Annotated in this window: 106 protein-coding genes (2 of these 106 only partly in view); 60 read left to right on the top strand and 46 right to left on the bottom strand. The window is 40.2% G+C overall.

Annotation, left to right across the window (positions count from 1 at the left end):
- Positions 1-264, bottom strand: partial view of a diaminopimelate decarboxylase gene (gene lysA, locus O0V13_RS01425; RefSeq protein WP_268033210.1) — the start only. Its footprint begins 969 nt before the window's first position; 264 of the gene's 1,233 nt are visible here — the first part of the coding sequence; the start codon lies at positions 262-264; its stop codon lies beyond the left edge, outside the window.
- Positions 265-455: 191 nt separating this feature from the next.
- On the opposite strand from lysA, the gene O0V13_RS01430 reads away from it, so the two are divergent.
- On the top strand, positions 456-2,171 hold the full coding sequence (locus tag O0V13_RS01430) for a sensor histidine kinase (RefSeq protein ID WP_268033211.1): 1,716 nt from the start codon (positions 456-458) through the stop codon (positions 2,169-2,171).
- The gene (locus tag O0V13_RS01435) at positions 2,168-2,863 is read left to right on the top strand and encodes a response regulator transcription factor (protein WP_073571319.1); all 696 of its coding nucleotides are present in this window, start codon (positions 2,168-2,170) and stop codon (positions 2,861-2,863) included. The genes O0V13_RS01430 and O0V13_RS01435 overlap by 4 nt, the downstream gene beginning before the upstream one ends.
- A 117-nt stretch (positions 2,864-2,980) precedes the next feature.
- On the opposite strand, the gene O0V13_RS01440 is transcribed toward O0V13_RS01435, so the two are convergent.
- A complete protein-coding gene (locus O0V13_RS01440; protein ID WP_268033212.1) occupies positions 2,981-3,991 on the bottom strand; it encodes a dipeptide epimerase in 1,011 nt (336 codons plus the stop codon).
- 82 nt (positions 3,992-4,073) lie between these two features.
- Here O0V13_RS01440 and O0V13_RS01445 point away from each other — a divergent pair, with 82 nt between their 5' ends.
- The 3 genes from O0V13_RS01445 to rlmF all read left to right on the top strand — a co-directional run bounded on the left by O0V13_RS01445 (position 4,074) and on the right by rlmF (position 7,333).
- On the top strand, positions 4,074-5,555 hold the full coding sequence (locus tag O0V13_RS01445; protein ID WP_268033213.1) for a M14 family zinc carboxypeptidase: 1,482 nt from the start codon (positions 4,074-4,076) through the stop codon (positions 5,553-5,555).
- Positions 5,556-5,649: 94 nt separating this feature from the next.
- Positions 5,650-6,378 carry an SIMPL domain-containing protein gene (locus O0V13_RS01450; protein WP_268033214.1) on the top strand — a complete coding sequence of 243 codons (729 nt, stop codon included), beginning with the start codon at positions 5,650-5,652 and terminating at the stop codon, positions 6,376-6,378.
- Positions 6,379-6,400: 22 nt separating this feature from the next.
- Positions 6,401-7,333, top strand: a complete 933-nt coding sequence (gene rlmF, locus O0V13_RS01455) for a 23S rRNA (adenine(1618)-N(6))-methyltransferase RlmF (RefSeq protein WP_268033215.1) — start codon at positions 6,401-6,403, stop codon at positions 7,331-7,333.
- Position 7,334: 1 nt separating this feature from the next.
- On the opposite strand, the gene O0V13_RS01460 is transcribed toward rlmF, so the two are convergent.
- The 7 genes from O0V13_RS01460 to pdhA all read right to left on the bottom strand — a co-directional run bounded on the left by O0V13_RS01460 (position 7,335) and on the right by pdhA (position 12,412).
- Positions 7,335-7,625: a hypothetical protein gene (locus O0V13_RS01460; protein WP_268033216.1), complete on the bottom strand. Its 291-nt coding sequence runs from the start codon at positions 7,623-7,625 to the stop codon at positions 7,335-7,337.
- Between the two features lie 110 nt (positions 7,626-7,735).
- Positions 7,736-8,146 carry an OsmC family protein gene (locus tag O0V13_RS01465; RefSeq protein WP_268033217.1) on the bottom strand — a complete coding sequence of 137 codons (411 nt, stop codon included), beginning with the start codon at positions 8,144-8,146 and terminating at the stop codon, positions 7,736-7,738.
- A 75-nt stretch (positions 8,147-8,221) separates the two neighbouring features.
- Positions 8,222-8,545: a DUF6787 family protein gene (locus O0V13_RS01470; RefSeq protein ID WP_073571325.1), complete on the bottom strand. Its 324-nt coding sequence runs from the start codon at positions 8,543-8,545 to the stop codon at positions 8,222-8,224.
- 85 nt (positions 8,546-8,630) lie between these two features.
- A complete protein-coding gene (locus O0V13_RS01475) occupies positions 8,631-9,953 on the bottom strand; it encodes an aspartate kinase (RefSeq protein WP_268033218.1) in 1,323 nt (440 codons plus the stop codon).
- 45 nt (positions 9,954-9,998) lie between these two features.
- Positions 9,999-10,475, bottom strand: a complete 477-nt coding sequence (gene ribH, locus O0V13_RS01480) for a 6,7-dimethyl-8-ribityllumazine synthase (RefSeq protein WP_073571327.1) — start codon at positions 10,473-10,475, stop codon at positions 9,999-10,001.
- A 92-nt stretch (positions 10,476-10,567) separates the two neighbouring features.
- On the bottom strand, positions 10,568-11,281 hold the full coding sequence (locus tag O0V13_RS01485) for a tetratricopeptide repeat protein (RefSeq protein WP_268033219.1): 714 nt from the start codon (positions 11,279-11,281) through the stop codon (positions 10,568-10,570).
- A 111-nt stretch (positions 11,282-11,392) separates the two neighbouring features.
- Positions 11,393-12,412 carry a pyruvate dehydrogenase (acetyl-transferring) E1 component subunit alpha gene (gene pdhA / locus O0V13_RS01490; RefSeq protein ID WP_268033220.1) on the bottom strand — a complete coding sequence of 340 codons (1,020 nt, stop codon included), beginning with the start codon at positions 12,410-12,412 and terminating at the stop codon, positions 11,393-11,395.
- Between the two features lie 91 nt (positions 12,413-12,503).
- Here pdhA and recF point away from each other — a divergent pair, with 91 nt between their 5' ends.
- Positions 12,504-13,610 (top strand): DNA replication/repair protein RecF, encoded by a 1,107-nt coding sequence (gene recF / locus O0V13_RS01495; RefSeq protein ID WP_268033221.1) that lies wholly within the window; start codon positions 12,504-12,506, stop codon positions 13,608-13,610.
- Between the two features lie 445 nt (positions 13,611-14,055).
- Here the strand turns inward: recF and O0V13_RS01500 are convergent, their stop codons facing one another.
- Positions 14,056-14,958 (bottom strand): nucleotidyltransferase family protein, encoded by a 903-nt coding sequence (locus O0V13_RS01500; RefSeq protein WP_268033222.1) that lies wholly within the window; start codon positions 14,956-14,958, stop codon positions 14,056-14,058.
- A gap of 284 nt (positions 14,959-15,242) precedes the next feature.
- Here O0V13_RS01500 and O0V13_RS01505 point away from each other — a divergent pair, with 284 nt between their 5' ends.
- Both O0V13_RS01505 and O0V13_RS01510 read left to right on the top strand, forming a co-directional pair.
- A complete protein-coding gene (locus tag O0V13_RS01505; RefSeq protein ID WP_268033223.1) occupies positions 15,243-15,581 on the top strand; it encodes a P-II family nitrogen regulator in 339 nt (112 codons plus the stop codon).
- Between the two features lie 34 nt (positions 15,582-15,615).
- Positions 15,616-16,845 carry an ammonium transporter gene (locus tag O0V13_RS01510; protein ID WP_268033224.1) on the top strand — a complete coding sequence of 410 codons (1,230 nt, stop codon included), beginning with the start codon at positions 15,616-15,618 and terminating at the stop codon, positions 16,843-16,845.
- Between the two features lie 154 nt (positions 16,846-16,999).
- Here O0V13_RS01510 and O0V13_RS01515 read toward each other — a convergent pair whose 3' ends face one another.
- Positions 17,000-17,188 (bottom strand): hypothetical protein, encoded by a 189-nt coding sequence (locus tag O0V13_RS01515; RefSeq protein WP_268033225.1) that lies wholly within the window; start codon positions 17,186-17,188, stop codon positions 17,000-17,002.
- Between the two features lie 114 nt (positions 17,189-17,302).
- Here O0V13_RS01515 and O0V13_RS01520 point away from each other — a divergent pair, with 114 nt between their 5' ends.
- From O0V13_RS01520 to O0V13_RS01580, 13 genes are all read left to right on the top strand, one after another.
- Entirely contained in the window at positions 17,303-18,745 is a 1,443-nt protein-coding gene (locus tag O0V13_RS01520) for a BatD family protein (RefSeq protein ID WP_268033226.1), read from the top strand.
- Positions 18,745-19,830 carry a chorismate synthase gene (aroC, locus tag O0V13_RS01525; RefSeq protein ID WP_268033227.1) on the top strand — a complete coding sequence of 362 codons (1,086 nt, stop codon included), beginning with the start codon at positions 18,745-18,747 and terminating at the stop codon, positions 19,828-19,830. Before O0V13_RS01520 ends, aroC begins: the two co-directional genes overlap by 1 nt.
- Positions 19,831-19,840: 10 nt before the next feature.
- On the top strand, positions 19,841-21,169 hold the full coding sequence (locus tag O0V13_RS01530) for a dicarboxylate/amino acid:cation symporter (protein ID WP_268033228.1): 1,329 nt from the start codon (positions 19,841-19,843) through the stop codon (positions 21,167-21,169).
- Positions 21,170-21,294: 125 nt separating this feature from the next.
- Entirely contained in the window at positions 21,295-21,969 is a 675-nt protein-coding gene (ccsA, locus tag O0V13_RS01535; protein WP_268033229.1) for a cytochrome c biogenesis protein CcsA, read from the top strand.
- 3 nt (positions 21,970-21,972) lie between these two features.
- The gene (locus O0V13_RS01540; protein WP_268033230.1) at positions 21,973-22,218 is read left to right on the top strand and encodes a CcmD family protein; all 246 of its coding nucleotides are present in this window, start codon (positions 21,973-21,975) and stop codon (positions 22,216-22,218) included.
- 7 nt (positions 22,219-22,225) lie between these two features.
- Positions 22,226-22,642 (top strand): cytochrome c maturation protein CcmE domain-containing protein, encoded by a 417-nt coding sequence (locus O0V13_RS01545; protein ID WP_268033231.1) that lies wholly within the window; start codon positions 22,226-22,228, stop codon positions 22,640-22,642.
- A 24-nt stretch (positions 22,643-22,666) separates the two neighbouring features.
- Positions 22,667-25,186, top strand: a complete 2,520-nt coding sequence (gene ccsA / locus O0V13_RS01550) for a cytochrome c biogenesis protein CcsA (RefSeq protein WP_268033232.1) — start codon at positions 22,667-22,669, stop codon at positions 25,184-25,186.
- A gap of 148 nt (positions 25,187-25,334) precedes the next feature.
- Positions 25,335-25,706 carry a molecular chaperone DnaK gene (locus O0V13_RS01555; protein WP_268033233.1) on the top strand — a complete coding sequence of 124 codons (372 nt, stop codon included), beginning with the start codon at positions 25,335-25,337 and terminating at the stop codon, positions 25,704-25,706.
- A gap of 1,750 nt (positions 25,707-27,456) precedes the next feature.
- Positions 27,457-28,041, top strand: a complete 585-nt coding sequence (locus O0V13_RS01560; protein ID WP_268033234.1) for a hypothetical protein — start codon at positions 27,457-27,459, stop codon at positions 28,039-28,041.
- A complete protein-coding gene (locus O0V13_RS01565) occupies positions 28,041-28,793 on the top strand; it encodes a sensor histidine kinase (RefSeq protein WP_268033235.1) in 753 nt (250 codons plus the stop codon). Before O0V13_RS01560 ends, O0V13_RS01565 begins: the two co-directional genes overlap by 1 nt.
- A gap of 37 nt (positions 28,794-28,830) precedes the next feature.
- Positions 28,831-29,457 (top strand): response regulator transcription factor, encoded by a 627-nt coding sequence (locus tag O0V13_RS01570; RefSeq protein ID WP_268033236.1) that lies wholly within the window; start codon positions 28,831-28,833, stop codon positions 29,455-29,457.
- Complete coding sequence (locus tag O0V13_RS01575) at positions 29,457-30,509, top strand: oxidoreductase (RefSeq protein WP_268033237.1); 1,053 nt, start codon at positions 29,457-29,459, stop codon at positions 30,507-30,509. The genes O0V13_RS01570 and O0V13_RS01575 overlap by 1 nt, the downstream gene beginning before the upstream one ends.
- Before the next feature lie 46 nt (positions 30,510-30,555).
- Entirely contained in the window at positions 30,556-30,978 is a 423-nt protein-coding gene (locus tag O0V13_RS01580; RefSeq protein WP_268033238.1) for an outer membrane insertion C- signal, read from the top strand.
- A gap of 5 nt (positions 30,979-30,983) precedes the next feature.
- Here O0V13_RS01580 and O0V13_RS01585 read toward each other — a convergent pair whose 3' ends face one another.
- The gene (locus tag O0V13_RS01585; protein WP_268033239.1) at positions 30,984-31,937 is read right to left on the bottom strand and encodes a pyridoxal-phosphate dependent enzyme; all 954 of its coding nucleotides are present in this window, start codon (positions 31,935-31,937) and stop codon (positions 30,984-30,986) included.
- 95 nt (positions 31,938-32,032) lie between these two features.
- Here O0V13_RS01585 and O0V13_RS01590 point away from each other — a divergent pair, with 95 nt between their 5' ends.
- Positions 32,033-32,704 (top strand): peptidoglycan DD-metalloendopeptidase family protein, encoded by a 672-nt coding sequence (locus O0V13_RS01590; protein ID WP_268033240.1) that lies wholly within the window; start codon positions 32,033-32,035, stop codon positions 32,702-32,704.
- Here O0V13_RS01590 and O0V13_RS01595 read toward each other — a convergent pair.
- Complete coding sequence (locus O0V13_RS01595) at positions 32,679-33,455, bottom strand: type III pantothenate kinase (RefSeq protein ID WP_268033241.1); 777 nt, start codon at positions 33,453-33,455, stop codon at positions 32,679-32,681. The genes O0V13_RS01590 and O0V13_RS01595 overlap by 26 nt on opposite strands.
- A gap of 64 nt (positions 33,456-33,519) precedes the next feature.
- On the opposite strand from O0V13_RS01595, the gene O0V13_RS01600 reads away from it, so the two are divergent.
- Positions 33,520-33,996, top strand: coding sequence for a GNAT family N-acetyltransferase (locus O0V13_RS01600; RefSeq protein ID WP_268033242.1), 477 nt, complete (start codon positions 33,520-33,522; stop codon positions 33,994-33,996).
- Positions 33,997-34,031: 35 nt separating this feature from the next.
- On the opposite strand, the gene guaB is transcribed toward O0V13_RS01600, so the two are convergent.
- The 3 genes from guaB to O0V13_RS01615 form a co-directional block, all read right to left on the bottom strand.
- Complete coding sequence (gene guaB / locus O0V13_RS01605; protein ID WP_268033243.1) at positions 34,032-35,510, bottom strand: IMP dehydrogenase; 1,479 nt, start codon at positions 35,508-35,510, stop codon at positions 34,032-34,034.
- 199 nt (positions 35,511-35,709) lie between these two features.
- Positions 35,710-36,642, bottom strand: coding sequence for a lytic transglycosylase domain-containing protein (locus O0V13_RS01610; protein ID WP_268033244.1), 933 nt, complete (start codon positions 36,640-36,642; stop codon positions 35,710-35,712).
- Complete coding sequence (locus O0V13_RS01615) at positions 36,642-37,364, bottom strand: TIGR00730 family Rossman fold protein (protein WP_268033245.1); 723 nt, start codon at positions 37,362-37,364, stop codon at positions 36,642-36,644. Before O0V13_RS01615 ends, O0V13_RS01610 begins: the two co-directional genes overlap by 1 nt.
- 174 nt (positions 37,365-37,538) lie before the next feature.
- Between O0V13_RS01615 and O0V13_RS01620 the strand changes: the two genes are divergently transcribed.
- The 4 genes from O0V13_RS01620 (at position 37,539) to O0V13_RS01635 (ending at position 39,690) form a co-directional block, all read left to right on the top strand.
- Complete coding sequence (locus O0V13_RS01620) at positions 37,539-38,135, top strand: YkgJ family cysteine cluster protein (protein WP_268033246.1); 597 nt, start codon at positions 37,539-37,541, stop codon at positions 38,133-38,135.
- Between the two features lie 68 nt (positions 38,136-38,203).
- Positions 38,204-38,569 carry a phage holin family protein gene (locus tag O0V13_RS01625; RefSeq protein WP_268033247.1) on the top strand — a complete coding sequence of 122 codons (366 nt, stop codon included), beginning with the start codon at positions 38,204-38,206 and terminating at the stop codon, positions 38,567-38,569.
- Positions 38,562-38,945, top strand: coding sequence for a hypothetical protein (locus O0V13_RS01630; protein ID WP_268033248.1), 384 nt, complete (start codon positions 38,562-38,564; stop codon positions 38,943-38,945). The genes O0V13_RS01625 and O0V13_RS01630 overlap by 8 nt, the downstream gene beginning before the upstream one ends.
- On the top strand, positions 38,917-39,690 hold the full coding sequence (locus O0V13_RS01635) for a geranylgeranylglyceryl/heptaprenylglyceryl phosphate synthase (protein WP_268033249.1): 774 nt from the start codon (positions 38,917-38,919) through the stop codon (positions 39,688-39,690). The genes O0V13_RS01630 and O0V13_RS01635 overlap by 29 nt, the downstream gene beginning before the upstream one ends.
- On the opposite strand, the gene O0V13_RS01640 is transcribed toward O0V13_RS01635, so the two are convergent.
- The 6 genes from O0V13_RS01640 to panC all read right to left on the bottom strand — a co-directional run bounded on the left by O0V13_RS01640 (position 39,676) and on the right by panC (position 44,921).
- A complete protein-coding gene (locus O0V13_RS01640; protein WP_268033250.1) occupies positions 39,676-40,602 on the bottom strand; it encodes a helix-turn-helix domain-containing protein in 927 nt (308 codons plus the stop codon). The two genes, O0V13_RS01635 and O0V13_RS01640, sit on opposite strands and share 15 nt — an antisense overlap.
- A 137-nt stretch (positions 40,603-40,739) precedes the next feature.
- Entirely contained in the window at positions 40,740-41,879 is a 1,140-nt protein-coding gene (locus tag O0V13_RS01645) for an acyl-CoA dehydrogenase (RefSeq protein ID WP_268033251.1), read from the bottom strand.
- Positions 41,880-41,974: 95 nt separating this feature from the next.
- Positions 41,975-42,664, bottom strand: coding sequence for a zinc metallopeptidase (locus tag O0V13_RS01650; RefSeq protein WP_073571361.1), 690 nt, complete (start codon positions 42,662-42,664; stop codon positions 41,975-41,977).
- Between the two features lie 31 nt (positions 42,665-42,695).
- Positions 42,696-43,700, bottom strand: a complete 1,005-nt coding sequence (locus O0V13_RS01655; protein ID WP_268033252.1) for a lysylphosphatidylglycerol synthase transmembrane domain-containing protein — start codon at positions 43,698-43,700, stop codon at positions 42,696-42,698.
- A complete protein-coding gene (panD, locus tag O0V13_RS01660) occupies positions 43,700-44,047 on the bottom strand; it encodes an aspartate 1-decarboxylase (protein ID WP_268033253.1) in 348 nt (115 codons plus the stop codon). The genes O0V13_RS01655 and panD overlap by 1 nt, the downstream gene beginning before the upstream one ends.
- Positions 44,048-44,072: 25 nt before the next feature.
- Positions 44,073-44,921, bottom strand: a complete 849-nt coding sequence (panC, locus tag O0V13_RS01665; protein ID WP_268033254.1) for a pantoate--beta-alanine ligase — start codon at positions 44,919-44,921, stop codon at positions 44,073-44,075.
- Positions 44,922-45,047: 126 nt separating this feature from the next.
- Between panC and O0V13_RS01670 the strand changes: the two genes are divergently transcribed.
- The 3 genes from O0V13_RS01670 to glmS all read left to right on the top strand — a co-directional run bounded on the left by O0V13_RS01670 (position 45,048) and on the right by glmS (position 49,141).
- Positions 45,048-45,860 carry a glycogen/starch synthase gene (locus O0V13_RS01670; protein WP_268033255.1) on the top strand — a complete coding sequence of 271 codons (813 nt, stop codon included), beginning with the start codon at positions 45,048-45,050 and terminating at the stop codon, positions 45,858-45,860.
- Between the two features lie 19 nt (positions 45,861-45,879).
- Positions 45,880-47,181 carry a DUF4270 family protein gene (locus tag O0V13_RS01675; RefSeq protein WP_268033256.1) on the top strand — a complete coding sequence of 434 codons (1,302 nt, stop codon included), beginning with the start codon at positions 45,880-45,882 and terminating at the stop codon, positions 47,179-47,181.
- Positions 47,182-47,299: 118 nt separating this feature from the next.
- Complete coding sequence (gene glmS, locus O0V13_RS01680) at positions 47,300-49,141, top strand: glutamine--fructose-6-phosphate transaminase (isomerizing) (RefSeq protein ID WP_268033257.1); 1,842 nt, start codon at positions 47,300-47,302, stop codon at positions 49,139-49,141.
- Between the two features lie 36 nt (positions 49,142-49,177).
- On the opposite strand, the gene O0V13_RS01685 is transcribed toward glmS, so the two are convergent.
- Positions 49,178-49,405 (bottom strand): Kazal-type serine protease inhibitor domain-containing protein, encoded by a 228-nt coding sequence (locus O0V13_RS01685; RefSeq protein ID WP_268033258.1) that lies wholly within the window; start codon positions 49,403-49,405, stop codon positions 49,178-49,180.
- Between the two features lie 107 nt (positions 49,406-49,512).
- On the opposite strand from O0V13_RS01685, the gene O0V13_RS01690 reads away from it, so the two are divergent.
- The 3 genes from O0V13_RS01690 (at position 49,513) to O0V13_RS01700 (ending at position 52,129) form a co-directional block, all read left to right on the top strand.
- Positions 49,513-50,346, top strand: a complete 834-nt coding sequence (locus O0V13_RS01690) for an SGNH/GDSL hydrolase family protein (protein ID WP_268033259.1) — start codon at positions 49,513-49,515, stop codon at positions 50,344-50,346.
- Between the two features lie 97 nt (positions 50,347-50,443).
- Complete coding sequence (prfA, locus tag O0V13_RS01695) at positions 50,444-51,520, top strand: peptide chain release factor 1 (protein ID WP_268033260.1); 1,077 nt, start codon at positions 50,444-50,446, stop codon at positions 51,518-51,520.
- 84 nt (positions 51,521-51,604) lie between these two features.
- Positions 51,605-52,129 (top strand): GNAT family N-acetyltransferase, encoded by a 525-nt coding sequence (locus O0V13_RS01700; RefSeq protein ID WP_268033261.1) that lies wholly within the window; start codon positions 51,605-51,607, stop codon positions 52,127-52,129.
- Positions 52,130-52,184: 55 nt separating this feature from the next.
- Here the strand turns inward: O0V13_RS01700 and O0V13_RS01705 are convergent, their stop codons facing one another.
- Together O0V13_RS01705 and O0V13_RS01710 are read right to left on the bottom strand one after the other, a co-directional pair.
- A complete protein-coding gene (locus O0V13_RS01705) occupies positions 52,185-53,426 on the bottom strand; it encodes a cystathionine gamma-synthase family protein (RefSeq protein WP_268033262.1) in 1,242 nt (413 codons plus the stop codon).
- A 217-nt stretch (positions 53,427-53,643) separates the two neighbouring features.
- The gene (locus tag O0V13_RS01710; protein WP_268033263.1) at positions 53,644-56,457 is read right to left on the bottom strand and encodes a YCF48-related protein; all 2,814 of its coding nucleotides are present in this window, start codon (positions 56,455-56,457) and stop codon (positions 53,644-53,646) included.
- A gap of 142 nt (positions 56,458-56,599) precedes the next feature.
- On the opposite strand from O0V13_RS01710, the gene O0V13_RS01715 reads away from it, so the two are divergent.
- The 9 genes from O0V13_RS01715 (at position 56,600) to O0V13_RS01755 (ending at position 71,054) form a co-directional block, all read left to right on the top strand.
- Positions 56,600-57,250 (top strand): Tll0287-like domain-containing protein, encoded by a 651-nt coding sequence (locus tag O0V13_RS01715; RefSeq protein ID WP_268033264.1) that lies wholly within the window; start codon positions 56,600-56,602, stop codon positions 57,248-57,250.
- Positions 57,251-57,512: 262 nt separating this feature from the next.
- On the top strand, positions 57,513-60,668 hold the full coding sequence (locus tag O0V13_RS01720) for a SusC/RagA family TonB-linked outer membrane protein (RefSeq protein WP_268033265.1): 3,156 nt from the start codon (positions 57,513-57,515) through the stop codon (positions 60,666-60,668).
- A gap of 11 nt (positions 60,669-60,679) precedes the next feature.
- Positions 60,680-62,533: a RagB/SusD family nutrient uptake outer membrane protein gene (locus tag O0V13_RS01725; RefSeq protein ID WP_268033266.1), complete on the top strand. Its 1,854-nt coding sequence runs from the start codon at positions 60,680-60,682 to the stop codon at positions 62,531-62,533.
- 54 nt (positions 62,534-62,587) lie between these two features.
- Complete coding sequence (locus O0V13_RS01730) at positions 62,588-65,902, top strand: VCBS repeat-containing protein (RefSeq protein ID WP_268033267.1); 3,315 nt, start codon at positions 62,588-62,590, stop codon at positions 65,900-65,902.
- A 20-nt stretch (positions 65,903-65,922) separates the two neighbouring features.
- The gene (locus O0V13_RS01735) at positions 65,923-66,876 is read left to right on the top strand and encodes a formylglycine-generating enzyme family protein (RefSeq protein WP_268033269.1); all 954 of its coding nucleotides are present in this window, start codon (positions 65,923-65,925) and stop codon (positions 66,874-66,876) included.
- A gap of 19 nt (positions 66,877-66,895) precedes the next feature.
- Positions 66,896-68,209, top strand: a complete 1,314-nt coding sequence (locus tag O0V13_RS01740) for a Gfo/Idh/MocA family oxidoreductase (protein WP_268033270.1) — start codon at positions 66,896-66,898, stop codon at positions 68,207-68,209.
- Positions 68,210-68,212: 3 nt separating this feature from the next.
- Positions 68,213-69,124, top strand: a complete 912-nt coding sequence (locus O0V13_RS01745; RefSeq protein WP_268033271.1) for a hydroxypyruvate isomerase family protein — start codon at positions 68,213-68,215, stop codon at positions 69,122-69,124.
- A 9-nt stretch (positions 69,125-69,133) separates the two neighbouring features.
- Positions 69,134-70,171: a YCF48-related protein gene (locus O0V13_RS01750; RefSeq protein WP_268033272.1), complete on the top strand. Its 1,038-nt coding sequence runs from the start codon at positions 69,134-69,136 to the stop codon at positions 70,169-70,171.
- Between the two features lie 148 nt (positions 70,172-70,319).
- On the top strand, positions 70,320-71,054 hold the full coding sequence (locus O0V13_RS01755; RefSeq protein ID WP_268033273.1) for a 1-(5-phosphoribosyl)-5-[(5-phosphoribosylamino)methylideneamino]imidazole-4-carboxamide isomerase: 735 nt from the start codon (positions 70,320-70,322) through the stop codon (positions 71,052-71,054).
- 41 nt (positions 71,055-71,095) lie between these two features.
- Here O0V13_RS01755 and O0V13_RS01760 read toward each other — a convergent pair whose 3' ends face one another.
- Positions 71,096-71,452, bottom strand: coding sequence for a hypothetical protein (locus tag O0V13_RS01760; RefSeq protein WP_268033274.1), 357 nt, complete (start codon positions 71,450-71,452; stop codon positions 71,096-71,098).
- Positions 71,453-71,525: 73 nt separating this feature from the next.
- Here O0V13_RS01760 and O0V13_RS01765 point away from each other — a divergent pair, with 73 nt between their 5' ends.
- Together O0V13_RS01765 and O0V13_RS01770 are read left to right on the top strand one after the other, a co-directional pair.
- The gene (locus O0V13_RS01765) at positions 71,526-71,864 is read left to right on the top strand and encodes a tRNA-binding protein (protein WP_268033275.1); all 339 of its coding nucleotides are present in this window, start codon (positions 71,526-71,528) and stop codon (positions 71,862-71,864) included.
- Between the two features lie 17 nt (positions 71,865-71,881).
- The gene (locus O0V13_RS01770) at positions 71,882-73,390 is read left to right on the top strand and encodes a S10 family peptidase (protein WP_268033276.1); all 1,509 of its coding nucleotides are present in this window, start codon (positions 71,882-71,884) and stop codon (positions 73,388-73,390) included.
- Here the strand turns inward: O0V13_RS01770 and O0V13_RS01775 are convergent.
- The 6 genes from O0V13_RS01775 to tpiA all read right to left on the bottom strand — a co-directional run bounded on the left by O0V13_RS01775 (position 73,387) and on the right by tpiA (position 79,267).
- Entirely contained in the window at positions 73,387-74,919 is a 1,533-nt protein-coding gene (locus O0V13_RS01775; protein WP_268033277.1) for a GH3 auxin-responsive promoter family protein, read from the bottom strand. The genes O0V13_RS01770 and O0V13_RS01775 overlap by 4 nt on opposite strands.
- Positions 74,920-74,922: 3 nt before the next feature.
- Positions 74,923-75,660 carry an LPS export ABC transporter ATP-binding protein gene (gene lptB, locus O0V13_RS01780; RefSeq protein WP_268033278.1) on the bottom strand — a complete coding sequence of 246 codons (738 nt, stop codon included), beginning with the start codon at positions 75,658-75,660 and terminating at the stop codon, positions 74,923-74,925.
- 2 nt (positions 75,661-75,662) lie between these two features.
- Positions 75,663-77,387, bottom strand: a complete 1,725-nt coding sequence (gene recJ, locus O0V13_RS01785; protein WP_268033279.1) for a single-stranded-DNA-specific exonuclease RecJ — start codon at positions 77,385-77,387, stop codon at positions 75,663-75,665.
- A gap of 96 nt (positions 77,388-77,483) precedes the next feature.
- Entirely contained in the window at positions 77,484-77,672 is a 189-nt protein-coding gene (locus O0V13_RS01790) for a hypothetical protein (protein ID WP_073571387.1), read from the bottom strand.
- Position 77,673: 1 nt separating this feature from the next.
- The gene (gene prmA / locus O0V13_RS01795) at positions 77,674-78,501 is read right to left on the bottom strand and encodes a 50S ribosomal protein L11 methyltransferase (protein WP_268033280.1); all 828 of its coding nucleotides are present in this window, start codon (positions 78,499-78,501) and stop codon (positions 77,674-77,676) included.
- A gap of 4 nt (positions 78,502-78,505) precedes the next feature.
- A complete protein-coding gene (gene tpiA / locus O0V13_RS01800; protein ID WP_268033281.1) occupies positions 78,506-79,267 on the bottom strand; it encodes a triose-phosphate isomerase in 762 nt (253 codons plus the stop codon).
- Positions 79,268-79,332: 65 nt separating this feature from the next.
- Here tpiA and O0V13_RS01805 point away from each other — a divergent pair, with 65 nt between their 5' ends.
- Positions 79,333-79,839: a regulatory protein RecX gene (locus tag O0V13_RS01805; protein ID WP_268033282.1), complete on the top strand. Its 507-nt coding sequence runs from the start codon at positions 79,333-79,335 to the stop codon at positions 79,837-79,839.
- An 89-nt stretch (positions 79,840-79,928) separates the two neighbouring features.
- Here O0V13_RS01805 and crtD read toward each other — a convergent pair whose 3' ends face one another.
- Positions 79,929-81,404: a 1-hydroxycarotenoid 3,4-desaturase CrtD gene (gene crtD, locus O0V13_RS01810; RefSeq protein WP_268033283.1), complete on the bottom strand. Its 1,476-nt coding sequence runs from the start codon at positions 81,402-81,404 to the stop codon at positions 79,929-79,931.
- 213 nt (positions 81,405-81,617) lie between these two features.
- Here crtD and O0V13_RS01815 point away from each other — a divergent pair, with 213 nt between their 5' ends.
- On the top strand, positions 81,618-82,862 hold the full coding sequence (locus O0V13_RS01815; RefSeq protein ID WP_268033284.1) for an Ig-like domain-containing protein: 1,245 nt from the start codon (positions 81,618-81,620) through the stop codon (positions 82,860-82,862).
- 142 nt (positions 82,863-83,004) lie between these two features.
- The gene (locus O0V13_RS01820; protein WP_268033285.1) at positions 83,005-84,024 is read left to right on the top strand and encodes a glycoside hydrolase family 43 protein; all 1,020 of its coding nucleotides are present in this window, start codon (positions 83,005-83,007) and stop codon (positions 84,022-84,024) included.
- Between the two features lie 288 nt (positions 84,025-84,312).
- On the opposite strand, the gene O0V13_RS01825 is transcribed toward O0V13_RS01820, so the two are convergent.
- The 6 genes from O0V13_RS01825 to O0V13_RS01850 all read right to left on the bottom strand — a co-directional run bounded on the left by O0V13_RS01825 (position 84,313) and on the right by O0V13_RS01850 (position 94,902).
- Positions 84,313-85,779: a glycine--tRNA ligase gene (locus O0V13_RS01825; RefSeq protein WP_268033286.1), complete on the bottom strand. Its 1,467-nt coding sequence runs from the start codon at positions 85,777-85,779 to the stop codon at positions 84,313-84,315.
- Positions 85,780-85,977: 198 nt separating this feature from the next.
- Positions 85,978-87,687 (bottom strand): GMC oxidoreductase, encoded by a 1,710-nt coding sequence (locus O0V13_RS01830; protein WP_268033287.1) that lies wholly within the window; start codon positions 87,685-87,687, stop codon positions 85,978-85,980.
- Complete coding sequence (locus O0V13_RS01835) at positions 87,680-88,240, bottom strand: gluconate 2-dehydrogenase subunit 3 family protein (protein ID WP_268033288.1); 561 nt, start codon at positions 88,238-88,240, stop codon at positions 87,680-87,682. The genes O0V13_RS01830 and O0V13_RS01835 overlap by 8 nt, the downstream gene beginning before the upstream one ends.
- 98 nt (positions 88,241-88,338) lie before the next feature.
- A complete protein-coding gene (locus O0V13_RS01840; RefSeq protein WP_268033289.1) occupies positions 88,339-90,390 on the bottom strand; it encodes an alpha-L-fucosidase in 2,052 nt (683 codons plus the stop codon).
- 166 nt (positions 90,391-90,556) lie between these two features.
- The gene (locus O0V13_RS01845; protein WP_268033290.1) at positions 90,557-91,741 is read right to left on the bottom strand and encodes an FG-GAP repeat domain-containing protein; all 1,185 of its coding nucleotides are present in this window, start codon (positions 91,739-91,741) and stop codon (positions 90,557-90,559) included.
- Between the two features lie 50 nt (positions 91,742-91,791).
- Positions 91,792-94,902 carry a PVC-type heme-binding CxxCH protein gene (locus tag O0V13_RS01850; protein ID WP_268033291.1) on the bottom strand — a complete coding sequence of 1,037 codons (3,111 nt, stop codon included), beginning with the start codon at positions 94,900-94,902 and terminating at the stop codon, positions 91,792-91,794.
- A 210-nt stretch (positions 94,903-95,112) separates the two neighbouring features.
- Here O0V13_RS01850 and O0V13_RS01855 point away from each other — a divergent pair, with 210 nt between their 5' ends.
- Positions 95,113-97,347, top strand: a complete 2,235-nt coding sequence (locus O0V13_RS01855; RefSeq protein ID WP_268033292.1) for a TonB-dependent receptor family protein — start codon at positions 95,113-95,115, stop codon at positions 97,345-97,347.
- On the opposite strand, the gene O0V13_RS01860 is transcribed toward O0V13_RS01855, so the two are convergent.
- Positions 97,337-97,672: a Rieske (2Fe-2S) protein gene (locus tag O0V13_RS01860; RefSeq protein ID WP_268033293.1), complete on the bottom strand. Its 336-nt coding sequence runs from the start codon at positions 97,670-97,672 to the stop codon at positions 97,337-97,339. The two genes, O0V13_RS01855 and O0V13_RS01860, sit on opposite strands and share 11 nt — an antisense overlap.
- Positions 97,673-97,825: 153 nt before the next feature.
- Between O0V13_RS01860 and O0V13_RS01865 the strand changes: the two genes are divergently transcribed.
- Positions 97,826-98,572, top strand: coding sequence for a hypothetical protein (locus tag O0V13_RS01865; protein WP_268033294.1), 747 nt, complete (start codon positions 97,826-97,828; stop codon positions 98,570-98,572).
- A 206-nt stretch (positions 98,573-98,778) separates the two neighbouring features.
- On the opposite strand, the gene O0V13_RS01870 is transcribed toward O0V13_RS01865, so the two are convergent.
- Genes O0V13_RS01870 through O0V13_RS01880 form a run of 3 tightly spaced genes read right to left on the bottom strand, consistent with a single transcriptional unit; the run spans position 98,779 to position 101,635 of the window.
- Positions 98,779-99,921 (bottom strand): cysteine desulfurase family protein, encoded by a 1,143-nt coding sequence (locus tag O0V13_RS01870; protein ID WP_268033295.1) that lies wholly within the window; start codon positions 99,919-99,921, stop codon positions 98,779-98,781.
- Between the two features lie 30 nt (positions 99,922-99,951).
- The gene (gene glmM / locus O0V13_RS01875; protein WP_268033296.1) at positions 99,952-101,346 is read right to left on the bottom strand and encodes a phosphoglucosamine mutase; all 1,395 of its coding nucleotides are present in this window, start codon (positions 101,344-101,346) and stop codon (positions 99,952-99,954) included.
- A gap of 58 nt (positions 101,347-101,404) precedes the next feature.
- Entirely contained in the window at positions 101,405-101,635 is a 231-nt protein-coding gene (locus O0V13_RS01880; RefSeq protein WP_268033297.1) for a hypothetical protein, read from the bottom strand.
- 72 nt (positions 101,636-101,707) lie between these two features.
- Between O0V13_RS01880 and mazG the strand changes: the two genes are divergently transcribed.
- The 4 genes from mazG (at position 101,708) to fumC (ending at position 105,713) form a co-directional block, all read left to right on the top strand.
- Positions 101,708-102,508, top strand: a complete 801-nt coding sequence (mazG, locus tag O0V13_RS01885) for a nucleoside triphosphate pyrophosphohydrolase (RefSeq protein ID WP_268033298.1) — start codon at positions 101,708-101,710, stop codon at positions 102,506-102,508.
- Positions 102,509-103,071: 563 nt separating this feature from the next.
- Positions 103,072-103,455, top strand: coding sequence for a RidA family protein (locus tag O0V13_RS01890; protein WP_268033299.1), 384 nt, complete (start codon positions 103,072-103,074; stop codon positions 103,453-103,455).
- A 294-nt stretch (positions 103,456-103,749) separates the two neighbouring features.
- A complete protein-coding gene (locus O0V13_RS01895; RefSeq protein ID WP_268033300.1) occupies positions 103,750-104,235 on the top strand; it encodes a hypothetical protein in 486 nt (161 codons plus the stop codon).
- Positions 104,236-104,312: 77 nt separating this feature from the next.
- Entirely contained in the window at positions 104,313-105,713 is a 1,401-nt protein-coding gene (fumC, locus tag O0V13_RS01900; protein WP_268033301.1) for a class II fumarate hydratase, read from the top strand.
- A 150-nt stretch (positions 105,714-105,863) separates the two neighbouring features.
- Here fumC and O0V13_RS01905 read toward each other — a convergent pair whose 3' ends face one another.
- Positions 105,864-106,265, bottom strand: a complete 402-nt coding sequence (locus tag O0V13_RS01905; protein ID WP_268033302.1) for a hypothetical protein — start codon at positions 106,263-106,265, stop codon at positions 105,864-105,866.
- 434 nt (positions 106,266-106,699) lie between these two features.
- On the opposite strand from O0V13_RS01905, the gene O0V13_RS01910 reads away from it, so the two are divergent.
- Entirely contained in the window at positions 106,700-108,340 is a 1,641-nt protein-coding gene (locus O0V13_RS01910; protein ID WP_268033303.1) for a S8 family peptidase, read from the top strand.
- Between the two features lie 544 nt (positions 108,341-108,884).
- Here the strand turns inward: O0V13_RS01910 and O0V13_RS01915 are convergent.
- A complete protein-coding gene (locus tag O0V13_RS01915; RefSeq protein ID WP_268033304.1) occupies positions 108,885-109,604 on the bottom strand; it encodes a hypothetical protein in 720 nt (239 codons plus the stop codon).
- A gap of 595 nt (positions 109,605-110,199) precedes the next feature.
- Between O0V13_RS01915 and O0V13_RS01920 the strand changes: the two genes are divergently transcribed.
- From O0V13_RS01920 to O0V13_RS01945, 6 genes are all read left to right on the top strand, one after another.
- On the top strand, positions 110,200-111,042 hold the full coding sequence (locus O0V13_RS01920) for an alpha/beta hydrolase (protein WP_268033305.1): 843 nt from the start codon (positions 110,200-110,202) through the stop codon (positions 111,040-111,042).
- A 107-nt stretch (positions 111,043-111,149) separates the two neighbouring features.
- Complete coding sequence (locus O0V13_RS01925) at positions 111,150-112,055, top strand: J domain-containing protein (RefSeq protein ID WP_268033306.1); 906 nt, start codon at positions 111,150-111,152, stop codon at positions 112,053-112,055.
- On the top strand, positions 112,055-112,342 hold the full coding sequence (locus tag O0V13_RS01930) for a chaperone modulator CbpM (protein WP_073571422.1): 288 nt from the start codon (positions 112,055-112,057) through the stop codon (positions 112,340-112,342). The genes O0V13_RS01925 and O0V13_RS01930 overlap by 1 nt, the downstream gene beginning before the upstream one ends.
- 30 nt (positions 112,343-112,372) lie before the next feature.
- Positions 112,373-112,717: a low molecular weight protein tyrosine phosphatase family protein gene (locus tag O0V13_RS01935; protein WP_268033307.1), complete on the top strand. Its 345-nt coding sequence runs from the start codon at positions 112,373-112,375 to the stop codon at positions 112,715-112,717.
- A gap of 193 nt (positions 112,718-112,910) precedes the next feature.
- Entirely contained in the window at positions 112,911-113,246 is a 336-nt protein-coding gene (locus O0V13_RS01940; RefSeq protein ID WP_268033308.1) for a hypothetical protein, read from the top strand.
- 76 nt (positions 113,247-113,322) lie between these two features.
- Positions 113,323-114,174 carry an HAEPLYID family protein gene (locus O0V13_RS01945; protein ID WP_268033309.1) on the top strand — a complete coding sequence of 284 codons (852 nt, stop codon included), beginning with the start codon at positions 113,323-113,325 and terminating at the stop codon, positions 114,172-114,174.
- A 34-nt stretch (positions 114,175-114,208) separates the two neighbouring features.
- Here O0V13_RS01945 and clcA read toward each other — a convergent pair whose 3' ends face one another.
- A protein-coding gene (gene clcA, locus O0V13_RS01950; RefSeq protein ID WP_268033310.1) for a H(+)/Cl(-) exchange transporter ClcA crosses the window boundary here: on the bottom strand, positions 114,209-115,343 show its 3' portion. Its footprint extends 209 nt past the window's final position; only the last 1,135 of its 1,344 coding nucleotides appear in the window; its start codon lies beyond the right edge, outside the window; the stop codon is at positions 114,209-114,211.

Genomic DNA, 115,343 nt, shown 5'->3' on the forward strand with positions numbered 1-115,343 from the left:
CAACATACCCAAGCGGACCTCTTCTACAGAAACGGCATCAATTCCAGCACCAGCTTTTTTAATCAATTTTAAGATATTGATATTGGAAAGTGCTTTGGTAGCATATTTGATTTTGAGAGGAATAGAAGAAAAAGCATTTTGTATTGCTTTGACTTGACTAGTGATCTTCTCTCCATCGTAAACATATACTGGAGTACCAAACTCCTCCGCTATGGAAGCAAAAGGAATACCTTGAATCTGAGTAGGTTTTTGAACGCTTGACATGGTTTGAAATTTGCGTTCAAAGATAGAAAAATAGGCCCGGAATGAAGAAGAATAATGGATCTTTTCCAGCACTAAATATGTTGACAAATACACTATTTATGAGGCGAAAAGAACAGAAAGCACCTTTAGCTCAGCCCGTTAAATATTGTTAACCCTAATATATGGCCTCACAAAGCCTTTAAATTTGTAGCATGTCCAAGAGTAAAATCACCTTTATTATCGTTCTGATGTCAGTTGCCAGCCTTGGCTTGGTGGCTTTTCAGTATTACTGGGTGAATAATGCCATTCGTATTTATCAAGATCGCTTCGACCAAGATGTCTATCAAGCCTTGACTGGTACGGTGGATCAATTGGAGAAAAGTGAGGCCACTGACATATTCTTGGGACAATTGATCAATGATCCTGCTTTACAAGAATCATTATTTGAAAAAATTGAACCTATTAATTTCGAAATCAAGTCTCGGCAAAGTTTTCGAAGAGGCCCTTCTATTATCGACACTTTAAATATGGAGCCAGTCCCTCAAGTAAGTGCAACTTTCAAAAGGATGCTGGAATCTAGAGGGATAAATATTTCAGAAATGAATGAATTGGAGACGTTTTTTACTCGAATGACCCCTGAAGTAGCCTCCAAAATCTTCACTCCAGATGAGATGGCAGTCCTTTTAGAAGAGAAGGAAAGACAGCTTCAGTATATAAGTAAAATGGAGGTCTACAGCCTCACACAAGCTCCACCTTCTTTAGACCAAAGACTTGACCAGCAAATAAATATCTCAGAGGAAGAGCTTCAAAAGATCCAAAAAACAAACCTTAAGATCGATATGATCAATCAGGCTTGGGAAGAATTATCAGCTGGTAATCAAGCCATTCTTGACAGACTAGACACCTCACAAGTTCGAAAATTGGTAAAAAACCACCTGCTTGAACGCGGTATTTACGAAGACTTTGAATTGGGACTCTTGAAAGATGATAAACTTCTTATGCCTATTGGACAAGTGAAAGAACCATTCCGATTGGTACAATATGGAGTCCAGGCTAAACTCTTTCCAAATGACATTTTCGGAAATAAAGAAAACTACCTTTTCATCTACTTTCCAGATAAAAGCCAACACGTAATTCGTCAGGTTTGGCTTCCTGTTTCTTCATCTATCCTTTTCATCGGAATAATCATCTGGTGCTTCATTTATGCGATTAGAGTCATTTTCAAACAAAAGGCCCTTTCCGAAACTAAAAACGATTTTATCAACAATATGACTCACGAGTTCAAGACTCCATTGGCAACTGTGAGCTTGGCTGTAGAGGCCCTACAAGACCCGGAACTCTCCTCTCAAGATAAATTTCGGGCAAGATATTTGGGAATTATAAAAGACGAAAACAAACGTCTTGTGGCACAAGTTGAAAACGTTCTTCAGGCTGCTGCGTTGGATAAAAAGGATTTCAAACTAAAAATCGAAGAAGTTAATTTATCTGAGCTACTTGTAGAAACAGTGGACCATATTTCTCTTCAAGTAGAAAAGAGGGAAGGATCCATTGAATTTGAAAATGAATTGACATCTGGAAAAGTGCAAGGAGACTTGTTCCATTTGACTCATATTTTCAACAATCTATTGGACAATGCAAATAAATATTCACCTGAAAGTCCTGAAATAAAAATTCGGGCTTGGGAGGATTCCGACCAAGTATATGTGAATATTTCAGATCAAGGAATAGGAATGAGCAAAGATGCTCAACGAAAAATATTTGATAAATTTTATAGAGTTCCTACCGGAAACATCCATGATGTCAAAGGTTTTGGATTGGGACTTTCATATGTGAAAACCATGCTGGAAGCACATAAAGGAGGTATTTCAGTCCAAAGCGAACTCGGAAAAGGAAGTACTTTTACCATAAATCTACCCAAAAAACAATGAGCAAAGCGAAACTATTAGTAGTGGAAGATGACCCAAATTTGGGTGATATCCTCAAGGAATATTTGGAAATGAAAGGCTATGAACCTACTCTTTGCAGAGATGGAGAAGAAGGCTGGAACAAATTCAAGAAGGACAAATATGATCTCTGTCTGATGGATATCATGATGCCCAAAAAGGATGGTTTTACGCTTGCCAAAGAAATCAAAAAAGTCCAGGATGATCTTCCGATCCTTTTTTTGACTGCTAAAAATCAAAAAGATGACATCATAGAAGGGCTAAGAATTGGTGCGGATGACTATATCACCAAGCCTTTTAGCATGGAAGAGCTTTTGCTGAGGGTTACGGCAATTTTGAGAAGAACTCAAAAGTCTCAGGAAGTAACCCAATTGAAGGTTTACAAATTCGGTGATTTCGAGCTACACTATGATGAGCAGATTCTAGATGGGCCAAAAGGAAAGCATAAACTCACTTCCAAAGAAAATGAATTGCTTAGAATTCTAGCTGCTGAAATGAATAAGCTTGTTAATAGAAGCCATGCCCTGAAGCAAATCTGGGGAGACGACAGTTATTTCAATGCGAGAAGCATGGATGTATACTTGAGTAAAATCAGAAAAATATTAAAAGACGATCCAAAAGTTCAGATCATCACTGTTCATGGTGAAGGCTTCAAACTGATCGTTGGAGACGCATAAAACCGACACTACAACAATAAATCCTAAAAAACCCGAAGGTAATGATCTTCGGGTTTTTTGTTTTTAAAAAATAAACTTCAAGGGTTTGAAACCCTTAAAGAGTTTAGAGCTTTATCATCATACCAATTCGGCTCCAACCCCGGGTCGATCTGGGAAAGTGACTTTTTCAGGAGTTATTTCAACACCTCTTGCTGGATCTTGGGATAAAAGCATCGCTCCATCCATATCCACATAATCCAACAATGGGGCTATGTGAGCGATTGCGGAAATCCCAACCGATGATTCTGTCATACAGCCCACCATCGTTTTCATTCCCAATTTTTTTGCTTCATAGATCATTCTCAATCCAGGAGTAATTCCTCCCGCCTTTACCAACTTCACATTGATCGCATGGAAAAGGCCATGGCATTTCTTTACATCTGATTCTACGATGCAGCTTTCGTCAGCCATTACTGGAAGCTTTGAATACTTGAAAACTTCCTTCATCCCTTCCAAATCATCTTTTCCCAAAGGCTGCTCCATAAACTCAACTCCCAATTTTGCCAACTCTTCCGAATTACGGATCGCTTCCTCAGCTGACCAAGCGCAATTGGCATCAATTCTGAAAACAGCATCGGTATGTTTTCTCAATTCTTTGACGATTGCCAAATCTTCGTGAGTTCCTAGTTTGATTTTATAAATAGGCCAATCCACCTCTTTCATCTTTTGAACCATCTTTTCGATAGTATCTATGCCGACAGTAAAATTGGTTGTCGGGATTCCAGATGGATCCAACTTCAAATATTCATAAAGCTTCAAGCCTTTCTTCTTGGTGAACAAATCCCAAGCGGCCATGTCCAATGCACATTGAGCAAAAGGATTATTCTTAAAAACATCCTTTCCCAAAGCCCATAATTCCTCTGGACTTTCCCAGTTTCCTCCTTCTACAATTGGACGAAACTCCTCCAAAACCGATTTCATATTGGGAATAGTAATCCCATAAAATGGATTGGTAGTTGATTCTCCCAAACCGTAAAAACCTGCATCTTCCAACTTTACAATCAGCGTATCCTGAATATCACGACTTTGATGAGCTATGGTAAATGTATGCTTCAAGGGAAGGTCATAAACTTGATATGAGAGTTTCATAGTTTGAATTTTAGCTTTTTTATTCAGAATCAGGAGAAATTGAACAGATTTACCTAGTTTTAATTCCCTATCATTTGAAGACATGAAATTAATCAACAGAAATCAATTTAGCCTGTTTTTGCTGTTTTTAGTTTTTATAAGTGGATGCAAAACAGCAACAGATAATGAATTACCTCATTTGGAAGTTTCGCAACTCGAACAAGCCTATGAGGAAAACAAAGAAGCAGCTATTACACATCGTAGATTCAAGCATGCGGATCTTCAGCCTCTTATTGAAAAGCACGCCAATTCATTCAAAGTCGAAGAGTTAGGCAAGTCTGTGGAAGGAAAAAGTATTTTTTCATTGGATTGGGGAAATGGTCCTACGAAAGTGATGCTTTGGTCTCAAATGCACGGAAACGAAAGTACCGCTACGATGGCCTTATTTGATTTATTCAACTTTTTGGAAGCCTCTGGAGATGGATTCGACGAGTTGAGGACGACTCTGAAGGAAAACTTACACATCAAGTTTATACCAATGATCAATCCAGATGGGTCAGATAAATTTCAGCGAAGAAACGCCTTGGATATTGACTTGAATAGAGACGCAATTTCTCAGATTTCTCCAGAAGCAATCATCTTAAAAGGAGCCAGAGATTCATTTGAACCGGAATTTGGATTTAATCTACACGATCAGCAGATCTATTACAATGTTGTCAACACTCCCCAGCAAGTAACGATCTCTGTATTGGCTCCAGGATACAATTATGAAAGAGATGTCAATGATGTAAGAGCCAAAGCAATGCAAATCATCGTTGGCATGGACAAAGTTCTTCAACAAGTAATTCCAAACGGAGTTGGGAAATATGACGATTCCTTTGAGCCAAGAGCATTTGGTGACAATATTCAAAAATGGGGAACAAGCACCATTTTGATCGAATCGGGAGGATATGTCGGTGATCCGGAAAAGCAATATATTCGAAAGCTCAACTTCATGATTATTTTGAATGCATTGGAGCAAATTGCTACTAAAGGCTATGAGCAATTTACCACAGAGCAATACTTTTCGATCCCAGACAATGATCTACAAATGGTGGATCTGAAAATCGAAGAAATGAATGTGGAAGTTGAAGGAAAAACTTTCCCGGTTGACTTGTCAATCAGAAGAGGAGAAACCAATGCAGAAGATACCTATTATGTAACAGGATCCGTAGTCGATTTGGGTGACATGCAGGTTTACTTTGGATTTGAGGAAAAGGATGCAAGCGGATTGACTTATGCAGAAGGAAAGGTCTTTGAAACTCCTTTTGAAAACCTATCGGAAATCACATCTGAAAAAGCCTATGAACTTCTAAGGGAAGGGTTTTTGGCAGTAAAAGTAAAAAATGCAACGGCAGGAGATCTTCACAATTTGCCAATTTTGGTCTTACAAAGTACTGAAACTTTTCCTTCCGGATGGAAAACCGGCTCCAAAACGAATTTCTACCTTTCAGATGGAACAGAGCTAAAATACGCTGTTGTCAACGGATATTGGATAGACTTGGCCAATCCTAAAGATCAATTATTCAAGCAGGTCATTTATTAAAGTTAAAATTTCTAATAAACCTGAAAACCCGTCTCAATGGCGGGTTTTTTGTTTTCTACTTTTTAGTTAGTTTATAACTTTAAATCAATTTGTTATGAAATCAATTACGGCAATCATTTTTTCAGTTGCTATTGTTTTAGCGGCCATTGTTTTGGGCAATGCCATCATCAATAGAAACCGAGCTCAAGGCACCATCAATGTCACAGGATTAGGAGAAAGCAACTTTACATCGGACTTGATCGTATGGGATGGAAATTTCAGCAGAAACAGTTCAGATATTCAAACGGCCTATGCCAATTTGGAAAAGGACAGAAAAGCGGTGACGGAATATCTGGAAAGCAAAGGGATACCAGCCTCCCAATTGGTGTTCAATGCTGTGACTACCAATCCACAATACCGCCAAAATTACTCAGATGACGGAAGATATCTGGGACAGACTTTTACCGGCTACCAACTCAACCAGTCACTCCAGATCGAATCCAAAGAGGTAGAAAAAGTAGAAAAAATCAGCCGTGAAATCACAGAATTACTCAATCAAGGAATCGCATTTTATTCTCAGCAACCGCGCTACTACTATACTGAATTGGAATCTTTGAAACTGGAAATGATCGCGAAGGCTACAGAAGATGCCAGAGTGCGCGCTGAAAAAATCGCTGAAAATTCTGGTTCCAAATTGGATGATTTGATTTCTGCCAATATGGGAGTATTCCAGATCACAGGTCAAAATTCTGGGGAGGATTATTCATGGGGAGGAGCATTCAATACCAGCTCCAAAAACAAAACCGCTTCCATCACGATGAAACTGGTTTTTGAGGTAGATTAAATTCTAGGCCTTACCTTTGACCATGGCCGAAAAATCCGGACTTCATCCTAGAAATCTCCATCAAAAAAGATACGATCTCAATAAGCTCAGCGAAGCATTTCCTGAGCTTTCTCAGTTTGTGTTCACCAATGAATACGGAAATGAAACTTTGGATTTCTCAAATCCAAAAGCCGTAATTAGTCTCAACAAAGCATTACTCTTAACCTATTACCAAATCGAATTCTGGGAAATCCCTGACGGATTCCTTTGTCCTCCTATTCCCGGAAGAGCTGATTACGTTCACTTTACGGCTGACTTATTAGCTGAAAAAAACAAAGGAAAAATCCCAATCGGAAATAAGATTCAGGTTCTGGACATTGGTGCCGGAGCGAATTTGATTTATCCAATTTTGGGAAGTTCCATCTACAAATGGAATTTTATAGGAGCGGAGATGGAGCCTATTTCTTTTCAAAACGCTCTAAATATCATTTCTAAAAATCCTCGATTGAATCAAAAAATCGAGCTAAAGAAGCAATCGGTCTCGAATCGTATTTTTGAAGGAATCATTCAGCCGGATGATTTTTTTGATTTGACGATGTGCAACCCTCCTTTTCATGAGTCAGAGGCTGAAGCCAAGAAAGGAACTCAACGAAAACAGAAGAACTTGAAATTGAAGAAGTCAGAGTTGAATTTTGGAGGAAAATCTGGTGAACTTTGGTGTGAAGGCGGAGAAAAGCAATTCCTCAGCAATATGATTCAGGAAAGCCAACTGTTTAAGCATCAAGTCTTCTGGTTCACATCCTTGGTATCAAAAGAATCAAATCTCAAGCCTTTAGAATCACTCTTGAAAAAAGCTGGAATCGCAGAAAGCAAGATTGTCGAAATGTCACAGGGAAATAAAAAATCCAGACTTTTGGCCTGGACATACCTTTCCCCCAAACAGCAGGAGAGTTGGAGAAAATTTCGATGGACGTAAGTTATAGTGCCAAGGCCATCGGGATCAAAACCAGATAACCTGCAAATCCAATTGCCCATCCGAATCCCATTTTCATACCGGAAGAATACCTCAACTCCTCCGTGTTTTTAAAGATAATTCCACTGACACCTGCAGCAATCGGAGTCAGAATCAAAGGCAATAAAACACCTTCAAATCCAAAGCCCTGAAAGAAGCCTGCAATCAACAGAATCACAAGTGTAATGGCCGCATGGATGATAAAAGTAATCCTGTTAGAACCAGAGTCCTTGAATGGATGTGTGGTAGCTTCCATAGTATTTGGTTTAGTATTCAAAGACTTTATCCTAAAGTCCAATACCTATACCGAATAAAGCAAAAACAGGTTCCGAAGAACCTGAATTTTTTTCAAAATTTTATCAAAAATCAATTGAGTGTAAACTCCACTGAAATTTCGGTATTCAAAACCTTTGAAATGGGACAATTTTCCTCGGCATCTTTTACCTGCTCAGCAAATTGTTCTTCACTGATACCAGGAACTGTAGCCTTTAATACCAAATGGGATTTTTTCAAAACGCCTTCTTCAAAAGTAATGTTACAGGTCACATCCAATTCATCTGGAACAAAGCCAATTCCACTTAAATTGAAGCTCAATTTCATTGCAAAACAACCGGAATGAGCTGCCGCGATTAATTCTTCTGGATTGGTACCTACTCCGTCCTCAAATCTGGATAAATAAGAATATTGTGTTTTGTCCAAAACAGTACTTGGAGTACTTACATGGCCTTTGCCATCTTTTCCGCTGCCTTTCCATACGGCAGTTGCTTTTCTAATCATGGTTAAAGTATTTAGGGTTAAAAATTTACTTCTCTAGTATAAGGGATTCCATCTGGAAATAGTTTGAATCAATTCTTATTTCTTTACAAATAAGCCTTTTATCCTCCGAAAAATCTGTTTTTCTTTTTCCCAGAAAAAATGAAACTGCCCGAAAATAAAACCATATATCAACAAGAAAATCTGATAAAGGGGAAGAACAAGCAACAAATACAACATAGTATTTACAAAGCCTCCCTTTTCCACTTCGAAAAATTCCAAAATCGGACTTTTGATAAACAAGATTGTAAAACCTGTACAGGCAAAGACAACCAAAACCATGATCACCTGAAAGACACTGTCAAGCTTCCACTTACTTTGAAGCCTTTTTAGAAATGGTTCCTTCTTTGGTGATTTGGACATAAAACAAAAATAACAGGAATTGATCTAAATAAAAGAGCCAGAATATTTCAATCTGGCTCTTTCAAGTTATCTAGCAAAGAATAAATTAATCCCAAACAAAAACGCCTTCATTCAATTGCTGAAGCGCATCTTTTTTGAATTGGGAATCGATCAATAGGGATACATTATGTCTGCTTCCACCATAGGAAACCATTCGAATCGGAAAATTGTCTACACTATCCAAAACAGATCTCACAACACCTTGGGTTTCAGAAACCAAGTTCCCAACGATACAAACAATGGTTTGGTTTTGATCTACTTCCACGGATCCCAGAACTTCCAACTCTTCCAAAATTTGGCTCAAGTGAGTCAAATCATCTATCGTCACAGAAACTGCCACTTCAGAAGTGGTAATCATGTCGATTGGAGTTTTGTATTTTTCAAAAATCTCAAAAACTCTTCTCAAGAAACCATAAGCCAAAAGCATTCTACTCGACTTGATCTTGATAGCAGTGATCCCATCCTTAGCTGCAATTGCTTTTACTCCAGTAGTTTCTACATTTTCCTTGATCAAAGTACCGTGAGCCTCTGGATCCATGGTATTCAATAATCTTACAGGAACATTGTATTGCTGTGCTGGCCAAATAGAAGCTGGATGGAGGATTTTCGCACCGAAATACGCCAATTCCGCTGCCTCATCAAATGAAAGCTCAGCAATCGGACGAGTTCTATCAACGATACGAGGATCGTTATTATGCATTCCATCGATATCTGTCCAGATTTCACACACAGATGCGTTGATGGCTGCAGCCACCAAGGATGCGGTATAATCAGAACCTCCACGTTTCAGGTTATCTACCTCGTTTCTGTGGTTTTTACAGATATAACCCTGTGTCACGAATAGCTTTTGCCCTGGATGCTGAGCCAAAATTGCTTTCAGTTTTTCAGAGATTTTATTCAACTCCGGCTCAGAGTTTTCATCTATGCTCATGAAATCCAAAGCACTCAAAAAGACCGCAGGAATTTCAAGTTCGCCTAATAGCGTATAGAAAAGCTTGGTTGACAACAACTCTCCTTGAGCCAAAATATCACGATTGATAGCTTCATTAAAAGAAATTTTCAAGATGATATTCAAAAACTCAAAATGCTCTTTGATAATGGATTCAGCCTTTTTCCTAGCTTCTTCAGTTTTCAAAAGCTTTGGATAAAAATCCATGTAATGAGCGTGAAGCTCATCGATTCTTTCTTTGGCCAACACACGATCAGCGTTTGCCAAAGCATCTCCGATTCCCACCAAGGCATTGGTAGTACCAGAAAGAGCAGAAAGAACCACGATAGTCGGTTCATCTCCACGAGTTACCAGGTCTTTTACCTGGTGCATACGTTCGGGCTTCCCTACTGAGGTCCCTCCGAATTTCATTATTTTCATAAATAAACAGGTATTTGTAATAGGTATAGGTTTGAGAATTATCTCTTAAAATCCGAGCATTTTGATGGCTGTAATTGCAGCTTCATCACCTTTGTTTCCATGCTTTCCTCCGGCTCTATCCAGAGCTTGTTGTTGCGTATTAGGTGTCAAAACACCAAAGATCACAGGCTTATTATATTTCAGACTGACATTTGTAATCCCCTGAGCCACTGCATCACAGATAAAATCAAAGTGTTTAGTCTCTCCTTGGATCACGCATCCTAAGCAGATTACAGCATCGATTTCCTCTTGCTGAGCCATCCATTGACCTCCCAATGAAAGCTCAAATGAACCAGGAACATTCTTTCTTATGATATTTTCTTTAGCAGCACCGTACTGTACCAAAGTTTGGTAAGCTCCAGAGTACAAAGCTTCTGTCACGTCTTCATTCCACTCAGATACTACGATTGCAAATTTCTTATTACTGATATCCAAGATGTTTTTTGAGCTATGCTCACTTAGGCTTTTAAGAGATGTAGCCATAGGTATGATGTTTTTGATAGATATTGACTATAACAAAAAAAGAGTAAGACCTTTTGGGCCTTACTCCTCTAATTTCTGCGTATAAATAAGCATTACTTAGCGGCAAGGCCTTCCAAGCGAGCTTTTTGTTTTCGTGCTCCAGCAAACTCATAAGACTCGAAGTATTTTTCTTCGATCTCTGCGTAAGCATCGATAGCTTCTTGAGTTTTACCAGCTGTTTCATATGCTACAGCTAATTTGTAAAGATACTTTGGAGTGAAATATTTGTTTGGCTCATAGCTAGTAGCTTTCTCATAGTTAGAGATAGCCTTGTCTACATTACCAGTCTCCAAGTAAGCATCTCCCAACAAAGCATCAGCTTGTCCTTGGATCAAATAATCATCAGCAGAAAACTGCTCCAAATAAGTGATCGCATCTGTGAAGTTTTTCTCAGAAAGATAGATAGAGCCAATGTAGAAGTTTGCAAGATTTGCAGCTTCTGTTCTTGGATACTCCTCAACGATCTGAAGTAGACCAGCATTGATTCCATCACCATTCAAGGCAAAATCCAAACTATCCTGCTCGTAGAAGTAAACTGCCTGGAACATTTCTTCCTGCGCTTCTTCATTTTTATTAGCATTGCTGATTTGGAAAAATAAGATCCCTCCGATCAAAATGATCGCTGCAATCAATACTCCTCCTAATACTTTGCTATTCTTTTTCAAAAAAGCTTCACCACGACCAATAGATTCCGCAAGTGCTGCTGGATCCTCCAAAAGGTCATTATGATGGTCTGGGTGTACTTTTTTAGATTGTTTCGTTGCCATGTTACTCAATTTTCGAGTCGCAAATATACGCTTTTTATGATTTTCACAAAGCCCAATAAAAAAGCCATGAAACCAAATGAGAATCACGGCTTTTGAACTTCGTTGTTAGGTTTATTCCATTACGAATGGATAGTCCTCCTGAACATATACATCCTTGAATGCATCTTGTCCATCAGGCCAAGGTGACTCTTCAGCGAATTTCACTGCATCAGCCACTTTTTTCTTCACTTTGGCGATGATGTCGTTGATTTCATCTTCAGTCAAAATGTTATTATCCTGAATAGTTTGCAACACCTGCTCAACTGGATCCTTTTGCTTGTATTCTTCTACTTCCTCTTTGGTTCTATATTTCTGAGGATCAGACATAGAGTGACCTTTGTATCTGTAGGTTCTGAATTCCAACAAAGTTGGTCCGTCTCCTTTTCTAGCTCTTTCAGCCGCTTCAGAAACTGCCTCATGAACAGCCTCTACATTCATCCCGTCAACGGGGAAAGAAGGCATATCATAAGATTCTCCGATTTGATACAATTCGGTCACATTGGAGGTACGGGCTACAGAAGTACCCATCGCATATCCGTTGTTTTCGATTACGAAAATCACCGGAGTTTTGTAAAGCATTGCCAAGTTGAAAGCTTCGTGAACAGCTCCCTGACGAACAGCTCCATCACCCATGTAGCAAATCGCTAGGTTTTTGGTGCCTTTATATTTTTCGGCGAAGCCTAGACCCAATCCCATAGGAACCTGAGCTCCCACGATGCCGTGTCCACCTACAAAGTTTTTCTCCTTGTCAAATATGTGCATGGAGCCACCCTTTCCTTTGGTAGTTCCAGTTGCTTTTCCGAAAAGTTCTGCCATCACTGCACCTGGATCTGTACCCAATCCTAGTGGATGAGCATGACATCTATAAGCGGTGATCCACTTATCGCCTTCTTCCAATGCAGAGATAGAACCAGAAGCACAAGCCTCCTGGCCAATATAAAGGTGACAGAAACCTCTGATTTTTTGCTGACCATAAAGTTGTCCGGCTTTTTCTTCGAAACGTCTCATTAAGAGCATGCTTTCATACCAGAAAGCATAAGTTTCTTTCGAATATTTCACCTTTGACTTGGTCGCTACAGTTTTCTTTGCCATATCGTAATGATCAAAATATGCTATTTTAGGCCCCAAATATAACCAACCTCTCCTAAAAATCAGGCTGCCGCTAAAATAATTACCCAAACGGATGTATCTAAAGTCTCTGGAACTCTTACAATTTAAAAATCATCAGAAAACCCGATTGGACTTTAGCTCCCAGATTAATTGCTTTACGGGCCTCAATGGAAGCGGAAAAACCAACATTCTGGATGGAATTCATTATTTGTCATTGACAAAAAGCGCCATCCAATCTAGCGATACCTTGAACGTGCTGCATGAGCATGATTTTTTTGCAATCAAAGGTCAATTTGAATTAGATCATAAGCCTTTGGAGGTCCGATGTACTTTTGAGTTGGGAAAAAAGAAAATAATCTGGCAGAACGCAAAAGCCTTGGACAAGACCGCAGAACACGTAGGCTTGATCCCTTTGGTATTGATTGCTCCTGATGATACAGAGCTCATCAAAGGTGGTAGTGACGGGAGAAGAAAATTCTTTGATGGGTTGCTTTCCCAATTGGATAGGAACTATCTAAATCAACTAATTCGCTATCACCATTTCTTAAAGCAAAGAAATGCCCTCCTCAAGCAATTTGCCGATACTGGAAGGAGGGATCTGACCCTTTTGGGAAGCTATGATGAGCAAATGATTGCTTTGAGCCAAATTTTGGCAAAAAGAAGATCGGAACTGATGCAGAAAGTAGCTCCGATGCTTCAGGCTCACTATGCAGAAATCTCTCAAGGCAAGGAAAAAGTAACGATCGTTTATGATTCAAAAGCCTTGGATGAAAACTTTCCAGCTTATTTCAATTCCCTTCGAAAGAAAGATTTCATCACCAAAAACTCTAATGCGGGGATTCATAAGGATGATTACAATTTTCAAATTGGAGAACATCCGATCCGAAAGATTGGAAGTCAAGGTCAGCAAAAGTCCTTCATCATTGCTTTGAAATTGGCCCAATTTCAAGTTTTCGAAAAAGAGAAAGGAGAAAAACCTCTTTTGTTACTGGATGATATTTTTGACAAGCTGGACGATACAAGAATTGCTCAAATGATGCAATTGATCTCCAGACATACTTTTGGGCAGATCTTTTTGACCGATGCCCGCCCAGAAAGATCACATACCATTTTAACGGAGCTTGATTCTGAGGTTTACTTTTTTGGAGTGGAAAATGGGGAAGTGAAAGCAGAGCAATAAATCCCTCAATTTTTATCAGCTCTTGCATTTACCTTATTTCTTTGAAATTCCTTAAGAATTCCCCAAGCTTTCTTTATCACAATCACCACAATTGAGATTAAAAATAAGGCTATCAAAAATATTACAGCCAGATATAGAAATGTCTTTATATACTCCATTACTTGCTTGTAACTCTCAAGAATCTAATGATTAAATACGCAAAGTAAACGAGTGCAGCTACTCCAAAAATTTGCCATATAATTAAGCCCCATGAGGGAGAAACCAAATCAAACTTTTCCATCTTGAACTTTTGATTGTTTTAAAAATTTATTGATCGGTATAAAAACCAATTGCTTAGCCCATTAAGCTACTCCTGATTTTTCAGTTTAAAAAATTTTAAAGTCCTGATCTATCTAAAATTCAATGGCCTAAAAATAAAAAAGAGGCCGAAGCCTCTTTCAATATTTTACCAAAGTTTGGATGGATATTCACCCTCATCGTGTAGCTTCTTCAATGCTGCAATCACAATCGGTTTATCATCTGAATAAGTTACCCCAAACCAAGTCTTACCACCAGGCAAAATCTCATAAGCCGCCTTTCCTTCTTTAATCAGGTTATTTGCAACTGTTGGGATATAGAATTCAGATTTAAGGTTGTCCAAATTAGCAGGTAAAAACTCTGCCCACATTCTTTCGATCTCACCAAATACACATTGGTGAAAGCCCCAGAAGTTCATACTTACAGGAGTATCCTCAGGAATCTCAAAAACTTCTCCTTCGCCACGGCTGATTATTTTATCACCTTCTCTAGCGATTGAAGTTCTTTCAACCATCCCAATCAATTGTCCCTTTTCGTTGGTTTCGCAGACTCCTCGACTTACTGTACCATTATCAGATAGGACATTTTGCACAGCATATCCTACCATCGCATGAAGATCAGGTCTCACATCTGTTGCAAGGAACTTACCTAAAACATCAAATGCTTCTTTTCCATAAAAATCATCAGCATTGATCACTGCAAAAGGCTCATTGACGGCATCTTTTGCACACAAAACAGCATGTGCAGTACCAAAAGGCTTCTTTCTGTCTTTCTGCTTCAATTCTTCAGGAACGAAGCTTTCCAAGGTTTGAACCACCCAATCAACTTCAATTTTACCTTCCAACTTTGGCAAAAATATTTCTTTAGCCTCTTTTAGGATTTCCTTTCGTACTATAAATACTACTTTTCCGAAACCCGCTTTGATGGCATCATAAATAGAATATTCTAAAATAGTCTCGCCATTCGGTCCGAAACCATCAATTTGTTTATCTCCTCCATATCTGCTCCCCATTCCGGCAGCTAAAACTAGTAATGTTGGTTTTTGAGTCATTGCTCTGTGTTTCTGTTAAAAGCGTGGGCAAAATTAACTGAATTGCTGTGCGGCGCAAGGATAATTCCATCCTTCATTCAAAATGAGAGGTTCATTTTAGAGCCTACTTCAAGAAAAAAGAAATTTATTCTTCAGAGAAATGGATTCAAAAAACACTATAAACAAACTTTTATACACTTTTTTTCTATAGTCAGGATATTTTTTTGCCCTTATTTTGATTTTGATACAATTTTTGAATTACTTTCATGCCGAATTCTCAACAAACCATTAAACCCATTGAAAAAATGAAAAAAATAGAAGCGATCATCCGGACTTCTCGCTTTGAGCAAATACATACTTGTATTTCTGGTCTCGGAGTAAAATTTCTTTCCTTCTATGAAATCAAGGGAATGGGCTTTGAGCACGCACGACTTGAAAAATACCGTGGAGTTGCTTATGAACCTGCCTATATCCCAAGAACCAAATTAGAAATAGTAACCACTGATGATCTGGTAGAGCCAGTAATCCAATGCATTCTCAAAGAAGGTAAAACTGGAGAAATCGGAGACGGTAAAATCTTTGTCTTTGATGTTTTGGATGCTTATAGAATCAGAAACAACGATACAGGCGAAAACGCTCTTTAACCATCTCTAATCACCAATCGAACCTATCAAACCTATGCAAGAATTATTTACCGTCAACAACCTATGGATGATGGTGGCTACTATTTTGGTATTCATCATGCACCTAGGATTTGCCAGTCTTGAAGCAGGACTAACCAGAGCAAAAAACACCGTTAACATATTATTTAAAAACACCATTATCCCTGCAATCGGTCTTTTGACTTATGCCTTTGTAGGATTTAACTTGATGTATCCAGGAGCAGCTTTCGAAGGATCATTCTTCGGATTTGCAGGTTTTGGTCTTAGCCTTCCTGAAGGTTGGGATTCATCAAACTACAATGAAGGATACACGTTTTACACAGATTTCATCTTCCAGGCCATGTTTGCAGCTACTGCAGCGACCATCGTATCTGGTGCCGTAGCCGAAAGAATCAAATTGGGACCATTTATCTTTTTCTCAGTCCTTTACGTAGCCATCTGCTACCCGATCGTAGGTATGTGGAAATGGGGTGGTGGATTCTTGAATACCTTAGACATTCCTTTCTATGATTTCGCAGGATCAACTATTGTTCACTCTGTAGGTGGATGGGGAGCTCTTGTCGGCGCCTATCTTTTAGGTCCAAGATTTGGAAAATATACTGAGAAAGGAATGAATGCGATTCCTGGTCACAACTTGCCGTTGGCTACTTTGGGGGTATTCCTATTGTGGTTCGGCTGGTTCGGATTCAATGGTGGATCTGTATTGAGCGCTGACCCAGGACTAGTATCTAAAGTATTTGTCACCACCTCTTTGGCAGCAGCTGCTGGAGCATTTGGAGCTTTAATAATTTCATACATCAAATTCAAAAACTATGATATCACCATGGTTCTCAACGGAATCTTGGCAGGTCTTGTAGGTATCACCGCTGGTGCGGATGTGATGGGTCTTTTGGACTCAGTAATCATCGGATTCATCGGAGGAGGATTGATTGTATTTGCAGTTGTATTCTTTGACAAAATCAAAGTCGACGACCCGGTGGGTGCTATCTCTGTTCACTTAGTAGGCGGTATTTGGGGTACATTGGCTGTAGGAATTTTTGGAGACCTAGCTGGAATGGGCCAAGTGATCTCCCAATTAATCGGAATTGCAGCTGTAGGAGTATTCTGCGTTCTATTCGCAGGAGTAATATTCTATACATTGAAGAAAACTGTCGGCATCAAGGTCGACGAAAGAGAAGAGATCGAAGGATTGGATATCAACGAACATGGAATGAGAGCCTATCCTGATTTCGCTTCTAAAGATTAATAAAGAGTACCTGATTAAAACTTAACCAAACCACCAACCGAAGAGCCCCGGTCCGAAAGGATTGGGGTTTTTTACTTTCTCAAAAAATAAATCTGAAATCACTTTAAAATTTTGCCATATATCAAAAAACCCTGCTTTTGGCAGGGTTCAAATTTTAGATTGCAGGCTGAAAATAACGGTTGAGAATTGTCTTGTGGACTTTCCCAAACATTTGATAACACCAGTCCTTAAATTCTTCAACTTCATCCGGTAAAATAAGTCTTAGGCCTTTTCTCAGCTCTCTTTCAAATAAATAAGTAGAAAAGCTGACTTTCTGCAAAATGGTCTTCACATATTCTATCATAGTTTAAAGAGTTTAGGTTTATTAACTGATTTTAAGTTTCAATACGAAGGCATTTCCTCCATTGTTACGTAAAATTGAGTCAAGAGATATTTAAATATCCTTAATTTCGCAACTATGTCTAAAACGCTTATCACTTCTTTTTTGGTATTGCTTTGCTCCCTTTTTACAGGAATTCTGCTTGCGCAGGAGGTAGAAGTGGAATTGGGGCCCGATCAAATCGGGCTAAATGAAACTTTCACCATCAAAATAAGTGTAGCCAACGAAAAAATCAAATCCTACGATCAATTCCCGGACATTCCTAGCTTCCAAAAGCAAGGAATCTCACAATCCTCTTCTATGAATGTGATTAATGGTCAGGTAACTAGCTCCAATAGCATCATCCAATACTACAAACCTTCGAAGAAAGGTTCTTTTAATTTACCTGCTTTCTCGATCACGATTAATGGAAATTCATTTGATTTTCAAGGAAAAACTATCGCCGTCGGAGATCCTGTAAGCTCTCAAGGTCTTGGCGGTGGAGGAGATCCTTTTCAGGACTTTTTCAATAGAAATACTGAAGAACCAGAATATATAGAATTGGATGATGAGGCCTTTTTCTCAGTAACTGTAGACAAGGAAGAAATCTATGCCGGAGAAGGATTCAACATCACTTTGGCATTTTACATGTCCGAAAATAATCAGGCCCCTTTCAATTTCTACAAGCCAGGTGACCAATTGGATGAGGTATTGAAAAAAATCAAACCGACCAACGCTTGGGAGGAGAACTACAATATTTCCAATATCGAGCCTGAGCAGGTTACGATCAATGGAAAAAGATGGGTAAGGTATAAGGTTTATGAAGCGACATTTTTTCCATTCTCTGATGGTGAAATCGATATCCCAACTATTCCTTGGGAAATGATCAAGTACAGAGTAGCCAAGAACCCGACCTTCTTCGGTGCCAATCGCCAGGAAGATTTCAAAACCTTCTATTCTGCGCCAAAAACTATCACGGTAAAGCCTCTTCCTCCACATCCATTAAAAAATGAAGTCGCAGTGGGTCAATTCCAACTTCGAGAGAATTTCAAGGATATTGAAGTAGAAACTGGCCAAGGTTTCGATTACAGCTTTGGCATTACCGGTGTAGGAAATATCAACGCTATCAACGAGCCAAAGAGAATTTCATCCCAAAATTTCAATACCTACGATCCAAATGTGCGTCAGCAAATCAATCGTGGCTATGGAAGAGTTTCTGGAATCAAAGAGTTTAATTATTACATCACGATCAATGAGGCTGCTGATGTATCTCTGGACAAATACTTCGAGTGGATCTATTTTGATCCAACTAGAGCTGTTTACGATACCTTGAAACCTCAGGCAAAAGTGCGAGTTGTCGGAGAAAGTAAAGTCAATCAGGCGATCTCTAGTCAAAGGCTCGGAGGAATCTATGACAGGATCAATAGTGAGGACAACCAATTTTTAAACGAGGAATATAAATACTATTTTACGACCGCAATTAACCTGCTTCTATTGGCCTCAGTGGTCTTTTTGGCGGTTGTAATCATTCGAAAAAAATAATGGGTAATTCATTTGGAAAGCTATTCAAAATCACCACGTTCGGTGAGTCACATGGTGTAGCTTTAGGAGTAACAATTGAGGGCTGTCCAGCGGGTCTGGAAATAGATGAAAACTTCATCAGGACTGAGATGCAACGCAGGAAACCTGGACAATCCAAGATCACTACGCAAAGAAAAGAGGAAGATGAAATAGAAATTCTTTCAGGAGTTTTTGAAGGAAAATCCACTGGAACACCTATCGGAATTGTCATCAGAAACGCGGATCAGAAGAGTAAGGACTACTCGCATATCGCGGACAAATTCCGTCCTTCCCATGCAGATTATACCTACTTCGAAAAATACGGTATTCGTGATTATAGGGGTGGCGGAAGAAGCTCAGCAAGAGAAACTGCTGCCAGAGTAGCTGCTGGAGCAGTCGCAAAAATGCTTTTAGCTCATAAAGGAATCGAAATCCAGGCTTACGTCTCTCAAGTAGGCGGATTGGCTTTGGAAAAACCCTATCAAGACCTGGACCTTTCCAAAACCGAAGACAATATTGTCAGATGTCCAGACCCAGAGGTAGCTGAGGAAATGATTGAATTGATCGATTCGGTAAGAAAAGACCGAGACACCATCGGTGGAGTAGTTTCCTGTGTGATCAAAAATACTCCTGCTGGATTAGGCGAACCAGTTTTTGATCGTCTTCATGCAGAATTGGGAAAAGCCATGCTTGGAATCAATGCTGTCAAAGGCTTTGAGTACGGATCTGGCTTCGAAGGTGTAAAAATGAGAGGCAGTCAGCACAACGATCCTTTCGTAAAAGAGGGTGATCAGATCAAAACTACGACCAATTACTCCGGCGGAATTCAAGGTGGAATTTCCAACGGGGAGGACATATATTTCCGTGTTGCATTCAAGCCTGTTGCCACTATCATGCAAGACCAAGAGTCTGTAAATGAAGCTGGTGATGTTGTAACAGTATCTGGAAAAGGTCGTCACGATCCTTGCGTTGTGCCTAGAGCGGTACCAATCGTGGAAGCCATGGCCGCATTGGTCATAGCCGATTATTTATTATTGGCAAAAAGCAATAAACTAGCCGACTTATAAATCAAGCTACATGCTAAAAAAGATACCTTTACATACTCAGATTATTATTGGACTGGTTTTAGGATTAGTCTTCGGATTGGTAGTGATCAAAACCAGTATCCCCAACTCATTCACAATTGATTTCATCAAACCAATTGGTACCATCTTCATCAATTCACTGAAGATGATTGCTGTACCCTTGGTATTCGCTTCTTTGATAGTAGGGGTATCTAATTTGGGAGATATCTCCAAACTTAGCCGAATCGGAGGAAAGACAATCGGTACCTATCTAGTTACCACTGTTTTAGCAATTACCATTGGATTGGTGTTAGTAAACATTTTCCAACCGGGAAAAAGTCTTCCTGTGGACACCAGAGAGAACCTGATGAAATTGTATGAAGGAGATGCAGGCTCTAGAGTAAGTACAGCAGCTGAACTCCAGAAGCAAAGCCCTCTTCAACCATTGGTGGACATTGTTCCCCAAAACGTTTTCCAAGCAGCCACTGACAATGGAGCAATGCTTCAAGTGGTATTTTTCGCGATTTTGGTAGGTATTGCCTTACTTCAGATCCCAAAAGGAAAGGGAGATCCGGTTATTGCCTTTTTTGATGGAATGAATGAAGTGATCATCCGGATTGTAAATTACATCATGATGATCGCTCCATATGGAGTATTCGCCTTGATGGCTTCCCTGATTGTGGAAATCGCGGGAGACAATCCTGATTCCGCCATTGAATTGTTATTAGCTCTGTTGAAATACAGTTTGGTAGTATTGGGAGGTCTTTTCACTATGATTTTATTGATTTATCCATTGATTTTGATGGGATTCACCAAAGTGAAATACAAAGACTTCTTCAAAGCAATCAGACCTGCTCAGCTTTTGGCATTTTCTACCAGTTCCAGCTCTGCGACCTTGCCAGTTACTATGAAGCAAGTAGAGGAAGAACTGGGAGTTTCTGAAGAGGTTTCAAGTTTTGTCCTTCCTTTAGGAGCAACTGTCAACATGGATGGGACCAGTCTTTACCAGGGTGTAGCTGCAGTATTTATTGCTCAGGCTCTGGGTATGGAGTTGTCATTGACACAACAGTTGATGATTGTATTGACTGCAACCTTGGCTTCCATTGGTTCGGCAGGCGTTCCGGGTGCTGGATTGATTATGTTGATTATCGTATTAGAATCTATCGGTGTTCCTGCTGCAGGGATTGCCTTGATTATCGCTCCTGATAGAATTTTGGACATGTTTAGAACAGTCGTTAATGTAACTGGAGATGCCACTGTATGTACAATCGTAGCCAGTACAGAAGGAGAATTACCAGATGGATTGATCAGAAAAAGTAATCCACTCACTCCAAACGAATAAATCATAGAAAATTTCAATCGAAAGGTCAGGGTCTCAAGGCTCTGACCTTTCGTCTTTTCTGAGAAAAACCGACGTTTTCAGGAACTTATGCCTTATTTTTGCGCTTGAAAAAGCAAAAATAACCTATGCGCCAATCCTGGTGGAAAATTCTAGCCATTGGCCTGCTGCTGTACACGATCATTGCAGGTCTTCTAATGGATGTCCCTCGACTAGCCATCTTAAATGAGACGATCCGAGCCTTACACTTTCATGTGACAATGTGGTTTGGAATGATCCTCTTACTCATCATTTCGGTTTATTATAGCATCCGCTATTTGAGAACAAATAATCTGAAAGATGATGACATGGCTATAGAATTCACAAATTCCGCCATCCTATTCGGAGTGTTGGGAATTGCCACGGGGATGCTTTGGGCCAAATTCACTTGGGGAGATTACTGGAGTGGAGATCCTAAACAAAACGCCGCTGCCATTGGAATCTTGATGTACTTCGCTTACTTGATTCTTAGAAATTCACTGACTGATTTGCAGCAAAGAGCAAGGATCGGCGCGATCTACAACATCTTTGCTTTCGCAGCCTTTATCCCTTTGATATTTGTGCTTCCAAGATTGACTGACAGCCTTCACCCTGGGAATGGAGGCAACCCTGGATTCAATGCTTATGACTTGGATTCCAAACTTCGAATGGTTTTTTATCCGGCCATCATAGGATGGACACTTTTGGGAGGTTGGATAGCAACCGTAAGAGTTAGAATGCGTAGGGTTGAAAGGGTTTTAGAAGATAAATTGATTAATTCCTGATACATGAAAAAATTACTAATTGTATTGATGCTGGCTTTCAGCCTTTCTGCACTTGCACAGGAGAAGATTCCAGTGACGGAATCAGACTATAGCAACAATTCTGTGGAAATGGCTGATAAAATGAGAGAAGACGGCAAAATCTACGTTCTGGTAGGTGTGATTGCTATCATCTTTGCTGGCATTACCGTTTATCTAATCGGCACAGACAGGAAAATTTCCAAACTAGAAAAAACTATTTCCCCAAAATAATAAGACCATGAAAAAAGGACACATCATCGGAATCGGTATCATTGCCATCGCCATTGTGATCATTATGACTTCCATTGGGGATGCCAGTAGCTACGAGACATTTGACACAGCTTGGGAAATGAAAGAAGATGGCCAGGATAAAGCCATTCATGTAGTGGGTCAATTGAAAAAAGACACTGCTGGTGAAGTTACCGGACTCAATGTCCGTGAAGATAAAACTTCTTTCACTTTCGTCTTGGTTGACAATGACGGCACAGAGCAGGAAGTATTCTATAACGAACCAGTTCCAGCTGATTTTACCAGATCTGAATCTGTAGTAGTAATCGGCTCCTATAAAAACAAAGACATCTTCATCGCAGACAAAATCTTGATGAAATGTCCATCCAAATACCAGGAAACAGAAGTGCAGGCGGCAGGCATGTGATGTAGCAGCAAGACTTAAGAATTCATGATCAACACCTTTATCGGTAATCTCGGCCACATGATGACCATCGTGGCCTTTGTGAGTGCATTGGTGACAGCCTTTGCATACTTCCAGTATTTCAAGGCGAATGAATTAGAAAAAGCTAGCTGGAAACGCTTCAGTAGAGTTTCATTCTACATTCATGCGGTATCCAGTATCATGATTGCATTTTCTCTTTTTGAGATCATCTACAATCATCGATTTGAATACTTCTATGCCTACTCACACTCGAGTATGGCCTTGCCTGTCCATTACATGATTTCCAGCTTCTGGGAAGGTCAAGAAGGTGCTTTTATCCTTTGGATCTTCTGGAATGTAATTCTCGGATTTTTCCTGATTCATACCAACAAAGTTTGGGAGGCGCCAGTAATGATTGTTTTCGCCTTGGTTCAGGCATTCTTAGTCTCCATGATCTTAGGTGTAGTCATTGTTGACTTCAAAATCGGTAGCTCTCCATTTATCCTTTTGAGGGATGCCACACAGGCACCGATTTTCCAGATGAACCCAGACTTTATTCCTGAAGATGGAACTGGACTGAACCCATTATTGCAGAATATCTGGATGGTAATTCACCCACCAACATTGTTTTTGGGATATGCTTCTACTTTGATCCCTTTTGCTTATCTGATCGGAGGATTAGTCACCAAAAAATATTCTGAGTGGATTAGACCGGCTCTTCCTTGGGCTATTTTCTCCGCTATGATTTTGGGAATGGGTATCCTGATGGGAGCTTATTGGGCTTATGTGACTTTGAACTTTGGAGGATATTGGAACTGGGATCCAGTAGAGAATGCAGTTTATGTTCCTTGGCTGATTATGGTGGCGGCGATTCACACAATGATCACTTTCAAGAAAAGTGCTACTGCCCTGAAAACCTCAATTGTCCTAGTTATCCTATCTTTCATCTTGGTACTCTATGCAACTTTCTTGACTAGATCCGGGATTTTGGGAGATGCATCTGTCCACTCATTCACCGATTTGGGATTATCTGGACAGTTATTTATTTATTTGATTTTCTTTACCCTTGTGGCAATCTTCCTTTCAGCTCGTGCGTGGAAACATATTCCAAGCTCTGAAAAAGAAGCATCCGTTTACTCTAGAGAATTCTGGATTTTCATCGGAGCGACTACATTGGGTTTGATGGGATTCCAAGTGATCTTGCCAACTTCAATTCCGGCTTGGAATGCAATGGTAGAAAGCTTTGGAGGAATCTCCAATATGGCTCCACCTGCTGATCAGGTTGAGTTTTACACTAAATTCCAGCTTTGGTTCGGAATTGCTTTGGCACTTTTGACAGCTGTAGGCCAGTTCTTCTGGTGGCAAAAAATGGACAAAAAGGCATTGAAAGATGCTTTGTTGACTCCCTACATTATTTCCGTGGTGATTTCAGCTTTGATTATTGTCTTAGCCAAAGTCTATGATTGGAAATACATGATTCTAGTGGTTGCAGGGACTTTTACCATCGTAGCCAATGCCGTAATCCTTTCCAGACTGATGAAGAAATCTACCTTCAAATTGGCAGGTGGATCTTTGGCTCATATCGGATTGGGAATGATGCTGGTGGGGATCATGTTTAGCTCAGGTTATTCTGAGACCATTTCTATCAATATGTCAGGTCTGACTTACAGCAATAGCTGGGAGGATGAATTGAATAAAGAGCACGTTCTTCTTTGGATCAATAAGCCTTTGCAGATGAAAGATTACACCGTCATCTACAGAGGTAGACAAAAGAAAGTGGTGGGTATTCCTGAATTTGTACCAGCCAAAATCCTTGAATCTACAGACCAAGTCAACGAAGCCATTGCCTTAGAAGATTACAAGGATTATTTCAAAAAAGGAGACAAGGTCAATATCGTTTTGGAAGAGAATGACTATTTCAAAATTGATTATTACCAAAATGAGGTAATGAAGTTCTCACTAAGCCCAATGTCCCAGTTCAATGCTGGAATGGGCGGATTGATTTCTTCTCCAGATTCTAAGATTTTCATCGATAAGGATCTATATACCTATGTAGCCGCGATGAACGACTACGAAGATCCGGAGTGGAAGGAAGACCAGTTTTATGAAGTCTCTCCAGGCGAGCAGTTCCACATTGCTGACTATGTCACCTATTTTGATGGAGCGGAGGTCTTAAGAGAAATCGACGATTATGTACTTCAAGAAGGTGATGTAGCAGTGAAGGCAAAGCTTAGAATCTTGGATTATGATGTGGAGAAAAAAATTGAACCGACTTTCATCATCAGAAACAACCAAGTAGGTAAACTCCATGTCGTGGATAATGAATTGGGTATCAAAGTGACCCTGGATAATATCTTGCCAGAACAAAACAAATTCGTCTTCAAAGTCAATCAATATCAAAAGGACTATGTAGTGATGAAGGCAATTGTGAAGCCATATATCAACGTACTTTGGATCGGTTCTCTGATCATGTTGGTCGGGTTTACTGTGGCGATTTACCGTCGATTTGACGAGTTCAAAAAAATGAGGGATAAGGGATTGGAATAAGAATTATCCTACATAATTTTGGAAAGGAAGGTGAATCACCTTCCTTTTTTCATTTAAAATGGACTTTTCAAAGAATTTTATCTATCCAACTGAGAAGAAACTAGTATATTTTGAATATTAAATACTACACCTAAACCCATTACAAATTATGAAGATCAGTAAGGATGACTTTTTGAAAATGCAGGAGAAGTACGATAAAGAAGTCAAAAAGGGCAAGCCAGCCAAAGACAAGAAAAACAAAGACATTGACAATCAAACCAATTGGGTGTTTTTTGACAAAAAGACTTTACAGGATATTTTGGATAAAGCAGATAATGTAAAAGGTGGCATCAAATTTTATATGACCGAATATACCGATGAGACTGCCCAAGAGATGCATCCTGAAAATCCTGATGAATATGTAGGAAGGTTAACCTTGGTTCTTTCGCCAACAACATTGGAAGCTAGTACAGGAATCGGTGATCCTGAAGAAGAATATTATAATAAAGGGGCCAGTTGTCCGCCTAACTGCGAAATTTAATTCCAAAATGGAAGAGTTTTTTGAAAGAATAAACAAACCCTATTTTCAAGGTTTGTTTATTCTTGCCATTTTGGGACTGTATTTTTACCTCCGAAATTCAACCGTCAACAAAAAGAACCCTAGGTTTTATTTAGCCTTATCTTTCCTTGTTGTTGTTGTTTTCTATGAATTTCTAGCTGCATATTTTTTAGCTTTTAAAAAATACAATCAATTCTTTCACGAATTGATTTCAGATGTTCCTTTCAAAGGTTACAATATCTGGGTATTTAATATTTTCAATTACCTAATTTCCAAGATACTATTAGTCTCCTGGATTAACCATTTTATTACAAATCCAAAATTAAAAAAATCTATCTCCTTCCTCTTGATTGGGTTTATTACCTCTTCTTTGATTATTTTTCTTACCAAGTATGAAGAGATCAGCTATTTCCTTACCATAATTCCCTTTTTAGGTTATGTGTTGAGTATCATAGCAAGTGGATTATTTTTTGTGGACTTAATCACCTCAGGTTCCTATTTACCCATCAACCCGATACGATTTATCCCATTTTGGATTATCACTTTTAATCTTTTCCAGAATGTCATTTTATTATTAGCGGACATTGCCTCAGACTATTTGGCATTTAACAAAATTCAACTTTATAATCTCTTTAATTACATTTCGCAAACCCTATACATTCTAATGCTGATTTCGATTGTTGTAATTTTTTTAAATAAGGGTTTATTTATTGAAAAGAAAGTGGAAACAGCTTAATGAAAGAGGAAAGTTCGATATCTAAGATTCCCCAACAAGACAGTGGAATCTTCTTTAACCTTATAAAAAAGTGCTGATAGGAGTTTTTGATAGGATTCTTTCAAATCCATATTTAATTGGGATCCATTCACTGGCATTCTTGGGAATTATTACTTTCAGCTTATTCCCAGCTAAATTAAAAAAACAGCCTCCTTATTTTTTGGCAATTATTGTACTACTAACTATATCCTTTTACGAATTTTTCGGACCCTACACCCTGGTGGATAGGGATTTTAATGAATCCATGCATCATCTCATTTCCAATGTTCCATATCAAGGATGGAATTTATGGGCCTATAATATTTTTAGATATCAAATTTCTCTGATATTCATCAATAGCTGGATTAGTCTTTTCATATGCAATCAGCAATTCAAAAAGATTCTCATTTCCCTATTATTGATATTTATTGGAGTTAGTCTATTCCTAGAGCTCACCAAAATCCAAGAGATCACTGGTTTCCAGCCTATTATTTATTTCATGGGATATGTATTAAGTATTACTGCATGTTGTCTTTTTTTCGTGGATTTGGTAAGCTCAGAAAGATATCTAGATATAAATCCATTAAGATTTATTCCATTTTGGTTTATCAATTGCTACCTTTTTCAAAATGTGCTCTTGATGTTAGCAGAAATGGCTGGAGAATACCTGTCGTTTAACAATTTAACCCTTTACTTTTTTTTCAAATACATTTCTATGATCCAGTATTTCTTTATGTTGACTTTAATTGTTTCAATTTTTTTAAAGAGGAGTTTATTTATTGAAAAGAAAGCAAAAGCCGCTTAATAGGAAATGCTAAATAAAGTTTTTGATAGGATTCTATCTCACCCCTATTTAATTGGGATTTTCTCTCTTGCATTTATTGGTGTCATTGCATTTCTATTTTTACCTGCCCAAAAGAAAAAACAGCCGGAATTTTATTTGGCTTTCCTTTTCCTTTTAATTGTTTCATTTGTGAAATGATGGCAATCTATTTAGTTGTCAATAAAGAATTGAACAAAAAAATTCACGAACTTATTTCGGATTCAGACTTTATGGGTCATAATACTTGGTTATATAATGTTTTCAACTATCAATTATCGAAAATTCCTTTGATTCTTTGGGTCAATTGTTTCTTAAGTAATATTAAAATTCGGAAGATCAATCTTTCCCTTTTGGGAATTTTTATTTTCGCAGCCCAAGTTTTAACCCTATCCAAAATTCAAGAAATCTCAGGATTTCAACCCCTTAATTATTTAATGAGTCATATCCTTGGAATTATTGCATGTGGACTTTTTTTTGTAGACTTAATTAGTTCTGAAAAGTCCTTAGAAATTAACCCACTTAGATTTATTCCTTTTTGGTTCATAACCCTAACTTTATTCCAGCAAGTCATTGTCTTCCTAGCAGAAATGTCAAATGATTACCTAGCCTTTAACGAAGTCACTTTATACTTCTTTTTCAATTATATCTCTATGATTCTCTATGTACTGATGTTTGCCACTATTGTCGTACTGTTTATTAATCAAGGTTTATTTATTGAAAAGAAAGTAAAAACAGCCTAATGGAAGAAGAAAGTCAGATTGTATTTATCTTATTTGCTGGAGCTTTTTTGGCAGCTTTAATGGCAACTTTTGTTGTCGCGATGGTGATTTTGCATAGGCAAAGACAGGTGCAGAACAAGCAAAAAATGGAACAACTCCAGCTGGAGCATGAGCGAACCTTGCTGAATATAGAAAATGAAATCCAGCAGGAAACCATGAGTCATATTGGGCGTGAATTGCATGATAACATCGGTCAGCTCCTTTCACTATCCAAACTGTATCTGGGTTCCTCCAAACCTGAAAAACAGGCAGAAGGTCGGGAACTCATTACCAAAGTAATCTCTGAAGTAAGGGGGCTTTCCAAAACCTTGAATCTGGATTGGGTGGAAAGCATTTCTATCCGTGAATTTGCAAAACAGCAATTAGATAGAATTCAAGCCACTGGTTTTTGCCAAACTGAACTCGATCAAGAAGGAGACCCTTGGGAACTAGAGAAAAATCAAAAATTGGTTTTTATCAGAGTGATTCAAGAGTGTCTAAACAATGCCATCAAGCATGCCACTCCAGATAAAGTTTCTATCCAAATCATCAAGAATGAATCGGGAAGATTGATTATCATCCTAGATGATGGAAAGGGATTCGATACCACCATTCCTTCCAAGGGAAGCGGTATGACAAACCTCAAGAAACGGATGGAAACCATTGGTGGAGAATTTTTAATCCATTCTTCACCCGGAAATGGTACAGAGATCAAACTACTTTTGCCAAATTGATTATATAAACCTAATTTAGGTTTCACCCTTATTTATTATGATTCGGATAGCTATAGCCGATGACCATACTTTATTTGCCAAAGGCATTGAGGGATTGTTGGAGGAGCATGATGACCTTTTGGTCATGGGGCTTTTTCCAAATGGTCAGGAATTGGTTGAATTTTTAGAGTCCAATACTGCTGATGTGGTGTTGACAGATCTCAACATGCCTATTTTGGATGGATTTGGTGTGCTTTCTACTTTAAAAGAAAGAGAGGATTGCCCCAAAATAGTAGTACTGTCCATGTATGACGAGGAAAAAATCTACAAAGAATGTCTTGATAAAGGTGCCGACGGATTTATCCTCAAAGATGCTGATCCAGATGAATTAGTTTTCACCATCCGAGAAGTGCACGAAGGTCGTCACGTCCTCAATTTTGAGCGAGTAATCGAACAGGCCAGACCCAATGCATTTTTTGACTCCTTTAGGGACAAATACCGGCTTTCCCGCAGGGAAGTACAAATTGTTTCCTTGGTAAAAGAAGGCCATACCAATAAAGAAATCGCAGGTCTTTTGGGTCTAAGTCCGAGTACGGTTGAAACACACAGAAAAAATATCCATCAAAAATTAGGTGTGAATTCTCGAATAGAATTAGTGAACAAAGCCTACGAAATGAATTTGTAATGAGCCTATTTTCTCCCATCAGAACTGCCATAGTAGGATTTGGCACCGTTGCCGAAAAAGTCCATGCTCCATTGATTGATGTTTGTCCAGACTTGGTACTTTCAGCAGTAGTTGAAAGGAAAAGCAACAAATGCGAGCAAATCTATCCAGATGTGACCACCTATAGAAGCTTGGAAGAGCTTTTGGAACAAGATGGAGCCGACCTGATTGTCATCACCACGCCTAATGAATATCATTTCCCATATGCCAAGCTTGCTTTGGAGGCTGGAAAGCACGTGGTAGTGGACAAACCAGTGACGATTTTTTCACATGAAGCAGAGGAATTAAAAGCTCTTGCTGAAGAAAAAGGAAAAATCTGTACTGTCTTCCAAAACCGAAGATTTGATGGAGACTTCTTGACTATTCAGGAATTAATAAAGAATGAAACCTTAGGAAAAATCGTCTATCTGGAATCTCATTTTGATAGATTCAGACCTGAAGTCTCTGATAACTGGAGAGAAAAAGAAGTTCCCGGAAATGGGATTACTTATGACCTGGGCACTCACTTAATAGATCAAGCTATTGTTGCTTTTGGTTTACCGGAAAGCTTGCAAGCTGATATCAGAAAAGAAAGGGAGCATGCCATTGCCGATGATCACTTTGACATCACTTTATTTTACACAGATAAAAAAGTACGGGTAACAGCAGGCGTTTTGGTTGCTGCACCAACACCCAAATTTTTGCTTTTGGGTGAAAAAGGATCTTATCTCAAATATGGTTTGGATGTCCAAGAGGCTGCATTGAAGTCAGGACAGAAACCAGAGGGTACTAATTGGGGCCACGAACCTGAGGAAAAATGGGGCAAGCTGTACCTGGAGAATGAGGAAAAATTTCTGCACACAGTTCCTGGAGACTATCGCATTTTTTACCAAAACATTGCTGACGCTATTTTAAAGCAAAAATCTTTAAAAGTAGAAATATCGCAGGCTATTAGCGTTTTAAAGCTGATTGAGGCATCTTTCCACAGTTCTAAATCAGGCAATAGAATCAGTCGGACCGAAGGAAATTGGTAATCGGAATTGAATTTGAATTCAAGGGTGTAATTCAAATTCAATTCTTATGAAAAAGACATTAACCATTTTCTTCTTTTTATTCGGTCTAATCGCAACCGCAAAAGCTCAGGTAAGTGCTGGGGTTGATATTTTCTCTTCAGACACCTTTGTGACGATCGGAACCAATCCTGACAATAACCTTTTTGGTGAAGGTAGAATCAGCACCGGGGGAGATATCGGTATTGAGTTGATGGGAGGATACAACCTGATCAAAAAGCAAGATGTCAACTTTTACCTAGGACTTGGCTTGGGAGTCAACGATGATAGAAGAGGAAATGACTTCTACATCGGGGTACCATTTGGTCTTTTGGTAAAACCCTTTGGAGGTGCTCCAAACCTTGGACTTGTGTTAGAAGCTGCTCCGATCATTCCAGATGAAACTGACTCCTATTTTAGAGCCGGATTTGGTTTCAAGTATACTTTCAGGTAAGAAATTTAGAAGGGTAATTTCCCTAAATCAACATTTCCGCCGGAGAGAATGATTGCCACTTTCTTTCCGGCAAACTTTTCTTTATTGGCCAACAAAGCCGCCAAAGGAACTGCAGAAGATGGTTCGATCACGATTTTCATTCTTTCATAAACCAATCTCATGGCATCCACAATTTCTGATTCGCTTGCTAAAAGGATATCCTCCACATAATCGGAAATCAATTTAAAATTCAATTTTCCTAGTGATGTCAAAAGTCCATCAGCAATGGTTTTTGGACCAGTTTGAGGGATTAATTTACCAGCTTGGAAAGATTGAAAGGCATCATCAGCACCCGCGGGTTCTCCTGCGACCACTTTGATCTCAGGCTTCATCAAATGAACCAGCAGAGCCGTACCTCCCAATAAACCTCCACCACCAACTGGTGCCATCAGGATATCCAAATCTGGTTTTTCTTCCAAAATTTCCAATGCACATGTTGCCTGTCCTTCAATCACATCCATGAAATCATAGGGAGGTATAAAAGTGGCTCCTGTCTCCTCCACCACTTTTTCCAAAGTCGTTTCTCTTGCTTGAAGGTTGGGTTCGCATTCGATGATAATCCCGCCATATCCTTTCACAGCTTTTTTCTTGATTTCAGGAGCATTGGAAGGCATCACGATATAGGCTGGAATCCCAGCCACTTTTGCAGCTCTTGCCAAAGCAGCCGCATGATTTCCACTGCTATGAGTTGCCACTCCAAGACTTCGCTCCTTTTCAGAAAGTTTCAAAACAGCATTTGCGGCACCTCTCGCCTTGAATGCACCCACTTTCTGGAAATTTTCACACTTAAAGAAAACCTCACATCCGGCAATTTCATTGATGGCCGAAGATGATAAAATTGGGGTGTAATGAACAAAAGGCTTGATTCTTTCTGCAGCTGACTTGATAGCCTCTAGACTTGGAAATTGAGTAGATTCCATGGGATTGATTTGTGACAAGTCCTCAAATTAAAGGATAGATTTTGATTTATTCCCATTCAATTTTTACAAGCCAATAAATTCTTCTTTCTTCGGATATGAATTGGAATTCCTTTGATTTCTTTCCACTAATGGGAGAAAAACTAAGCTCTCAAAATACGATGTCTCTTGATTTTTCACCCTCCAACACCGCCTTGGATGAAGTGGACATTACTAATACTGCCACTTTCAACCAGTTTGTATTTGATCAGCTGAAAAGAAGCGAGAAAAAGTATGGAATAGGTGGATATTTGGAGCATCGGGCAATTTATAGAAGGTCTCAGGTATTTGCAACAGAAGAGGCAGATTTCCGGGATATTCATTTGGGAATTGACATTTGGTGTGAGGCTGGAAGCCCTATTTATTCTCCCTTTGACGCAGTAATTCATGGTTTTCAGGACAATACCAGTTTTGGAAACTATGGCCCCACCATCATCCTTGAGCATGATCTAGAAGGGAAAAAGCTTTACTCACTTTATGGTCATTTAACAAGAACAGACTTTGACTCACTCCAAGTAGGTCAAAAACTGGAAAAAGGAGAAAAATTCTGCCATGTTGGTCCTTTTCCGGAAAATGGAGACTGGCCTCCACATCTGCACTATCAACTGATGTGGGACATGCTTGGGAATTCGGGAGATTTCCCCGGAGTGGCTTCCAGAAAGGACTTGAATAAATTCTCTGAAATCTGCCCTGATCCCAATTGGATCATAGGCTATGATTTGCCTGAGTAATCAATCTCAATCCATTCAATGTTAGATTCCGATCGATCAGATCGAAGTCCTTCTCCAATGGAGTCAAAATCTCAGACAAACCTCCAGTTGCGATTACTTTGTAATCATGGTTTGTTTCTTCTTTGATTCGCTTGACCATGCCTTGGACCAAACCTGTATATCCATAAAGAATCCCTGCCTGGATCGCATGAATGGTATCCTTTCCAATTGCAGATTCTGGAAGTTTTAATTCCACTTCTGGCAATTTGGAAGTATTTGTAAAGAGGGATTTGATGGCCGTTCTTAGGCCCGGAACGATAGAAACTCCCTGGATTTTTCCTTGACCATTGACTACTGTAAATGTCAAAGCTGTTCCAAAATCCACAACAATCGCTGCTTGCTTGAATCTATCCCAAGCAGCCACGACATTGCACATGAGATCGGTCCCCATTTCTTGAGGCCTTTGAGTTTTCACTTCCAAAACTTTATATGCTGTGGGAGAAATGAGAAAAGGCTCAATACCAAAATAGTTTTTACAGAAATCTACAATCAGCCCATTGACTTCAGGAACCACCGAGCTAAATCCAATTTCGCGTATATCGGCAGCGCTCAAACCATGTTCTAAAAAGTATACCGGGACTTTTTTTGCCAATTGAGAAATCAATTTGGCAGTTTTGGTTTCCAATCTAAATTGGTTGGTCCAAGTCTTGGATTCCTGATTGTACAAGGCAAAAACTACATTGGAGTTACCGGCATCTATCGCTAAAAACATTCTTTTTTCATTTTTGACTAATTTAGGATTTCAAGAAAGGAAAATCCAAAAACACGAATCAAATATGTATTCACTGAGAGAAGGAAAAATCGAGGATTTGCCTCGCGTATTAGAATTAATCAAGGAGCTGGCACTTTACGAAAAAGCTCCTGAACAAGTCACAAATACCATTGAGATGATGGAAAAGGACGGCTTTGGTCCCAATCCGGTTTATGGGCTTTTTGTCTGTGAAAAAAATGAGACAAACGAGCTCATTGGAATCGCCATCTATTACTACAGATACAGTACGTGGAAAGGAAGAAGAATGTATCTGGAGGATATTGTCGTGACAGAATCTGAAAGGGGAAATGGTGCAGGAAAATTATTATTTGACAGAGTAATGACCAAATCACTTGAAGAAGGGTGTACTGGCATGATGTGGCAGGTGTTGGATTGGAATGAGCCCGCAATCAACTTTTATAAAAAGTACGGAGCATACCTTGAAGCAGGTTGGCTGAATGCACATTTGCAAGATTTTGAGATCAAGCAATACTTTGACTAAAAAAAGAAGCCCGACCATTTGGCCGGGCTTACTTATTATGACTTCACGCTATAATTAGGAGCTTCTCTGGTAACACTCACATCGTGAGGGTGAGATTCTTTCACTCCAGCGGCCGTGATTTTTACAAATTTTCCATTCTTCTGAAGGTCCTCAATGGTTTTGGTCCCACAATAGCCCATACCTGCCTGAAGACCGCCAACCAATTGGTACAATACTTCAGCAACTTGGCCCTTGTAAGGAACCCTACCAACGATTCCTTCTGGAACCAATTTTTTGATATTGTCCTCAGCATCTTGGAAGTATCTGTCTTTGGAGCCTGATTCCATGGCTTCCAATGAACCCATACCTCTATAAGTCTTGAATTTTCTTCCTTCGAAAATGATCATCTCTCCAGGAGCTTCTTCTGTACCTCCCAAAAGAGAACCAATCATGATGGAGCTACCACCAGCTGCAATGGCTTTCACCAAATCACCTGAATATCGGATACCACCATCGGCGATTACTGGAACTCCTCTTTCTTTCAATGCTTCTGCGCATTCAAATACAGCAGAAAGCTGAGGTACCCCAACACCTGCGATAATTCTTGTGGTACAGATAGAACCTGGACCAACACCCACTTTTACAGCATCTGCCCCAGCATCTGCTAAAGCGATAGCTGCTTCTGGAGTTGCAATATTTCCAACGATAACTTCCAGATCAGGGAAAGCATCTTTGATTTTTCTACAAGTATCGATTACTCCTTTAGAGTGTCCGTGTGCTGTATCGATGGAAACCACATCAACACCTGCATTTTTCAATGCTTCTACACGCTCTACGATATCTGCGGTCACACCTACTGCAGCTCCTACTCTTAGTCTTCCGTATTCATCCTTACATGCATTTGGCTTATCCTTTCTCTTTAGGATATCCTTGTAAGTGATCAAACCAGTTAGTTTATTTTCCTCATCGACGATTGGAAGTTTTTCGATTTTGTATTCCTGAAGGATTTCTTCAGCCTCTTCCAATGATACTCCAGCCTTGGCAGTCACCAAGTTGTCGATAGTCATGATTTCTTTAATCGGACGATTGGCATCTTTGATAAAACGAAGGTCACGGTTTGTGATGATTCCTTTCAAAACGCGGTTTTCATCCACCACAGGAATACCTCCAATATGGTATTCTCTCATAATGCTTTCAGCATCTCTTACCTTGGCATTGATATCCAAAGTAATCGGGTCCAAGATCATCCCAGCCTGAGAACGCTTCACTTTTCTCACTTGAGCAGCTTGCTTCTCAATTGACATGTTTTTGTGAATGAAGCCCAAACCACCTTCTAATGCAATAGCAATAGCAAGTTCAGCCTCAGTCACTGTATCCATGGCAGCGGAAACAAGAGGAATGTTCAATCTGATTTTTTTGGTGAGCTGGGTGGAAGTGTTTGTCTCACGAGGAAGAACTTCAGAATACCCAGGAACAAGAAGCACGTCGTCGTAGGTAAGTGCTTCGTAGAGGAATTTATCGGAGTTTCGATTCATAGCAAATATCGGTTGTAGGTAACCCTATTTGCCCGTCAAAGATACAAACAATTATCAATGTGATGCTAAGCCAAAAGAAAAAATCTTCCGTATTGGAAGATTTTTTCATCGATTTTAGAATTTCCTTCTTTTAACTAGGTATTTCTAGTCTTTCTCATTGTCACTGAAAGTCCAAGAATATGAGTTAAAGTCTTTGAAATTATTCAGGAAGCTGAATCGTATAAGTTTTCCCTCTTCTGACATTCAAGTTCTTATCTCTAAGCCATGGATTATAAATTTTCAACTCTTTATAAGAAGATCCTTGATCTTTTGCCCACTGAGCCAAGCTTTTGATATCCTGATCTACAGTGACCTCTTTCAAGGCTGGTTCTTTGTAATAATCCTCAGGTCTAAGGCCAAATCCATATTTCTTCGGGTTTTCAAAAATGACTTTAAATGCTAACACACGAAACATATAGCGACTCGTCTCATCATTAAGAAGAAGATCGTAATAGTTTTCTTGCAGCTGTTCATTTTGCCTTCTGTTGAATCCTGTCTGACCCATATTATAGCTAGCAGCGACCGCTGTCCAGTTTCCAAACTTTTGATGAGACTGGTTCAGGTATTTGGTAGCTGCAACTGTAGATTTTTGCCAATTGTATCGTTCATCCACATCATTTGAAACCTCCAATCCAAATTCCTTTGCAGTAGGTGCCATAAATTGCCAGAATCCTTTCGCTCCAGCTGGAGATGAAACATTCATCAAAGCTGATTCTGCTATTGCCAAATATTTGAAATCATCGGGAACTCCATTAGCTTTCAATATCTCGCTGATTTCCTCCAAATATTTTCCAGAACGCTTCATCAATAAAACCATATTGGATTGCCAATAGGCATTCACATAGATTTCTCGCTCTAGTCTTTCATATACATCCTGGATTTCCAGTGGGACCTTTTCACCCGCAAATTCCAAAGTGGAAGGAATTTCAAAAATTCTTACAGAATCCGGCGGTAGAGTCGGAAGGCCCATCGCTCCCAATACAGGAGGCTCAACTTCTGGTTCTTTGGGAGTAATTTTTTGCCACATTACTGCGACAAGAACTAGGCAGATGAATACTAAACCATATAAAATGTAAGCGTGATTTTTTTGCATTAGAAATTCGGGCTCAACAAGTATTTGCTATAGAAATCGTCAATCACCTGAACTGCCTCGGTAGCATCTTCGACTACAGAGAAAAGATCAAGATCCTCTTCATTGATGTATTTGTGTTCCAAAAGAGTCTTTTTAATCCAGTCAACCAATCCTTCCCAATAGTTCTTACCAACCAGCACGATTGGGAATCTTCCGATTTTGTTGGTTTGGATTAAGGTAAGAGCCTCAAAAAACTCATCCATTGTGCCAAAACCACCTGGAAGCACTACAAATCCTTGGGAATAGCGGATAAACATTACTTTTCTCACAAAGAAATAATCGAAGGTTATCAGCTTATCTCTGTCAATATAGATGTTATTAAATTGCTCAAAAGGCAACACAATATTCAAACCCACAGATTTACCACCTTCCGAGTGCGCCCCTTTGTTACCGGCTTCCATAATACCCGGACCACCACCAGTGATTACTCCATAGCCATGGCGCACCAATTTGGCAGCTATTTCTTCTGCCATTTTATAGTGATTGTGATCTCTTGGTGTTCTAGCAGATCCAAAAATGGATACACATGGTCCTATTTTGGCCAACTTTTCAAAGCCATCTACAAACTCGGCCATAACTTTAAAAATCGCCCAAGAATCAGCACTTTTTATTTCACTCCAATCTTTCTCTTTAAAGGCCCTCCTGATTCGATCCTCTTGTTCTTTTGATTCTAGGTTACTCATGGTTTAATTACTTTTATTTAAAGAAAACGATCTTCAAAGAGAATCGTCGACTTATTTAAAAACTATTGATTTTTTGAAATTCTAATCCCTTGAAAATCAAGTTAAAAAAATCTTTAAGAGAAAGAATCAAATTACTATTCTGCTCGCTAATTTTGCATTGCTTTTTACAAATATTTGAATCTAAAAGATAAATCTCAAGCTGTTCTGGCCTTGTATCAGGACCTTGAGGCGGAGGCAAAACCATTTGCTTCTGAGGGCAAATTAGGCTGTTTTTCTGGATGCGGGCTATGTTGCGCCAATCCAAAAATCCCAGCATCACCTTTAGAATTTTTACCCTTGGCATTTGAGCTATATGACAAATCTGCTGCTGAAGCTACTTTGAGAATCATTGAGGAAAATCCATCTGGGAATTGTGTCCAATTTAGGGCTCAGGACCCTGTGGGAAACCAAGGGTTCTGTAGCAACTATCAAAACAGGGGATTGATTTGTAGGCTTTTTGGATCTGCTGCTAGACGAAACAAAGTTGGTCAGAAAGAGTTGATCATATGTAAAAAACTCAAAGAAGGAAAGCCAAATGAGTTTTTGGAAACAACACAGAAAATAAATCAAGATTTAGAAATTCCGATGGCCACGGCCTATTATACGCAGGCTCGGGATATTGATGAGAGTCTAGCAGAAGAATTCCCCATTAATGAAGCCATTAGACGTTCTATTGAACTAGTTTTGCGTTTTAAGTATTATGAGGAAGAAGAAAAGGCAACTGAATTCTAATTTTTTTGCTCTTTGCAATTAAATTATATTAGAGTTGTCAAAAGAATGCTTCATTTTTAATCTAAAGTATGCTAAAGGTTACTGAAATAGTGCAGACTGTAAAAAGTCTGGTAGAAACCCGAATTAACATTGTCAAGCAAGAGGTTCAGGACGAATTCTTAGGAATCGTATCACGAACTATCCTTCTGATCGTGATAGGCGGGCTTACATTGCTTGTATTATTATTTTTCAGTCTTTCTTTAGCTTTCTACCTCAGTACAATCTTTGAATCCCCATTCTTGGGCTTTCTAATAGTAGGGCTATTGTATTTGGTCATATTATTGGCACTTTATATGGGAAGATATTCCATAGGAATTCAGGAGAAAGTTCAAGGAGGACTCAAGGATTTTATTTTTAGCAAAATCAAAAAAAGAGAAGAGAAAGAAGATGAGTAAGGAATTGGAAAATCAGGCGGAAGAGTTAGAACAAACTCTTCAGAAGCAATTAGATCTCCTGAAGAAAGATTCTGAAGATTGGGTAAAAGTCGGTGGAGCGGTCGTTGCAGGAGGACTATTGGCATATGCAATCGTCAAGTTGGCAAAGGGAAAAAAAACTAAAAAAAATCTAAAAGCCCTTGAAGTTCTTGAAAGGGAAGGACTATTAACCGAGGAACTCGAAAAAAAGATTACACAACCCAAAAAATCCACTTTTTGGCCAAGTTTGAGTCAGCGTCTTTTGATTTTGGGATTGGCATTGGCAAAAGAAAAATACTTTAAAGACTTATTCTCTAGCCCAGAATCCGATGAAAAGCAAAAAGAAAGTCATCGCTAAATCTTTAAAAGCTTTTTCGAAGAAGAATAAAAAAGGAATTGCTTGGCTGATTGACCCTGACAAATTTTCTCTATCCAAAGAATTTGACTGGAATTGGATTCAAAATACCAGCTTGGATTTTATTTTTGTCGGCGGAAGCCATTTTGACCAAAACAACTTTGAGGAGATTATTTCTTATGTAAAAAAATTTGCAAAGAATATCCCAGTTGTAATTTTTCCAGGTTCTAAACTTCAAGTTTCAGCACAAGCAGATGGCATTTTGTTCTTGAGCTTGATATCAGGAAGGAACCCAGATTATTTGATCTCTCAACAAGTGAAAGCAGCAAAGCAAGTACATCATTCCAACTTAGAGGTCCTTCCTACAGCCTACCTGCTTGTCAATGATGGAGAAATAAAAAGTGTCCACAGAGAATCCAATACCCTGCCGATTCCAAATTCCAATCGAGAAGAGATTATCAGCACTGCTTTGGCAGGTAAATTCTTAGGAATGAATTATTGCTTTTTGGATGCTGGAAGTGGAGCCAGGAATTCAGTTTCTCCTGAGGTAATTACTTCCATTAAGGAGTGTCTAGATTGCCCTTTAATTGTAGGGGGAGGAATAGATTCTCTCCAAAAAATCAATCAGGCCTTTGAGTCTGGAGCTGATTTGGTGGTGATAGGCAATCAAATAGAAAAGGACCCCGATTTTCTATCTGAGGTCCTTTCATTTAAAGATTGGTATAATCAGAGTCTACACGTTAATTAGACTTTCTCTTCTTCTCATCTTTCCTGCCGGCACTCCGTACATCATTTTAAATCTACGGCAGAAATATGCTGTATCCTTGTAGCCGACTTCTTTACCGATATCTCGAATAGATTTTTTGGTTGTTCTCAATAAATCCACAGCTGCTTCCATTCTTTGATATTCAATATAATCCTGAGGATTGATACCTGTCAACATTTTGAAATATTGCCCAACGTAATCTTCAGAAACGTTTGCAACCTTGGCTAAGACTTTATTGGAAAGATCACCACCCAAATTTGTCTTGATAAATTTGAATAACTCGATTAATCTAGGATCCTTGAAGTAGGTGACATTGGTAGAAAGCTCTTCAAGGAACAGTCTATTTTTTAAGATATGTCTTAATAATTCAATAACTAGAACTTCTGTTAATGAACGAAGTACACGCTCTTTTCCAACACTACTTTGTTCCAGCTCTTTCATAATATCCTCAATCAACATCCCAATTCTATCATTGAATCGAATGACAAATGCCGGGATATCTAAAGAGTTAAAGAAATTGACTACATCAAATACCTTGGATTCAAAGCTTACAACAGACACACAATCTTCTTGTGCATTTCTAATATCCTTAATACTTACACTTTGCAGATACTTTTTCTTGTTCTCTTGATAGCTATCCATGGAGATTTCGGCCTTCTTGGATCCACCCCCAAAAGTCAAAGAGGTCTTTTTCTCACCTGGTAAGAAAAGTACTTCTCCCTCATTTAGAAGCTCTTGATCCTCCCCAAACTTCAGACTACCATGATGAAGTAGAACCAACATATTATCAAATTCCTTATGATCGGAAATAGTCACTGGCTTTTCAACCAGGAAATTATTCCCTCTAAGAAACCTAACATTTACCGATTCTATAACCTTGTTGTAATATTCCATGAATTTTTTGAAGAAAAATTGTTTAACAAAAATATAATTTTTCCTATTATAAACCAGTATTTAATTACAGCTAAAGTTAATTTCCATTAAAAAAGGTAAAAATAAATGCAATTAGACTAAAATCAACTAACTAACTCTTACTTAAGGACTCCTCTAGATATAACTATTCTTTGAATCTCGGAGGTTCCCTCATATATCTGAGTAATTTTTGCATCTCTCATAAGTCGCTCCACATGGTATTCTTTTACATATCCATAGCCACCGTGCACCTGAACCGCCTCAACGGTCACACTCATGGCAACTTCTGATGCATAAAGCTTTGCCATAGCAGAGGCGTGGGAATAATCCTGACCTTGATCTTTCAACCAAGCAGCTTTATAAACCAACATTCTTGCTGCCTCTATTTGCGTAGCCATATCTGCTAATTTGAACTGGATCGCCTGATGCTGACTAATTGGTTTACCAAACGCCTTTCTTTCTTTAGAATAAGCCAATGCTAGTTCATAAGCTCCAACAGCTATCCCTAAAGCTTGTGCGGCGATCCCAATTCGACCTCCATTTAAAGTCTCCATAGCGTAGGTAAAACCGAAACCTTCTTCCCCTATTCTGTTTTCAACTGGGACTTTGACATCAGTAAACATTAACGAATGGGTATCGCTTCCTCGTATTCCGAGCTTATCCTCTTTTTTGCCAACGACAAATCCTTCCCACTCTTTTTCTACTATAAAACAAGAGATTCCTTTGTGCCCTTTGCTTGCATCAGTCTGAGCAATAACAAGATAAATCGAGGCCGATGAACCATTGGTAATCCAGTTCTTGGTGCCATTTAGGATATAAAAATCCCCTTCTTTTTTTGCTTCTGTTCGTTGAGAGGTGGCATCTGACCCAGCCTCTGGTTCTGAAAGGCAAAAGGCCCCAAGCACCTCACCAGTTGCTAATCTCTTTAGATATTTTTCTTTTTGAGATTCAGTGCCATACTTTTCTAATCCCCAACAAACCAATGAATTGTTGACAGACATACAAACGGAGGCAGAGGCATCAATTTTTGAAAGTTCCTCCATGGCCAAAACGTAAGAAACGGTATCCATTCCTCCACCATTGTAGGCTGGATCTACCATCATGCCCATAAATCCCAGCTCTCCCATTTTTTGGACCTGTTCTTTTGGAAATTTGGCTTCAGAATCTCTTTCTATTACTCCAGGTAAAAGCTCTGTTTTAGCAAATTCTCTAGCTGCTTCTTGTACAGCCAGATGTTCTTCTGTCAATTGAAAATTCATGGGAAATAAATGGGTTTATTACTTTTTGGGAATTTAGGCTAAAAATAAAAAAGGGGCAAAAACTTGCCCCTTTCCGAATTTTATTTTGATTTGAATCAATCTCGATTTCCAAAGAAAACAAATATGTAGTAAGCTAAAGTAGCTAATGATGCAAGCGCAGCAACTACATAAGTCATTGCCGCCCAAGTAAGAGCGTCTTTTGACATTGCATATTCGGAGGAAGTAACGATGTTTCTATTTTTCACCCAAGCCAATGCCCTATTTGAAGCATCAAATTCTACAGGCAAGGTTACCAAAGTAAACAAGGTCATAATTCCATATGCTCCTACTACTATGTACCCGATGAATTCATAAGGTAATCCTAAAGCAAAACCCCCAAACAAGGAAGCTATTAAGACAATGTTCAATATTTTTCCAGAAACATTCTGAAGTGGAACAAGCTTAGATCTAAGGTTCAACCAAGCATACTGGGTTGCATGTTGAACTGCATGACCACATTCGTGTGAAGCAACAGCAGCAGCTGCGGCATTCCTTCCATAATATACATCTGGACTCAAATTGACCGTTTTATTGGCTGGATTGTAGTGATCTGTCAATTGACCTTCTACAGATACTACCTGAACATCATGGATATTATTGTCAGCCAACATCAATTTGGCGATTTCAGCACCCGAAAGATTTGCTTCCAAGGCCGTTTGAGAGTATTTGCGGAATTTACTCTTCAGTTTGCTACTGACTACCATGCCAGCGATAGCAAATACGACTACGATAAGTATTAATAGCATAATTATAAAGTTTGCAGGGATGAATACGAAGTTAGGCTTTGTTAGGTTTATTCCCAACCTGCTTTTGCATCATAACAAGCCAGCTAACCAATCCTCCCACTAGCACCAAAATCATCTGCGTTCCATGAATGATAGCGGCAAAGATTTTCCCGTCTTGTTCTGATATCCCCAATTGTATCAAAATAAAGGCCACCAGTGCATGAAAGGTACCGATACCGCCTTGAACAGGTGCAATCATGCCAATACTTCCCATTACCATTACCAAAAGGACCTCTCCAGGAGACAAATTGGCAGTACTCTGGATTCCCAAGGAAACAGTATACATAGTCAAAAAGTAAATCACCCAAATCACAATGGAACTAATCCAAAACCCTGCTGGATTTTTCAATTTTGAGATGCCTTTGATTCCGCCATACATTTCTCTTAAGAAATGTTGGATTTTTTGAATGAAACCATGATCCCTAAATCTTTTAAGAAGGAAATAAATCACTAAAGCAAAAATCAACCCTCCACCAATTAATATTGGAAGATTCCGAAGCGCCATTTCGCCTAGACTTTCCAGATTCACCAATTGATTAGCCAGGCTTACAAACAACTGGTTTTCCACCACAAATGCCAAAAAAATCGTAGCCATCATAAAGACTAGATCTATTGTCCTTTCTATGATGACTGTTCCCAATAAATGGCCAACAGATTGTCCATTGGTACGATTTAGTATGCCGCATCGGGCAACTTCTCCAGCTCTTGGTATTAGCAAATTTGCCAAATAACCTACCATCACAGCATGGTAAGCATCAGCGGTTGTCACTTTCCTTCCCTCTGATTCGGTGATCAATAAAGTCCATCTCCATCCACGCAACCAATAGCCTCCTAATGCGATCAGCATAGACAAACCAATCCATGACCAATTACTTGACAAGACTTGATCTACTAAACTCTCCAGTTCAATGTCTTTGTATAAAAACCAAAAAATCCAGATTGCAATCGCTAATGAGATCACAATCTGGATTGTCTGTTTAATTCTTGGTTGGATCATCAAATCAATTTATTGTGATCATCTGGAAATATAACAATAGGCTTGAATTTTTTTGCTTCTTCGAATTCCATTCCTGCATAAGAAATGATAATTACAATGTCTCCAACGGAAGCTTTTCTAGCGGCAGGACCATTAAGGCAAATCTGTCCACTTCCTCTTTCTCCCTTAATTACATAGGTCTCCAAGCGCTCTCCGTTGTTTACATTGACGATTTGGACCTTTTCATTTTCTATCAGATTGGCAGCATCCATCAAATCTTCATCGATGGTAATGGACCCTACATAGTGCAACTCCGCCTGGGTAATTTTCACCCGGTGGATTTTGGACTTCATGATTTGAATTTGCATTGGCTTAGTTTTTCCGGCCGCGAAATTAAGAATTTATTGGAAGGTTATCTATTAATCTCACGTCTCCTATATACGCTGCGACACAAATAGAAGATTTCTTTGTGGGATCAAACTCTTTGAATATTTCAAACTTATCAGTTTCCACCAATTCAAAGTATTCCAAATCAGCACCTTCCAACTCTTCAAAATTTCGGGTTATTATTTGCTTGACATCTAACCAGTTTTGACCCTTTTCAAGTTCCTTCTTTGCAAAAACCAGTGAATCATGGAGAATAAGAGCCTTTTTCCTCTGTTCTGGATTCAATCTTCTATTTCTGGAAGACATTGCTAGTCCATCTTCCTCGCGACGAGTTGGTACCAGTCTTAGCTCCAAAGGAAAGGACAAATCATTTACCAAGCTTCTAATAATTGCTACCTGCTGAAGGTCCTTTTGACCAAAAAATGCAATATCTGGACTAATTGAATGAAATAGTTTAGATACAATGATTCCAACTCCATTAAAATGTCCTGGACGAAATGCTCCTTCCAGAATCCTTTCTAAATCACCAAAGTCAAATTGAAGCTTTGTAGGTAAAGGATACATCGTCTCCACTGATGGTACAAAAACGTAGTCGACACCTGCCTTTTCCAATAATTCGAGATCAGCATCCAATGTATTGGGATACTTATCAAAATCCTCTTTATTATTGAATTGAGTGGGATTTACGAAGATGGAAACTACAGCAACATCTGCATTTTTGATGCATTGATCCACTAAATCAAGATGTCCTTGATGTAGGGCCCCCATAGTAGGGACTAATCCGATGGTTTTCGGGGCTTGAAGTAATTGGAGCCTGATTTCTCTCCATTCGACTCCTGTGTGGAATACCTTCACTGGCTAGGGCAATACTTAGGGGAAATTGCCGCAAAAGTAGATTAATATTCAGAAAAACAATGCTTTTCGGCCTTTTTTTATTATCTTTGCGTCGTTGTTTATCACTTTACATTAAAAAACTATAGTATGTCTAAATTACGTATCCTCTACGTTGCCAGTGAAATCAACCCTTTTCTCCAAACTTCAGAAGTAGCCAATTTCTTACGAACCCTTCCTCAAGCCATGCAAGAGCGCGGTATGGAAATCCGTATTTTGGTACCTCGGTTTGGGCTCATCAACGAGCGCAAAAACCGTCTTCATGAGGTAGTGAGACTTTCAGGAATTAACATTGCCGTCGGCGAAGAAGAAAAGCCATTGGTGATCAAAGTTGCTTCTATTCCAAATGCAAAGCTTCAAGTATACTTCATTGACAACGAGGATTACTTCCAGAGAAAGAGTGTTTTCCACGATAAGCAGCAAAAATTCTACGAAGACAATGACGAAAGAGCCATCTTCTTCTGTAAAGGCGTTATTGAAACCGTAAAAAAACTTGGCTGGGCTCCAGATATCGTTCACTGTAACGACTGGATGACTTCATTAATTCCAATGTATCTAAAGACGACTTACAAGAATGAGCCGTTATTTAAGGATACAAAATCAGTATTTGCTATCTACAACAACGGATTTTCTCATACCTTTGGCGACGATTTGTTAAACAAGGTTAAGATGGTGGACATAGATGACACTATTTTAGCACCTTTGGAAAGCAAAGACTTCGAAGGCTTTATTCGCATGGGCATGGAATATGCCGATCTGATAGTGAAAGGCGGAGAAGTTTCGGATGAATTAAACAAACTAATCGAGGATTTCTCAAAAGACAAGAAGTTTGAAATCAGTATTGAAGAAGAAGAACAAGCTCACGAAGAGCTTTACGGCATTTATACAAACCTCGCAGGCTAAGCTAGCCAGCTTGGCCCTCTTGTCCCTAATAGTAACAAGTTCATGTTCTGATCCATCTTCCGTAGGTCTCGAATTAGACCCAGGAAACAACCAAGTCGGTGTTTTCTTTGTCAATTTCGAACTTCCTGCGGAAGTTGTTTTATTAGACTCATTCAACACTACCAATCAGGATATTTTGGTAGTCGGAAATGAAGAAGACTCCTATTTCGGAAAGACAACTAGCACTGGGTATACTAGGATGCATTTTAGCACTTCAGCTACAAAGCCTGAAAGCACTGCTATACTTGATTCGGTAATGTTTGATCTAAGTTTTGTCAGCATCAATGGGCAAAATCTGGATGAAGCCAAGACCTATTCCATCCATCAGCTCACTGAACAAATTCAAGACACAGTTTATTACAACTTCGACAAAATCCCTTTTGAAGAGACTCCGTTTGCTTCCACTGAGATCACTTTTGGAGAAGTAAAGGACACTATCAATACATTTCATGTTGAAGAGGAATTCGGCTTAGATTTGTTTGATAAGCTTAAAAGAAGTAGTGTTTTTGATAATATTTTCACATTTAGAGAATATTTCCCTGGTATTGCTGTTCAAGCCAAAGAAGGAGACAATTCAACTGCAGGAATAGAAACTGGTGCTGATACTAAACTTTCTTTCTTTTACCATTATGAAGGAGACACTGTAGCTACATCCTTTGAAATTACGACCTCTTCTTCCAGAAATTTCAACGGAATAGAAAGCGATAGAACAGGAACCCCAACAGAGGTTGTTCAAGAACTAAATAAATCTTACGAAACAGGAAGTTTAGTAGGAATGAAAGCAGGTCTTGGTATGGCTATTCGACTTGACACTTCCCCACTTGATGCATTTCTAGATACTCTTTCTGGAGTAGTATTCAAGCAAGCAAATCTTTTGGTTGGAGAAATCGAGGAGGTCCCTGAAGGTCAAAATTCCACTCCTGCATTTGTAGCCTATTTTGTAGATGCAAATAATAAAATCTTAAGAAGGGCCAGCGATGGAGGAAGGCTGACTGTTCAAAGAGATGGACAGCCCCAAACCGAATTGGTAGATGATGTCGAAGAGCCAACTTACCTTGGGTATGCAACGGGAACTCTCGATTCTGAAACAGGCATCTATACAATGGGCGTAACATCACATATCAATGCATTGTTTAGAAATGAACTGACTAGAAAAGATTGGATGCTATATGGAGGATACGTTTCTACTGTATCTTCAGATGAATTCAAACGATCACTTCGACAACTAAAAGTTGGGACTGATAAAATTGAAATCCAAGCAATCTATTCCAAGATTCAATAATTAGATTTTAAAAAAGAATAAACAACCCGCTTTCGAATTTTAAGAAAGCGGGTTGTTTTTTTTGGCACGAAAGGTGTTTATTTGTGAAAGTTAATTTTCACAACAAGAATTTTTCAATATGTGCGGAATCGTAGCCTATGTAGGCCAGCAAGAAGCTTTACCAATTATTATCAAAGGACTCAAAAGACTAGAGTATAGGGGATACGATAGTGCTGGAGTAGCCTTACTAGACCAAAGAGGACTTAGCATATACAAAAAGAAAGGAAAAGTTTCAGAATTGGAGAAGCACCTTTCTTCTCAAGGAGATGTCAATTCTACAATTGGAATTGGCCATACCCGATGGGCAACTCATGGAGAACCAAACGACGTTAATGCCCATCCTCATTATTCCTCTTCTGAGAAGCTTGCGATGATTCACAATGGAATCATTGAAAACTATGAAGTGCTTAAAAAAGATCTGATTCAAAAAGGTTATTCTTTCCAATCAGAAACTGACACCGAAGTTTTCATCAAATTTATTGAGGACATTCAACTCAATAATCAATGTTCCTTGGAGGAAGCTCTCAGATTAGCTCTCCATAAAGTAGTTGGGGCATATGCAATAGTTTTAATAAATAAAGAGGAACCCAATACACTTATTGCTGCAAGAAAAGGATCTCCTTTAGTAATTGGAGTTGGAGAGGAAGAGTATTTTTTAGCTTCTGATGCGACACCAATTATCGAATACACCAATAAAGTTGTCTACCTCGATGATTATGAGATCGCAGTAATCAGAAATAACCGCTTACAAGTACGAACGATTGAGAATGTAGAAACAAATCCATATATCAATCAATTGGAAATGGAATTGGAAGCGATAGAAAAAGGCGGTTATGAGCACTTTATGCTTAAGGAAATCTATGAGCAGCCCAAATCCATTGCAGACTGTTTGAGAGGAAGATTAGATGCCAAATCCGGCAGATTGGTGCTGGGAGGATTGCGGGATTATATGAACAAATTCCAAAATGCTGAGCGGATTATCATTACTGCCTGTGGGACATCCTGGCACGCTGGATTAGTAGCTGAATATCTTTTTGAAGAATTTGCCAGAGTTCCAGTGGAAGTAGAATATGCATCTGAGTTTCGCTATCGAAATCCAGTGATCAATGAAAAAGATTTCGTAATTGCTATATCTCAATCTGGAGAAACGGCAGATACTTTGGCAGCTATTGAGCTCGCCAAATCCCGAGGAGCTACCATATTTGGCGTGTGTAATGTCGTAGGTTCATCGATTCCAAGAGCAACTCATGCAGGATCATACACCCATGCAGGACCTGAAATCGGTGTAGCGTCTACCAAAGCATTTACAGCACAAATATCTGTTTTGGCCATGATGGCCTTGAAATTGGGCTATCAAAGAGGCACTCTTCCAGAAAACAAATACATTCAGCTGTTGCATGAACTGGCCGCAATCCCCTCTAAGGTTGAAACGGCTTTAAAGTCAAATCAACAGGTTGAATACATTGCTTCCGAATATAAAGACGTAAGAAACGCTTTGTATTTAGGAAGAGGTTATAATTTTCCTGTTGCTTTGGAAGGGGCTTTGAAGCTCAAAGAAATTTCATACATCCATGCAGAGGGGTATCCGGCTGCAGAGATGAAACATGGGCCTATTGCCTTGATAGATGAAGAAATGCCGGTAATTTTCATCGCTACTCAAGACAGTTCCTATGAGAAGGTGGTGTCAAATATCCAAGAAGTAAAAGCACGAAAAGGAAAAGTTATAGCTGTAGTAACAGAGGGAGATACTCAAGTAAAAGAAATGGCCGACCATGTCATTGAAATCCCAGAAACACATGAGGCTTTTGCTCCTTTAGTAGCTGTAATTCCTTTACAATTACTCTCTTACCATATCGCAGTCATGAGAGGTTGCAATGTCGATCAGCCAAGGAATTTGGCCAAATCTGTAACTGTGGAATAAACCTAGATTAGGCTGTCAAATTTTGGCAGCCTTTTTTTATTCACATTCACCTTCAGTCCAGGATAGGAGGCCAGCGTTCGCGGCATTACAGGAATTTCCATAAGTCTTCCCGTCACATCCACAGACAGGCTGATAAACTTCAAAACAACCATCATCTGAAACTTTATCGGGGTCAAAACAATCATTTTTCCCTAAATCTTCATCATTACAGCTATTAGCAATGAAGATCAAAAGTGAAAAGCCTGTGAATTTCAAGAATTTCATAAATGAAGAACGACAATAAAAAATAGATTGCTACTCAACTCTTCAGGTGCAGGACACAATTTTATTTCTAAATTGTTCTTTTTACTTAAAGAAATCCCAATCAAAACATGAAAGTCTTCTATTTACTTCTATTCAGCTTTTTTCTTCTTTTCAATTTTCAGGATAAAAAACCAAAATGGGTTGCAATTGGAGATTCTATCACCTATTTGAACGATCATAAAGACGAGACAGGAAATCGGGTGACAAAAGGATACCTATCACTTATTGGAGGGGAGTTTCCAGAATTGGAAATAGTCAACAAAGGCTACAATGGGTGGACTGCAGTGGCAATTGCAGAAAAATTCGCTGATTTGGATATTCCTGAGGCTGATATTTATACAATTTTTCTGGGAACGAACGATTGGTGGGGAAGCAAGCCATTAGGAACTTTTGAGGACTATAAAAATGCAACCGGCACAACTACGGTAAATGGGGCATTTAGAACTATATTGGACAATATTCAATCCCTCAATCCTAAAGCAAAAATTGTCTTGATCACTCCAATGAAGCGGGTAGACTTTGTCTATATCAACAACTACAAGAACAATGCTTTTGGCTCCTATAAGGTAAAAAATGATCAGGATTTGGAAGACTTTGCAAAAGCAATTAAAAAAATCGGAAAGAAAGAAAAGATCCCAGTCATAGATCTTTACCATCACAAGGATATGGATTTTCCGGAGCTTGTGAACTTTAAAAGATTAAAAAATCCAGAATCCGGAAGTTATCAAAATTATCCATACCCTGATTTTATCGATATTCCCTTTGACCCAGAAAATGACGAATACCCCTATCCAAAAGAAAGTATCAACGTGACTTTTGATGGGCTTCATCCCTCCGACAAAGGCTACCAAATCATCTTCGAAGCTTTGCTTCCGACATTCAAAGGATGGTTAGAAAAGTAGTTCAGAATCAAATATTCATATTAAAAGCATAGGATTGAAACCATGCTTTCCCCTCTGATGGAGAAATTTCCCTACTTTTGCGACAGCGAATAAAACTATGCTGGATAAATTACAAGCCCTCAAAGATAGATTTGAAGAAGTAGGTCAATTGATCATTTTGCCTGATTCCATGGCAGACATGAGCAAATATGCCAAGCTTACCAAAGAATACAAGGATTTGGAAAAGGTCGTTCAGGCCTATGACGAATACCTTTTAGTTCTTCAAAACATAGATAGCTCTAAGGAGATCTTGGAAAATGAAAAAGACCCAGATTTCCGAGAAATGGCAAAAATGGAGCTGGATGAACTGAGAGGCAGGAAAGTAACTTTGGAAGAAGAATTAAAGCAATTACTTATTCCTAAAGATCCAAATGATTCCAAAGACTGTATTCTTGAAATCAGAGGAGGAACTGGAGGAGACGAAGCCGCGATATTTGCAGGAGATTTATTCAGAATGTATGAGCGCTTCTGCGAAATGCAAGGGTGGAAGCTGACTGTTTTGGATTTGACCTTTGGATCTGCTGGTGGCTACAAAGAAATCATCGCCACTGTATCGGGAGCAGACGTCTATGGAATGCTAAAATATGAATCCGGTGTACATCGAGTTCAAAGGGTTCCCGCTACAGAATCTCAAGGGAGAGTTCATACTTCCGCAGCTTCGGTTGCAGTACTTCCAGAAATGGATGAGGTAGAAGTTCATTTGGACATGAATGACATCCGTAAGGACACTTATTGTTCATCAGGTCCTGGTGGTCAGTCTGTCAACACTACCTATTCAGCAGTTCGATTAACCCACAATCCAACTGGCTTGGTAGTCACCTGTCAGGATGAAAAGTCTCAAATCAAAAACTTTGAGAAAGCGCTGAAAGTACTTCGATCTAGATTGTATGAAATTGAGCTAGCCAAACACAACGAATCTGTGGGAGCGCAAAGAAGATCCATGGTTGGTAGTGGGGACCGTTCTGATAAGATCAGAACTTACAATTATCCTCAATCAAGAGTAACAGACCATCGAATCAACAAGACGGTCTATAACCTTCCCGAGGTAATGGATGGGCACATTGAGGAATTTATCTCCGCATTGAGACTAGCCGAGAACTTGGAAAAGATGCAAAGCTCAGGATTGGAAGATTAGGATCACCTTTTGCATAATTGTTTCGGGTTATTTGCAGAATGTGCATTTTGCCTATTATCTTGAGTAATTAACCGTTAAGTTTTTATGATCATCTCCGGAGAAAGAGATATTAACCTGGTCACTTGGAATGAGGCTCACTTTCATCAGCTTTATCCTTTGGCTAATAACCCAAAAATCGCAATGAATCTGCGGGATAGTTTTCCGCAGCCATATACTATTCATGATGCCCGTCATTGGATAGAACATAATCAGAAATTTAATCCTCCACACAATTTTGCCATCGAGTTTGAAGGAAAATTGGCGGGATCCATTGGTTGCGATCGAGGAAAGGATGAATTGCGAACCAACATGGAGCTTGGCTTTTGGGTTGGTGAGCCTTTTTGGGGCAAAGGAATAGCCACGGAGGCTGTAAAGCTATTTACTCAACATCTTTTGGATCGGTTTGATATTCAAAGAATCTATGCCCAAGTATATGATTTCAATGTGGAATCAATGAATGTACTTGAGAAAGCAGGCTATATTCCAGAAGCCATTTTGAAAAAGGCTTTTATAAAAAGAAATGTCGTAGGAGATATTTTCCAATATGTCAAAATCAAGGGAGAATCTTAATAAAAAAGGTGAGCGTTAAAACTCACCTTTTTTATTATTTCCAAATTCTTTCTTCCTATCCCTCAATCTGGTCCAAAGCCTGGGAAATATCCCAAATCAAATCTTCGAAATGCTCAACACCGATTGACAGGCGAACTAGGTTATCAGAAATACCAATTTCCATTCTATCTTTTTCATCCACATCGCTATGAGTCATTGTCGCGGGATGCTCGGCCAATGATTCCGTACTTCCCAAGGAAACTGCCAATTTGAATAGTTTTAGGCTATCTAGGAAGCGGAATGCCTCTTTTTCTCCTCCTTTTACATCAAATGAAACCATCGCTCCTGCACTAGTCAAATGACTTTTGAAAACCTGATATTGGGGGTCGCTTTCTGTCAAATGCCCCAAATAATATACTTTGGAAACTTTTGGGTGGTCTCTCAAAAAATCAGCAACTTTTTCTGCATTCAATGCCTGCTGACTCATTCTGACTTTGAGAGTCTCCAAACTTCTCATCAATAACCAACCAGTCCAGGGACCAGCCATATTTCCCAAGAAAGTTCGGAGTCTCCTCACTCTGGCCATCAAATCACTTTTCCCCAAAACTGCTCCAGCAATCAAATCCGAATGTCCACCAATATATTTTGTAGCAGAGTAAACAACCAAATCCGCTCCTAGCTCCAATGGGTGTTGCCAAAGTGGCCCCATATAGGTATTATCCACCACTACATAAACGGGGCTTTCAGGAGTACTTAGTTGATTAGCTACTTTTCTACATAAGGTTAAATCAAAAAGCGCATTTGTCGGGTTTGCAGGCGTTTCAACATAGATAACTTTAACATTTTTTCCTTTCGCAGCAATGAGTAGCTCCTCCTCAGTCATCGAATTCGTAAATCCAACACCCTTAATTTGGTATTGAGGCAAAAGCTTATTGATAAAATGATCAGTACCACCATATACCGGTTTGCTATACAACATTCCGTCTCCTGGCCTCAAAAACTCAAGAAGCACAGTAGAAATCGCAGACATCCCACTTTCAAAGACAGCGCATTCATCGGCTTTATCCCAAAGGGCAAGTCGCTCTTCCAAGATTTGGAGATCAGGATTATTCAGCCGAGAATAGATCAATCCCGGTTGCTCACCTGGATTCTTTTCTCGCTTTCCATAGGCCAACTCAAAAAAATCTTTTCCTTCCTGAGCTGATTTAAAGACAAAAGTAGAAGTTTGAAATATGGGGCATTTGACAGCACCTTCTGATAATTCAGGCTTATAGCCATGGGACATCATCAGACTTTCTGGGGCGAAAGATCTCATCATTATATTTGGGTTTAATTCCCCCAAATGATAGAATATTTTATCAAATTTTCAAATTGTTTTACCCAACAATCTTTTGATTGAAAATCAAATTCGAGATCATATTCTGATATATAGAAATATTACGTATATGATTCTTTATAAGCCAAATAAAATTTTGTTTTGGTCAATTGATTTGGCAATTAAAAATATACTATGCTGTGGAAAATTTTATAAAAAATTATTGAACAATGACCTTTTTGACTACGCTGCCTTTTTGACCCTCCAGCCGTAGGTAAAATACACCAGCTTTAAGGTTGCTGAATTCTATTTTCTTCTGGCCAGAACGAATATCAGATTGGAGTAAAACTTGACCAAATCCATTGATTAAAGAAGCTTCGCTCCATTGATCTAAAAATTCCGCTTCTACTACAAATCGTCCATGAGATGGGTTTGGATAGACTTTTAATCCTTCCAGATCAGGGCTAGGCTCTATGCCAGTGATCAAGCTTACTTTGACATTCAAATTACTTTCCGGACCATCATCACAGGAGTTTTGACTCTTTACCTGAAGTACATAATCTCCTTCCTCTTCCCAAACAACTTGAATGGAAGAGGTTCCTTGACCAGAAATGATAGTCCCTCCACCACTGAGCATCCATTGATAACCGATGCCTTCTTCCATTACTACTGAATAAACCTGCTCCCCAAATGCAACTAAAGATTCACCTTCAATTTCACTAGGTTGAGATGGAAGTGGAGTGATTGTTATTGGTAAAGAAATAGTCTCAGATTTACCGCAAGAATTTTCGGGAGTTACAGTAATAATACCTGAACCAGAAGTATTCCAAATGACTGTCATGTTTGCAGTACCTTGGCCATCTATTATTTCTCCACCATCTATTGTCCAAGAATAGCTAACCCCTTCCAGTTCAGGCATGGTATAAGTTTCCTCATTCCCCTGACAAACAATTCCATTTCCAGCAATAACTTCCTCCGGAGCAGGCATATCAGAAACAATTACCTCGATATAGGAGGTTTCTCCAGCCCCACAAAAATTTCTTCTATCTACAAAAACACCCCTTCGACCTACATCCTTCCAGTTTACCTCAATGGTATTCGTTCCCTGACCAGAAATAATATCCCCACCATCTACTCTCCAATTCAATTGCGTACCTGGAATTATGCCATCTGTTATGCTATATTTTTGAATCTCTAGACAGGACTGAGTTAAACCACTAATTTCGCTCAACACTCCTTCTGCTGGATTACAATTGTAAACAAGAATGCTTCCGTCATTCCCCGCGGCATATGCCATAGTAGGCGAAGTGGCGCTTACAGAGACCAAATCCCGGCTAGTACCACTTTCAATTTGAGTCCAAGAATTACCCCCATCTTTCGTTACTAAAGTAATTCCCCCTACTCCTGATACGAAACCATATTTTTCATCAAAAAAATCGACTGATAATAAATCTTGAGCAGTCCCAGAATCAATAACTTCAAAAGACTTAGCCATATCGTCTGTTTTGACGATAATTCCATTATCTCCAACCATTACAGCACTAAAGCCACTCACCTTAGCTAAAGCATTGAAATTTTCGCTTGTTAAGCTTTCAACTTTTTCCCAATTGGTACCACCATATGAGTATAGTATCTCACCATTCGAACCAATAGCTATGCCTTCTGCATAATCAAAAAACATTAAATCCTTCAGATCATTTGGGGTAGCACTATCTATGTTCAAATCCCATGTAACACCTGAATCTGAGGATCTAGTGATAAAACCTCCTGTTCCAGCCAAATAAAGAACAGATGGAGCAAAAAGATAAAAACCGTCCACCCTTTCATTGGTATTAATACTAAAATCACCCCAGTCCACTCCCGAATTACTGGTTCTATAAATTTTTCCAGCAGGTCCGGAAACATAACCAAAGCTGGTATTCCAAAAATCAATTGCAGCAATATCAATTTCTTCAGGGATTGGTCGACTTACAAAAGACTGTCCATAATTTGTAGTAATAAGAAACTGGCCTTTTTGACCTGCTACGAAACCAATTCTATCACTTTTAAAATCAATTGCGGAAAAATCATTTCTATATCCAGCCAGCTTCTGCGAAAACGAAGAGCCAGCATTTGATGAAGAAATACCATAACCATCAACCCCAACTCCGAAAACTTGATTTGTTTGGCCAACAAAACTTATTTCTCTTAAGCCTCGAGAGTTTGTAGCACCAAGATTTATTTTCGAAAAACTTACCCCAGCATTTCCTGACTTTATTATTGTTGCTGTTTCTCCTGCTGCTACTAGAATTGAGGAGTTCAATTTCGAAAGAGAAAGTGAATTGAGATCACTAACAACCCCAGTTACCAAACTTTGCCAAGTCTCACCTCCATCTACTGTCTTAATTGCAATCCCACCTTCACCCACCGCATAACCAATCAAATCGGATGAAAATTGGATATCATTTAAGTCTGTACTAATTCCCGAATTCAGCTTTTCCCAGGTATCCCCTCCATTATAACTTCTCAGGATAGTTCCTTTTTCTCCAGAAGAATAAACCGTGTCTTGATTGAGGAAATTAATTGAATTTAAGCCCTCATTTACACCACTTTCAACTTTTTGCCAAGAACTCCCATCATCAATCGATTGATAGATATCACCACTTTTACCTACCATTAGCCACTTGGCATTTCCGTTATAAGCGATATCCTTCCAATTAAAATCACCGCTAAGAGAAATAGAATTCCAAGAAGCCCCTCCATCCTGAGTTTGCAGAATTAAAGAATTCTCTCCAACTGCAATTCCTGAATCGGCATCTTCAAATTGTAGTCCCTGAATTCTTCCTTCAAATTCAATTGGTAACTCTTGCCAGCTTTGGCCATAGTCCGATGTCTTAATGAGGAGGTTTTCACCTCCAGCAAAAGCGACACTGTCATTGACCCAAACTATAGCTTCTAAATCCAAGCCCCAGCTTTGAAGACGCGTCCAAGTTTGTCCAAATGTTCCTAAGGGGATCAAAAAGAAAAGGCTAAAAAGAATCGAAAGCTTTCGCATGAGATGTTTTGTAGATAAACAAAAATAAGTCATTTCCCTTCTTCTCAAAGAATTAAAGAAGGTCCCATGGAAAATCTAAAAGCATACAATTCTTCCTTCATGAAAAATTGGGTAATTTTATCCTAATCAACCAAGCCCTCTTATGAAACGGTTAACAATTCTTGCTCTTCTACCTATTTTATTTTCTTGCGGATCTGGAGAAAGGGTTTCCAAGGAAGTTTTTGAAGAAGTCAATAACTCGATGGAGGTAAAGAAACTTAGTGATGCCGAAATCCTGGCTTCAGCATTAGAATGGGGAGACAGCATAAGTGCAAAAGCTCAAGCTGAACTTATTTCCAACCTCCAAAAAGCAATTGAAGAAAAGGGAATTCCAGGTGCCGTAGAATTTTGTAGCACTGAAGCAATGTCAATAAAAGAAACCTTAGGATCTGAGTATGGAGTTACTATCAAACGTGTTTCTAATGCATATCGAAATCCAAATGACAAACCTGACGAGATGGAAAGTAGAATTTTGGAGACATACGATTACGATGTAGAAAATCAGATCAAGCCAACTCCAAATATTCAATCTATAGATGGAGGTAAGATATTATTATATAGTAAGGCCATTGTCATACCCGGAGGCCTTTGTTTAAACTGTCACGGAGAGCCCAATAAGGAGATCAATTCGGAGACTCTTACCAAAATAGACTCAATCTATCCCAATGATTTGGCGAAGAACCATAAAGTGGGAGATTTAAGAGGAATGTGGGCAATCTATATTCCTAAAAGTGTAGTGGTGAAGAAATTGTGATTTTTTGTACGTTTTCGATACATAATCTTGTACAAAAACTGCCTATCCAAATAAAGGAGGGAACATTAGGACTTTTACCCTAGACCCCGTCATCTCATCATATCAAAAATGCATTTGATCAAAAATTGGCTATTTTTTTCCAAATTTTTCTAAATAATGACAAAATACAGTCAGCTTCTGTTAAGATTCAGCAAGACTTTTAAGTCAAAAAAATAGACGTTTAGGGGTTAAATAAATCAATTACTAACCCAAAAGCCTGTCTATGAGGAATCTCGACAAACTTAAGCTGTTTGGCTTAACCTTTTTGCTATGTCTTGGCACGATGGCCGCGACAATGGCCCAGACCCGGGAGGTGTCTGGAGTAGTTATTTCAGGGGAAGATAATTTCCCACTTCCAGGAGTATCCATCCTGGTCAAAGGTACCACTACAGGTACTGTAACGGATGTCGATGGTAATTTTAATATTACTGTCAATACTGACAATCCAGTTTTAGTCTTTTCTTTTATCGGATTTATGACCCAAGAAGTCGAAGTAGGTGCCAGAACTACTTTAGACATTACCTTGGCACCCGACACCAAATCTTTGGAAGAGGTCGTTGTGGTAGGTTATGGTGAACAGAAAAAAGAAACCATTACTGGATCAGTAGCAACGGTGAAAGGTAAAGAGCTGACCAAATCTCCAGCAATGAACCTTTCTAACTCAATCGCGGGTCGTATGGCCGGGGTTGTTGCTGTGAACCGTAGCGGTGAACCAGGATATGATGATTCTGGAATCCGTATTCGCGGTAGCAACACCTTAGGAAACAACGATGCATTGGTGGTAATCGACGGAATCCCTGCAAGAGCGGGTGGCCTTTCTCGATTAAATCCAAATGACATCGAAAGCATCTCCGTATTGAAAGATGCTTCTGCAGCGATTTATGGTTCACGTGCAGCAAATGGTGTAATCCTTGTTACCACCAAAAGAGGTAGCACTGGAAAACCAGAATTGACTTTCCAGATGAACCAAGGTTGGGCACAACCAACCGTAATCCCTAAGTTGGCAAATGCCTCTCAGTATGCTGAGATGTTAAATGATTTGGATATCTACGCTCTACCAGTTAATGAGTGGGATGCAGCAAACCAGGCTTACAAGCAATCAGGAGTTTATACTAGACCTGACGGCCAAGTAAGAAATGCCCCTTACACACCTGAAGAATTAGAACTTTATAAGAATGGTTCTGATCCATGGTTCTATCCAAACACCGATTGGTATGGAGAAACATTGAAAACTTGGTCTCCACAGAGCAGATACAACCTTCAGTTGGTAGGTGGTAGTGAAAACGTGAAGTATTTGACTTCCTTGGGTTACCAAAACCAAGATGCATACTATAAGAATGCTGCAACTGGTTATAAGCAGTATGACTTTAGAATAAACTTGGATGCTAACATCAACGAATATGTGAAAGTCGGATTAGGTATTTTGGCAAGAGAAGAATATAGATTCTTCCCTACCAGAGGCGCCGGAGCAATTTTCCGTATGCAAATGAGAGGTAAGCCAAATCAGCCTGCATATTGGCCAAATGGTCTTCCAGGACCAGATATCGAAAATGGTGAAAACCCTGTAGTTATCACAACTAACGCTACTGGATATGATCGAGATAAAAGAGATTATATCCAAACAACAGGTAACCTCGAGATAAAAATTCCTGGAGTAGAAGGCTTGAAATTCACTGGTACCGCTGCGATTGATAAGTATATCAGATATACTAAAAGATGGCAGATTCCTTGGACTCTATATGAGTTAGGAAATGGATTCGAAGCAGATGGTGTAACCCCTGTTTTAGTAGGTAACCAAAGAGGTCCATCTGAACCACAATTGAATGAGTATACGAGTCAACAATTGAATATCCTTTTGGGAGGTGTGTTCAACTATGACAAGACTATTAATGAAGATCATACCATCAACATAGTGGCGGGTGTTAACCGCGAAACTATTGAAGGAAATGATTTCAGTGCTTACAGAAGATTCTTTATCTCTACAGCGATTGATCAAATGTTTGCAGGTGGTGATTTGCAGAAGGACAATGGTGGTGGAGCATTCAACAGAGCTCGATTGAACTACTTTGGTAGAGTTGCTTATAACTACAAAGAGAAATATCTGGCAGAATTCCTTTGGAGATATGATGGTTCTTACATCTTCCCTGAGGATACTCGATTTGGTTTCTTCCCGGGCTTGATGTTGGGTTGGGTTGCGTCTGAGGAAGGTTTCTGGAAGAACTCAGGCATAGGCCAAACTTTTGATTTCTTTAAAATCAGAGGTTCTTGGGGTCAGCTAGGTAACGATCAAATCGGTGAATTCCAGTATTTGTCTACCTATGGATTCAGCTCTTATATTATAGGAGGGGCAGAAACCAAGACCCTATATGAAACAAGAATCCCTAACAGAGCTATTACTTGGGAAGTTGCAAACAACTCCAACTTAGGTTTTGAAGGTCAGTTCAAACAAGGTAAAATCTTTTTCGAGTTTGACCTTTTCTACAATAAGAGAACAAATATCTTGTGGCAAAGAAATGCCTCAATTCCTCAAAGTACAGGTCTTTCACTACCTGCCGAAAACATCGGTGAAGTGGAAAACAAAGGTTTCGATTTGAATCTAGGCTACCGTGGTGGCAAAGGAGAATTCCAGTATTCTATCAGTGCAAATGGTGGATATGCGAAAAACCAAATCTTGTTCTGGGATGAATCTCCGGGAGCTCCAGATTGGCAAAAATCTACCGGTTCTCCAATGAATACATTCTTAGTATATCAATATGACGGGGTATTTAGAGATCAGCAGGAAATTGATGCCGAAACTTTGGACTATTCTGCTGTAACTGGTAACCTAAGACCAGGTGACATGAGATACAAGGATTATGATGGAGATGGAAAAATCACTCCTGATGACCGAGTAAGAATGGATCAAAACAATATTCCTACGTTCCAAGGTGGATTGAACTTCAATGCAAACTGGAAAGGATTCGACTTATCTATCTTATTCCAAGGTGCACTAGGGGCAAGACAATATGTAAGTGCTGGTGAATCTGGAAATATCGGTAACTATTTGTTGGATTTCTATGAAAACAGATGGACTATCGACAATCCAAGTTCTACTGATCCTAGAATTGCAAACAGATCTGATCAGTGGTATTCTAATGGAAACACCTATTGGTTTAGAAAAACAGACTATTTGAGATTGAAAAACCTGGAAATTGGATATAACCTTCCAGCACATATCACTCAAAAGGTGGGAATCCAAAATGCAAGATTCTATGTAAACGGATTGAATTTGATCACTTGGGATAAGCTAAAAGTGTATGATCCAGAAAGTAGTAATTCTACTGGACAGTATTATCCTCAAGCGAGAGTAATCAACACTGGTCTTTCTGTTTCATTCTAAAAATTGATAACATGAAAAATAACCTAAAAAATATAATTGCGGCTTTGACCATGGGATTAGTTATGGCCAGCTGTAATAACGATTTCTTGAATGTTGATCCTTTAGGGGAAATATCTGAATCTGCTGTTTGGTCTGATCCTGCATTGGCTGAAGCATTTGTAACGGGTATATACCAAGGATTTGGAAACGGTGGATTTGACGAGCAAATGCTTGCTTCTTTGACGGATGAATCAATGTTCACTCACCCAGGCCGTGGAATTACTACAATCACAGAGGCTAGATCAAACCCTGCTGATATTGGATGGGTAAATAACACCATCGCATGGGGAAATATGTATTCTTATATCCGTCGAGCAAATATTGCTATCGCCAACTTAAGTGATACCGAAATCCAAGATCAAGCTATTGTAGATAGATTGATGGGTGAAGCCAAGTTTATGAGAGCTTATTACTATCAGCAATTAGCAAGATACTACGGCGGTGTCCCTTTGGTAGACAGACCATATGAGTTAGGTGAGGAAACTTATGAAGCTCCAAGAAATACATGGGAGGAGACTGTAGATTTTATCGTTTCTGACTTAGATGACGCAGCTAGCCTTCTAGCAGGAAAGTCTATGGCAGCAGGTAGAGCAACTGAATTGGCTGCTTTAGCTTTGAAATCAAGAATTCTATTGTATGCTGCTAGTGATTTGCACGATGCACCTACCGCTCAAGGCAACTCTTCTGTTTTAGCAGGATATTCTAACATCGAATTGGTAGCATATACAAGCGGAAGTCAAACTGAAAGATGGCAAAAAGCCCAAGCTGCTGCCAAAGCAGTTTTGGACAAAGCGACTGGTGCTAATTACGGACTTTCTGCTCCAGTTTCTCAAGAAGAAGGTATCCAAAACTATATTAATACTTCCCTTTCCAGAAATGGTGGTGAAGCTGATTTGATCTTAGGTAGATACTTCATCAGTGCAAAAAGAGAAAATGGCGGACGTCAAGGCTTGTTCAATGGTCCAAATGGTTATAACAACTGGGCTGGTAATACTCCAGTGCAATTGCTAGTTGATGACTATCAAATGATGGATGGTTCTGATTTTGACTGGAACAATCCTGAGCATGCTGCAGCTCCTTATGAAAACAGAGAAGCAAGATTCTATGCTTCATTCTTGTACGAAGGTGCTCAGTGGAAGCCAAGATCAACAGCAAATCAAGCAAAAGATCCACTAGGTCAAATCCAAACTGGTACTTATGAAGTAAATCCTGGAGGTACTGTTCAAACTCACTTTGGATTGGATACCAGAAACTCTTCCATAGAAGACTGGAATGGTAGCTATACTGGATATTACATGAGAAAATTCATCGATCCAGATCCAGCAATTGTTGATCAAAATACTTGGCAGGAAGTTCCATGGCCAGTATTGAGATACACGGAGGCTGTATTGAACTATGTTGAAGCTTCTATTGAGCTTGGACAAGAAGATGAAGCTAGAAACTGGTTGAATCAAATCAGATACCGTGTTGCGCTTCCAGCGATTACAGCTACTGGAGCTGAATTGGTTGAAGCATATCGCAATGAAAGACGTGTGGAAATGGCTTATGAGGAGCAAAGATATCATGATGCAAGACGTTGGATGATCGCTGCCGAAACTTTGGGCAGAAAAGCCAACATCATCAGCATCACCGGTACCTTGAAGCCAGGTGCTAGCGTTTCTATCTACAGACACGATCCTGAGGTTTACGATTACGATTATTCTGTATTCCCTATTGACCCAGGAAAAGAAAACCGTACTTGGTTGGATAAAATGTACTTCATTCCAATTCACCGAGATGAGATAAACCGAAACTCAAACCTAATCCAGAACCCTGGATTCGATTAAGTTTCTTAAATTTCCAGGCTGCTCAAATTGGGCAGCCTGGATTTTAATATTGCCATGAAGAGAATATTAACACTAATCACCCCAATAACCCTTTCATTTTTTTTTTCCTGTAATACCTCTCAGGAACCAGAAGAAATAAAACCAGAGCTCAAAGACCCATTATTTCTGAAGATTGAACCTCAAGCATCTGGAATAACTTTTCAAAATAACTTAGAAGAGTCCCTCAACCTCAATGTACTCATGTATGAATATCTCTATAATGGTGGCGGTGTCGCTATTGGAGATATCAACAATGATGGTTTAGATGATATTTATTTCTCTGCAAACGTCAGCGGAAATAAATTATATCTCAACGAAGGGAACCTTAAATTCAAAGATATTACCGATCAAGCTCAGGTAGCTGGAATCCCCGGTCCATGGAATACCGGAACCGTTATGGCAGATGTCAATGGCGATGGATTACTAGACATTTACCTCTGCCGATCAGGAGCATTACCACCCGAAAAGAGAAAAAACCTCCTGTTCATCAATCAGGGAAGTAATGAACAGGGAATTCCGAAATTTGAAGAAAAAGGAGCAGAATTTGGATTGGATTCAAATGCTCCTAGTACCTCAGCAAGCTTTTTTGACTATGATCTTGATGGGGACTTGGATCTGTTTTTACTCAATCACAATACCAAGTCCATCCAAAATCAAAACGTCTCAGTGACTCAAAAACTGATGACTGAAAGACATGAAGCCGGGTCTCAGCTTTTCGAAAATCAAAATGGAAAATTCGTAGAAGTCACTGACAAAGCCGGTATTTCAAGTTCCATGTTTTCATATGGTTTGGGAATTTCTACTGCAGATATCAATCAAGATGGATGGCCTGACATCTACATAGGAAATGATTACTCTATCCCTGATTTCCTATACATCAATCAAAAAAACGGAACCTTCAAAGATGAACTTTCCGAAAGGCTAGGACACATTTCCAATTTCTCAATGGGAAATGATCTGGTCGATGTAAACAATGACGGCTTGGTGGATATTTTCACCTTGGATATGCTTCCAGAGGACAATGAAAGACAAAAGCTTTTGCTTGCTCCCGACAATTTTGAAATGTTCCAGCTCAATGTAGATAGAGGATGGCATCATCAATACATGAGAAATATGCTCCATGTCAATGATGGCACAGGCACCTTCTCAGAAGTCGGCCAGTTCTCAGGCATTTCTAATACAGATTGGAGCTGGTCGGCACTTTTCGCAGATCTAGACAATGACGGCCTGAAGGACCTGTTCATTACCAATGGATATATGAGGGATTACAACAATCAGGACTTCCTCAATTACATGGATAACTATGTGAGAACTTCTGGTGGAAAACTCAAAAGAGAGGATCTCTTGAATTTGGTGAAGTCTATGCCGTCTACAGAATTGAATAATTATGTCTACAAAAACCTAGGCAATCTTCAGTTCGAAAATGAGGTCAAAAACTGGGGGTTTGATCAGCCATCTAATAGCCATGGAGCTGCCTATGCTGATTTGGATTTAGATGGCGATTTAGATTTAGTCATCAACAACGTAAATGCCCCCGCAGGAGTTTACGAGAATAAAAGCAATGAAAAATCAACTGCTAATTACCTCAAGCTGAAGCTCAAAGGCGAAAAGAAAAATCCATTTGCTATCGGAACCCAAATCAAGGTTTTTGCGAAGGGAACTGTCCAATATCTAGAGCAAAACCCTTTCAGGGGATATCAATCTTCAGTCAGCCCAACACTTTTGGTCGGACTTGGAAGCATTCTAAAAGTAGACTCAATTGAGGTTTTTTGGCCAGGAGGTCCTAAAAAGTCAATCAAAGATATTTCTTCAAACCAGACTTTAGAAATTAGCCCTGAAACAGGTGAGAATTTGAATCCAAAGGCTAATTCTATCAAATCCCTCCTTTCTGAAAAAACAATCATCAATTTACCACTAGCAAAAGCTAGCAACGACTACAAACGCCAACCTTTGATGCTTCACCCGGTTTCAAACCAAGGGAAAGCAATGGTTTCAGAAGATTTTAATAAGGATGGAAAATTGGATTTGTTTGTAGGTGGAGAAGCTGGTGTTTCTGGCTCAATCTATTTTCAATCCGCAAATGGAAGCTTTTCTAACGGAAAATCAACAGCATTTACATCCTTTGTCAACCAGGCTGACACGGACGCCATAAGCTTTGATGCAAATGGCAATGGCAATTCTGATTTGCTTGTTGTGACTGGAGGACTATATGATTTTTATCCTGATTCAAAGGCTTGGACTGCCCACTTATATCTGAATAATGGCTCAGGGAATCTTCAAGAGAAGTCAAATGCTTTCCCAAGCTTTAGCCAGCCGGCTTCCTCAGTCATTAATTTGGATTATGACCAAGACGGTGATCAGGATATCATCATTGGTTTTAGACAAGTTCCTGATCAATATCCTAGTTCTAAAGGAATTCAAGTTTGGGAGAATGATGGAGACGGAAACTTCTCCGTTAGTTCTACAAATCAGTCTTGGATGGAAGATCTGGGAATGATCACAGATATCATTTCTGCCGATTTATCAGGAATTGGAAAATCTGAAGTTGTTGTTGTCGGAGAAAGCACCCCAATCACCGTCCTTTCATTTGAGTCTGGATCTTGGAAAAACGTTTCATCAACCTATTTCGAAAGACCCATGGTAGGGCTCTGGAATCAAGTAGAAGCCAGCGATTGGGATGGTGATGGAAAAATGGAGCTTTTGGTAGGCAACTTGGGATTGAACACCCAATTGAAAGCTAGCTTTGAGCGACCAATGGAATTGCTTTTCAAAGATTTCGATAACAACGGTACCATTGATCCGATTTTTGGCTACTACATTGGAGGTAAAAAATACCCACTTGCCAGTAGAAATGAATTAATTGCACAAATACCAATTCAAAAGAAGAAATACTTGGATTTTAAAATTTATTCTCAAACCCCTTTTGATCAGTTATTTACCCCAGAAGAAAGATCTGGAGCATCAAGTATTCAGATCAATGAGCTAGAAACAGTTTATTTAGCACAGGACGCATCAGGTATTTACCGCAAAAAAAATCTTCCTATGGAAGCCCAATTTTTTCCAGTATATAGCTCATTGGCTCTAGATATCAATAAAGATGGAAATCTTGATATGATTCTAGGAGGAAATCTTGGTTTTGGGAAGCTCAGTCTTGGAAAGTATGATGCTGGAAAAGGTCTTCTCCTTTTAGGTGATGGAAATGGAAATTTTGAGACTGTGGCCTATCAAAAATCTGGAATTCAAATAAATGGAGATATTAGAAAAACACTTCAAATCAATGATCAACTTCTTTTCTTGGTAAAAGATAAAGGCGTTTACATCTATCAATAATCAATTTTCAGTTTAATCCAATGTTTAAAAAGTTTACCCTTATTTGTTCTCTTTGGCTTTTTGGGCCTAGCCAAGGGGAAGGAGTTTTTGAGCCTTATTCCCAAAAAATCCCCGGATCTCAAGTCACTTTTGATATGACTCCTATTCCTGGAGGAACTTTTAAAATGGGATCTGAAAACGGTGATTCAGATGAAAAGCCTAGCCATTCGGTCAAAATTGATCCTTTTTGGATGGGAACCCACGAGGTGACCTGGGATGCATTTGAAATGTTTTTGGACAAAAACTACGAACTAGCTATTTCAGAAGGACCAATCGGAGACATAGTTGATGGTTTGACCAGACCTAGTATTCCTTATTTGGATATGACTTTTGGAATGGGCAAAGAAGGCAAACCAGCCATCGGAATGACTCAATATGGAGCCGTCCAATATTGCCACTGGCTTTATTTGAAAACTGGCATCTTCTATAGACTTCCGACAGAAGCTGAGTGGGAATATGCTGCGAAAGCTGGTACTGACACTCCCTATTTCTTCGGAACTGATGCTTCACAAATGAGAGAATATGCCTGGACCAAAGAAAATTCCGAAGAATTAACCCATACCGTAGGCACCAAAAAGCCAAACCCTTGGGGATTGTACGACATTTATGGAAATGTGCTTGAATGGACTGCAGATCAATATGATCCTGAGTTTTATGCGATTTCACCAGAAGAAAATCCATTGAATCCATCCAGTGAATTGTATCCGAGAGTGGTAAGAGGTGGAAGCTATGATACTCCAACTGCAGAAATTACTTCTTCGAAACGATATGTTTCCAGCTCAGATTGGAAGCGAATCGATCCGCAGATTCCAAAAAGTCAATGGTGGTTCCCTGAAGCCCCATTTTTAGGCATGCGACTAGTCAGACCTTTGAACCCTCCAAGCGAGGAGGAAATCAAAGCTTATTATACAGCTGCCCCAATCACTGATTATTAAACCTAAAAACAACCATATTATGAAATTAGAAAACTCAAGAAGAGATTTTATCAAGACCTCCGCATTGGCAACAGGCGGTTTACTTGCCTCCTCATTTGTTCTTCCAGGCGCTTATGCAGCACCAGTAACTGAGCTTAAACTTGCTTTGATCGGATGCGGCGGTCGTGGTACTGGAGCTGCTTTTCAAGCTTTAAACACTGGCCACAATATCAAATTGGTCGCTATGGCTGATGCCTTTAGAGATCGCCTTGACGGGGCTTACAAACCTTTGATCGAAAAGTATGGCAAAGATGTCATCACAGTTTCTGAGGATAAGAAATTTGTAGGGTTTGATGCCTACAAACATGCTATCGCAGAAGCAGATGTTGTGATCTTGGCTACGCCTCCTGGATTCCGTCCAATGCATTTTGAAGAGGCAGTGAAGCAAGGAAAGCAGATTTTCATGGAAAAGCCGGTTGCAGTCGATGCGGCAGGTATCCGTCAAGTCTTGAAAGCTGCTGAAGAGGCAAAAGCCAAAAAATTGAACGTAGTGGTAGGGCTTCAGAGACATTACCAGCCAAACTATATCGAAACTATCAAACGAATCCATGACGGTGAAATTGGTGACATCATCAATGGACAAGTTTATTGGAATGATGGCGGTGTTTGGGTAAGAGAAAGACAGCCAGGTCAAACTGAAATGGAATACCAAATGAGAAACTGGTATTACTTCAACTGGCTATGTGGAGATCATATCAATGAACAGCACGTTCACAACATCGATATCGCCAACTGGGTGAAAAAAGGCTATCCGGTAAAAGCAGAAGGTACTGGTGGTAGATTGGTAAGAACTGGCAAAGAGAACGGTGAAATCTTTGACCACCATGTATTGACTTATACTTACGCAGATGGCTCTGTGATTCACAGTGAGTGTAGACACTTCCCAGGCGCTCAAAATAGAGTTGATGAAAGCTTCCAAGGAACCAAAGGAACAGCATATCTAAGTGCCGGTAACTACGGAACTCTGAAAGACTGGAAAGGTAATGTACTTTACGATCACGATAGAAAAAACCAGCCAAACCCTTATCAGGTAGAGCACGATTTGCTTTGGGAAGCGCTTTTCAATGGAGATTACAAATATGCTGATGCTGAAAATGCAGCAAAAAGTACAATGACTGCCATCATGGGTAGATATGCGACATATTCCGGAAAGCCATTAACTTGGGATGAAGCATTAAATGGCACAGTAGAATTGATGCCGGAAACTTTGGCTTGGGATGCAATGCCTAAAGTATTGCCTGGAGAGGATGGATACTATCCACATGCTGTACCTGGAAAAACTAAAGTAATTTAAGCTATGGAAAGAAGAGGATTTATCAAGAAAGTAGGCCTTGGAAGCACCTTGATGGGAGTTTCTGGCGCCATGGCTATGCCGGCTTTTGCCGAAGAGAAAAAAGCAGCACCATTCAACATGGATTTTGCCCCTCACTTTGGAATGTTCAAAAATTCCGCTCCAGGAGGAGTTGTTGACCAATTAAAATTCATGGCAGATCAAGGCTTCCGTTCTATGGAAGACAATGGAATGTTGGGAAGATCTGTGGAAGAGCAAAATCTGATTGCTAAGACCATGGAAGAGCTCGGAATGAGAATGGGAGTTTTCGTAATAGAAGGTGGTGATAACTGGAAAGTCTCTTTAACCACAGGGAAGAAAGAGTTTATGGACACTTTTTTGGATACCTGTCGAAAATCGGTGGAAGTAGCCAAGAGAGTGAATGCAAAGTGGATGACTGTGGTACCTGGGTATTTCGAAAGAAACTTGCCAATGGGAGTACAAACAGCCAATATCATTGAAGCTTATAAAAGAGCATCTGAGATCTTCGAACCGCATGGTTTGGTAATGGTGATGGAGCCTTTGAGTGACAACCCTGATCTTTTCTTAAGACATGCTGACCAATCATTTATGATCTGTAAAGCAGTGGATAGCCCTGCTTGTAAAATCTTGTATGATATCTACCACATGCAGCGAAATGAAGGTAACCTAATCGCTACCATGGAAAAGACCTGGGATGAGATCGCCTACATACAAATTGGAGATAATCCTGGCAGAAAGGAACCAGGAACGGGAGAAATTAATTATGCTAATGTCTTTAAATATATCCACGACAAAGGGTTTAAAGGCATCTGTGGTATGGAACATGGAAATGCTCACCCTGGTAAAGATGGTGAGGCAGCCCTGATTCAAGCCTACAGAGATGTAGACGTTCCTTAATTTAGAAATATGATCAAAAGAAGTATTCTAGCGCTTTCCTTCGGGTTAGCGCTTTTTTCCTGCAAAAAAATCAATCATGAAACTCATCCTGATGCTCCATCAGGTTGGCAATTTTTTGATACTCCAACAGAGGAATCTTTTCGTGGACTCTCTCCAGTAACCGGCGATATCGCTTGGGTAAGCGGTAGTGGTGGTACATGGATGAAAACCCTTGATGGAGGAGACACTTGGACCCATGGAGTTATTGCTGGACTAGATTCAGTTGATTTTCGGTCCATTTTTGGATTTGACGCTGAGACTGCTATTGCTGTTTCAGCCGGTCAACCTGCTGTCATCTACAAAACAAACGATGGAGGGCAAAACTGGGAATTGAAACACCAAGAAGTTGAAGACGCATTTTTAGATGGGATCACTTTCTCTGATCAGAAAACAGGCTTTGTTTTTGGAGATCCTGTCGATGGAAAATGGATGATCCTCAAAACTTTGGATCAAGGAGATTCTTGGACACCAATTGACTCCCTTCCTTTAGCAGCAGATGGAGAAGCAGGCTTTGCTGCCAGTGCATCTTCATTATTGGCTGAAGGAGAAAACATATACCTTGGAAGTGGTGGAACTGAAGCTTCTTTACACATTTCCGCTGATCAGGGAAAGTCATGGTCTAAATTTCCAAGCCCATTGATCCAAGGTGAAGCATCTCAAGGTATTTTTGCCTTGACCTCTACCGGAAATGGAGAATTAATCCTTGTGGGTGGAGATTATCTAGCTCCAGATGAAATTCAGAAAAATGCCGGAATCTTCAGAACAACTGACAACCAGTGGGTAGAATACGAATCTGGTCCCCTGGGATATAGATCAGGGGTACAATATTTCCCTAGATTCAATTGGGTAATTGCAGTAGGAACAAATGGTTCAGATTATTCTAAAGACTATGGGTTGACTTGGAATTCATTCTCTCAGGAAAATTTCCATGCAGTAAAGCTTAGTCTCACGGAAGGAACTATTTGGGCCTCTGGAGGAAAAGGAAAAGTAGCAAAGTTGACATTTTAGCGTCTGATTTCTCAGAGACATTTCTCTCCAAAATTTAGCCTGCATGTTTAAAAATTGTAAAGAATTGAATTTGGATAGCGTAGGATACACCTTATGTCTATTATCTTAGGGTAAAATTTTAACCTACTCATCCCAAAAACCTATACAAATGTTTGAAATCATCCCTTCTATTTGGCTTATCAATGGAAAATGTGTTCGTTTAGAACGAGGAGATTTTGCGACTGAGGAGGTGATTTCCAATAATCCTCTCGAAATAGCCCAGCAATTCGAATCCATAGGGATCAAAAGGTTGCATTTGGTAGACTTGGATGGAGCAAGAAGAGGGGAACCCAAAAACTATCATATTCTTGAAACCATCGCTGGCTATACAGACCTGAAGATTGACTTTACAGGTGGAATTTCTACTGATGGAGATGTCATCAAAAGCTTTGAATTTGGTGCAAAAACTGTCACCATATCTTCTGCAGCTGCCAACTATCCAGAGAGATTTACCCAGTTTATACTTTCCTACGGGAGAGAAAAAATAAACCTTGCTGCCGACACCAATCCTGTTGATTACAAAATAAAAATCAGAGGTTGGTTGAAAAAAACTTCAATTGACCTATTTGACCATATAGGCTTTTTCTACGATAGAGGACTCAAATATTTGAAATGCTCAGATGTGACAAGAGATGGTGTGATGGAAGGACCAAATTTTGAGTTGTTCCAAAAAATCATTGAAAAATTTCCTGAAATTCACTTAGCTGCCAGTGGCGGTGTCAGAGGTATTGATGACTTCAAAAAAATGCGGGATATGGGAATAAAAGCTGCAGTATTCGGAAGAGCTTTTTATGAAGGAAAAATAAGCCTCGAAGACTTGGAAGCTTTCAATAAAGGGCAATAAAAAAGAGGCTTAAGGCCTCTTTTTTATTTTTATCAGTTTGTTTAGTCTGCTTTTAGTTTGTCCACTACATAGAGAAAAATATTAAAAGAAAGAGTAGATGGAACTGGCTCAACTTTCTTTCCCTCTGGATTTAAAACTACTTCCCTTCTAATCGGAGTCGATGGAATAGGCAAAGGAGTCTGTGTAGATTTGTTTGCTGGTGCAATTACCTTAGGAATAATCACTTCCAAACTATGCTGATCTTCAACTAAAGGTCTGTCAACGGATCTATTTACCTCAGGCTCCATCTTCTCTTGCTCATTTTGAGCAAAAGATTCTTCGGCAAAAAGACACATCCCCAACATAGCCCCACATAGAAAGCCTGCTTTTTTAAAAGGAAATGACGAATAATTGAACATTTTCAGAATTGGATTAGCAATAATTAAGCTTTAGGTTTGCAATCAGTTTCTAAAAATAGTAAAATTTTTCTCTATGCAAACGATTGGGTACGAAGATTTCGCCAAAATCGATATTCGAATTGGAACTATAGTACGAACAGAAAATTTTGAGAAAGCCAGAAAACCTGCCTATAAAATTTGGGTAGACCTTGGCCCAGAATTAGGCATCAAGAAATCTTCAGCGCAAGTTACGATCCACTACACACCCGACACCCTTATAGGTCGCCAGGTTGTTTGTGTTGTAAATTTTAAACCAAGACAAATCGCAGACTTTATGTCTGAAATCTTGATAACAGGATTTTCTGATGAGGATGGAGCTATTATCTTAACAAGCTCAGAAAGACCTGTCCCAAATGGTTCGAAACTTCACTAGGCATCAATTTTCACACTATGAGACCAGTTCTGATTTTCTTCTTTTTCTTTATTGGAATTACATTTCAAATTCAAGCCCAGGACACTGTAGAGATTCCAACCTCTCCCAAAACTTTTGAAAGTCAACATTCAGGCACTTTCAATGGTCAAAAGATCAATTACAAATCAATTGTCAAAGAGACTTTTCTCAAAAATTCAAAAGGAGAAAGCTCTGCTTCCATGTGGAGTACTTCCTACTTGAGAGAGGGAGTCGATCCAAAATTCCGACCTATTACCTTTATTTTCAATGGAGGCCCGGGATCCGCCTCAATTTGGCTTCATATGGGATTTTTTGGTCCCAAAGTAGTAAAGGTTGATTCCAAAGCTGAATCTGATGATGGAGCAGCTCCATATCAGTTTGTGGATAATCCCCAAGCTTTGTTGGACATAACGGATCTTGTTTTCATTGATCCAATAGGGACTGGATTTAGCCATGTGATTGGCAATGGAAAAAATGAGGACTATTGGGGTTTGAACGAAGACGCAGAATCCATTGCACAGTTTATTAGAATCTGGCTGAGGGAAAACAAAAGATGGCAATCGCCAAAATTTCTTGCAGGAGAAAGCTTTGGCACCACCCGTGCTGCCAAGCTTGCTGAGGTTTTGGAAGGTGATGGTCAAAGTGTATCCTTAAATGGAATCATCCTGATTTCTCAGGCATTGGATTATCAAGGTTCCTCCTCATGGCAAGACAATTTGATTTCAAATTTTACTTATTTGCCTTCCATGGCCGTGACGGCTCAATTTCATGGAAAAGCTGGCGAAGGAAAAACAATAGAACAATTCGCTCAAGAAGCACGTGATTTCGCTTACACTGAATATCTACCGTCCATTTTCAAAGGAGAACTTCAATCCCAGTCTGAAAAAGTAGCAATCGCAGAAAAATTGGCCTACTTCACCGGTTTAGAGAAATCCTACATCCTTCAATCGGACAATTCCATTTTGATGCACCGATTCAAAAAAGAATTGTTAAAAGATGAAGGAAAAGCTATTGGGACTTTAGATGGTCGATTCGCCGCTGTGGAAACCGACCAAGTGGCAGAAGGCCCTGTTTTGGGTGATCCAAGCGATTACATGACAGAGGGCGCTTATACGGCAGCTTTTAATCAATATTTGCTAGAAGATCTCGCTGTAGACCTGGAAAAGCCATATCTATCCTCCAATGGACAAATAGGAAGTGCATGGAGATGGAGACCTGTACCAGATGGGCGGTATTGGGAACCTACTTATGTCAGCACAGCCCGCTCACTCAGCGAAGTAATGCATAGAAATACCGCTCTGAAAGTGATGGTTGCAAATGGTTATTATGATTTGATTACTCCCTTTTTTGATGCGGAATACACCTTTGCCCGATATGACTTTCCACAGGAACGAATTGAAATGAAGTATTACGAAGCAGGACATATGATGTACAATAGGCAAGAGGATTTTGATGCTCTTGCTCAAGACATCAGATCGTTTATTCAAGGCATTTTACAAAAGGATTAAGCTTCCTTTTCCTTTAAAAGAGGTAAAAGTTCATCCAAATATTCACGATTATTTGCTAGGCGAGGTACCTTATTTTGTCCGCCTAGCTTTCCTTTTTTTCTTAGCCAGCTTTCAAAAAGTCCTTCCTGAGCTATATGGACAATTGGCTCAGATAGGGCAAGCCCCTTGTACCTTTTAGCGTCATAATCAGAATTGATTTCCCTAAGTTGAGTATCTAATAGTTCCTTGAATTTTTCCTCATCAATAGGGTGAGTTTTGAATTCTACAATCCACTCATGAGCCCCTTTGGACCCGCTTTGATCAAAATAAACTGGAGCTGCGGTAAAGTTCACAATAGTGGCTTGAGTTTGTTCTGCGGCAAAAGCAATTGCCTTCTCAGCATTCTCTACGATTACTTCTTCACCAAAAGCGTTGATAAAATGCTTGGTTCGGCCTGAAATCCTAAACCGGTAGGGTGTGGTCGATGAAAATTTGACGGTATCCCCAATTTTATACCTCCACAGGCCTCCATTGGTTGAAATAAGGATCGCATAATTTTTTCCTACTTCTACATCCTGCAAAGGCACGACAGTGGGATCTTCTTCCCCCCATTCGTCCATAGGGATAAATTCATAAAAAATTCCGTAGTCCAACAGCAATAACAATTCGTCAGATTCTGGTCTATCCTGAATTCCAAAAAACCCTTCAGAGGCATTATAGGTCTCCATATACCTCATCTTTTCAGATGGAATCAATTCTTTGAATAGGGAACGATAGGGGCCAAAGGCAACAGCTCCGTGGAAGAATACCTCCAAATTTGGCCAAACTTCCAGAATGTGTTTAGCACCTTTGATTTCAAGAATACGCTTCATCAAAACCACGGTCCAGGTAGGTACTCCTGCAATGCTGACCACATTTTCGTCCATGGTCTCCCGAGCCATTTTTTCAATTTTGGTCTCCCACTCACTCATTAGAGCAGTTTCTAAAGATGGAGTCCTCATAAACTGGACCCAAATGGGCAAATTCTGCATCATTACTGCCGAGATATCTCCCGCCTTGGCAGTTCCTTGAGGATTTAATGGATTTCTTTCAAGCGTCCCGCCTATCGTCAGACTTTTCCCAGAAAACAATTTTGAATCAGGGAAATTATTGACATAAATAGACACCATGTCCTTCCCTCCCTTGTAATGACATTCTTGTAGGCTCTCTTCTGAAACAGGGATGTATTTACTTCTACTGGAAGTAGTCCCAGATGACTTGGAAAACCATTCGATTTCCGAATTCCAAAGTACATATTGCTCACCGGCCATTACCCGATCGATGTAGGGCTTGATCCCATCATAATCCAAAATCGGTACTTGTCTGGCAAAATCTTGATAACTTTTGATTGATGAAAATCCAAACTCCTTTCCGAAAGTAGTCTTTCTTCCAGCCTCCACTAATTCCCAAAAAATTTCATCTTGAACCTGAACTGGGTTCTTTTTGAAATTATCTATCTGACCCAGCCTGTTTTTAAAAATCCAGGTCATGAAGCTATTCAGAACTTCCATTTTTTAATTAAAAATTTTACGTTTTAGCTCAAACTGACTTCCCAAGTAAACCTTTCTCACCTGCTCATCAGCTGCCAACTCCTCTGCAGTACCAGCTTTCAGAAGTTTACCTTCGAACATCAAATAGGCTCGATCAGTGATAGACAAAGTTTCATTTACATTGTGATCAGTAATCAAGATGCCAATGTTTTTGGTTTTCAGTTTGGCTACGATTGTTTGGATTTCCTCCACCGCTATGGGGTCTACGCCGGCAAAAGGTTCATCCAACAATACAAATTTTGGGTCTACCGCTAAGGCTCTGGCAATTTCAGTCCTTCTTCTTTCACCTCCGGACAGCACCATTCCGAGATTTTTACGAACATGGGTAAGGCTAAACTCCTCCAAAAGGCTCTCAACTTTCTCTTTTTGCTGCTGCTTTGGCATATTGGTCATTTCCAATACAGCCATGATATTCTCCTCAACAGTCAACTTTCGGAATACGGAAGCTTCCTGAGCCAAATAACCAATCCCTTGCTGAGCACGTTTGTACATGGGAAGGCTGGTGATATTTTCATTTTCCAAAAAGATATTTCCTTCATTGGGCTGGATCAATCCTACAATCATGTAGAAAGAAGTGGTCTTCCCCGCTCCATTGGGGCCCAAAAGTCCTACAATTTCACCTTGCTCGACTTCCACAGAAATATCATTGACGACACGTCTTCCTTTGTAGATTTTGACCAAATGTTCTGCCCGAAGTTTCATCTTTAATCAAATTTGATGTCTTTCACATAGAGTTGCAAGCTACTCTTATCTCTAAAAAAATTCTCCCTCATTTCTCCCACAATGTCAAATCGCATTCTGCTGCGCAGCATATCTACTGTGGTCAAATCAGGGTCTTTGGCTCTGTCGGCCATTCCAAATCCCAAACAAACAGGAGTCGTCACTTGACCGTCTTGCACAATCTTGAAACGAAGATGTTTGTCTTTCAGAACCACTACATCCTCAGCATATACATTGGAGATCCGGAAAATCGGCTCTGGATTTCCAGGACCAAACGGCGCCATCTGACGGAGAATGTTATGGAATTTATAATTGATCTGATCCAAAAGCAATTCATCATCTACCTCAATGACTGGCTTGCGATGGATTTCTTCGATTCTTCTTTTGACGACCTGCTCAAACTTTTCCTGAAAAGCTGGCACTTTATCCACAGACAAAGTCAAGCCTGCGGCATATTTATGCCCCCCAAATTGATCCAGCAATTCAGAGCATTCGGCAATAGCCTCATAAATATCAAAATCTACCACAGAACGGGCACTTCCCGTAGCCTTGGCATTGGATTCCGTCAAAATGATAGTTGGACGATAATATTTTTCGATGCATCGACTGGCAACAATTCCGATCACTCCTTTGTGCCAATCTTCTTTAAAAAGCACGGTAGAATTCCACTCAGCATCCTCTTCGCGTGAAGCGATCATTTCAAAGGCTTCTTTGGTAATATTCTCATCAAAATTCCTTCGGGTCGCATTGACTTCATCTACCAGTTTTGCACGCTCAATCGCCTCTTCCAAATCTGTTGAAATCAACAATTCCACAGAAGCCTTGGCATGCTCCAATCTTCCTGAAGCATTTATTCTTGGCCCGATTTTAAAGACGATATCAGAGATCCCTATTTCCTTCTCAATCTTACTTCTAAGAATCAAGGCTTTCAAGCCCGCTCTAGGAGTATTATTAATCCGGTCCAATCCATAAAAAGCCAAAATCCGATTTTCACCGGTGATAGGAACGATGTCCGCAGCAATACTTACCACCAAAAGGTCCAAATAAGCATAAAGCCCAGATTCCTCCATTCCCTTCTTTTTGGCAAAAGCCTGAATCAGCTTAAATCCAACTCCACATCCACTCAACTCCTTGTATGGATAGGCACAATCTTGTCTTTTGGCGTCCAAAACTGCTATCGCCTGAGGCAATTCATCTCCGGGAGTATGGTGATCACAAATGATGAAATCTACTCCCAGTTCTTTTGCGAGATTGACTTTATCAATGGCCTTAATTCCACAGTCCAAAGCGATAACGAGGCCAAAATCATTTTCAGCGGCATGTCTTACTCCTCTTTCAGAAATACCATAGCCTTCCTTGTATCGGTCAGGGATGTAAAAATCCACATGGGGATAATTGGCTTTCAAAAAACTATAAACCAAAGCAACAGCGGTGGTCCCATCCACATCATAATCCCCATAGACCAGAATCTTTTCCTCCCGGTTGATAGCCAATTCGATCCGGTCCACTGCAGCTTGCATATCCTGCATTAGGAAAGGGTCATGCAGCTGACTTAAGGTAGGTCGGAAATAATCCTTTGCCTGGTCAAAACTCTCCACTCCACGATTGATCAACATATTCGCCAAAGTAGGATTCACATTGATCTCTTTGCCTAGTTTTTCAACGGCAAATTGTGAGGCTTTGGGCTTTTGCTTCCAGACGTACTCCATTTGGCTAAATTACGAAAGTATTTGGGATAGATTCCGCCCAAAATCAGAGGGCAATAGAGAATCAAGCGTAGAATCCGGGAAAAAGTTTCAGAGATTCTAGCTCTTTGTTTTCCGATACTGAAACCAGAAATAGCCCGGAAAAATCAAGGCCTTGAGCTTCCAGTCATTTTTCTCCTTGATGCTCAGTGAATTATCCTCATGAACAACTCGATACATTTTGCCAGCCAAAAGGCAATGACCAATCAAAAGTGCAAAGACAATTGCGTAAATAACCAACTCTTGCATCTTAAGCTTTTTTAAGAACTAAAGCCGCCCATTGGTTCTTTTCAGAGGTCTTTTGGAGCTTAAATCCCAAGGGTTCGGCCACTTCCATAAGATCAGCGATATCACCTGTGTAAAATCCGCTCAAAAGTAAATTCCCTTCCGACTTGACCAGAGAAGCATACACTTCCAGCTCGTCTAAGAGAACATTCTTATTAATATTAGCTAAAACAATGTCATAGGTTCCTTCTGGCTTTACCTCCCGGATAGTACCCAGTCCCATTTGAATGGAAAGATCATTGAGAGCAAAATTTTCATTTCCATTCTCCACACACCAATCATCGATGTCGAAAGCCTTCACCTCGTTTGCTCCTAACAAATGAGCCATAATGGCCAAGATTCCAGTCCCAGAACCCACATCCAAAACTCTTTTTCCCTGATGATCGATTTCTCCTTGCAGTCGAAGCATCTGAAAAGTAGTAGCATGATGCCCTGTCCCAAATGACATTTTCGGGTTGATGACGATCTCATGCTTGAAACCCTCTCGAGCTGGGTGAAAAGATGCTCTGACATAGACCAAGTCATCTACAGCAATTGGATCGTAATTTTTTTCCCACTCTTCATTCCAATTGACTTTAGCCACTTGGCCTTCGGTGATGGTAATTTGAGCAGGTGCTTTATAGGTATTGATGACTTCCTCAAATGCCGCTCTGTCAAAAGAATCAGAAGGGGCATAAACTTCAATTCCCTCCTCAGTCTCGAGGAAGGAATCAAAGCCAATTTCAGAAAGTTCTGCAATCAGGATTTCCCGGAATTCCTCCAGGCATTTGATTTTAAACTCCAGGTAATCCATGTTATTAGTATGATTTAACGATATCGATAAAGTCTCTTGATTTCAAAGAAGCTCCTCCGATCAAACCTCCGTCAACATCTGGTTTGGATAGCAATTCAACGGCATTGTCAGGCTTCATGCTTCCTCCATAAAGGATAGAAATTTCAGCAGCCACATCTTTACCATATTTTGCACCCAAATGTCTTCTCAATGCAAAATGCATTTCTTGAGCTTGATCAGCAGTAGCAGTTTTACCAGTTCCGATAGCCCAGATTGGTTCGTAAGCAATTACAACTTTTTGGATATCTTCTGCACTCAAATCAAATAGAGAGTCAGTCAATTGGAATTTCACATTCGGCTCATGAGTTCCAGCTTCTCTGATTTCCAAAGACTCACCGCAGCAGAAAATTGGAATCAATCCATTTTCCAAAGCTTTCTTCACTTTTACACTCAAAAGCTCATTGTCTTCCTTGAAATATTCTCTTCTCTCAGAGTGACCAATGATGACATATTCTGCTCCAAATGAAGCGATAATATTTGCAGATACCTCTCCAGTATATGCCCCTGAATCTTTATCAGAGCAGTTTTGGGCTCCAACAAAAACCCCTGGAGTATCACCTATTAGTTTTTTAACAGGAAAAATATGAGGGAATGGTGGATTCAAAACAACAGTTACATCTGAGATTTTTTCATCCTTATACATGTTGACAATTTCGGAAGTCAATTTTTGTCCCTCATCCAGGGTCAAGTTCATTTTCCAGTTGCCGGCAATGATCTTCTTTCGCATAGTGGTAGTAAAATTTATTAGGTTTGAGTTTATCAAATAGGTAAAATCGAATAAAAGTAAGGAAAATGTCCGGTTGGCGAAAAAATAACCCCTCACCGTCCATAAAAAAGTCTTGGTCACAAGATGAGGCAAAAGAGAAGCTCTCAAACTATTGTGCCTACCAAGAAAGATGCATCTGGGAGGTAAGAAGAAAGCTATTTGAAAAGGGTATTTCTGGAGAAATTGAGGATCAACTCATTGACTATCTTATCGATGAAAAATTCCTGGATGAAGAGCGATACGCGAAATCCTTTGCCAGAGGAAAATTTAGACTGAAGAAATGGGGCCGAAATCGTATCAAAATAGAGCTGAAAATGCGCCAAATTCCCGAAAACTTGATACGCAAAGGATTATCTGAAATTGATCCAGAAGAATACTATGACACTCTTCTTTCCGAAACCGAGAAAAAATGGGAAAAGACTCATGAATCGGACCTGTACAAAAAGCGTTTTAAGGTTGTTGGATATTTGATGCAAAAAGGATTTGAACAAGATTTGATTCAGGAAGCAATTGATAGCATTCAGCCCGGGTAAGAAAGGGTAATCTCGAACACCGAATGATGAATTTTGAATATCGAAGTTCGGGAAAGGCACTTCTATCATCTATGAACTATGGTCTAATTTCAATCTTCAAATTTTGGAATAAAATCACTCACAATTTTCGCCGAAAGCAAAGACAGCGGAATACCCCCTCCAGGGTGAACGGAACCTCCACAGAAATATAGATTTTTAATCGATGAGGAGTAGTTCGCATGTCTCAAAAATGCCGCAAATTTATTATTGGAGCTATTGCCATACAGAGCTCCCTGAGCACTTGAAGTTTTGATTTCAATCAGTCTTGGATCCAAAACCTCCTCCACTTCTATCAAAGACTCTAAGTCGGTTTTTAGAACCCTATTAATTTTAGAAATCATATTTTTTCTCGCTTCCACTATCAACCCATCCCAATCCTGGCCTTGGTTATTGGGGACATTAATCATGGTAAACCAATTCATACAGCCTTCTGGAGCATCATCCGGCTTACAAACAGATGTGATATTGATATAAACAGTGGGGTCATGGTAAATTGACCCTTTTTGAAAAATGTGCTCAAATTCAGTTTTGTAGTTTTCAGAAAACAGAATATTGTGAAGACCTAACTCCTTAAACTCTTTCTTGATTCCCCAATAAAAAATCAGAGCCGAACTGGATTTGGGTTGATTAAGGAGGCGTTTGGGTTGTTTTTGTTTCTTTAAGATGGTTTTATAAGCATTGACCATATCCATATTATTCACTACCAGATCAGAATTGTACTGTTTCCCATTTGCCAAAACTCCAACTGCTTTCCCTTTTTCAACCAAAACCTCATCTACTTTGGAGTTGAAATGATAGTTTACCCCCAAATCCTTGCTGAGTTGAAACAAGCTCAAGGTAATATCATGCATTCCTTTTTTGGGAAAATAGGCGCCGATATTAAACTCCAAGTGGGGAATGATATTTAAAGTTGCAGGAGTCTGGTAGGGGTCAGATCCATTGTAAGTTGCATATCGATTGAAAAGCTGCACCAATTTGGGGTTTTCAAACAGCTTCTTATTGGCTTGGTTCATAGTAGAAAAAATTCCAAGCCTTCCCATCTTAGCATAGGACCTCAATGCCTCTGCTCCGGTCCAGGTACTCATTTGATGTAAAGAGCGATGCATAAAAAGTGGAGCCAAATGCTCATATATAAAAGAAGAGTCTTTTAAGGCCTTTCGAATATTTGTTGCCGGCTCTCCCAATTTAGTCTCAACTTCCTCAGCAAAGCGATTGATATCGGCCCAAGCCTGAATCCTTTTGCCATCCTCCCAAAAATAATGACAGGTCACTTCCAGCTTTTGGTAGTCAAAATGGTCCTTTGCATTCTTTCCTGCCAAATGAAATAACTCCTCCACTTGCTCTGGCAATGTAAAAAGCGAAGGACCTGCATCGAATCGATATCCTCCTTTTCGGATTTCAGACAACTTTCCTCCAGAATAGGAATTGGCTTCAAAAACCTTCACTTGATATCCCTTCACTGCAAGGCGAATTGAGGCAGCAATGCCTGCTATTCCCGAACCGATAATCAAAGCAGTTTTATTCATATTCCTAAAAATGATAAGCTAAAGTAAGGTGAAAGAATTAGACAATAAACCAAAGCAAATTGTTCAGTTAAATATTTCAATGTCTCTATAAAATAAAAGGATACAGTTTTAACTAATAAAATATCCACTTGTAACATTTTTAGAAATAATTATTTCAAAACCATTTTTTTGTATATGAAAAACATTTAATATTGATTAATAAAACCCGACATTATGAAAAAAACTTTTATCTCAAGCTTTTTGGGATTAGCGATCTCAGGCTTGCTTTTAGCTTCTTGTAGCCAGATGGCTAGCTATGAAAATGAAGATCTTGCTTTGGAACAAGCCAGAGCAGACAAGGCGGGATTCACTTTGAGTCCTTATGGAACCAATAATGAAAATTTAAGAACCTATGAAGACCTTTCATGGGAAACAGAATGTATAACCGATCAAAATGATACTTGGTTTGAGAAAATATTGACAGGGTCAGCTCCAGCTTTAGGAGAAGTATCTGCCACTATCTACAATACCCCAACCCATCTGGTTTATGAGTTTAGTGGACAAAATTTAGAATTAGTTAAACTTGTAGATAACAATGGAGCAGTCGTTACAAATCCATATTCAGTAGAACTTCCTGCCGGCTGGAAGGCCGGGGATGAAATGATTCAAGTATTTTATTTAGCAAAACAAGCTACAGGAGGACAAAGCAATCCTTCAGGTAACTCCACAACTATTTCAACTTCCTACAATCTAGTAGGAATATGTACTGAAACAACTATTTCTGATGAACCTGAAGGCCCTATTTGCACTGATGAAGTTTTCTCTATTACTGCAAGTGTATCTTCTTATGGAGACTTTAGTGGTGGTATGATTCAAATTTGGGATGCAAGCGATGCTATTGTAGCATCTGCCGATGTAACGGATTTGGTAAATTCAGTCACATACGATTTTTCTTCTGGAACTGCTGGAACCTATTCTTTCTCAGCTCACTATGTTGGAGATGGATCTAATGGATATAATGATAGTAAGTCTGATCCAATTAATGTTGAAGTGATAGAATGTGGTGATTGTGATGAGGAATCCTTTTCCTACGATGCAAATGTTGTAGGAACAGATTTAGTGAATATCGTTTTTACTTATGATGCTGAAACAGCTTTGGAAAACGCAGAAGTCAAATTCACTTTCCCTCAAATCCAAAATCTCAGTGTAGGCGAAACTTATTCTGCGCCTGATGGAAAATCCTATTTAGTAAATAATAGTGGAAATAACACTGTGTTCACATGGATTGGAGACATTGGCTGCACAGATTTAACTGCTGTAACTTTTGAGTTTGAGGTAATGGCTGAATGCAATGCGAGTGGAAAAGCTGAAATTTGGACAAGTGCATCTGTTAACGGTATTGGAGTGAAAAATGAAGAAACTCCAAATATTAGATTCTTCTGTACCACACAAAAAATTGAAGAGTCAGATGAAGATTAAATAAAAATAAAAAACCACCCCTGAACCCAAATTCAGGGGTGTTTCTTTTTCTACCCAAACCGAAATTTTTCCGTCTAGAAAAAGCTTTATCTCTAGCCTTTTACTTTTCCTACTTTAGAGCTTTAAACCAATTCTTTATTTGATGAAAAAGCATTTTCTATGGGGGCTTTCCTTCTTTGCGCTCGCTTGCTCCACCAAAACTGAAACCAAAGTTGAAGCACCTCAACTCTCTGGAAATCCTATTTTTGAAGGTTGGTATGCTGATCCCGAAGGAGTTGTATTTGGTGATGAATACTGGGTTTATCCTACTTTTTCAGCGAAATACAAAGAACAATTACATTTCGATGCATTCTCATCCAAAGACTTGGTGACATGGGAGAAGCATGCAAATATCCTAGACACAGCTGCCATCCAATGGGCCAGACAGGCCATGTGGGCTCCTGCGGCTATCGAAAAGGATGGGAAATATTATCTATTCTTCTCAGCCAATGACATTCAAACTCCTGAGCGTTCCAGTTATGACCCTAACAATGATATTAACCACTTTGGAGGAATTGGAATCGCAGTAGCAGACAATCCTGGTGGGCCATTCAAGGACTATCTGGGAGAGCCTTTGTTATCTGAATTCTATAATGGTGCTCAGCCAATCGATCAATTTGTATTTAAGGATGTAGATGGAACTCATTACTTCTTTTATGGAGGTTGGGGACACTGTAACCTTGGAAAATTGAATGCTGACTTCACCGGTTTTGAACCTTGGGAAGATGGTGAACTTTTTCATGAAATCACTCCAGAAGGCTATGTGGAAGGCCCATTCATGTTCTTGAGAAATGGAACCTATTATCTGATGTGGTCGGAGGGTGGCTGGACCAATGAAAGCTACAAAGTAGCCTACGCCATGTCTGATTCTCCAGTGGGACCTTTTGAACGTGTGGGAACCATCCTGGAAAGAGATAGCATCGCAACCGGAGCAGGACACAATTCTGTGATCCAAAAACCTAATTCAGACGAATGGTATATGGTCTATCACAGAAGGCCGATTCCAAATGAGGACAGAGATCATCGTGTGACTTGTATCGATGTGATGGAATTCAATTCCGATGGCACCATCAAACCAATTGTGATGACATTTGAAGGAGTGGCAGCGAATCCGATTGATTGAAATTTAAAGTATAAAATCCCAAAAGGTAAAAAGTATGAAGGCTAAATGGTTTCGTGAAGACACGAAACCTGGCAATAGTTTGAAAGCTGAAATTTTGGCTTCGTGAGGACACAAAGCCTGGCAGATTTAAATTTTTTGAGTTCCTCAGAATTTGCAATTCCGAAGAGCAATAGCTTCGTGTGACACGATGCCAGGCGGAATGAAGAATAAATCAAAAAAGCCTTGAGATTTAATTTCTCAAGGCTTTCTAGTATCCATGTCGTTGTAAGTGTCTACACTTACAACTTATTAAATCTTTTCAAAAATCCTTCTGAAGCTGGTTGCTTCAGCGATTCGACCATGCAATTCAGAGATGGAAACTCTTTCTTGCTCGGTGGTATCTCTATGACGGATAGTGACAGTGTTGTCTTCCAAAGTCTGATGATCCACTGCGATACAGAAAGGTGTACCGATCAAATCCTGACGGGTGTATCTCTTTCCGATTGAAGCCGCATCTTCATAAATGATATTGAAATCATACTTCAACATTTCCACGATTTCCTGAGCTTTCTCCGGCAAACCATCTTTCTTGGTAATAGGAAGGATAGCTGCTTTCACTGGTGCAATCGCAGGATGGAATTTCAAATAAGTTCTGCTTTTCTCTTCAGTCTTTTCTTCAGTGAAGGCATTGCAAAGGGTCAACAAGAACAAACGGTCCGCTCCAATGGAAGTCTCAATCACATAAGGAATGTAGTTCTGATTGATTTCCGGATCGAAGTATTGTTGCTTCTTCTTGGAGAATTCTTGGTGAGATTTCAAATCGAAATCAGTTCTGGAGTGAATCCCTTCCACTTCTTTGAAACCGAATGGGAATTCATATTCGATATCCATGGCAGCATTGGCATAGTGAGCCAGCTTCTCATGGTCATGCTTTCTCAGCTTCTCAGCAGGAGTTCCCAAAGCCAAATGCCAGTTCATACGTGTTTCAGCCCATTGCTTGTACCATTCCAATTCGGAACCAGGACGTACAAAGAATTGCATTTCCATCTGCTCAAACTCACGCATTCGGAAGATAAACTGACGGGCAACAATTTCATTTCTGAATGCTTTACCAATCTGGGCAATCCCGAAAGGAACTTTCATTCTGGCAGTTTTCTGAACATTCAGGAAGTTCACAAAAATCCCCTGAGCTGTCTCTGGACGTAGGTAGATAGTAGAAGCATCTTCAGCCACAGAACCCACTTGAGTTGAGAACATCAAGTTGAACTGACGAACATCAGTCCAATTGGTAGTTCCACTGATCGGACAGGCGATTCCGGTGTTCACGATCAAATCACGAACTCCAGCCAAGTCTTCCGCTTCTAGCAATCTTGCCAAAGCGGCAGTCAATGCTTTTGCCTCGTCTTCTTTTCCTTCTTTTTCCAGTTTGGCAGCATGCTCCTCAACCAACACATCGGCGCGATAGCGCTTCTTGCTGTCTTTGTTGTCGATCATAGGATCATTGAAAGAATCCACGTGACCGGAAGCTTTCCAGGTAGTCGGATGCATAAAAATCGCTGCATCGATCCCCACGATATTGCCATGAAGACGAGTCATGGTTTCCCACCACAGACGTTTCAGGTTGTTTTTCAACTCAACCCCATAAGCCCCATAATCATAAACGGCCTGCAAGCCATCATAGATTTCAGAACTTGGGTATACAAAACCATACTCTTTGGCATGGGAAATAATATCTTTCAATTGGGCGTTTTCCGCCGGAGTTGCTGTCTTTGCCATAGGGCGCAAAAATAAAGAAACAAATTGATTTGGAGGAAGAGAAATGGAAAATCAAGCCTTTGAAAAGCAAAATCAGGTGGTAAATGGATTAAGTATTCAGTTTGAGGTAAATAGATTCAATATTTTCATGGGTTCTTAATAAAAAATCCCGCCTCTTTCGAAGCGGGATTTTAAGATTTCTGATTTCAGCTCTTTGAATCACTTTTTGCTTTCAGCTACCGCGTGATGGGCAGCTCTCGCAGCAAAAGCCATATATGTCAAAGAAGGGTTTTGTGTAGAAGTAGAGGTCATCGACGCCCCATCTGTCACATAGACATTAGGAACTGCATGCAATTGATGGTTCGCATTGAGCAAGGATGTTTTAGGGTCTTTCCCCATTCTTACGCCTCCCATTTCATGGATATCCAATCCCGGTCGTCGATGATCGTCATTCACACGAATATTGGTGAATCCGGCCTTTTCGAACATATCAGACATTTGCTCCTGATAGTCCTTGATCATTTTCTCATCATTGTCATCATAATCGATATTGATGCTCAATAATGGCATGCCCCACTCATCTTTTTGAGTCGGATCCAACTTCACATAGTTACTTTCCTTCGGAATGGTCTCACCCATCATGTGTGATCCCACATACCATGGTCCATATTGATCAGGATTCAGCAAATTGTTTTTAAGATCCATTCCCAATGCTTCGGTATTGGGTCTTACACCACGGCTTGCAGAAAATCCTGCCGCATATCCTCTCAAGAAGTCTGTTTCTTGCTTGTGAACATTTCTAAATCTTGGGAAATAGCCGCTTGTCGGTCTTCCTCCAGATGTGGTGTATTCTGTATGTCCTTCATGAATTCCAGAAACCTGCGCTCTATAGTTATGGAAAGCAACATACTTACCTAAAAGGCCATTGTCATTACCCAAACCATTCGGGAATCGGTTGGAAGTGGAGTTCATCAAGACCAAATTGGAGTTCAAAGCAGCGGCATTTAAGAAAATCACATCTGCATAGAATTCCTCCACTTCTTTGGTCAGTCTATCGATGACTCTGACACCGGTGGCTTTTCCTTTTTCCTCATCATAGATAATAGATTCGACCACAGCATCTGGTCTGAGTGTCAAATTTCCTGTTTTCAAAGCCCAAGGAATTGTCGATGAATTGGAACTAAAATAGCCACCAAAAGGACACCCTCTTTGGCAAAGGTTTCTGTTTTGACACATAGTTCGGCCCTGCTGGGCATAAAAATCCACATTGCCATGAATGTGCGCACATCTGGCAGAAATCAAATGTCTGTCGCCTCCATAATGCTTCTTCAGCTGATCCGCAAAGTGCTTTTCAACGATATTCAGATCATAGCCTGGCAAAAACTCACCATCAGGAAGCACGTCGATTCCATCTTTGAAACCAGAAACTCCGGCGAATTTCTCCACGTGACTATACCACTTTTCCAGATCCTTGTATCGGATTGGCCAATCCACAGCAAAGCCATCTCTTGCAGGTCCTTCAAAATCCAAGTCAGACCATCTTTGTACCTGACGGGCCCAAAGCAGGGATTTCCCTCCTACTTGATAACCACGAATCCAGTCAAATGGTTTTTCCTGAACGTAGGGATGCTCCTGATCTTTCACGAAAAAATGCATGGCATCTTCCCGGAACGCATAGCAGCGACTGACTACTGGATTGTCTTTTTTGATATCCTCAGGAATCTGACCTCGATGCTCAAATTCATAAGGAAGCATATTCGTTGTCGGATAATCTTTGACATGCTCTACATTCCGGCCTCGCTCCAACATCAAAGTTTTGACACCCAAATCGCACAGCTCTTTAGCGGCCCAGCCTCCGCTGATACCGGAGCCGATCACGATGGCTTCATAAGTTCTTTCTTGTTTGTTGCGAATGTTCAGATTAGCCATTGATGCGAGGTTTTTGGATGTCGGAGATCAAAACAGCCCCATTGTAAGGACCAGGAATTAAAGAATATGGGATAACTTCTGTTTGGATATATTCTGAAGCCATATAGCCTTGAATAGTCAATCTCTTCGTGTTGTTTAGGAAAAATGCGATATCCTTTTGCTTTTGTCCGGCTTCTGAATCATCACCTTCCAAAGTCAGACCGTCTTGAATTTTAGCTTCTCTTTCTTTCGCAGAAAGTCCAGCAAAACCAGACCCTGCAAATTCAGGGAATGCTTTTAGTCCATTAACAAATTTCCCTTGAGCTTCTTCGGTGTAGCAATCATTGACCATCACCAGAATAAAATCGGGAACGGCAATATCCAAGGCTCCTTTGATCTCTCCGGAAGGAATTATTGTATTGGAAACCACTCCCAAGAGTTCTTTTTGGGAAGCAGTAACTTTTAATTTCTCATAAGCGGCAAGAATATCATCGCTACTAAAATCACAGGAAGGAATCAGGGCAAGTCCTCCTGAGATTAATGCGATATGCCGCAAGGCATGACGTCTGTTCATAGGTAATTGGTAGGGGTTTATTAGCAAATTGACCGAGAAAGTAGGGATATTTTTCTTCAAAAACCCATTTTTCCCGGTCAATTCAAATAATCGGAATTTTATTTGGTCAAGACTCCCAATTCTGCCAAGGTTGCTGGGTTTCCATCGGCAGTTTTTACAGCTTTGATTTTGATCCATTTAGCTGGAGTACTATCAAAACGAATCTTCTGCTCGATGGGACTATTCACTACATTGGAAAATTCTCCGCTTGCTACTTCTTTCCAGTTTTTTCCATCCGAACTTACTGAAAATGCATAGTTGGTAATATGTCCGCTTGGATATCTAGCCTGCATTGGGAAATAGCTAAATCCTTGAATCTCGATGGTTTCTCCCAGATCAACGATCAACTCATTGCTTTTCGTAGTCACATAGGAGTGGATATTTTCATCTAAAGCTTTCTCACCGTTTTCAGCCTTCGTTTCCCATTTTGCTTTCGGGTAATCCAAGTCCACTCGCTTCGAATCACTAGCTTTTCCTGAAACAGGGTCATAAGTGATGGTTTGTAATGTAATGGCTTCATCCACTTGAATTGGCGCAGTAAATTTCTGAGAAGAATTGCTTGGTGCAGATCCATCTGTAGTAAAGTAAATTTCTAGCCCTTCGTCCGGAGATACCAATGTCAAAAGACCAGATTTGTCTCTTTTCACATCCGGGGCCAAAAGCAATTTTGGGGCATAGTAAACTCCCACTTCGGAAATCACCGGAATACCTTTTCCATCTTCGAAATTCACTCTGATTTTTTCAGCTGTCACATCTGGGAATCTCAAAATTCTCTTGTATCCAACAGTGGTACCTTCAGCGATTTTTTCCCAGCTTCCATCCACTTCTTTTTCCAAAGTGAAAGCCTTCACTCGCTGACCTAATGGTGTATACTCCTGCAATAAAAGACGGTTGAAAGAAGTCTCTTTTCCGAAATCTAACTCCAAGCTAGCTTTTGCTCCGGCACCATCTTCCAAAGTCCAGTAGGTTTCATAGTCTCCGTCCTTAGCCATTTCTGCCTCATAGCCAAAGCCACGATCAGCACTTGCAGAAGCTGAAGCCTGAAGTGCCAAATTAGTTGCAAAGTCTTCTTTGACCTTGGCAGCCATTTTCAAGATTGCTGCTTCATCATTCTCATGAATCAAACCTCTGGTATCCACTGGGAAGTTGATCAACAAGGAAGAGTTTTGTCCAATACTTTTATAAAAAATCTCCATCAAATCCGGAAGAGACTTCACCATATGGTCTTCGTATTTATGATAATACCATCCTGGGCGGATACTTACGTCCGCTTCACCAGGCACCCAATAGTTTCCATTCTCCTGACCCGGAGCCCACTTTTGAGAATATTCAGGCATCCCTGCATAAATAGAATCTCTTTCCAAATTGGACCAAGTAGTCTCATAGGCGAACCCATGCTCATTTCCGATCCATCTTACATCGGGACCTCCATCTCCAAAAATCATGGCAGTGGGTTGAAGTTCTCTCACTAACTCGATGACAGATGGCCATTGATAATATGATTTCTTGTCTACTTTTCTGCTTTCATTGGCACCGCCGTACCAGCCGTCACCTCCATTGGCTCCATCAAACCAAACCTCACTGATTTCACCATAGTTGGTCAAAAGTTCAGTTAGCTGGTTTTTCATATAGGTCCTGTATTCCGGTTTTCCGTAATCAGGATGGTTTCTATCCCAAGGAGAATAATAAATTCCCACTTTCAAACCATATTCTCGACAAGCGTCTACAAACTCTCTTACCAAATCACCCTTTCCATCTCTCCAAGGGCTATTTTTCACAGAATGCTCTGTGTATTCAGAAGGCCATAAAACAAAGCCATCATGATGCTTGGCCGTAATGATCAATTGCTTCATACCAGCCTCTTTGGCAATTCTTGCCCATTGTCTGGCATCCAGTTCAGTCGGATTAAATTGCTCCGGTTTTTCATCTCCAAAACCCCATTCTCTATCAGAGAAGGTATTCATATTGAAGTGAACAAAACCATAAAATTCCAAATCCTGCCAAGCGATCTGACGCTCATGAGGAATAGGTAAAATGGGTTCTGGTGCAGGAGCCTTTTCCTGGCAATAACTTAATCCTAAAGCCAATAGAGGCCAAGCATATCTTTTCATGTATTTCAAATTTTAGGGCGTTTTACCTAAATTAAAGTAAAATTTAAAGCAAGTGATGGATAGATTTTTAAAATTATTTAAAAATGGAAAAAACTTCCCCACCATTCAGAGAATAAAAAATTATCCAGATCCCCAATTATGAAATTAATTTCAAGCTGATCGATATCTATTTTTTCTGCTGCTCGAAAACAAAAACCCCCTTTTTGTTGGCAATCACTACATCCTGCAATCCATCTCCATTGATGTCTTCAGCCACCACATTCAAACCTACCCCAGAATCATCATCAATCTGATGAGCCTTCCAGATTGGGGATTTTCCAGGAACGAATTCAAACCAATACAAATAGGCTGGTTCCAAAGCGCCAGTCCCATCACGCATGTGGGCGTAAAAACGCTTCCCTGTCACAAAATCCTTTTGCCCATCTCCATTCATATCCTCAAAAGCCACAGCATGAGTTTCTGACATTTCTTCGGTCAGCAAATGCGGAATGAACTCTTGATTGGAACCATCCCCCTTATTTTCATACCACCAGATCCCTCGTTCATGGGCCGAAGCACCAAAAACGTCCATGGCTCCATCCTGATTGAAATCAAAAGCATATAAATGAGATTGAGGCTCACCTAAATTGGAGGCATGCCAAGTCCAATCGGGCTGAGTCGGATCCCCCGGATTTTCCCACCATCCCTCACGGATGATCACATCAAGATTTCCATCTCCATTCATATCAGAGTATCCCAATCCATGGGAAAAATTCTCAGAACCCGGAGTACCCTGAAGACTGATCGTATATTTTTTCCAGGCAACTCCACTCTGATTGGTCGGTGCTTTCAGCCAGATCATTTGTTTATTGGCCACATCACCACAAAGAATATCCTTGCGTCCATCACCATCTATGTCCACAAAATTCGGAGATTCATTCCCCACGGTTTCATGGATCATATGAACTTTCCAGTGCTCCTCTTTTCCTTTTGGGTTTTCATGCCAGTACACGGCTTTTCCGGGAAAATCCACCCGAATCAAGTCCACCCAACCGTCTTGATTTACATCCAGATCAAAGTTTAGCATGGAATTACTCCATTCCTTCTCCGGGACAAAAAGTTTAGGCTCATAGATTTCATGCATTTTCCAATTGGGCGCCTCAAACCAATATGGACCAGCCATCACATCGATTTTCCCATCCCGATTCACATCACCGATAGCAACCCCCTCCGATACAAAATCCGAAAAAAGAACCGTCTTTTTGAAAGGAATATCTTCGCTTTGGTCGCGATCAGCCATCAATTGAGCTTCGCAAGATAAAGAGGAAAATATAGCTGCTAAGGTGAAATATAAGTAAGGTGAGTTTTTCATAATCTTGATTTTAGAATTGTACCAAGCACTGTGTGGTTGGACTTGATTTATCACTTTTGAGTCAGGAGATAGGCAATCAAATCATCGAAATCCTCTTCGGAAATGCTCTGTCCAAAATTATCTGGCATCAGGGTGTATTGGGAAACTTTCTTTTCCTGAATCTGATCCTTGGCAATCGTGAATTCCTGCCCACTCGCATCTGCATAAACCTCCAGCTCACCTTCATCTCTTCGGAATAATCCACTTTGCACTTTTCCATCTTTAAGAGTGACAGTATAAGTTTTGAAAGCTTGAGAAATATTGCGATTTGGATCCAAAATCTTCTCGGTCAAGGCTCTTCTACCCCAATTGCCAATCCCATCCAACTGAGGACCAATGATACCTCCATCTCCTTCGATCTGATGGCAAATCGTACAGGTATTGATAAACATGGCCTTTCCATTTTCCAGATCTGGCTTAGGAACAAATCTCGACAATCTTGCATCAATTAATTGCTGTCTTTCTTCCAAAACGGACTCCATTCCGCCAGTCAAAGCCTCATATTCCTTGCTTTGGGCAGGACTCATTTTCGCCAACAATTGCTCATTGACTCCCCGATCCAACAAGATCCTTGGAGAGATCTCTCCGTCTTTAGCCAATTTCAATAATTGATTTCTTCCTTGATTGGAATTCACCAAAACCGAGGCAATCGCCACCTGTAGACCTGAAGGAGCAGTCGGCAATGCTTTTTGAAGCATTGCCTGAGTTCCGGAATAGCTGGAGTTTCCAATATTTCGAGCTATTTCCTGCCTTAATCCCAAATCTGCTTCCGAATCCAAAAGAATGGATTCAATTTGCTCCTTGTTTCCATTGGGATTGATATCCAATAATGCCTTTGCCGCCATGGCACGTGGACGATTTTTGGCCCAATCGGCACCCAAAAGATCTCTTAATCCTGATTCATAGACACTCAGTTTATTTTCACTTGCCAATTGAGCGGCAAAAATCTGCTGTCTGGCAACTTCTTCGAAAAACTCATATTCCTCGTCCGCATGAGCTGAAGGCTTGTCAGCCACTGGAGTTGGTTTTTGATCTAAATTTTCCAAGAATCCTCCTGCAAAGCTCAATGCCCAATTTTTCATAACTGGAGAATTTGGATTGCCTCCACGTTGACCGACTCCCGTTTGGATGCTCTGGTACAAAGCATATTGTCCTGCTGGATCTCCATCAAATTTCTCCTGGATAAAGGAAATCACCTGACCCAATTGACTTTCTGGTGCAAATCTTCCCACATGCCCCATATACACCAACATGCGATCATGAGAGACTTCTAGCTCCTTCAGGTTGGAAAAGATGAATTCTGAAGCTTTTTGAGATGGTACATCGGTCATTGCATCCATCAGCACCAGCTTTTCGGAATCTTGCCAATCTCTTCCAATTGCACTTTGAAGAATTTCCGGATTTTTCAGATGATCTCTCAAGCCTATCAGCAAAGTATATTTCAAATGGCTGTCCGAGTCAGGAGTTTTCTGAATTTCGGAAACCAAAAAGTTAACATTTAGCACACTGGCATGCTTCACCATAACATCTGCAGCAGCTCTTTGGGTATGAGGGTCTGGATATTGAATCCCATTTATCGCCAAGTTTGCCTTTTCTGCATCCAATTCAGGATACTCTGCCAAAACCCGATAGGTATGAACTCGAACTTCTTGACTCTCGCTTTCGGCGGCATGACGGAGTTCAGCAAATGTTAAAGCATCCATTCTTTTTAAAGCCCAGAGTGCATGAACTTTTTGCTTGGGAGCAGCTTTAGGATCAGCCAAAATCGCCTTTAGCTGTGCAATTGCCTTTTCTCCTTCAAAATCCACCAAACGATCCGTTGCCAACATCCGATGATGAAAAACCTCGCTTCCCAATCCTTCTATCAATTGATCGATCGTAGCTTGGGACCAATCAACTTTATCACTCGCATCACCCTGATAGGTGATTCTCCAAATTCTCCCGCTTTTTCGATCTCTCCCCGGATGATCCAAAGGCACTTCATAGTGGCCGATGATTCGGTTATAAAAATCTGCGATATACAAAGCTCCATCTGGGCCAATTTTGATATCCACAGGACGAAACCAAGGGTCTTCACTGACCAAAAAGTCCTTTTCACGAATCGCTTGAGGAGTAGAACCGACATATTCCACCGAATTTCTACTTACCCGGCAAGCCACCACATCTCCTGAGTAAAAGCTGTTTCGATACTCTTCGGGAAAATCTAATCCATTGTAGTATTCCAGTCCCGAAAGTGCCGTCGAGCCAATCTGATAATCCATCATTTGAGGTCCAAAACCCAATCCCGGAGCTTTCTTTCCGAAGTGGGGATAATCACCTTGGTTGATAATCTGATAAATCGGCATGGAATGGCAATCCGCCGAATAGATATAGCCCAAATCATCCACCGCGTATCCAAATGGATTCACCCGACCATATGTTGTCTGCTCAACACGGCTCCCATCAATCTTAAACCGAAAGGTATTCCCGGAAGTCATGTGGATGCTATCTCCATCTGCTCCGGCGATATGCGAAGTATTTCGAAAGCCATGGGATGCATGAATCCAGCCATCCAGACCGCGCATGAAATTGTTGATCATCCCATGTGTATCCTCATGTCCGAAAGGTCCCAACAAGACCTTCTTCTCATCATATCGATCATCTCCATCCTTGTCCTCGAAAAAATAAATATTCGGAATACTGTAAGCGATTGCACCTCCTTTCACAGGCATGATACCGATAGGAATATTCAGATCACTAGCAAAATCAGTGAATTTGTCCGCCTTACCATCTCCATCAGTATCTTCCAAAATGGTGATTTTGTCTGTTCCTGAACCAGTTGATGCTTCATAGGGATATTCGATGGAGTGGGTCACCCAAAGCCTGCCCTTATCATCAAATTCCATATTGATGGGTTTGGTAATATCTGGCTCAGAGGCATACAGATTGATTTCAAATCCCGGTGGCAAATGAAAGCCGGCCATCTCTTCTTCGGGAGTCTGATAATCGGTCACTCGAATATGATCTTTGAAAAGTTCTGGATCGACGAAAGAATCGGGATCATACTCCTCCTCACTTTGCTGAGGTGCCTGACATGAAAAAATCAAAAAAAGCATCAGCAATAATGGCAAGCCATTTTTCATAGATTGTTGGGTTAGGTTGGGTTGGTAAAACGGGCTTTTTCAAGCCAAATTCCTTAGAAATTATTCCTTTAAATGCTGAAATCCAAGACCTTCCTGTTCAAGGGCAGGATTAAATTGATCAAAAACCCAAAATGCAAAAGATCAAACCCAAAACTAACCTTTCCCAAACTTTTCCTCCCTACTCTCCTCCAATCCTAGTATTTTTCCAAAATGAAAAACACCCTGACCCTTTTATTCTTTTTAATAACAATAGCGACCCAAGCCCAAATCCAATTAACCATCACAGATCAGGTGACAGGAAAGGCTTTGGAGAATGTCAGGGTTCGTCCCGAAAACCAGAAATTCCTGACCACTAATTCAAGCGGAATAATCGCCATTCCGGGAGATGGAATCCGCATTTCATTTGCAAAAGAAGGCTATGAATACTTGGAAAAATGGTTCGAGGCTGGTGAATATAATGTAGAACTAACTCCGGAAGTCATGAACCTCTCAGCCGTTACTGTTTCGGCTTTTGAATCAGAAAGACCTCTTTTGGAGCAATCCGCCGCTATTGTCAAAGTAAACGAACGTGATTTCACCAGATACAATGAGATTTCTCCGGTCAATGCATTCAATCAAAAAGCTGGGGTCCGAATTGAGGAGAGGGCTCCTGCCAGCTATAGAATTTCTATTCGTGGAAGTTCATTGAGAGCTCCTTTTGGGGTGAGAAATGTGAAAGTTTATTGGAACGATGTTCCCTTCACCGCTCCTGATGGGACCACAGCTTTAAATCTCCTAGACCTTTCCAATATCAAAAGCTCGGAAGTGGTAAAAGGCCCATCCGGAAGCATTTATGGGGCAGGAAATGGAGGGGCAATTTCCCTATTCAGCCAACCTAGTTTGAATTCCAATAGCATTTCAACAGATCTTTTGACCGGAAGCTATGGCCTGATGAAATATAGATTAGGCTTAACTCAAGCCATCGGAAATGGAGGAATCGAGGCTTCGTTCGTCAGCCAAAAGTCAGATGGCTATCGGGAACAATCTGCTGTGGATAGGAAGGTTTTCCAAATGGGTGGTTATTTCCCAATTTCAGAAAAGCAGGAAATCAGAACTCAAATGCTGATTTCGGACTTGAATTACCAAATCCCTGGAGGACTCAACGCCGACCAATTGGCTGAAGATCCTACTCAAGCTAGACCTGGATCAGTCGACCAAAACAGTTCAGTATCACAAAAAGCCTTATTGCTTTCATTGGGGCATGTTTATCGTTTTTCTGAAAAAACCCAAAACAGCACCACACTTTATCTAAACACAAATGATTTCGAAAATCCATTCATTTTGGATTACAAAAAGGAGCTCGGGTTTGGCTATGGAGCAAGAACCAAATTTACCCACGAAAGTCAATTAGGAGGGAAAGCACTACGATTGATTGCTGGTGCAGAATACCAAAACAGCTGGACTGATGCCCAGAATTTTGGCAACCGTTCAGGTGTGGCGGATACGGTTCGATTTGCAGATAAACTTCGGGCCTATCAAGGCTTTCTCTTCCAACAAGCTGAGTTGAATTTTACTAAAAATTTACTATTCACAGTTGGTTTGAGTGAGAATTTCTCTGGCTATGAAATAGACCGCCAAATCGATGCCTCAGGAGGGCCAACCGGAGTGAACAGCCGCACATTTGATCCAGTAATCGTACCGAGAGTTGCTTTGAATTATGGTCTGTCAGCCTTCAGTTCAGTTTATGGATCTGTGAGCGGTGGATTTTCTCCTCCAACTATCGATGAGGTCAGAACCAATGAAGGAAGTGTCAATCTGGATTTGGAAGCTGAGAAAGGAACCAATTTCGAGGTCGGTTATAGATTGGGAAAGGAAAAATTCAATGTGGAATTGATTGCTTATTATCTCAAGCTGAAAGAGACAATCACTACTTATACCAATGAAAATGGAGTGGTGCTATTCCGAAATGCGGGAGCTACGGATCAAAAAGGAATCGAAATATCCCTGGACTATGCGGTATTGAGAAATGGAGATGGCTTTTTGAAGGATTTCTTGATAGGTACAGCCTTTACAGGGCAGTTTTTCGAGTTTAAAAACTATCAAAAGGGAGACAATGACTTCTCCGGAAATGAACTGACAGGAGTGCCGAAAACTAATTTAGTGACTAGGTTAGATTTGAGAACTCAACCAGGAATCTATCTCAACCTGACCCATCAATACACTGGAGAAATCCCACTCAACGATGCTAATTCGGTTTATTCTGATCCTTTCAATTTGGTCAATGCCCGATTGGGATATATTCGCTCTTTCCAAAACTGGGATTTGGAAATCTTTGGGGGTGTAGACAATCTTTTGGATGAATTGTATTCCTTGGGCAATGATCTGAATCCATTCGGAGGAAGATATTATCAACCAGCCCCTGCAAGAAATTATTATGGAGGAATAAAGGTCGTTTTTAATTACTAATCTCGGGAATTGAGATTTTCAGTCCCTCTTCCACGATTTCGACAGGATAAATTTCCAATTCTCTACACATCCCTGCAATTACGGCTCCGGTTTTCAAATCAAATCTATACGAATGAAGTGGACAAATGACTTCCTTTTCCTCTGAAATAACTCCGGGAATCAAAGAAGTCATTCGATGTGGACAGGTACTTTCAAAAGCAAAATACTCGTCCCCAATTCGGCATACTCCTACTTTCAAACCATCCAGATCAACCTGTCTGATTTCCTTTTCAGGAAACATCTCATGAAGCTTGATTTGGGGAAAAGGAAGAATAAAATTTTTCATCATGCTATTTTACCTAAGAAAAGACACCATCGACACATAAAGTGTTGGTTTTTCGGTATTTGTTTTGGAATTTACTGGAAAGACATCAATCAAAACTCAATCTAGGCTTCAGAGAATTTTTCATTGTTTGGGGCCACAAATTAAAATAAGCCCATGAAAAATTTTCTGCTAATCCCCCTGTTTTTTGTGATTGGTTTGGTAAATGCCCAGACTTTGGATGGAGCCTGGAAAATGACTCACCAAAATGGACAACCCATTACTGAGGTTGAGTATATCAAAATCTATCAAGATGATTATTTCGCTTTTGGAGCGAAAAAAGTGGACGATAATCACTTCATCGGAGCAGGAGGCGGTCCATTTTCTTGGGATGGAAGCAATTATACCGAAACACTCGACTTTTTCACTTTGGATCCATTTCAAGTTGGTACAGTCAATAAGTATAAGCTAGATTATGTAGATGGTAAAATCGTGATATCCTCAGAAATCAAAGGGAATATGTTGGTGGAAATCTGGGAAAGAATTCCCGCGGAATCTGATGATTTGACAGGAAACTGGGTGATTACCGGAAGAAAAAGAGAAGGGGAGATATCCAGAAGCACTCCGGGAGCAAGAAGAACCATCAAGATACTTTCAGGAGGCAGATTCCAGTGGGTAGCTTTCAATTCAGAGACTAAAGAATTTTCCGGATCAGGCGGAGGAACCTACACTGCCAAAGACGGAAAATATACCGAAAACATCACCTTCTTCTCTCGTGACGATACAAGAGTGGGTGCCAGTTTGAGTTTTGATTATGAAGTCATCGATGGAGAATGGCACCACAGCGGCCTTAGCTCAACGGGCAATCCGATCTACGAAATCTGGACTCCTTATGCGATTGGGTATAATCCGGGAGGCAATTAATTTTTTCCCACAGATTTACACAGATTGATTTCACAGATTTTTACAGATCCATTTTAAGTATTAACTATTAATCTGCGATGATCTGTGACTTTTTCTGTGCCCCACGAGCTATCGGGGTGTGGGAAAAACACAAAAAAATAGCGCGAATCTGCAATGCAAATCCGCGATATTATGCGGGAGTAAGTCCTTTCAACTCCCTTTCTATTTTATGCCTCTACAGCGTAGAGTTCTTTGAGTTTTTCAACTGCGTAGTCCACATCCTCGATGGTATTGTACCGGCTGAAGGAGAATCGAACTGAATCTCTTTCTGGATTGTGATTCAAAGCTCTCAAGACATGGGATCCCACTGTTGCACCAGAACTGCATGCAGATCCTCCAGAAGCAGAAATTCCTGCCAGGTCCAAGTTAAATAACAACATCCCAGCATTTGCTTCAGATGGTGGTAAGCTCACATTCAATACTGTATACAAAGATTTATCCAAGTCTTCAGACAATCCATTGAACTCCACATCAGGAATACCAGCCTTCAGACTTTCGATGAAATGCTTCTTCAAAGCTTTCACGTGAGTTTCATGACCAGCCATATCTTCATAAGCCAATTCCAAAGCTTTCGCGATACCGATGATACCAATCACATTTTCTGTACCACCTCTCATGTTTCGCTCCTGCGCTCCACCATGAATAAATGGATGGATCTTTTTGTCTTTTCTTACATACAAGAAACCTGACCCCTTAGGTCCGTGGAATTTATGTCCACCAGCGACAATCGAATCTACCGGCAAAGATTTCAAATCATGCACATAATGTCCCATGGTCTGAACAGTATCTGAATGAAAGAAAGCTCCATATTCCTTTGCCAAAGAACCAATTTTGTTCAAGTCATTGATATTTCCGATTTCATTATTGGCATGCATCAAGGAAACCAATGAATTTGGGTTCGCTTTCAAGCTTGCCTCCAACTGATCCATATCGATTACTCCTTGCTCGTTGACGTCCAGTTTAGTCAATTTGATTTTGCCTTTTTGCTCACAAACTTCCAAGGTATGCAATACCGCATGGTGCTCTAAAGGAGAGGTGATGGCATGGGTAATTCCATGAGTTTCTATTCCGCAAACCAAAGCCGTATTATCCGCCTCAGTACCACCAGAAGTAAAGAAAATCTCAGCCGGAGTGGCATTCAGCAACTCAGCAACTTTCTTTCTTGACCTTTCGATAGCAGTTCGTACCTCACGTCCATGACTATGCACAGAAGAAGGGTTTCCATAATGATCCTTCATAAACGGTAGCATGGCTTCGATTACTCGTTCGTCCATGGCAGTCGTTGCGGCATTATCAAAATAGACTTTCATCTCTCTATAATTTGGGTTGATATTCTATGTTTACAGCAAAGAAGCGGAAACCACCTCCTTGATATCCTGCATGATTTTTTTTGCCAAATGCTCAGCAGTAGCTTCTGAATCAGATTCAGAATAGATTCTGATTATCGGCTCGGTATTGGATTTTCTCAAATGCACCCACTCCTTTTCAAACTCGATTTTTACTCCATCGATGTCATTGATTGGGTGCTTCTGGTATTTGGTCTTGATGGCTTCCAGAATTCGATCTACATTGATTTCCGGAGTCAGCTCAATTTTATTTTTAGAAATATAATAACTCGGGTAAGTCGCTCTCAATCTGGAGATTGTCTTCCCAAATTTAGCCAAATGCGTTAAAAACAAACCAATTCCAACCAAAGCATCTCTACCATAGTGTGACGTTGGGTAAATGATCCCGCCATTTCCTTCACCACCGATTACAGCATCAACAGCTTTCATTTGATTCACCACATTGACCTCGCCCACAGCAGCTGCCGTGTAGGCTCCACCTCTTTTCTCAGTCACATCTCTCAATGCTCTGGTTGAGGAAAGGTTGGAAACTGTATTTCCCGGAGTCTTGGAAAGCACATAATCTGCGACAGCCACCAAGGTATACTCTTCACCAAATGGAGATCCGTCTTCGGTGATAAATGCCAAACGGTCTACATCTGGATCCACAACGATTCCAAGATCAAAGCTTCCTTTTTCCAACTTTTGAGAAATATCTCTCAAGTTTTCAGGGAGAGGCTCAGGATTGTGAGGAAAATGACCATCAGGAGTACAGAACATTTCTTCGATGATCTCCACACCTAAAGCTCGAAGTAATTTTGGAACTGCGATACCTCCTGTAGAATTAACCGCATCCACGACAATTTTGAAATTACGGGCTTTGATGGCTTCCACATCTACCAATTCCAAATCCAACACATGCTGGATATGACGGTCGATATAGTCATCAACAAAAGTGTATGCCCCCAATTTTTTCACCTCAGCAAAAGTGAAATCATCATTCTCCGCTTTTTGAAGAATGTCTTTGCCTTCAGCATCTGAAATAAATTCTCCTTTAGAGTTCAACAATTTCAGGGCGTTCCATTGAATAGGATTATGGCTGGCAGTAAGGATAATCCCTCCACCGGCTTTTTCCAAAGGAACTGCAAATTCAACTGTAGGGGTGGTGCTCAGACCTAAATCAATCACGTGGATCCCCATTCCCTGTAGGGTGGCAGAAACCAAACGCGAAACCATATCACCTGACAATCGGGCATCCCGACCGATGACAACTTTCGCATTTCCGGTTTTTTCCAAAACCCATGCACCATATGCAGATGCAAATTTGACTACATCAATGGGAGTGAGACCCTCTCCAGCTTTTCCTCCAATAGTACCTCTGATTCCAGAGATAGATTTGATTAACGACACGTACAGAAGTGAATTAAGTACAACTTATTAAAAAATCCCGCCCAAGCGGGATTGAAAATTACTTGAATTTGGCTAAGACCTTGTCGACTTCATTGTCGGGATTTCCGCAGGAGCTGTTGGCATCTACAGTTTTTCCGCAATAGCTACAAGTTTCGCCATCTTTATTTAGATAGGGATTTTGGGAGGCACAGGTGCCTTTGAATTCTCCGTTTTTAAGGAATAGGAGCCTAACAGACATCAAAACGAAGAATAATGCCACAAAGCCCAGGGTTATTAATACTGTTGTCATAACGGATATATTTGCGCAAATTTAAAGCTTTACTTCGAAAACGACCACAAATCAAACTTAGTTTCCCACGCAATGTCAAATTTGAGTACTCGGGCTGAACAATTAGCAGCCTTTGACAGACTATTAACGATCATGGATGAGCTTCGCGCCCAATGCCCTTGGGACATGAAGCAAACCACTGAAAGCCTGAGACATCTAACGATTGAGGAGACTTTTGAATTGTCGGACGCAATCTTGGATGGCGATCCCGAAGAAATCAAAAAGGAACTCGGAGACATCCTACTTCATATAGTCTTTTATGCAAAAATTGGTTCCGAAGAGGGCAATTTTGACGTAACTACCCTGATCGATGCACTTTGCGAAAAGCTAATTCGCCGTCATCCCCATATCTATGGTGATACTGAGGCCAATGATGCGGAGACGGTAAGCCAAAACTGGGAAAAGATCAAACTGAAGGAAAAAGGGAATAAATCTGTTTTGGGAGGGGTGCCCCGATCTCTTCCAGCCTTGATCAAAGCCATGAGAATTCAGGAAAAAGCCAGAGGAGTAGGTTTTGACTGGGAAGAAAAGCATCAGGTTTGGGAAAAAGTGGAGGAGGAAATGCTGGAGTTCAAAGAAGAATTCAATGCAGCTGACGAAAAAGAAATCGACCAAGAAAAAGCTAGTGGAGAGTTCGGAGACTTACTTTTTTCTCTGATCAATTATGCGAGATTTATCGATATCAATCCTGAAGAGGCATTGGAGCGAACCAACAAAAAATTCATCAAGCGATTCCAATACCTGGAAAATGCCGCCAAAAACGCCGGAAAGAACCTTTCTGACATGAGCTTGGCAGAAATGGATGTCTTTTGGGAAGAAGCGAAGAAGCAGTAGACAGTAAGCAGGGGTCAGTGAACAGTGATCAGTTTCAGTCTACAGTTAGAAAGTGAGATTTTGTAATTGGTGAGTGGTACGCGATTTATAGGAGGAGAGGTGATACTATCTATCTCGACTTAGTAAAATCTTGATTCAAAAGATAGCTACGCAGATAGTAGTTTATCTCGCCAAAGGCATATCTAACTGACCGAAGGGAAGTTTATCTTGGCTTAGCCAAATCTAAATTCAAAAGATAGCCCTTCGGGCAGATAATAAAAGATAGTTACGCAGACAGTAGATTATCTCGCCGAAGGCTTATCTCAGGAGCGAAGCGACGATATCTCGCGAATCGTATCTGAAAGAATTAATTCCCCTTACCCCCTTGCAAAGGGGGAATTGTTTCAATTTCCTAATTGAATCCATATTTATTATTTCAGTAAAGCCGTATTTCAATTTTATTTCGCCGAAGGCGTTTTTCCACTGTATTTCTCAGATGGATTTTCCAATTCTCCTTATTTTTGATTCTACATTGTACCTTGTACTTGGTACAAAAATCTTGATACTTGATACTTTAAAAAAATATGGCTAATCAAATCATCTTTACCCTAGAAGCTCCGGCACCAATTGGACCTTATTCTCAAGCAGTGTTGGCGGGAAATACTTTGTATGTATCCGGTCAGATTCCATTGGATGCAGAAACCGGCGAATTGATTAATGAAAATATCACGGAAGAAACTCACGCGGTGATGAAAAATCTGGAGGCCGTTCTCCGTGCTGCTGACTTTGGTTTTGGCGATGTGGTGAAGTGCACCATTTTTATCAAATCCATGGATGAGTTTGCAACGATCAATGAGGCTTATGGCCAATATTTCAAAAGCAATCCTCCAGCGCGTGAGACCGTAGAAGTTTCCAAGCTTCCAAAGAATGTGAATGTGGAGATTTCTTGTATTGCGGTGAAGGGATAAAGGTTTGGAAGTTGGAGGTAGGATGTTGGAAGTTTAACTGAAGACTAAGTCACTTTCTAAACTTCCTTATTCAACATTCATCATTCGATGTTCATCATCAGAGCTTGAGAGAATGGAGATTGCATGGTTGAAAAGTGGTAAGGTTGAAAGGTTCTCACAATTCAATATTCTCCGTCCGAAATTGTAAAAACGCTAAAAAACTTCTCTGCTGCTCGTTCCCGAAAATTATCGGGATCGTAATTCTAAATTCGTAAATTATAATCCCTCAAGAAATTTTAGTCCAATTCTGAATCCATGACCCTGATTCCTTTCCATAGCGAAACGCTTGTCAGCGCTCTTTCCAAAGAGGAGGTCATGGAGCATATTTCCAAAAAAACGCTGGAGGTCAATTTTCTCGACAAAAGAACAGAACTTTCGCGAAAAGCTGCTTTCAATGGAATCGTGGGCAAAAACAGCTTTCGCATCTCCAAAGTCATCAATCGAAGCAATACTTTTCTTCCTCTGATCTTGGGAGAAGTGGAAGAAACCGCCCGGGGATCTATCCTTTTTCTCCAATACAAACTATTTCCGGGAGCCCTCTTTTTTGTGGTTTTCTGGAGCATTATCCTGCTCGTTTTTTCCGGATTTTTTCTGGGTTTGGTGCACAATTATGTCAACGGTTTTATCTGTTTGGCTTTGGCTATTTTGAACTATTCCCTGGCCATTTTCTTTTTTCACAGACAAGTCAAATCCTCCCGGGAGGAATTTCACCAACTGATTAATCTACAAATGAAGGATTAAAGTACTCGCAACTAGGGAAAAAAGCCTTTTGCCCTTATTTTAGCGGCCGGAAATCTGAATTCAATAAATCCACTGTCATGAGCATACGCATAGAAAAAGACACGATGGGGCCTGTTGAGGTGCCTGCAGACAAATATTGGGGAGCGCAAACTCAGCGTTCTATCAACAACTTCAAAATCGGTGGCGAAAAGAACCGCATGCCGATCGAAATCATCCGCGCTTTTGCCATTTTGAAAAAAGCCGCAGCACAAACCAATGCTGAATTGGGCGTTTTGGCTCAGGAAAAAGCGGATATCATCTCTACGGTTTGTGATGAGATTTTGGCAGGAAAACTGGATGATCAGTTCCCTTTGGTGGTTTGGCAGACCGGTTCCGGTACCCAATCCAATATGAACTCCAATGAGGTGATCGCCTACAGAGCGCACGTATTGCAGGGCGGATCTTTGGAAGATGCCAAAAAATCCATCCACCCAAATGACGATGTGAACAAGTCTCAGTCTTCCAATGACACCTACCCAACTGCCATGCACATCGCTGCATACAAAATGGTGATGGAAACGACAATTCCGGGTGTTCAGAAATTGAGAGATACCTTGGATGCCAAGTCCAAAGCTTTCAAAGATGTGGTGAAAATCGGCCGTACTCACTTTATGGATGCGACTCCACTGACTTTGGGACAGGAATTTAGCGGGTATGTAGCTCAGCTGGATCATGGATTGAGAGCATTGAAAAATACCTTGGCTCACCTTTCCGAATTGGCTTTGGGTGGCACAGCCGTAGGAACTGGACTAAACACGCCACAAGGCTATGCTGAATTGGTAGCGAAGAAAATCGCTGAATTTTCAGGACAGCCATTCGTGACTGCACCGAATAAATTCGAAGCTTTGGCGGCTCATGATGGCATGGTAGAAGCCCATGGAGCCTTGAAGCAATTGGCTGTATCATTGATGAAAATCGCCAATGACATCCGTATGCTTTCGTCAGGTCCTAGATCCGGTATCGGAGAGATCTTGATTCCAGAAAATGAGCCAGGATCATCTATTATGCCTGGAAAAGTCAACCCAACTCAGGTAGAAGCCTTGACAATGGTGGCTGCTCAGGTGATGGGAAATGATGTAGCTGTTTCCATCGGAGGATCCAATGGTCATTTCGAGCTGAATGTATTCAAACCAATGATCGCGACCAACTTCCTACAATCTGCAAGATTGATCGGAGATGCCTGCGTGTCTTTCAATGACAACTGTGCCGTAGGTATCGAACCTAATACTCCGATGATCCAACGTCACTTGGAAAACTCCTTGATGCTGGTAACGGCTTTGAATACCCATATCGGTTATGAAAATGCAGCTGCTATTGCCAAGAAAGCACATAAGGAAGGTACCAGCCTTCGTGAAGCTGCAATCGCCTTGGGGCTATTGACCTCCGAGCAATTCGATGAGTGGGTGAAGCCTGAGGACATGATTGGAAGTTTGAAATAAAATGCCCGATGTCGGATGTCCGATGTCCGTTGTAAAAAGAGCCTTTCCAGCAATGGAAAGGCTTTTTCATTTTCACAACAGAGACTCTATAATCGCCAAAACAAAACGTCATGAACTTTAAATCATAACGCCCTTTGAAATTTCGCAGTCTCATGTGGTGATTTGCCTCATTTCATCGATTTTATTGATAGTTAAATACGGATTTTTCAACTTAAGCACATCATATTCGCCGCCTTCAATTTTCTTAATCAATTTCTTTGCAGCACGTTCAATATCCTCATAAAAATCCTCTATAACGACGTATAGTAGACCTTTTACATTTTTAGAAAGGTGAACTTGTTGATGATCTACTCCGATTCTCGTCGCTAAAGTGATTTTCTTTTGATTATGCTTGAATTGATGAACCATTGGACATCTAAAATCCTTGTAAAAATTAATCTCTGCCTTCTTTCCAATGAATTCTTGATACTTTTTCCCCAACAATGACATTCCGTTGTTGAATCTAGTTTTTGAAAGTCCCGGCTCTTCTGAATCAAACGGCTCGCTATCCATGCATGCACCTAAGAACTCAATTCCTTGAATTTATATAAGAAACTTGATGTACGGAGCCACTTTATACTCAATCAAATCATCCATCTCATGTAGGTAGACTGTTTCAATAAATCCAATTACCCCTTTTTGTGCTCTGTGATCATCTTTTGGAAATTTAGTCTCCTTCAATAAATAATTAAAGCCCTTTTAATCGGGGCTTTAAAACAAGTCTGAAGTTTCTTTTGTATAGGTTAAATCATATTTTGAGAATAGTTCATCAACCCCCTATAATCGTAAATTGCATCCACGCCTTTATATTTTCTGGGATTTACAATCCCATTCCCAAAAGCTCAACTGCCAACTAATCCCTGACCACTGCTACTCAAAAACCTCCTTTCACCATTTTTAACGTATTCAAGCGACCTCTTTTTCGGTTACAGGCGTTACATTTCACTATGATTAAATCCAATTTGAAAATTTGGGCAGGATTGGGACTGATCACCCTAGCGACTTCTTGTACGACTAGCTCCCTAATCACCGCCCCTCCTCTTACCTATACCTCCACTCTTTCACCCAAGCAATCCGAACTCACAGAGCAGCAAGCCAAGCACTGGGGACATCTGGATCTGCAAAAGGATACCATCCCGGGAATGAGTGTGGACCGTGCTTATTCGGAGCTTTTGAAAAAGAAAAAAGGCGAACCTGTGATCGTCGCAGTGATTGATTCGGGAATAGATCTGGATCATGAAGATATTCAGGAGATTCTTTGGACCAATCCAGGTGAGATAGCCGGAGATGGCATCGACAATGATCGCAATGGCTATATCGATGATATCCATGGCTATAATTTCCTTGGGGAATCCTATAATGAGCAGATGGAAATCACCCGGATCGTTAAATTGAAAATCGGCGATCAGGCTTACCAAGATGCTGCAAAAGCGGAACTGGATGAAAAGTTGGAAGAGGCAAAATCGACTTTCCCTCAAGTTCGTCAGATCAGACAGGTGATCACCATGGCAGATGGCATGATGCAGGAAGCTTTGGGCAAGCAAACCTACACCTTGGAGGATTTGCAAAACTTCGAACCCCAAAATAGTCAACAGCAGCAAATCGTGGCTATGCTATCTCAGGTGTATGAGATGGGACAGACCGTTCCCGAGGCATTGAAGGACTTGGAGGATGGAGTTACCTATTACGATGAGCAGCTGAAATACAATCTGAATGAGAATTTCGACGGACGAACTCCGGTGGGAGATGATCCTTATGATTTTTCAGATCAGGACTATGGCAACGGAGATCCGAATATCCGTGTGGACAGCGAAAGTCACGGTTCCCATGTGGCCGGAATCATCGCAGCTGCACGGAATAATAAAATTGGTGTAGACGGTGTCGCTCAGAATGTACAGATCATGTCCATCCGGGCCGTTCCCAATGGAGATGAATATGACAAGGATATTGCATTGGCGATCCGCTATGCGGCAGACAATGGTGCCAAAGTGATCAATGGAAGCTTTGGAAAGCCTTTTTCACCGAATTCTGAATGGGTCTATGATGCCTTGGAATATGCGGCTTCGAAAGATGTGCTGATCGTTCAGGCGGCAGGAAATGATGCCTTAGACTTGGACTCACCGGAGAATCCAACCTTCCCAAATGATCACCCGAAGGGACAAAGCAATGAATTTATTGACAATTTCTTAAGCGTGGGAGCATTGACTTCTTATATAGGACCAGACTTGATAGCCATTTATTCGAATTATGGAAAAGAAAATGTAGACATCTTTGCTCCGGGGGATGAGATCTATTCCACCATGCCTGATGATGCGTATGAGTTCCAGGGCGGCACATCCATGGCAGCTCCAGCCGTCACAGGATTGGCAGCGATGATTCGATCTTATTATCCGTCTTTGACAGCTGCACAAGTGAAGCAGGTGATTATGCAATCGGGGATTCCATTGGATCTGGAAGTGCAGGTGGGTGGACCTGAGGGTGAATTGAAGCCCTTTTCAGAAATCTCCAAGTCCGGCAAAATCGCCAATCTTTACAATGCCTTGATTTTGGCTAGCCAAGTGGCAAATAGAGAGGTGAGTTTGAAGTAAAATTTGAAAGCTAAAGTCTAAAAGCTAAAAAAACTGACGTCATTGCGAGTTTACCTGACTTTAGACAGGGAGGCTTTAAGCCCGACGTGGCAATCTAGACTTTCGCGCTCCTCAAGCTCTACTCGCAGTGACGAATACATAAGCCTTTCCAGAAATGGGAAGGCTTTACTTTTTCATTTTTACCACTGAATTGCAGAGAATGCAGAGGTTTCACTGGGAATTTCTTTCCTTCATTGCGAACTCTGGGGGAGCGCAAGTCCCCGACTTGGGCTTTAAATATTGCAGTCTGTGACTGCTATTTTCTAAGTCTAATTCCAATTTTGTTTTTTATCTTATGTCCTTTTGGCTTGTCCCAAAAGGACGAAAACTCCGATGGCTAGTCGCAGCTAAGCTTCCTCCCGCATAGCCCTCGCACAACCCGCGCCTGCGACAGCCCAACGCGCCACTAGATTTGAACTACCGATTAATTTCTGATTTGTGGAAAATTAGAGAATTTTATGAGTGCTTTAGGAATTGCTTGGTGAATAAGTGAAATAAAAAAGCACTATGAAAACTTAAAAACTTCATCAGCGATAGCTCTCCACAATTCACTTCTTCCAATCGGACGGATAAAGAAATATAAAAGATTGGCAGCGGCGACAATCAATAAAGCCGGGTGCCATCGCTTGAGTCTCCAACAGATAATTATGATAGGCAGGATGGAAAAAATGGTGGAAAAGAAAATCACATCGATAAAGTCATACCGTTCAGTCCCGAACAATATCATAAATGGAATCATCGCTAATCTGGATAAAGCCGGCATAAATGCCCAAAAAACAGTAGATATCATCCACATGGCATGATCTTCCAGGTTTTTGACCTTGGTAATCCCTATCAATACACTGGCTGCAAAGCCTATGATGGTAACAATGTCTGTAAAAGAAACCCCATAAAGGAAGTCAGCCGAAACGATCGGGTTGGGCTCCAAAGTTTCAAGGGCCCTTAAATTATTGGGAATAATCGTAAGTGCAGAAAATGTCACTCCACCAGCCAAAAACAAGGATAAAGTTCCATAAAATTTATGTTGCCTGACCTTGCCCCGGGTTATCAAATAAGGCTGAATAATCACCATGATATACCAAAGTATAGCCGAGAGGCCATGCATATGATGATGCCAGGTGGCATCAGGCAATCGAAATAAATATCCTCTGGAAAAACCAATTAGGGCAACCACCAATGGTATTATCAACCATTTATGTGCATTCTTAAAATCTGCTAAAGTCATTCTCTTCCCGATTAAAAAATTCAAAATACAGAAATATTATTAAATTTAAATAACTAACACTCAAGTAGTTATATGCCCTGATTCGGGAATGATAAAACTTCATTAACGCAAGTCTCCTGACATATACTTTTTACAATGCAGTCTGAAACTGCAATGTTTTTAGGTCCAAGTCGGGAGACTTGAACCAATAAATGGTTTGTTTTATTAATTCTTTCTACGCCTCCTCGGCAAAAAGCTGGTAACTCCTTACAATAAATCGTGGCCGAGGCGATAGGTAGGATAAATTCTCAACCCCAGGCTAAAGCCCAGGGCTATTCATCTTCAGCCCCTTCAGGGCTAGAAACTCAAATATGAATATCATTCATTCTGAAGCGCGCATTTGCAATAGCGCAAGTCTTCTGACTTGTGCTCTAAACAATGCAGACTAATACTGTCAATGGTCCAAGTCGGAGAGTTGAACCAAAGAAAGAACTATTCATTCTTAAGTATCTGAGCAGGATTGACTCGGGTAAATTTTGCTTGCCTACCGAAGTCAAGGGCTTTCAAAAGTTCTATAAACAAATTAATTTGGAAATTGAACTCAAACCCAAAAGCCATGAAAATCAGACTTTTCTTATCTGCTTCTTTCCTTTTTTTAATTACTCTTTCAACCCAAGCTCAAGAACTATTTCTCTACAAAGAACTCGATACTACCCAGCTTTTTGTGGAGGTACTTTATCCTGAGGAAATGGAGGGTGGAAAGGAGTATCCAGCCGTGGTTTTCTTCTTTGGAGGGGGATGGGTTGGCGGATCCAGAGAGCATTTTCGACCTCAAGCAACCTACTTTGCTAAAAGAGGCTTGGTTTGCTTTCTGGTGGATTATCGTACCAGAAGTGTCCATCAGACTCCTCCATTTGAATCTCTCAAAGATGCCAAATCTGTTATGCGCTATGTTCGGGCAAATGCCGCTCAATTCCATGTAGACCCGGATCAAATCATTGCCGGAGGAGGATCAGCCGGGGGTCATTTAGCCGCGGCCACAGCTTTGGTTTCTGGATTCAATGATGACAAAGACGATTTAGCCATCAGCCCCATTCCAAACGCATTGCTACTTTTCAATCCCGTAATCGACAATGGCCCTGGAGGATATGGATTTGAAAGGGTTGGAGAGGCTTACAAGGAGTTTTCTCCACTTCATCTGATCGGAAAAGGAGCTCCACCCACTCTATTTTTATTGGGAACGCAGGACAATTTGGTTCCTGTGGCCACTGCCGAATACTACAAAACTGTCATGGAAAAAGTAGGCAGTCGATGTGATTTGCATTTGTACGAAGGCCAGCCCCATGGTTTTTTCAACTATAGAAATTTTGAGTTTTACGAGAAGACTTTGCTGGCTGCTGATGAGTTTTTACAGTCATTGGGATATCTAAGCGATCAGCCAAAAGTGAAGATTGAATGACAAAAAGCAGAAAATTAAATCACTAAAATTCTGTTACAAGCCAATCAAAATAACGAGATTAAAGAGGAGTTTTCACTTATTTAAAACCCAAAGAATAAGATCCATTTATGGCATTCATAGATTATTACGAAGTATTGGGTATCCCCAAAACGGCCGATGAAAAGGAGATCAAAGCGGCCTATCGAAAAATGGCCCGGAAGTACCATCCCGATCTCAATCCTGACAATAAGGAGGCTGAAAAGAAATTCAAGGAAGTCAACGAGGCAAATGAGGTCCTGAGCAATCCTGAAAACCGAAAGAAATACGATAAGTATGGCAAGGATTGGAAGCATGGAGAGGAGTTTGAAAAGGCTCAACAGCAGCGTCGCCAGCAGCAATCCCAATATTCTCAATACGGTTCAGGTGCTGAAGGTTTCGGAGGGCAGGATTATTCTGATTTTTTCGAATCCATGTTTGGTGGAACTAGTGGACATTCAAGACAGAGCCATAGACCCAAATTCAAAGGCCAAGACTACAATGCCGAATTGCACTTGGATCTCAAAGATGTCTACACCACGCAAAAGCAGGTACTCACGGTTAATGACAAAAAGATCCGGATCACGATCCCTGCAGGAGTGGAAAACGAGCAGTTAATCAAGATTAAGGGAAATGGAGGTCCAGGATTGAATGGTGGACCCAATGGTGATTTGTACATCAAGTTTATCATCAACAATCACACGGATTTCAAACGGGAAGGCAATAATCTTTACAAGGATGAGCCATTAGATTTATATACCGCGATTTTGGGTGGAGATATCCACGTGGATACCTTTGACGGCAAAGTCAAACTGAAAGTAAAAGCAGGCACAGGAAACGGAACCAAAGTAAAACTCAAGGGCAAAGGCTTTCCGGTTTATAAGAAAGATGGAGAATTCGGAGACTTGATTTTGACCTATCAAATTCAGATTCCAGAAAATCTCTCCGAAAAAGAAATCGAGCTGTTTAAGGAATTACAAAAAATCAAAGAAGGATAATGGAAACTCAGTTTATATCAATCAGTACCATTTGTGTCAATTACCATATTGAATCCTCCTTTTTGATGGATTTAAGCAATATCGGCTTGATACAAATCGAAATAATAGAGCAAGAGCAATACATCCACCATGATCAAATTGCAGATCTGGAAAAGATGATTCGTCTCCATGATGAGTTGGATCTGAATCTAGAAGGAATTGATGTGGTTTTCAATTTGCTGGCAAAGCAAAGAGAGCTACAAAAGGAGCTGACTACTTTGAGGAATAGATTGAGGCTTTATGAGTAAGTTTTATTTTAAGGCTTTAAACATAATTGAATGATTGAAAGGCCCAATCTCCTCGTAGTCTGTGGAAAAAATAAAAAGAGAAGTAGAACAGCAGAATCCATTTTTAAAAACGACCCACGCTTTGCCATTAGGTCGGTCGGATTAAGCTCAAAAAGTGAAAGAAAAATCTCAGAAAATGACCTTAACTGGTCTGATTTGGTGCTGGTGATGGAAACAGATCATCGCCAGAAAATCAAGAAACAATATAGAAACTTAGACTTACCTACTATCAAGGTCCTCCACATTCCGGACGATTATGAGTATATGGATGAGGAACTTGTTGATTTATTGAATGATAGAATAAATGAGGAATTTCAAATTGCATTTGGAACCTAAATCAATCTTTTTATCATTGGAAAAAGTCAAAATGAATCCACCATTTCATCCCTGAAGCTTTCAAAAGCTAAAAATTCTCAAATTTTTGTTTCAATTGCCGAACTGATAGGAATTAAAAGTTTGGTTGAATTACCTTTGGCGCGTGATTTCTCAAATCAGAAATAGCAAATTTTCACAATTCCTCTGGATTTTTATGGGGATGTATCTTCTCAACTTGAGTGTGGATATGGCAGACCCGGATTCTCCCCATGTGTCTGAGGATTTGACTATCAATGATCAGGAAAGTATCATTGAGCTCGTCGTTGAGACTTTTTTGGGCTATGAGGATGCTTTTCAGGAATTTGATGATCCCGATGCCGAAGAACAAACCCAAAAATCCCAAGGCAAAATTGATTTGATCAATAACAGTTTTCGGGAATACCTTACTCAAAAATCCCAGGGACACTCTGGGCAGCAAAAATTCAGGGATTACGAAGAGTTCCTTACCCAAGGATTTCTAAATCTATTTACTCCTCCACCACAAGTTTGATTTCACGCTAGCCAATCAAAAACCCTATTCCTCTTCTGGAAATAGGGCAATTCTTTTTGCTTAAAATCAAACCAACATGAACATCAAAAAACTACTGATGCCTTTATTTCTATTGGCATCCAGCGGCTATACTTATTCCCAAATATCGAATGCAGAAAAGGATAGTCTTTACATCCAACAAATAGAAAAGTCGAAGCCTGCAAAAGTCCTACATGCCGAACCGCTCTACATCGATCTGATCAGAGACCTGGGAGCAAGGAAAGGTGAGAAAGAATGGAATTTAGGATTAGGCTTGACAGACAATTTGAGTTATGATAGCTATGAAGCTCTCATTGAATACGAGTGGGCGCCGATAGATCGATTGGGCTTAGAGGTTGAATTACCATTTACAATGTATACCTCTACCTCTAGGTCCGAAAGTGATTCTGTCCCCTCCAACAGACTCAATAGTATCAAAGTGGCTGCTCAATGGTCCTTTTTTGTTAACGAAGGAATGGCAACTTCCATGGCAATCGGCTATATCAATGAGTTTGAACTTTCGGGTTTCAAAAATTTTGGGAATCCATTGATTACCGGAAATGTGTACAACCCCTTTCTGGTCATGGCTAAAAGATGGGGTTCCAATTATCACTCCTTAATCTATACTGGCCCTATTATCCATCAAGATTATCAGAGTGGAAAGTTTCACACGACCTATAATATCAATACCAGTTTTCACTATATGATCCCAGGAACCCGAAATTTTATAGGGATGGAAATAAACAAAAATTTAGATGGGCCAGATTTCGATATGACGCTTCGTCCTCAAATGCGATTGGGAATCACAGAACATACCATGATCGGGATCGTCACAGGAATACCCATTGATAAAGAAAATGAACGTTTCAGCACATTTTTGAGATTGATCTGGGAGCCATCTCATAACTAATTAAAGGGGCACAGAACGCTGTTCTGTGTCCTTTTCAGGAATCCTCCTGAGATAAATCTGGATTCAGCACCCTTTCCAAAAGCACACTGTAAATCGGTCTATTTCCTAGCATCGTTGTCATCACAGAAGCTGCCGCAGTACATAAAATCAAAGGCAAAATCAAGCCATAATTGGAGGTCATTTCCACCGCCAAAACCAACCCTGTCAATGGAGCCCTGACCGTAGAGGAAAAAAGCGCTGCCATCCCGGCTATCGCAAAAATCCCTTTTTCGGAAACACTTCCCGGTAGAACGATTTCTGCCAAAACTCCAAATATCAATCCCATGATAATCCCCAGTGTCAACATCGGAGTAAAAAGCCCTCCTGGAAGCCCACTTCCATAGCTGACTATTGAAAGAATAAATCTACCGGTCAGTAATAGGAGCAAAAAGGTCAGCGAGTAATTATTCTGAACCAGTTGATGAATGGTATTGTATCCAGCTCCTGACAAATAAGGTGAAAATATCGTGACACTCACCACCAAAACCCCCAAAAACAAGGAAGTGAGAACTATATGATTTTGGTATTTCTTAAATGCATCCAGAGAAAGCAAAATTACTTGATTATAAACCCAACCAATCGCCCCAATAAAAACCCCCAAAACTGGAAAAAGCCATAAATAAGTCATTTCCCATTCAGAGGTAATCCCCAAAGGCAGGGAAACTTCAGATCCAAGAATTATACGGACAACCACATCGGAAATCCCTGCTCCGATCATGATACTTGCCAGATTGTAAAAATTGAATTTGAAATGGCCATTCATTTCTTCAATCACAAAAATAATCCCGGACAAAGGAGCATTGAAAGCCCCTGCCAATCCTGCCGCCGCACCTGCTGAAATCAGGGGATTATTCCCATAATCGGGATGTTTGGAAACATCCTTGACCATCTTTCCGACACTTGCTCCCAACTGCACTGTAGGGCCTTCACGACCCAATAACAATCCACTTCCCAAGGAAAATAGAGAACCGAAAAACTTCACAGGAATGACCCTTTTCCACCTCAAAGGCCGAACACCATCCAATGCCCCTTCGATTTCCTGAATTCCACTTCCTCCTGCTTCTGGGGCATATTTTCTCACCAACCAAAATGCAATAAAAATAGAGGTCGAAGTAGCTAGTATCAAGCCC

Origin of the sequence: Algoriphagus sp. PAP.12 (assembly GCF_026652115.1) — a bacterium.
Lineage (GTDB): Bacteria > Bacteroidota > Bacteroidia > Cytophagales > Cyclobacteriaceae > Algoriphagus.

Coding starts and splice junctions, on each gene's coding strand:
- O0V13_RS01805 (WP_268033282.1), top strand. CDS start 79,333: ATGTCCGGTTGGCGAAAAAATAACCCCTCACCGTCCATAAAAAAGTCT.
- O0V13_RS01850 (WP_268033291.1), bottom strand. CDS start 94,902: ATGAAAAATGGCTTGCCATTATTGCTGATGCTTTTTTTGATTTTTTCA.
- O0V13_RS01910 (WP_268033303.1), top strand. CDS start 106,700: ATGATTAAATCCAATTTGAAAATTTGGGCAGGATTGGGACTGATCACC.
- O0V13_RS01915 (WP_268033304.1), bottom strand. CDS start 109,604: ATGACTTTAGCAGATTTTAAGAATGCACATAAATGGTTGATAATACCA.
- O0V13_RS01730 (WP_268033267.1), top strand. CDS start 62,588: ATGAAGAGAATATTAACACTAATCACCCCAATAACCCTTTCATTTTTT.
- O0V13_RS01935 (WP_268033307.1), top strand. CDS start 112,373: ATGATTGAAAGGCCCAATCTCCTCGTAGTCTGTGGAAAAAATAAAAAG.
- O0V13_RS01710 (WP_268033263.1), bottom strand. CDS start 56,457: ATGCGAAAGCTTTCGATTCTTTTTAGCCTTTTCTTTTTGATCCCCTTA.
- O0V13_RS01485 (WP_268033219.1), bottom strand. CDS start 11,281: ATGGCAACGAAACAATCTAAAAAAGTACACCCAGACCATCATAATGAC.
- O0V13_RS01670 (WP_268033255.1), top strand. CDS start 45,048: ATGTCTAAATTACGTATCCTCTACGTTGCCAGTGAAATCAACCCTTTT.
- guaB (WP_268033243.1), bottom strand. CDS start 35,510: ATGAATCGAAACTCCGATAAATTCCTCTACGAAGCACTTACCTACGAC.
- tpiA (WP_268033281.1), bottom strand. CDS start 79,267: ATGCGAAAGAAGATCATTGCCGGCAACTGGAAAATGAACTTGACCCTG.
- O0V13_RS01725 (WP_268033266.1), top strand. CDS start 60,680: ATGAAAAATAACCTAAAAAATATAATTGCGGCTTTGACCATGGGATTA.
- crtD (WP_268033283.1), bottom strand. CDS start 81,404: ATGAATAAAACTGCTTTGATTATCGGTTCGGGAATAGCAGGCATTGCT.
- O0V13_RS01440 (WP_268033212.1), bottom strand. CDS start 3,991: ATGAAACTCTCATATCAAGTTTATGACCTTCCCTTGAAGCATACATTT.
- O0V13_RS01865 (WP_268033294.1), top strand. CDS start 97,826: ATGAAAAATTTTCTGCTAATCCCCCTGTTTTTTGTGATTGGTTTGGTA.
- O0V13_RS01920 (WP_268033305.1), top strand. CDS start 110,200: ATGAAAATCAGACTTTTCTTATCTGCTTCTTTCCTTTTTTTAATTACT.
- O0V13_RS01640 (WP_268033250.1), bottom strand. CDS start 40,602: ATGGAATATTACAACAAGGTTATAGAATCGGTAAATGTTAGGTTTCTT.
- O0V13_RS01705 (WP_268033262.1), bottom strand. CDS start 53,426: ATGATGAGATCTTTCGCCCCAGAAAGTCTGATGATGTCCCATGGCTAT.
- pdhA (WP_268033220.1), bottom strand. CDS start 12,412: ATGGCAAAGAAAACTGTAGCGACCAAGTCAAAGGTGAAATATTCGAAA.
- O0V13_RS01770 (WP_268033276.1), top strand. CDS start 71,882: ATGAGACCAGTTCTGATTTTCTTCTTTTTCTTTATTGGAATTACATTT.
- O0V13_RS01775 (WP_268033277.1), bottom strand. CDS start 74,919: ATGGAAGTTCTGAATAGCTTCATGACCTGGATTTTTAAAAACAGGCTG.
- O0V13_RS01460 (WP_268033216.1), bottom strand. CDS start 7,625: ATGGAAGCTACCACACATCCATTCAAGGACTCTGGTTCTAACAGGATT.
- O0V13_RS01870 (WP_268033295.1), bottom strand. CDS start 99,921: ATGAAAGTCTATTTTGATAATGCCGCAACGACTGCCATGGACGAACGA.
- O0V13_RS01555 (WP_268033233.1), top strand. CDS start 25,335: ATGAAGATCAGTAAGGATGACTTTTTGAAAATGCAGGAGAAGTACGAT.
- O0V13_RS01530 (WP_268033228.1), top strand. CDS start 19,841: ATGCTAAAAAAGATACCTTTACATACTCAGATTATTATTGGACTGGTT.
- O0V13_RS01600 (WP_268033242.1), top strand. CDS start 33,520: ATGTATTCACTGAGAGAAGGAAAAATCGAGGATTTGCCTCGCGTATTA.
- recF (WP_268033221.1), top strand. CDS start 12,504: ATGTATCTAAAGTCTCTGGAACTCTTACAATTTAAAAATCATCAGAAA.
- panD (WP_268033253.1), bottom strand. CDS start 44,047: ATGCAAATTCAAATCATGAAGTCCAAAATCCACCGGGTGAAAATTACC.
- O0V13_RS01745 (WP_268033271.1), top strand. CDS start 68,213: ATGGAAAGAAGAGGATTTATCAAGAAAGTAGGCCTTGGAAGCACCTTG.
- lptB (WP_268033278.1), bottom strand. CDS start 75,660: ATGAAACTTCGGGCAGAACATTTGGTCAAAATCTACAAAGGAAGACGT.
- O0V13_RS01435 (WP_073571319.1), top strand. CDS start 2,168: ATGAGCAAAGCGAAACTATTAGTAGTGGAAGATGACCCAAATTTGGGT.
- O0V13_RS01575 (WP_268033237.1), top strand. CDS start 29,457: ATGAGCCTATTTTCTCCCATCAGAACTGCCATAGTAGGATTTGGCACC.
- ribH (WP_073571327.1), bottom strand. CDS start 10,475: ATGGCTACATCTCTTAAAAGCCTAAGTGAGCATAGCTCAAAAAACATC.
- O0V13_RS01445 (WP_268033213.1), top strand. CDS start 4,074: ATGAAATTAATCAACAGAAATCAATTTAGCCTGTTTTTGCTGTTTTTA.
- O0V13_RS01505 (WP_268033223.1), top strand. CDS start 15,243: ATGAAAAAAATAGAAGCGATCATCCGGACTTCTCGCTTTGAGCAAATA.
- O0V13_RS01905 (WP_268033302.1), bottom strand. CDS start 106,265: ATGGATAGCGAGCCGTTTGATTCAGAAGAGCCGGGACTTTCAAAAACT.
- O0V13_RS01715 (WP_268033264.1), top strand. CDS start 56,600: ATGAAACGGTTAACAATTCTTGCTCTTCTACCTATTTTATTTTCTTGC.
- prmA (WP_268033280.1), bottom strand. CDS start 78,501: ATGGATTACCTGGAGTTTAAAATCAAATGCCTGGAGGAATTCCGGGAA.
- O0V13_RS01845 (WP_268033290.1), bottom strand. CDS start 91,741: ATGAAAAACTCACCTTACTTATATTTCACCTTAGCAGCTATATTTTCC.
- O0V13_RS01930 (WP_073571422.1), top strand. CDS start 112,055: ATGGAAACTCAGTTTATATCAATCAGTACCATTTGTGTCAATTACCAT.
- O0V13_RS01860 (WP_268033293.1), bottom strand. CDS start 97,672: ATGAAAAATTTTATTCTTCCTTTTCCCCAAATCAAGCTTCATGAGATG.
- O0V13_RS01940 (WP_268033308.1), top strand. CDS start 112,911: ATGGGGATGTATCTTCTCAACTTGAGTGTGGATATGGCAGACCCGGAT.
- O0V13_RS01895 (WP_268033300.1), top strand. CDS start 103,750: ATGACCCTGATTCCTTTCCATAGCGAAACGCTTGTCAGCGCTCTTTCC.
- ccsA (WP_268033232.1), top strand. CDS start 22,667: ATGATCAACACCTTTATCGGTAATCTCGGCCACATGATGACCATCGTG.
- O0V13_RS01880 (WP_268033297.1), bottom strand. CDS start 101,635: ATGACAACAGTATTAATAACCCTGGGCTTTGTGGCATTATTCTTCGTT.
- O0V13_RS01540 (WP_268033230.1), top strand. CDS start 21,973: ATGAAAAAATTACTAATTGTATTGATGCTGGCTTTCAGCCTTTCTGCA.
- O0V13_RS01685 (WP_268033258.1), bottom strand. CDS start 49,405: ATGAAATTCTTGAAATTCACAGGCTTTTCACTTTTGATCTTCATTGCT.
- O0V13_RS01855 (WP_268033292.1), top strand. CDS start 95,113: ATGAAAAACACCCTGACCCTTTTATTCTTTTTAATAACAATAGCGACC.
- O0V13_RS01545 (WP_268033231.1), top strand. CDS start 22,226: ATGAAAAAAGGACACATCATCGGAATCGGTATCATTGCCATCGCCATT.
- glmS (WP_268033257.1), top strand. CDS start 47,300: ATGTGCGGAATCGTAGCCTATGTAGGCCAGCAAGAAGCTTTACCAATT.
- aroC (WP_268033227.1), top strand. CDS start 18,745: ATGGGTAATTCATTTGGAAAGCTATTCAAAATCACCACGTTCGGTGAG.
- O0V13_RS01760 (WP_268033274.1), bottom strand. CDS start 71,452: ATGTTCAATTATTCGTCATTTCCTTTTAAAAAAGCAGGCTTTCTATGT.
- O0V13_RS01565 (WP_268033235.1), top strand. CDS start 28,041: ATGGAAGAAGAAAGTCAGATTGTATTTATCTTATTTGCTGGAGCTTTT.
- O0V13_RS01615 (WP_268033245.1), bottom strand. CDS start 37,364: ATGAGTAACCTAGAATCAAAAGAACAAGAGGATCGAATCAGGAGGGCC.
- O0V13_RS01925 (WP_268033306.1), top strand. CDS start 111,150: ATGGCATTCATAGATTATTACGAAGTATTGGGTATCCCCAAAACGGCC.
- O0V13_RS01945 (WP_268033309.1), top strand. CDS start 113,323: ATGAACATCAAAAAACTACTGATGCCTTTATTTCTATTGGCATCCAGC.
- O0V13_RS01690 (WP_268033259.1), top strand. CDS start 49,513: ATGAAAGTCTTCTATTTACTTCTATTCAGCTTTTTTCTTCTTTTCAAT.
- prfA (WP_268033260.1), top strand. CDS start 50,444: ATGCTGGATAAATTACAAGCCCTCAAAGATAGATTTGAAGAAGTAGGT.
- O0V13_RS01750 (WP_268033272.1), top strand. CDS start 69,134: ATGATCAAAAGAAGTATTCTAGCGCTTTCCTTCGGGTTAGCGCTTTTT.
- ccsA (WP_268033229.1), top strand. CDS start 21,295: ATGCGCCAATCCTGGTGGAAAATTCTAGCCATTGGCCTGCTGCTGTAC.
- O0V13_RS01735 (WP_268033269.1), top strand. CDS start 65,923: ATGTTTAAAAAGTTTACCCTTATTTGTTCTCTTTGGCTTTTTGGGCCT.
- O0V13_RS01890 (WP_268033299.1), top strand. CDS start 103,072: ATGGCTAATCAAATCATCTTTACCCTAGAAGCTCCGGCACCAATTGGA.
- O0V13_RS01645 (WP_268033251.1), bottom strand. CDS start 41,879: ATGAATTTTCAATTGACAGAAGAACATCTGGCTGTACAAGAAGCAGCT.
- O0V13_RS01625 (WP_268033247.1), top strand. CDS start 38,204: ATGCTAAAGGTTACTGAAATAGTGCAGACTGTAAAAAGTCTGGTAGAA.
- O0V13_RS01570 (WP_268033236.1), top strand. CDS start 28,831: ATGATTCGGATAGCTATAGCCGATGACCATACTTTATTTGCCAAAGGC.
- O0V13_RS01630 (WP_268033248.1), top strand. CDS start 38,562: ATGAGTAAGGAATTGGAAAATCAGGCGGAAGAGTTAGAACAAACTCTT.
- O0V13_RS01510 (WP_268033224.1), top strand. CDS start 15,616: ATGCAAGAATTATTTACCGTCAACAACCTATGGATGATGGTGGCTACT.
- fumC (WP_268033301.1), top strand. CDS start 104,313: ATGAGCATACGCATAGAAAAAGACACGATGGGGCCTGTTGAGGTGCCT.
- O0V13_RS01590 (WP_268033240.1), top strand. CDS start 32,033: ATGAATTGGAATTCCTTTGATTTCTTTCCACTAATGGGAGAAAAACTA.
- O0V13_RS01700 (WP_268033261.1), top strand. CDS start 51,605: ATGATCATCTCCGGAGAAAGAGATATTAACCTGGTCACTTGGAATGAG.
- O0V13_RS01560 (WP_268033234.1), top strand. CDS start 27,457: ATGATGGCAATCTATTTAGTTGTCAATAAAGAATTGAACAAAAAAATT.
- rlmF (WP_268033215.1), top strand. CDS start 6,401: ATGGCCGAAAAATCCGGACTTCATCCTAGAAATCTCCATCAAAAAAGA.
- O0V13_RS01635 (WP_268033249.1), top strand. CDS start 38,917: ATGAAAAGCAAAAAGAAAGTCATCGCTAAATCTTTAAAAGCTTTTTCG.
- O0V13_RS01470 (WP_073571325.1), bottom strand. CDS start 8,545: ATGTCCAAATCACCAAAGAAGGAACCATTTCTAAAAAGGCTTCAAAGT.
- O0V13_RS01450 (WP_268033214.1), top strand. CDS start 5,650: ATGAAATCAATTACGGCAATCATTTTTTCAGTTGCTATTGTTTTAGCG.
- O0V13_RS01650 (WP_073571361.1), bottom strand. CDS start 42,664: ATGCTATTAATACTTATCGTAGTCGTATTTGCTATCGCTGGCATGGTA.
- O0V13_RS01765 (WP_268033275.1), top strand. CDS start 71,526: ATGCAAACGATTGGGTACGAAGATTTCGCCAAAATCGATATTCGAATT.
- recJ (WP_268033279.1), bottom strand. CDS start 77,387: ATGGAGTACGTCTGGAAGCAAAAGCCCAAAGCCTCACAATTTGCCGTT.
- O0V13_RS01595 (WP_268033241.1), bottom strand. CDS start 33,455: ATGTTTTTAGCGATAGATGCCGGTAACTCCAATGTAGTTTTTGCCTTG.
- O0V13_RS01755 (WP_268033273.1), top strand. CDS start 70,320: ATGTTTGAAATCATCCCTTCTATTTGGCTTATCAATGGAAAATGTGTT.
- O0V13_RS01515 (WP_268033225.1), bottom strand. CDS start 17,188: ATGATAGAATATGTGAAGACCATTTTGCAGAAAGTCAGCTTTTCTACT.
- O0V13_RS01815 (WP_268033284.1), top strand. CDS start 81,618: ATGAAAAAAACTTTTATCTCAAGCTTTTTGGGATTAGCGATCTCAGGC.
- O0V13_RS01500 (WP_268033222.1), bottom strand. CDS start 14,958: ATGACTCAAAAACCAACATTACTAGTTTTAGCTGCCGGAATGGGGAGC.
- O0V13_RS01585 (WP_268033239.1), bottom strand. CDS start 31,937: ATGGAATCTACTCAATTTCCAAGTCTAGAGGCTATCAAGTCAGCTGCA.
- O0V13_RS01610 (WP_268033244.1), bottom strand. CDS start 36,642: ATGCAAAAAAATCACGCTTACATTTTATATGGTTTAGTATTCATCTGC.
- O0V13_RS01830 (WP_268033287.1), bottom strand. CDS start 87,687: ATGGCTAATCTGAACATTCGCAACAAACAAGAAAGAACTTATGAAGCC.
- O0V13_RS01430 (WP_268033211.1), top strand. CDS start 456: ATGTCCAAGAGTAAAATCACCTTTATTATCGTTCTGATGTCAGTTGCC.
- O0V13_RS01465 (WP_268033217.1), bottom strand. CDS start 8,146: ATGATTAGAAAAGCAACTGCCGTATGGAAAGGCAGCGGAAAAGATGGC.
- O0V13_RS01580 (WP_268033238.1), top strand. CDS start 30,556: ATGAAAAAGACATTAACCATTTTCTTCTTTTTATTCGGTCTAATCGCA.
- O0V13_RS01835 (WP_268033288.1), bottom strand. CDS start 88,240: ATGAACAGACGTCATGCCTTGCGGCATATCGCATTAATCTCAGGAGGA.
- O0V13_RS01790 (WP_073571387.1), bottom strand. CDS start 77,672: ATGCAAGAGTTGGTTATTTACGCAATTGTCTTTGCACTTTTGATTGGT.
- O0V13_RS01720 (WP_268033265.1), top strand. CDS start 57,513: ATGAGGAATCTCGACAAACTTAAGCTGTTTGGCTTAACCTTTTTGCTA.
- O0V13_RS01655 (WP_268033252.1), bottom strand. CDS start 43,700: ATGATCCAACCAAGAATTAAACAGACAATCCAGATTGTGATCTCATTA.
- O0V13_RS01475 (WP_268033218.1), bottom strand. CDS start 9,953: ATGAAAATAATGAAATTCGGAGGGACCTCAGTAGGGAAGCCCGAACGT.
- O0V13_RS01820 (WP_268033285.1), top strand. CDS start 83,005: ATGAAAAAGCATTTTCTATGGGGGCTTTCCTTCTTTGCGCTCGCTTGC.
- O0V13_RS01840 (WP_268033289.1), bottom strand. CDS start 90,390: ATGAAAAGATATGCTTGGCCTCTATTGGCTTTAGGATTAAGTTATTGC.
- O0V13_RS01740 (WP_268033270.1), top strand. CDS start 66,896: ATGAAATTAGAAAACTCAAGAAGAGATTTTATCAAGACCTCCGCATTG.
- O0V13_RS01520 (WP_268033226.1), top strand. CDS start 17,303: ATGTCTAAAACGCTTATCACTTCTTTTTTGGTATTGCTTTGCTCCCTT.
- O0V13_RS01825 (WP_268033286.1), bottom strand. CDS start 85,779: ATGGCAAAGACAGCAACTCCGGCGGAAAACGCCCAATTGAAAGATATT.
- mazG (WP_268033298.1), top strand. CDS start 101,708: ATGTCAAATTTGAGTACTCGGGCTGAACAATTAGCAGCCTTTGACAGA.